At 72.8% G+C, this 109,621-nt stretch carries 116 protein-coding genes, 2 tRNA genes, 1 other RNA gene and 1 pseudogene (2 of these 120 only partly in view); 68 read left to right on the top strand and 52 right to left on the bottom strand.

What is annotated here, in order from left to right; all coding sequences use genetic code 11:
• A protein-coding gene (locus tag D5H75_RS16960; protein WP_119927425.1) for a hypothetical protein crosses the window boundary here: on the top strand, positions 1-603 show its 3' portion. The gene continues 189 nt to the left of window position 1, outside the view; only the last 603 of its 792 coding nucleotides appear in the window; its start codon lies off the left edge, out of view; the stop codon is at positions 601-603.
• Between the two features lie 113 nt (positions 604-716).
• Positions 717-1,841, top strand: a complete 1,125-nt coding sequence (gene dnaN / locus D5H75_RS16955; RefSeq protein WP_119927424.1) for a DNA polymerase III subunit beta — start codon at positions 717-719, stop codon at positions 1,839-1,841.
• Positions 1,842-1,925: 84 nt separating this feature from the next.
• Here dnaN and tsaA read toward each other — a convergent pair whose 3' ends face one another.
• The 5 genes from tsaA to upp form a co-directional block, all read right to left on the bottom strand.
• Complete coding sequence (tsaA, locus tag D5H75_RS16950) at positions 1,926-2,327, bottom strand: tRNA (N6-threonylcarbamoyladenosine(37)-N6)-methyltransferase TrmO (RefSeq protein WP_119927423.1); 402 nt, start codon at positions 2,325-2,327, stop codon at positions 1,926-1,928.
• A 15-nt stretch (positions 2,328-2,342) separates the two neighbouring features.
• Positions 2,343-3,653: a helix-turn-helix domain-containing protein gene (locus D5H75_RS16945; RefSeq protein WP_242454285.1), complete on the bottom strand. Its 1,311-nt coding sequence runs from the start codon at positions 3,651-3,653 to the stop codon at positions 2,343-2,345.
• A 144-nt stretch (positions 3,654-3,797) separates the two neighbouring features.
• A complete protein-coding gene (locus D5H75_RS16940) occupies positions 3,798-4,325 on the bottom strand; it encodes a PH domain-containing protein (protein ID WP_119927421.1) in 528 nt (175 codons plus the stop codon).
• A gap of 240 nt (positions 4,326-4,565) precedes the next feature.
• Positions 4,566-4,802, bottom strand: a complete 237-nt coding sequence (locus tag D5H75_RS16935; protein WP_119927420.1) for a hypothetical protein — start codon at positions 4,800-4,802, stop codon at positions 4,566-4,568.
• Positions 4,803-5,158: 356 nt separating this feature from the next.
• Positions 5,159-5,797 (bottom strand): uracil phosphoribosyltransferase, encoded by a 639-nt coding sequence (gene upp, locus D5H75_RS16930; protein ID WP_119927419.1) that lies wholly within the window; start codon positions 5,795-5,797, stop codon positions 5,159-5,161.
• Positions 5,798-5,858: 61 nt separating this feature from the next.
• On the opposite strand from upp, the gene D5H75_RS16925 reads away from it, so the two are divergent.
• The 6 genes from D5H75_RS16925 (at position 5,859) to D5H75_RS16900 (ending at position 8,506) form a co-directional block, all read left to right on the top strand.
• On the top strand, positions 5,859-6,128 hold the full coding sequence (locus D5H75_RS16925; RefSeq protein ID WP_147425188.1) for a hypothetical protein: 270 nt from the start codon (positions 5,859-5,861) through the stop codon (positions 6,126-6,128).
• An 82-nt stretch (positions 6,129-6,210) separates the two neighbouring features.
• Positions 6,211-6,705, top strand: coding sequence for a tRNA adenosine deaminase-associated protein (locus tag D5H75_RS16920; RefSeq protein WP_119927586.1), 495 nt, complete (start codon positions 6,211-6,213; stop codon positions 6,703-6,705).
• A gap of 15 nt (positions 6,706-6,720) precedes the next feature.
• Positions 6,721-7,212 (top strand): tRNA adenosine deaminase-associated protein, encoded by a 492-nt coding sequence (locus tag D5H75_RS16915; RefSeq protein ID WP_119927417.1) that lies wholly within the window; start codon positions 6,721-6,723, stop codon positions 7,210-7,212.
• A complete protein-coding gene (gene tadA, locus D5H75_RS16910) occupies positions 7,212-7,700 on the top strand; it encodes a tRNA adenosine(34) deaminase TadA (RefSeq protein ID WP_242454284.1) in 489 nt (162 codons plus the stop codon). The genes D5H75_RS16915 and tadA overlap by 1 nt, the downstream gene beginning before the upstream one ends.
• Positions 7,701-7,746: 46 nt before the next feature.
• Positions 7,747-7,834, top strand: a tRNA-Ser gene (locus D5H75_RS16905).
• A 270-nt stretch (positions 7,835-8,104) separates the two neighbouring features.
• Positions 8,105-8,506, top strand: coding sequence for a hypothetical protein (locus D5H75_RS16900; RefSeq protein WP_119927416.1), 402 nt, complete (start codon positions 8,105-8,107; stop codon positions 8,504-8,506).
• Positions 8,507-8,631: 125 nt separating this feature from the next.
• Here the strand turns inward: D5H75_RS16900 and D5H75_RS16895 are convergent, their stop codons facing one another.
• Positions 8,632-9,225 carry a TetR/AcrR family transcriptional regulator gene (locus tag D5H75_RS16895; protein WP_202638231.1) on the bottom strand — a complete coding sequence of 198 codons (594 nt, stop codon included), beginning with the start codon at positions 9,223-9,225 and terminating at the stop codon, positions 8,632-8,634.
• Positions 9,226-9,289: 64 nt separating this feature from the next.
• On the opposite strand from D5H75_RS16895, the gene D5H75_RS16890 reads away from it, so the two are divergent.
• Positions 9,290-9,688, top strand: coding sequence for a hypothetical protein (locus D5H75_RS16890; protein ID WP_119927415.1), 399 nt, complete (start codon positions 9,290-9,292; stop codon positions 9,686-9,688).
• Between the two features lie 46 nt (positions 9,689-9,734).
• On the opposite strand, the gene D5H75_RS16885 is transcribed toward D5H75_RS16890, so the two are convergent.
• Together D5H75_RS16885 and D5H75_RS16880 are read right to left on the bottom strand one after the other, a co-directional pair.
• Positions 9,735-11,132 carry a J domain-containing protein gene (locus tag D5H75_RS16885; protein ID WP_119927414.1) on the bottom strand — a complete coding sequence of 466 codons (1,398 nt, stop codon included), beginning with the start codon at positions 11,130-11,132 and terminating at the stop codon, positions 9,735-9,737.
• A 3-nt stretch (positions 11,133-11,135) separates the two neighbouring features.
• On the bottom strand, positions 11,136-11,858 hold the full coding sequence (locus tag D5H75_RS16880; protein WP_147425187.1) for a hypothetical protein: 723 nt from the start codon (positions 11,856-11,858) through the stop codon (positions 11,136-11,138).
• 162 nt (positions 11,859-12,020) lie between these two features.
• Here D5H75_RS16880 and D5H75_RS41615 point away from each other — a divergent pair, with 162 nt between their 5' ends.
• The gene (locus D5H75_RS41615) at positions 12,021-14,135 is read left to right on the top strand and encodes a serine/threonine-protein kinase (protein WP_202638230.1); all 2,115 of its coding nucleotides are present in this window, start codon (positions 12,021-12,023) and stop codon (positions 14,133-14,135) included.
• 114 nt (positions 14,136-14,249) lie between these two features.
• Positions 14,250-14,855, top strand: a complete 606-nt coding sequence (locus D5H75_RS16870; RefSeq protein ID WP_147425186.1) for a hypothetical protein — start codon at positions 14,250-14,252, stop codon at positions 14,853-14,855.
• 113 nt (positions 14,856-14,968) lie between these two features.
• Here the strand turns inward: D5H75_RS16870 and D5H75_RS16865 are convergent, their stop codons facing one another.
• The 6 genes from D5H75_RS16865 to D5H75_RS16835 form a co-directional block, all read right to left on the bottom strand.
• The gene (locus tag D5H75_RS16865) at positions 14,969-15,265 is read right to left on the bottom strand and encodes a type II toxin-antitoxin system VapB family antitoxin (RefSeq protein WP_119927411.1); all 297 of its coding nucleotides are present in this window, start codon (positions 15,263-15,265) and stop codon (positions 14,969-14,971) included.
• A gap of 70 nt (positions 15,266-15,335) precedes the next feature.
• Entirely contained in the window at positions 15,336-16,211 is an 876-nt protein-coding gene (gene ypfJ, locus D5H75_RS16860) for a KPN_02809 family neutral zinc metallopeptidase (RefSeq protein ID WP_119927410.1), read from the bottom strand.
• Positions 16,212-16,435: 224 nt separating this feature from the next.
• Positions 16,436-17,389, bottom strand: a complete 954-nt coding sequence (locus D5H75_RS16855; protein ID WP_119927409.1) for a hypothetical protein — start codon at positions 17,387-17,389, stop codon at positions 16,436-16,438.
• 3 nt (positions 17,390-17,392) lie between these two features.
• Complete coding sequence (locus D5H75_RS16845) at positions 17,393-18,166, bottom strand: TetR family transcriptional regulator (RefSeq protein ID WP_202638229.1); 774 nt, start codon at positions 18,164-18,166, stop codon at positions 17,393-17,395.
• Positions 18,167-18,331: 165 nt separating this feature from the next.
• Positions 18,332-19,495: an alkene reductase gene (locus tag D5H75_RS16840; protein ID WP_119927408.1), complete on the bottom strand. Its 1,164-nt coding sequence runs from the start codon at positions 19,493-19,495 to the stop codon at positions 18,332-18,334.
• Between the two features lie 295 nt (positions 19,496-19,790).
• The gene (locus D5H75_RS16835; RefSeq protein WP_119927407.1) at positions 19,791-23,162 is read right to left on the bottom strand and encodes an AfsR/SARP family transcriptional regulator; all 3,372 of its coding nucleotides are present in this window, start codon (positions 23,160-23,162) and stop codon (positions 19,791-19,793) included.
• Between the two features lie 98 nt (positions 23,163-23,260).
• On the opposite strand from D5H75_RS16835, the gene D5H75_RS16830 reads away from it, so the two are divergent.
• Together D5H75_RS16830 and D5H75_RS16825 are read left to right on the top strand one after the other, a co-directional pair.
• A complete protein-coding gene (locus tag D5H75_RS16830; protein WP_119927406.1) occupies positions 23,261-23,968 on the top strand; it encodes an SDR family oxidoreductase in 708 nt (235 codons plus the stop codon).
• A 142-nt stretch (positions 23,969-24,110) separates the two neighbouring features.
• The gene (locus D5H75_RS16825) at positions 24,111-25,319 is read left to right on the top strand and encodes an MFS transporter (protein WP_202638228.1); all 1,209 of its coding nucleotides are present in this window, start codon (positions 24,111-24,113) and stop codon (positions 25,317-25,319) included.
• A gap of 80 nt (positions 25,320-25,399) precedes the next feature.
• Here the strand turns inward: D5H75_RS16825 and D5H75_RS16820 are convergent, their stop codons facing one another.
• Positions 25,400-26,272, bottom strand: coding sequence for a helix-turn-helix domain-containing protein (locus D5H75_RS16820; RefSeq protein WP_119927404.1), 873 nt, complete (start codon positions 26,270-26,272; stop codon positions 25,400-25,402).
• Positions 26,273-26,438: 166 nt separating this feature from the next.
• On the opposite strand from D5H75_RS16820, the gene D5H75_RS16815 reads away from it, so the two are divergent.
• Entirely contained in the window at positions 26,439-26,738 is a 300-nt protein-coding gene (locus tag D5H75_RS16815; protein WP_119927403.1) for a putative quinol monooxygenase, read from the top strand.
• Positions 26,739-26,985: 247 nt separating this feature from the next.
• Here the strand turns inward: D5H75_RS16815 and D5H75_RS16810 are convergent, their stop codons facing one another.
• From D5H75_RS16810 to D5H75_RS16775, 10 genes and pseudogenes are all read right to left on the bottom strand, one after another.
• Positions 26,986-27,462, bottom strand: a complete 477-nt coding sequence (locus tag D5H75_RS16810; protein ID WP_119927402.1) for a hypothetical protein — start codon at positions 27,460-27,462, stop codon at positions 26,986-26,988.
• Positions 27,463-27,554: 92 nt separating this feature from the next.
• Positions 27,555-27,917 (bottom strand): hypothetical protein, encoded by a 363-nt coding sequence (locus D5H75_RS16805; RefSeq protein WP_119927401.1) that lies wholly within the window; start codon positions 27,915-27,917, stop codon positions 27,555-27,557.
• Positions 27,910-28,128, bottom strand: a complete 219-nt coding sequence (locus D5H75_RS16800) for a hypothetical protein (protein WP_119927400.1) — start codon at positions 28,126-28,128, stop codon at positions 27,910-27,912. Before D5H75_RS16800 ends, D5H75_RS16805 begins: the two co-directional genes overlap by 8 nt.
• A 249-nt stretch (positions 28,129-28,377) precedes the next feature.
• A complete protein-coding gene (locus tag D5H75_RS16795; RefSeq protein ID WP_119927399.1) occupies positions 28,378-28,704 on the bottom strand; it encodes a hypothetical protein in 327 nt (108 codons plus the stop codon).
• Positions 28,701-29,081 (bottom strand): hypothetical protein, encoded by a 381-nt coding sequence (locus tag D5H75_RS16790; RefSeq protein ID WP_147425185.1) that lies wholly within the window; start codon positions 29,079-29,081, stop codon positions 28,701-28,703. Before D5H75_RS16790 ends, D5H75_RS16795 begins: the two co-directional genes overlap by 4 nt.
• Positions 29,082-29,153: 72 nt before the next feature.
• Complete coding sequence (locus D5H75_RS43135; RefSeq protein ID WP_242454283.1) at positions 29,154-29,399, bottom strand: Scr1 family TA system antitoxin-like transcriptional regulator; 246 nt, start codon at positions 29,397-29,399, stop codon at positions 29,154-29,156.
• On the bottom strand, positions 29,396-29,569 hold the full coding sequence (locus D5H75_RS43130; protein WP_242454323.1) for a hypothetical protein: 174 nt from the start codon (positions 29,567-29,569) through the stop codon (positions 29,396-29,398). The genes D5H75_RS43135 and D5H75_RS43130 overlap by 4 nt, the downstream gene beginning before the upstream one ends.
• Before the next feature lie 92 nt (positions 29,570-29,661).
• Positions 29,662-29,796, bottom strand: a pseudogene (locus tag D5H75_RS43125) (helix-turn-helix domain-containing protein); the annotation flags it as partial.
• Positions 29,797-29,810: 14 nt separating this feature from the next.
• Positions 29,811-30,332: a DUF6879 family protein gene (locus tag D5H75_RS16780; RefSeq protein WP_119927397.1), complete on the bottom strand. Its 522-nt coding sequence runs from the start codon at positions 30,330-30,332 to the stop codon at positions 29,811-29,813.
• Entirely contained in the window at positions 30,301-30,549 is a 249-nt protein-coding gene (locus tag D5H75_RS16775; RefSeq protein ID WP_119927396.1) for a hypothetical protein, read from the bottom strand. Before D5H75_RS16775 ends, D5H75_RS16780 begins: the two co-directional genes overlap by 32 nt.
• Positions 30,550-31,163: 614 nt before the next feature.
• Here D5H75_RS16775 and D5H75_RS16770 point away from each other — a divergent pair.
• The 5 genes from D5H75_RS16770 to D5H75_RS16755 all read left to right on the top strand — a co-directional run bounded on the left by D5H75_RS16770 (position 31,164) and on the right by D5H75_RS16755 (position 34,176).
• A complete protein-coding gene (locus tag D5H75_RS16770; protein WP_119927395.1) occupies positions 31,164-31,718 on the top strand; it encodes a DUF6461 domain-containing protein in 555 nt (184 codons plus the stop codon).
• 130 nt (positions 31,719-31,848) lie between these two features.
• Entirely contained in the window at positions 31,849-32,106 is a 258-nt protein-coding gene (locus tag D5H75_RS16765; protein WP_119927394.1) for a hypothetical protein, read from the top strand.
• A gap of 229 nt (positions 32,107-32,335) precedes the next feature.
• Complete coding sequence (locus tag D5H75_RS40895) at positions 32,336-32,533, top strand: hypothetical protein (protein ID WP_147425184.1); 198 nt, start codon at positions 32,336-32,338, stop codon at positions 32,531-32,533.
• A gap of 143 nt (positions 32,534-32,676) precedes the next feature.
• Positions 32,677-33,267: a DUF6461 domain-containing protein gene (locus D5H75_RS16760; protein ID WP_119927393.1), complete on the top strand. Its 591-nt coding sequence runs from the start codon at positions 32,677-32,679 to the stop codon at positions 33,265-33,267.
• Positions 33,268-33,585: 318 nt separating this feature from the next.
• Positions 33,586-34,176 carry a tyrosine-type recombinase/integrase gene (locus tag D5H75_RS16755; protein ID WP_242454282.1) on the top strand — a complete coding sequence of 197 codons (591 nt, stop codon included), beginning with the start codon at positions 33,586-33,588 and terminating at the stop codon, positions 34,174-34,176.
• Positions 34,177-34,377: 201 nt separating this feature from the next.
• Here D5H75_RS16755 and D5H75_RS16750 read toward each other — a convergent pair.
• Positions 34,378-34,463, bottom strand: a tRNA-Ser gene (locus D5H75_RS16750).
• A 97-nt stretch (positions 34,464-34,560) separates the two neighbouring features.
• Here D5H75_RS16750 and ffs point away from each other — a divergent pair.
• From ffs to D5H75_RS16705, 9 genes are all read left to right on the top strand, one after another.
• An RNA gene (gene ffs, locus D5H75_RS16745) (signal recognition particle sRNA small type) lies at positions 34,561-34,657 on the top strand.
• A 28-nt stretch (positions 34,658-34,685) separates the two neighbouring features.
• Entirely contained in the window at positions 34,686-37,307 is a 2,622-nt protein-coding gene (locus D5H75_RS16740) for a DNA polymerase III subunit gamma and tau (protein ID WP_119927392.1), read from the top strand.
• 308 nt (positions 37,308-37,615) lie between these two features.
• Positions 37,616-37,984 carry a YbaB/EbfC family nucleoid-associated protein gene (locus D5H75_RS16735; RefSeq protein WP_119927391.1) on the top strand — a complete coding sequence of 123 codons (369 nt, stop codon included), beginning with the start codon at positions 37,616-37,618 and terminating at the stop codon, positions 37,982-37,984.
• A gap of 80 nt (positions 37,985-38,064) precedes the next feature.
• A complete protein-coding gene (gene recR, locus D5H75_RS16730; RefSeq protein WP_119927390.1) occupies positions 38,065-38,664 on the top strand; it encodes a recombination mediator RecR in 600 nt (199 codons plus the stop codon).
• A complete protein-coding gene (locus D5H75_RS16725) occupies positions 38,657-39,244 on the top strand; it encodes a DUF5063 domain-containing protein (protein WP_119927389.1) in 588 nt (195 codons plus the stop codon). The genes recR and D5H75_RS16725 overlap by 8 nt, the downstream gene beginning before the upstream one ends.
• A gap of 61 nt (positions 39,245-39,305) precedes the next feature.
• Positions 39,306-40,604 (top strand): aspartate kinase, encoded by a 1,299-nt coding sequence (locus tag D5H75_RS16720; RefSeq protein ID WP_119927388.1) that lies wholly within the window; start codon positions 39,306-39,308, stop codon positions 40,602-40,604.
• Positions 40,601-41,668 (top strand): aspartate-semialdehyde dehydrogenase, encoded by a 1,068-nt coding sequence (locus D5H75_RS16715; protein WP_119927387.1) that lies wholly within the window; start codon positions 40,601-40,603, stop codon positions 41,666-41,668. Before D5H75_RS16720 ends, D5H75_RS16715 begins: the two co-directional genes overlap by 4 nt.
• A 413-nt stretch (positions 41,669-42,081) precedes the next feature.
• Positions 42,082-43,242: a methyltransferase domain-containing protein gene (locus D5H75_RS16710; RefSeq protein ID WP_119927386.1), complete on the top strand. Its 1,161-nt coding sequence runs from the start codon at positions 42,082-42,084 to the stop codon at positions 43,240-43,242.
• Positions 43,243-43,444: 202 nt separating this feature from the next.
• Complete coding sequence (locus D5H75_RS16705; RefSeq protein WP_119927583.1) at positions 43,445-44,116, top strand: TetR family transcriptional regulator; 672 nt, start codon at positions 43,445-43,447, stop codon at positions 44,114-44,116.
• 131 nt (positions 44,117-44,247) lie between these two features.
• Here the strand turns inward: D5H75_RS16705 and D5H75_RS16700 are convergent, their stop codons facing one another.
• Positions 44,248-44,883 carry a TetR/AcrR family transcriptional regulator gene (locus D5H75_RS16700; RefSeq protein ID WP_202638226.1) on the bottom strand — a complete coding sequence of 212 codons (636 nt, stop codon included), beginning with the start codon at positions 44,881-44,883 and terminating at the stop codon, positions 44,248-44,250.
• Between the two features lie 55 nt (positions 44,884-44,938).
• On the opposite strand from D5H75_RS16700, the gene D5H75_RS16695 reads away from it, so the two are divergent.
• Genes D5H75_RS16695 through D5H75_RS16685 form a run of 3 tightly spaced genes read left to right on the top strand, consistent with a single transcriptional unit; the run spans position 44,939 to position 48,437 of the window.
• On the top strand, positions 44,939-46,387 hold the full coding sequence (locus D5H75_RS16695; RefSeq protein ID WP_202638225.1) for an MFS transporter: 1,449 nt from the start codon (positions 44,939-44,941) through the stop codon (positions 46,385-46,387).
• Between the two features lie 58 nt (positions 46,388-46,445).
• Complete coding sequence (locus tag D5H75_RS16690; RefSeq protein ID WP_119927383.1) at positions 46,446-47,405, top strand: LLM class F420-dependent oxidoreductase; 960 nt, start codon at positions 46,446-46,448, stop codon at positions 47,403-47,405.
• 27 nt (positions 47,406-47,432) lie between these two features.
• Positions 47,433-48,437, top strand: a complete 1,005-nt coding sequence (locus tag D5H75_RS16685) for a CE1 family esterase (RefSeq protein ID WP_119927382.1) — start codon at positions 47,433-47,435, stop codon at positions 48,435-48,437.
• A 36-nt stretch (positions 48,438-48,473) separates the two neighbouring features.
• On the opposite strand, the gene D5H75_RS16680 is transcribed toward D5H75_RS16685, so the two are convergent.
• The gene (locus tag D5H75_RS16680; protein WP_119927381.1) at positions 48,474-49,583 is read right to left on the bottom strand and encodes a ferritin-like domain-containing protein; all 1,110 of its coding nucleotides are present in this window, start codon (positions 49,581-49,583) and stop codon (positions 48,474-48,476) included.
• A gap of 148 nt (positions 49,584-49,731) precedes the next feature.
• On the opposite strand from D5H75_RS16680, the gene D5H75_RS16675 reads away from it, so the two are divergent.
• From D5H75_RS16675 to D5H75_RS16650, 6 genes are all read left to right on the top strand, one after another.
• Complete coding sequence (locus D5H75_RS16675) at positions 49,732-50,064, top strand: ArsR/SmtB family transcription factor (RefSeq protein ID WP_119927380.1); 333 nt, start codon at positions 49,732-49,734, stop codon at positions 50,062-50,064.
• On the top strand, positions 50,061-50,309 hold the full coding sequence (locus D5H75_RS16670; RefSeq protein ID WP_119927379.1) for a hypothetical protein: 249 nt from the start codon (positions 50,061-50,063) through the stop codon (positions 50,307-50,309). Before D5H75_RS16675 ends, D5H75_RS16670 begins: the two co-directional genes overlap by 4 nt.
• Before the next feature lie 129 nt (positions 50,310-50,438).
• Positions 50,439-52,595 (top strand): serine hydrolase domain-containing protein, encoded by a 2,157-nt coding sequence (locus D5H75_RS16665; protein ID WP_119927378.1) that lies wholly within the window; start codon positions 50,439-50,441, stop codon positions 52,593-52,595.
• 53 nt (positions 52,596-52,648) lie between these two features.
• A complete protein-coding gene (locus tag D5H75_RS16660) occupies positions 52,649-54,058 on the top strand; it encodes an amidase (protein ID WP_202638224.1) in 1,410 nt (469 codons plus the stop codon).
• Positions 54,059-54,065: 7 nt separating this feature from the next.
• On the top strand, positions 54,066-55,289 hold the full coding sequence (locus tag D5H75_RS16655; RefSeq protein ID WP_147425183.1) for a hypothetical protein: 1,224 nt from the start codon (positions 54,066-54,068) through the stop codon (positions 55,287-55,289).
• Positions 55,290-55,350: 61 nt separating this feature from the next.
• Entirely contained in the window at positions 55,351-55,716 is a 366-nt protein-coding gene (locus tag D5H75_RS16650) for a YkvA family protein (RefSeq protein WP_119927375.1), read from the top strand.
• 177 nt (positions 55,717-55,893) lie between these two features.
• Here the strand turns inward: D5H75_RS16650 and D5H75_RS16645 are convergent, their stop codons facing one another.
• A complete protein-coding gene (locus D5H75_RS16645) occupies positions 55,894-56,544 on the bottom strand; it encodes an SRPBCC family protein (protein WP_119927374.1) in 651 nt (216 codons plus the stop codon).
• A gap of 147 nt (positions 56,545-56,691) precedes the next feature.
• Between D5H75_RS16645 and D5H75_RS16640 the strand changes: the two genes are divergently transcribed.
• The 3 genes from D5H75_RS16640 to D5H75_RS16630 all read left to right on the top strand — a co-directional run bounded on the left by D5H75_RS16640 (position 56,692) and on the right by D5H75_RS16630 (position 59,271).
• A complete protein-coding gene (locus D5H75_RS16640; protein WP_119927373.1) occupies positions 56,692-57,501 on the top strand; it encodes an SURF1 family cytochrome oxidase biogenesis protein in 810 nt (269 codons plus the stop codon).
• 125 nt (positions 57,502-57,626) lie between these two features.
• Positions 57,627-58,205, top strand: a complete 579-nt coding sequence (locus D5H75_RS16635; protein ID WP_119927582.1) for a putative glycolipid-binding domain-containing protein — start codon at positions 57,627-57,629, stop codon at positions 58,203-58,205.
• A 97-nt stretch (positions 58,206-58,302) separates the two neighbouring features.
• Entirely contained in the window at positions 58,303-59,271 is a 969-nt protein-coding gene (locus tag D5H75_RS16630) for a class A beta-lactamase-related serine hydrolase (RefSeq protein ID WP_242454318.1), read from the top strand.
• A gap of 32 nt (positions 59,272-59,303) precedes the next feature.
• Here the strand turns inward: D5H75_RS16630 and D5H75_RS16625 are convergent, their stop codons facing one another.
• Positions 59,304-59,720: a hypothetical protein gene (locus D5H75_RS16625; protein WP_119927372.1), complete on the bottom strand. Its 417-nt coding sequence runs from the start codon at positions 59,718-59,720 to the stop codon at positions 59,304-59,306.
• A 199-nt stretch (positions 59,721-59,919) separates the two neighbouring features.
• Between D5H75_RS16625 and D5H75_RS16620 the strand changes: the two genes are divergently transcribed.
• From D5H75_RS16620 to D5H75_RS16610, 3 genes are all read left to right on the top strand, one after another.
• Positions 59,920-61,038 carry an LLM class flavin-dependent oxidoreductase gene (locus D5H75_RS16620; protein WP_119927371.1) on the top strand — a complete coding sequence of 373 codons (1,119 nt, stop codon included), beginning with the start codon at positions 59,920-59,922 and terminating at the stop codon, positions 61,036-61,038.
• A gap of 5 nt (positions 61,039-61,043) precedes the next feature.
• Positions 61,044-62,093 (top strand): alpha/beta hydrolase, encoded by a 1,050-nt coding sequence (locus tag D5H75_RS16615; protein ID WP_242454281.1) that lies wholly within the window; start codon positions 61,044-61,046, stop codon positions 62,091-62,093.
• Between the two features lie 99 nt (positions 62,094-62,192).
• The gene (locus D5H75_RS16610) at positions 62,193-63,440 is read left to right on the top strand and encodes an LLM class flavin-dependent oxidoreductase (RefSeq protein WP_119927370.1); all 1,248 of its coding nucleotides are present in this window, start codon (positions 62,193-62,195) and stop codon (positions 63,438-63,440) included.
• A 57-nt stretch (positions 63,441-63,497) separates the two neighbouring features.
• On the opposite strand, the gene D5H75_RS16605 is transcribed toward D5H75_RS16610, so the two are convergent.
• Positions 63,498-63,935 (bottom strand): SCP2 sterol-binding domain-containing protein, encoded by a 438-nt coding sequence (locus D5H75_RS16605; protein WP_119927369.1) that lies wholly within the window; start codon positions 63,933-63,935, stop codon positions 63,498-63,500.
• A 128-nt stretch (positions 63,936-64,063) separates the two neighbouring features.
• On the opposite strand from D5H75_RS16605, the gene D5H75_RS16600 reads away from it, so the two are divergent.
• The 4 genes from D5H75_RS16600 to D5H75_RS16585 all read left to right on the top strand — a co-directional run bounded on the left by D5H75_RS16600 (position 64,064) and on the right by D5H75_RS16585 (position 67,146).
• Positions 64,064-64,696, top strand: coding sequence for a VC0807 family protein (locus tag D5H75_RS16600; protein WP_119927368.1), 633 nt, complete (start codon positions 64,064-64,066; stop codon positions 64,694-64,696).
• A 245-nt stretch (positions 64,697-64,941) separates the two neighbouring features.
• Positions 64,942-65,718, top strand: coding sequence for a Clp protease N-terminal domain-containing protein (locus tag D5H75_RS16595; protein WP_119927367.1), 777 nt, complete (start codon positions 64,942-64,944; stop codon positions 65,716-65,718).
• 209 nt (positions 65,719-65,927) lie between these two features.
• Complete coding sequence (locus D5H75_RS16590) at positions 65,928-66,539, top strand: superoxide dismutase (protein WP_119927366.1); 612 nt, start codon at positions 65,928-65,930, stop codon at positions 66,537-66,539.
• Between the two features lie 10 nt (positions 66,540-66,549).
• Positions 66,550-67,146 (top strand): GNAT family N-acetyltransferase, encoded by a 597-nt coding sequence (locus D5H75_RS16585; RefSeq protein WP_147425182.1) that lies wholly within the window; start codon positions 66,550-66,552, stop codon positions 67,144-67,146.
• Positions 67,147-67,177: 31 nt separating this feature from the next.
• Here the strand turns inward: D5H75_RS16585 and D5H75_RS16580 are convergent, their stop codons facing one another.
• The gene (locus tag D5H75_RS16580; protein ID WP_119927364.1) at positions 67,178-67,663 is read right to left on the bottom strand and encodes a winged helix-turn-helix transcriptional regulator; all 486 of its coding nucleotides are present in this window, start codon (positions 67,661-67,663) and stop codon (positions 67,178-67,180) included.
• Positions 67,664-67,732: 69 nt separating this feature from the next.
• Here D5H75_RS16580 and D5H75_RS16575 point away from each other — a divergent pair, with 69 nt between their 5' ends.
• Positions 67,733-68,269: a GNAT family N-acetyltransferase gene (locus D5H75_RS16575; protein WP_119927363.1), complete on the top strand. Its 537-nt coding sequence runs from the start codon at positions 67,733-67,735 to the stop codon at positions 68,267-68,269.
• The gene (locus D5H75_RS16570; RefSeq protein WP_119927362.1) at positions 68,266-68,856 is read left to right on the top strand and encodes a TetR/AcrR family transcriptional regulator; all 591 of its coding nucleotides are present in this window, start codon (positions 68,266-68,268) and stop codon (positions 68,854-68,856) included. The genes D5H75_RS16575 and D5H75_RS16570 overlap by 4 nt, the downstream gene beginning before the upstream one ends.
• 87 nt (positions 68,857-68,943) lie before the next feature.
• Here the strand turns inward: D5H75_RS16570 and D5H75_RS16565 are convergent, their stop codons facing one another.
• Complete coding sequence (locus tag D5H75_RS16565; protein WP_202638223.1) at positions 68,944-69,888, bottom strand: DMT family transporter; 945 nt, start codon at positions 69,886-69,888, stop codon at positions 68,944-68,946.
• 141 nt (positions 69,889-70,029) lie between these two features.
• Between D5H75_RS16565 and D5H75_RS16560 the strand changes: the two genes are divergently transcribed.
• Positions 70,030-70,866, top strand: a complete 837-nt coding sequence (locus tag D5H75_RS16560; RefSeq protein ID WP_202638222.1) for a LysR family transcriptional regulator — start codon at positions 70,030-70,032, stop codon at positions 70,864-70,866.
• Between the two features lie 102 nt (positions 70,867-70,968).
• Complete coding sequence (locus D5H75_RS16555; protein ID WP_119927359.1) at positions 70,969-71,319, top strand: hypothetical protein; 351 nt, start codon at positions 70,969-70,971, stop codon at positions 71,317-71,319.
• Positions 71,320-71,527: 208 nt separating this feature from the next.
• Here the strand turns inward: D5H75_RS16555 and D5H75_RS16550 are convergent, their stop codons facing one another.
• Together D5H75_RS16550 and D5H75_RS16545 are read right to left on the bottom strand one after the other, a co-directional pair.
• Complete coding sequence (locus D5H75_RS16550; RefSeq protein ID WP_119927358.1) at positions 71,528-71,857, bottom strand: hypothetical protein; 330 nt, start codon at positions 71,855-71,857, stop codon at positions 71,528-71,530.
• 35 nt (positions 71,858-71,892) lie between these two features.
• Complete coding sequence (locus D5H75_RS16545) at positions 71,893-73,386, bottom strand: glutamate-cysteine ligase family protein (protein ID WP_119927357.1); 1,494 nt, start codon at positions 73,384-73,386, stop codon at positions 71,893-71,895.
• Positions 73,387-73,758: 372 nt separating this feature from the next.
• Between D5H75_RS16545 and D5H75_RS40890 the strand changes: the two genes are divergently transcribed.
• The gene (locus tag D5H75_RS40890) at positions 73,759-74,217 is read left to right on the top strand and encodes a hypothetical protein (RefSeq protein ID WP_202638221.1); all 459 of its coding nucleotides are present in this window, start codon (positions 73,759-73,761) and stop codon (positions 74,215-74,217) included.
• A 224-nt stretch (positions 74,218-74,441) separates the two neighbouring features.
• On the opposite strand, the gene D5H75_RS16535 is transcribed toward D5H75_RS40890, so the two are convergent.
• Entirely contained in the window at positions 74,442-75,086 is a 645-nt protein-coding gene (locus D5H75_RS16535; RefSeq protein ID WP_119927355.1) for a GNAT family N-acetyltransferase, read from the bottom strand.
• A gap of 190 nt (positions 75,087-75,276) precedes the next feature.
• The gene (locus tag D5H75_RS16530) at positions 75,277-76,542 is read right to left on the bottom strand and encodes a pyridoxal phosphate-dependent aminotransferase (RefSeq protein ID WP_119927354.1); all 1,266 of its coding nucleotides are present in this window, start codon (positions 76,540-76,542) and stop codon (positions 75,277-75,279) included.
• A gap of 130 nt (positions 76,543-76,672) precedes the next feature.
• Here D5H75_RS16530 and D5H75_RS16525 point away from each other — a divergent pair, with 130 nt between their 5' ends.
• On the top strand, positions 76,673-77,623 hold the full coding sequence (locus D5H75_RS16525; RefSeq protein ID WP_119927353.1) for a LysR family transcriptional regulator: 951 nt from the start codon (positions 76,673-76,675) through the stop codon (positions 77,621-77,623).
• Between the two features lie 74 nt (positions 77,624-77,697).
• On the opposite strand, the gene D5H75_RS16520 is transcribed toward D5H75_RS16525, so the two are convergent.
• Positions 77,698-78,090 carry a hypothetical protein gene (locus D5H75_RS16520; protein WP_119927352.1) on the bottom strand — a complete coding sequence of 131 codons (393 nt, stop codon included), beginning with the start codon at positions 78,088-78,090 and terminating at the stop codon, positions 77,698-77,700.
• 145 nt (positions 78,091-78,235) lie between these two features.
• Here D5H75_RS16520 and D5H75_RS16515 point away from each other — a divergent pair, with 145 nt between their 5' ends.
• A complete protein-coding gene (locus D5H75_RS16515) occupies positions 78,236-79,360 on the top strand; it encodes an epoxide hydrolase family protein (protein ID WP_119927351.1) in 1,125 nt (374 codons plus the stop codon).
• Between the two features lie 140 nt (positions 79,361-79,500).
• Here D5H75_RS16515 and D5H75_RS16510 read toward each other — a convergent pair whose 3' ends face one another.
• Entirely contained in the window at positions 79,501-80,319 is an 819-nt protein-coding gene (locus D5H75_RS16510) for an NmrA family NAD(P)-binding protein (RefSeq protein ID WP_119927350.1), read from the bottom strand.
• Positions 80,320-80,801: 482 nt separating this feature from the next.
• Between D5H75_RS16510 and D5H75_RS16505 the strand changes: the two genes are divergently transcribed.
• A complete protein-coding gene (locus D5H75_RS16505) occupies positions 80,802-81,218 on the top strand; it encodes a nuclear transport factor 2 family protein (protein ID WP_202638220.1) in 417 nt (138 codons plus the stop codon).
• Positions 81,219-81,324: 106 nt separating this feature from the next.
• On the opposite strand, the gene D5H75_RS16500 is transcribed toward D5H75_RS16505, so the two are convergent.
• From D5H75_RS16500 to D5H75_RS16485, 4 genes are read right to left on the bottom strand one after another with little or no spacing between them, the layout of a single operon-like run.
• Complete coding sequence (locus tag D5H75_RS16500) at positions 81,325-81,777, bottom strand: carboxymuconolactone decarboxylase family protein (protein ID WP_119927349.1); 453 nt, start codon at positions 81,775-81,777, stop codon at positions 81,325-81,327.
• On the bottom strand, positions 81,774-82,658 hold the full coding sequence (sigJ, locus tag D5H75_RS16495; protein ID WP_242454280.1) for an RNA polymerase sigma factor SigJ: 885 nt from the start codon (positions 82,656-82,658) through the stop codon (positions 81,774-81,776). Before sigJ ends, D5H75_RS16500 begins: the two co-directional genes overlap by 4 nt.
• 4 nt (positions 82,659-82,662) lie before the next feature.
• Positions 82,663-84,108 carry a sensor histidine kinase gene (locus tag D5H75_RS16490; protein WP_202638219.1) on the bottom strand — a complete coding sequence of 482 codons (1,446 nt, stop codon included), beginning with the start codon at positions 84,106-84,108 and terminating at the stop codon, positions 82,663-82,665.
• Positions 84,101-84,778 (bottom strand): response regulator transcription factor, encoded by a 678-nt coding sequence (locus D5H75_RS16485; protein WP_119927347.1) that lies wholly within the window; start codon positions 84,776-84,778, stop codon positions 84,101-84,103. The genes D5H75_RS16490 and D5H75_RS16485 overlap by 8 nt, the downstream gene beginning before the upstream one ends.
• Positions 84,779-84,911: 133 nt before the next feature.
• On the opposite strand from D5H75_RS16485, the gene D5H75_RS16480 reads away from it, so the two are divergent.
• From D5H75_RS16480 to D5H75_RS16465, 4 genes are all read left to right on the top strand, one after another.
• A complete protein-coding gene (locus tag D5H75_RS16480) occupies positions 84,912-86,162 on the top strand; it encodes a LolA family protein (RefSeq protein WP_147425180.1) in 1,251 nt (416 codons plus the stop codon).
• Positions 86,159-87,178 (top strand): ABC transporter ATP-binding protein, encoded by a 1,020-nt coding sequence (locus D5H75_RS16475; protein ID WP_119927345.1) that lies wholly within the window; start codon positions 86,159-86,161, stop codon positions 87,176-87,178. The genes D5H75_RS16480 and D5H75_RS16475 overlap by 4 nt, the downstream gene beginning before the upstream one ends.
• On the top strand, positions 87,165-88,043 hold the full coding sequence (locus D5H75_RS16470; protein WP_119927344.1) for an ABC transporter permease: 879 nt from the start codon (positions 87,165-87,167) through the stop codon (positions 88,041-88,043). The genes D5H75_RS16475 and D5H75_RS16470 overlap by 14 nt, the downstream gene beginning before the upstream one ends.
• A gap of 110 nt (positions 88,044-88,153) precedes the next feature.
• A complete protein-coding gene (locus D5H75_RS16465) occupies positions 88,154-88,810 on the top strand; it encodes a ribonuclease HII (RefSeq protein ID WP_242454317.1) in 657 nt (218 codons plus the stop codon).
• A 23-nt stretch (positions 88,811-88,833) separates the two neighbouring features.
• Here the strand turns inward: D5H75_RS16465 and D5H75_RS16460 are convergent, their stop codons facing one another.
• Positions 88,834-89,160, bottom strand: coding sequence for a deoxyxylulose-5-phosphate synthase (locus D5H75_RS16460; protein ID WP_119927342.1), 327 nt, complete (start codon positions 89,158-89,160; stop codon positions 88,834-88,836).
• A gap of 82 nt (positions 89,161-89,242) precedes the next feature.
• Positions 89,243-90,127, bottom strand: coding sequence for a DMT family transporter (locus tag D5H75_RS16455; protein WP_119927341.1), 885 nt, complete (start codon positions 90,125-90,127; stop codon positions 89,243-89,245).
• Between the two features lie 95 nt (positions 90,128-90,222).
• Between D5H75_RS16455 and D5H75_RS16450 the strand changes: the two genes are divergently transcribed.
• Entirely contained in the window at positions 90,223-92,292 is a 2,070-nt protein-coding gene (locus D5H75_RS16450; protein ID WP_422673925.1) for a S9 family peptidase, read from the top strand.
• 96 nt (positions 92,293-92,388) lie between these two features.
• On the opposite strand, the gene D5H75_RS16445 is transcribed toward D5H75_RS16450, so the two are convergent.
• Positions 92,389-93,012: a hypothetical protein gene (locus D5H75_RS16445; protein WP_147425179.1), complete on the bottom strand. Its 624-nt coding sequence runs from the start codon at positions 93,010-93,012 to the stop codon at positions 92,389-92,391.
• Between the two features lie 104 nt (positions 93,013-93,116).
• Here D5H75_RS16445 and D5H75_RS16440 point away from each other — a divergent pair, with 104 nt between their 5' ends.
• A complete protein-coding gene (locus D5H75_RS16440) occupies positions 93,117-93,515 on the top strand; it encodes a RidA family protein (protein ID WP_119927338.1) in 399 nt (132 codons plus the stop codon).
• Positions 93,516-93,637: 122 nt separating this feature from the next.
• Here D5H75_RS16440 and D5H75_RS16435 read toward each other — a convergent pair whose 3' ends face one another.
• The 4 genes from D5H75_RS16435 to D5H75_RS16420 all read right to left on the bottom strand — a co-directional run bounded on the left by D5H75_RS16435 (position 93,638) and on the right by D5H75_RS16420 (position 97,866).
• Positions 93,638-94,069, bottom strand: coding sequence for a CBS domain-containing protein (locus tag D5H75_RS16435; protein WP_119927337.1), 432 nt, complete (start codon positions 94,067-94,069; stop codon positions 93,638-93,640).
• 182 nt (positions 94,070-94,251) lie between these two features.
• The gene (locus tag D5H75_RS41610) at positions 94,252-96,318 is read right to left on the bottom strand and encodes an ATP-binding protein (RefSeq protein WP_202638216.1); all 2,067 of its coding nucleotides are present in this window, start codon (positions 96,316-96,318) and stop codon (positions 94,252-94,254) included.
• 307 nt (positions 96,319-96,625) lie between these two features.
• The gene (locus D5H75_RS16425) at positions 96,626-97,426 is read right to left on the bottom strand and encodes a hypothetical protein (protein WP_119927336.1); all 801 of its coding nucleotides are present in this window, start codon (positions 97,424-97,426) and stop codon (positions 96,626-96,628) included.
• Entirely contained in the window at positions 97,423-97,866 is a 444-nt protein-coding gene (locus D5H75_RS16420) for a GNAT family N-acetyltransferase (protein ID WP_119927335.1), read from the bottom strand. Before D5H75_RS16420 ends, D5H75_RS16425 begins: the two co-directional genes overlap by 4 nt.
• A 118-nt stretch (positions 97,867-97,984) precedes the next feature.
• On the opposite strand from D5H75_RS16420, the gene D5H75_RS16415 reads away from it, so the two are divergent.
• From D5H75_RS16415 to meaB, 3 genes are read left to right on the top strand one after another with little or no spacing between them, the layout of a single operon-like run.
• Positions 97,985-99,715: a methylmalonyl-CoA mutase family protein gene (locus D5H75_RS16415; protein ID WP_119927334.1), complete on the top strand. Its 1,731-nt coding sequence runs from the start codon at positions 97,985-97,987 to the stop codon at positions 99,713-99,715.
• Positions 99,712-101,877, top strand: coding sequence for a methylmalonyl-CoA mutase (gene scpA / locus D5H75_RS16410; protein ID WP_119927333.1), 2,166 nt, complete (start codon positions 99,712-99,714; stop codon positions 101,875-101,877). The genes D5H75_RS16415 and scpA overlap by 4 nt, the downstream gene beginning before the upstream one ends.
• Positions 101,874-102,881, top strand: coding sequence for a methylmalonyl Co-A mutase-associated GTPase MeaB (gene meaB, locus D5H75_RS16405; RefSeq protein ID WP_119927332.1), 1,008 nt, complete (start codon positions 101,874-101,876; stop codon positions 102,879-102,881). Before scpA ends, meaB begins: the two co-directional genes overlap by 4 nt.
• 68 nt (positions 102,882-102,949) lie before the next feature.
• Here meaB and D5H75_RS16400 read toward each other — a convergent pair whose 3' ends face one another.
• Positions 102,950-103,519, bottom strand: coding sequence for a GNAT family N-acetyltransferase (locus D5H75_RS16400; RefSeq protein ID WP_119927331.1), 570 nt, complete (start codon positions 103,517-103,519; stop codon positions 102,950-102,952).
• A gap of 158 nt (positions 103,520-103,677) precedes the next feature.
• Here D5H75_RS16400 and D5H75_RS16390 point away from each other — a divergent pair, with 158 nt between their 5' ends.
• The 4 genes from D5H75_RS16390 to D5H75_RS16375 all read left to right on the top strand — a co-directional run bounded on the left by D5H75_RS16390 (position 103,678) and on the right by D5H75_RS16375 (position 107,454).
• A complete protein-coding gene (locus D5H75_RS16390) occupies positions 103,678-104,748 on the top strand; it encodes a hypothetical protein (protein WP_202638215.1) in 1,071 nt (356 codons plus the stop codon).
• Between the two features lie 129 nt (positions 104,749-104,877).
• Positions 104,878-105,579, top strand: a complete 702-nt coding sequence (locus tag D5H75_RS16385; protein ID WP_147425178.1) for a hypothetical protein — start codon at positions 104,878-104,880, stop codon at positions 105,577-105,579.
• 77 nt (positions 105,580-105,656) lie between these two features.
• Positions 105,657-105,857, top strand: coding sequence for a hypothetical protein (locus tag D5H75_RS16380; protein ID WP_119927328.1), 201 nt, complete (start codon positions 105,657-105,659; stop codon positions 105,855-105,857).
• A gap of 67 nt (positions 105,858-105,924) precedes the next feature.
• Entirely contained in the window at positions 105,925-107,454 is a 1,530-nt protein-coding gene (locus D5H75_RS16375) for an SPFH domain-containing protein (protein ID WP_119927327.1), read from the top strand.
• Between the two features lie 299 nt (positions 107,455-107,753).
• Here D5H75_RS16375 and D5H75_RS16370 read toward each other — a convergent pair whose 3' ends face one another.
• Positions 107,754-109,621: the 3' portion of a glycosyltransferase family protein gene (locus tag D5H75_RS16370; RefSeq protein WP_242454279.1), read on the bottom strand. The gene runs 241 nt beyond the window's last position; 1,868 of the gene's 2,109 nt are visible here — the last part of the coding sequence; its start codon lies off the right edge, out of view; its stop codon occupies positions 107,754-107,756.

Raw genomic sequence — 109,621 nt, 5'->3', positions numbered from 1 at the left:
AGCCTGTTCGACCTGCTCACGGGCGCGCTCGCGGGGACCTCGGCGGAGGGGCTCGCCCGGCACCTGACGATCTCGCTGGAGGGGGAGCCGACCCCGGAGGAGGTACGGCGGCTGCGGGGGTACCTCGGGGCGGTCGGGCTCACGCCGTACCGGATCAGGGGGCTCGGGCGGCCCGTGGTGTTCGCGGATCTCGTGGACAAGGGGGAGACGTTCGCGATCTTGCGCCGCGTGCTGTGCGACTGGGCGGGAGCGGAGCTTGACCTGCGGTTCCTCGGGATCGCGATGCGGGCGCGGCCGGACGCGGGGTGGACGGCGAAGCTGCCCCCGGGGACGGCGGCGGAGATCGTGATGGACGACCGCCTGTGGGAGTACCTCGCCTACGAGCAGGAGAAGCTGACCCCCTCCTTCCACCGCAGGCGCTGGGCCGAGACCTGGCTCGCCGAGCCCCGCCGCGACCGGTACACCCGCCAGGCCCTCGCGGAGGCGTCCGCCCTGGTCAGAGCGGGCCGGACGGCCGAGGTCAGAACGGCTCTCGCGAACGCCCTCACCCGCGGGGACCGGCGGAGCGAACTCGCGTCGGAGCTGACCCGAATCCCGCGCTGACCAGGACGAATACCACGAATTCCGGCGTCTTCGGCGGGCCCGGAATTGTCGGTGGCGACCGATAGCGTGAGATCAGTCAGGACCCCCCAAAAGGCTCTGAAAGGGCGACGAGAGTGAGAATTCTGGCCCAACGGGACGAGTTCGCCGACGCGGTCGCGTGGACCGCGCGCGGCCTGCCCACCCGTCCCTCGATCCCCGTGCTCGCCGCCATGATGCTCGACGTCGCCGACGGGCGGCTCACCCTGTCGAGCTTCGACTACGAGGTGTCCGCCCAGGCCGGTCTGGACGTCGGCGCCGAGGAGCCGGGCCGCGTGCTGGTCCCCGGCCGGCTGCTGGCCGAGATCGTGCGCAGCCTGCCCCAGAGCGACGTGCGCCTGGCGACCGAGGGCGCCGAGCTGGTCGTGACCTGCGGGGGAGCGGAGTTCGGGCTGCCCACGATGCCGGTCGAGGACTATCCCACGCTCCCCACGATGCCCGAGCGCGCGGGCGTGCTGGAGGGCGACGTGTTCGCCCGGGCCGTGAGCCAGGTGGTGGCCGCCGCGAGCCGCGACGACACCCTGCCCATGCTCACCGGCGTGCGCCTCGACATCGACGGCGGGCTACTCACGCTGGCCTGCACCGACCGCTACCGCCTGGCCGTCCGCCGCCTGACCTGGAAGCCCGAGGACCCCGGCCTCAAGGCCGGCGCGATGGTCCCCGCGCGGGTCATGGCCGAGACCGCCCGCTCGCTGCGCTCAGGCGTCGAGGTCTCGCTGGCCCTGTCCGCGAGCGGCGCCGAGGGGGTGATCGGCATCGAGGGCGGCACCCGGCGCACGACCAGCCGGCTGCTCGACGACCACTTCATCGACTACGAGAACCACCTGCCCAGGGAGTGGACCGGAAAGGCCGAGGTCGCCACCGCCCCCTTCATCGAGGCGATCAAACGGGCCGCCCTGGTGGCCGAGCGCACCACCCCGATCCGCCTCGACTTCACCGAGGGCGAGGTCCGCGTCCAGGCCGGCGGCGGCACCAGCGCGCGCGCCCACGAGACCCTGGAGGCCCGCCTGCACGGCGGCCCGGTCCGCCTCGGCTTCAACCCGCAGTTCCTCCTCGACGGCCTGGCCGGCATCGACACCGAGACCACCGAGCTCAACTACACCTCCCCCACCCGGGGGGTCCTCTTCACCACGCCCCCGGCCGCCGACGATCCCGTCCCCGCCTTCCGCTACCTCGTCCAGCCCGTCCGCCTGTCCCCCTGACCGAGGCCCGCCCCGCCCGCCTCAAGGCCGTACGGCGGGTGCCCATGCCGTACGGCGGAGCGAAAGGGCGCTCTGGGGCGGCCGTCAGCGCGTGGCGTCGAGGACCGGTTTCACGTCGATGACCGGGGTGCCGTCGATCGCCTCCAGGCCGGCCACCCGCACCCGCGGGCCGTCCACGGCGAGCACCCGCACCCGGTGCAGGCCGACGGGGTTGGGCCGGTCGGCGGAGCGGGTGCTGAAGACGCCGGTCAGCGGGTTGCGCGGGTCGTCGCGGGGGTGCACGGCGAGCACGGACCGGTCGGCCAGGTGCAGCCACGTGAGGACGAACACCTCATCGCCGGCCCGCAGGTCACGGACGCCTTCGGCCACCGCGGGATCGAACGCCAGCCAGGACTCCGGAGCCCCCTCCACCCCCTGCTTCGGCGCGCTCGCGCGATCCTTCAGCGGCGACTCGACGACCCCGATGGGCCGGATCTCGTACGCCACGGAGGCGGCGGGCCCTCAGGAGGCCGCGTGCGCGGCGGCCAGGGAGGTATCGGGGAACGGCATGGCCGGGCGCAGGCCCACCGCGTGGAGGGCGTTGCGGTAGGCCGAGGCCGACGCCTCGCCGTACCCGATGCGGCTGAACAGGTCGCCGAGCTCCTTCCACGCCTTGGCCACCTCGCGGGAGCGGGGCAGCTCCTCCAGGTGACCCGCGGCCGTCTGGAGCGAGTCGGCGGCGGCGCGCTCGTCGGAGTCGGCCATCAGCGCCATGCCCAGGACCGTGTGGGCCGAGGCGGTCTCCACCCGCGGCGTGCCCCCGGCGAGCTGGAGCGCCCGGCGGGCCAGCGGCACGGCCTCGGACGGATTGGCCATCAGCACCTTGACCCGGGCCAGGATGGTCAGGCACATCGCCTGGTGGGCGGGCTCGGCGAGGGAACGCTGCGCCAGGTCCGCGAACTCCTCGGCCCGCTGGATGCGCGGCGGCTCCCCGCGCAGCGCGATGCGGGCGCAGCCCAGGGCGAGCCGCGCCAGGTCCACGGACGTGCCGGCGTGCGTGCTCGCGGCCACGGCCTCGTCGGCCAGCTTGATCGCCAGCGCGGGCTCGGACGCGGAGGCCGCGCGCAGGCTCGTGTCCCACAGCACGTTGATCTCGTCGCTGCGGTCCACCGCCTGCACCGGCTGGGCGGCCAGCAGCACCCGCTCGGCGTACGGCACGGCGTTGGCGACGCCGGAGTCGTGCTCGGTGGCGACGAGGGCGGAGGCGAGCTGGATGGCGTCCTGCCCGCGCACCAGGTCGAGGCGCTCGGCGACCTCGAGCGCGGCCGACCCCAGCTCCCGCGCGCGCAGCACGTCGCCCGCGACCCGGTAGCACCGGCACAGCGCGACGATCAGCGACAGGTCGGAGAAGCGCTCCGGGTGGTGCGCCGCCTCCTGCCGCAGTTCCTCGTAGGCGCGTACGGCCTCGGGCAGCCGCCCGGCGGACTCCAGCGCGCGGGCGTGCCCGAGGCGGGCCATCGCCGCGACGGCGGGGTTGTCCTCGCTCTCGCTGGCTGCGATCGCGGCGAAGCGCTCGGCGGCGGCCAGCGCGTCGCCGTGGCGGAGTTCGAGCTCGGCGTGGCGCAGGCCGTACTCGGCGTCGATGCGCTGCCGGGGCTCGACCCCGTGCAGCAGGAAGTCCGCCGTGCACCCCAGGCGCTCGGCGAGCAGCCGGACCACGGCGGGCGTCGGCATTCGCTTGCCGGACTCGATGAGGGATACGTAGCTGTCCGACAGATCCGGGCCGGCCAGCTGAGCCTGCGACAGACGCCGGTTCAGCCGCAACGCTCGCACACGGTCACCGATGGAACCCTGACTCGGCATGTCATCTCACTAGACGGACAGGAGGCGGGCAATGGTGTCGCCATGATGGCACGTGGCGCACCGATCGGGTAACCCGAGGTGAAGAATCCGGGTCCGTTGCCCGCCCCAATCGGGTTAGTCGTCCGCTTCGTCCCTGTTTGGGAAAATCATCCCGCAGACCTCTAGATAGAGCTGTTCCGGGTACGGGATGAAGTCCACAGTTCGAAGTGCCTGGTCCTGACCTGCCGACTCCAGGATGAATTCGCCGTAACCGAGCATTCGCCCCATGATGGACCGCTGGAAGCTCATGTCGGTCACCTTGGCCAGCGGCATCATCGCCACCTTCCGGGTGATGAGCCCGGTGGTGTAGAGCATGCGCTGGTTGGTGACGACGAAGTAGTCAACCGACCATTCGGCGACCTGCCAGACGAACCGCACCAGCAACAGCAGCCAGGCCCACCAGATGATCATCAGGACGGGCCCGCCGTCGTTGCCGATGCGGTTGCTGAGCACTCCCGCCACGATCAGCCCGCCGAAGACCTCGGCGACGGGCCGCATCAGCACCGCAGGATGCTTGCGCACGGTGATGACCTGGTGCTCGTGGGGAAGGAGATACCGGTTGACCGACGCCGGCGCGGAATCGCCCGGCGTCACGAGCCTCATGTGAGGTCGCTCACGAACTTGGAGAGTTGATTGGCCGCGTTGACGACCCCGCCCATCGCGCTCTTCACGGCCTGAGCAGCCTGTGATGGCTGGGACAGAAGGTAAAACGCCACGAAGGCTATCGCGACATACGTAAGTACCTTTTTGACTTGCACAGCCGCCTCCCGCAGCACTCACCCACTGCACCCAACGTATACATTACCCACGCCCCTCGTCGGGTAAAGCAGATTCAGGGCGTGCTCATCCGCGTTCCGTGGCGACGAGCGCCAGGACCTGGAGGTGCTTGCGCGCGATCCGTTCCACCAGATCGGGCGTCGCACCGCCCGTGACCTCGATGGCTCCGTGCCTGGCGGCGTTGACGCAGCGCACCACGGTCGGGCGCGGGTGGACTTCCGAGAACTCCGCGCACAGCGCGCCGACGACCCGGACGTAGTCGGCGCCGCCCTGGTCGGCCTCGGACTCGGCCTCGTGGTTCATGTCGCTCCTCACCGCATCCAGCCACGGGTGATCACAGCGCACAACACGCTGACAGCACACAAAGTACCCGAGAAAATACGGACTGTAACAGCGCCGACGGCAAACGCGGGCCTATGCCGGTAAAGCCTTGGTTATGGGCTTCCGCCCGTTATGGGATGCCTACTGCAAGAACCTCGCAGGTAAGAACACCTACTCCTTGCGGCTACCGCGAAACCCCCCGCCGGCCACCCCCGCCCGGCCCTCCGCGCCCCTCGAACCTCCACGGACGACGCGCATCCCATCACCCTGAGTGACCGGAACGGCGGAGCGCGGCGTCCCCGGACGGGGGCGCCGCGCTCCGGCGGAAGCGCGGAGGGTCAGACGACGCCGTAGAGGCGGTCGCCGGCGTCGCCCAGGCCGGGGACGATGTAGCCGTGCTCGTTGAGCCGCTCGTCGAGGGCGGCGGTGACGACGCGGATCGGGACGTCGACGTCCTTGAGCTCCTCGTCCATGTACGCCAGGCCCTCGGGCGCGACGAGCAGGCACAGCGCGGTCACGTCGTCGGCGCCGCGGTCGAGCAGGAGGCGGATCGCCGCGGCGAGCGTGCCGCCGGTGGCCAGCATCGGGTCGAGCACGTAGCACTGGCGGCCCGACAGGTCCTCCGGCAGCCGGGTCGCGTAGGTCTCGGCCTTCAGCGTGCCCTCGTCGCGGATCATGCCGAGGAAGCCGACCTCGGCGGTGGGCAGCAGCCGGGTCATCCCGTCGAGCATGCCGAGGCCCGCGCGCAGGATCGGCACGACCAGCGGGGCCGGGCGCGTCAGCCGTACGCCGTGGGCCTCGGTCACCGGGGTGGTGACGGTCACCGGCGCCGTGCGCACGTCCCGGGTGGCCTCGTAGGCGAGCAGGGTCACGAGCTCGTCGGCGAGACGGCGGAACGTGGGTGAATCGGTGCGCACGTCCCGCAGCGTGGTCAGCTTGTGGGCCACGAGCGGGTGGTCGACGACGAGGGTCTGCATGGGAGACAAGGGTACGCCTTTCCCGGGGTTCGCCCGGCTTCACCTGGGGAACCATCGGTTCATGGATCGACAGAGATCGGACCGGGAGGCGGCGGGGGAAGACGAGGGTCACACGACGGCCGAAGCGGCCGACGCGGCGGCGGACGTCCCGGATGAGGCCGGGGCGGCCGACGCGCCGTCGGCGGAGGCGGTGCGGGAGCGCCTGCGCCGCCGCAGCCTGTTCCTGCGCGAACTGGCGGAGGCCCGGGAACTCCGCCGCCGGGTCGCGCCCTGGCGGTCGCGACGCGCCCGCATCCACGAAGCGCTCCGCAAGCGCACCTTCCGATTTTGATCACAATTTGGCGGGTGCTCGATACGGAGGGAGGTGGTTTCTGGGACGATGAAGCACGGAGGACCACGTCGGTGGGGTGACGATGACGGATCTAGGCGCGACCGACTTCGCTGTCGTGGTCTATCGCGAGGACGAGAAGTGGGAGGCCGACCTGCTGCCGCAGGCGCTGACGGCCGACCTCGAAGGTCTCATCCACGCGCTCAGGCAGTTGCCGGGCATCGGCGGCACCATCGGCATGGTGGCCGTCGGGGACGACTTCTTCGTCGCCCTCCGGGTCTTCGGCGGCGAGGTGAGCGTCTTCCTCTCCGACATCACCGCCGCGCTCGACGACTACCCCCTCGCCCAGCAGGTCCTCGAATACCTCGACCTGCCCATCCCTGACGAAGACGACGACATCGACATGGTGCTCCCCGCCGGAGACCTGTCGATCTTCGCTGACCTCGGTCTCGACGAGATGGAGCTCGGCGCCCTCTCCGGCGACCTGGAGCTCTATCCCGACGAGGTGCTGGCCAGCATCGCGTCACGGCTGGGGTTCGCCCAGCCGTTCGAGCGCGCCTTGGACGCCGCCATCGGGTGATCGTGGGAGCCGGCAATGACGACGAGTTACAGCCGACCCGGTCAGAGCCACTACTTCGCCGCCGTGTTCTCGCGCGCAGACAAGGACTGGCGAGGCGCGGAGGTCGATCTGACCGGCGCCGGGAACATAGACGACCTGATCGACGCGGCGCATGACGCCGCCGAGGGCGACGAGCTCGCCCTGCTGTGCGTCGAGGCCGAGGACGAGTGGTTCGGCATCGTGCGCATGGAGGGCGTCGGCGATCCACGGGTCTTCCTCTCCGACGCCCGCGCGGGCTCCCTGGACCCGGTCGGCGAGCTGTTCCGCGAGCTCGCGGGCCTGCCCCCGGAGGCCGAGACCGACCTCGGCGTGCACCCGGCGGGGGACCTGGAACTCCTCGAGGACCTCGGGATCGGCTCCGACGAGCTCCTGGAGCTGAGCATGGAGGAGGGCGTCCTGCCCGCCGAGACCCTCATGGTCATCGCCGAGCGCCTGAACTTCGCCGACGAACTGGACCGCCTGCGCTGATGGCCGTCCCCGACCCGCCGTACGGCGAGAGCCCGCGCGAGCCGTACGGCATGGCCATGCGTCTCGCGCTCAGCCACGCGGCGGCGGCGGGCGACGCGGGGGACGTCCCCGTGGGCGCGGTCGTCATCGGCCCCACGGGCACGGTGATCGCGGCGGCCGGGAACGAACGCGAGGTCACCGGCGACCCCACCGCCCACGCCGAACTCCTGGCCATCCGCGCGGCGGCCCGCGAACTCGGCGAGTGGCGGCTGACCGGCTGCACCCTGGTGGTCACCCTGGAGCCCTGCACGATGTGCGCGGGCGCGGTGGTGCAGTCCCGCGTGGACCGCGTCGTGTACGGCGCGATCGACGACAAGGCGGGCGCGGTGGGCTCCCTCTGGGACGTCGTGCGCGACCGCCGCCTCAACCATCGCCCCGAAGTCCTCTCCGGCGTCCTCGCCGACGAGTGCGCCGCCCTCCTCCGCGCCTTCTTCACCGCCCGCCGCTGAGATCGAGGGGCGCGAGCACCCCTCAAGGTCGGGTAGGCTGCTCGACGGTGGAGTCGCCTAGTGGCCGAGGGCGCACGCCTCGAAAGCGTGTGAAGGGCAACCTTCCGTGGGTTCAAATCCCACCTCCACCGCCACAGCCGCAAGGCATGACGCAGGGCCGTTCCCTCCTGGGAGCGGCCCTTCGCGCTGTTCGGCCCCGGTCCGCCTCGTCCGGGCCCTCGGCGACGCGGGTGGGTCTCCTCGTGGGCGGGCCTCGGAGGGCGGGCCCGGAGCGCGGGAGGGGCCGGGCGCTTGTCAGGGGTCACGTCAGGGCGGCGACGGCCCGGTGTCAGCGGGGTTCGCGATGGTTGGTCCATGAGCGGTTCGCGAGTGCGGACCGGGACCACGCGAAGGAGCACACCGACATGTCCGTCACCCTCAACGACCAGGACCAGCAGACCCTCCGCATCGCCGCCTGGGGCGCCGTCTCGCTGATGACCGCCGCCGGGGTGGCCGGGTCTCCGCACAAGGCCGCCACCGAGGGCTCCATCGCCCTGACCTCGGCGACCGGGGTGGTCGGGCATGTGCTGGCCAAGGCCCCCAAGGGCCTGAACGCCAAGACCACCGCCGCCCTCGCCGACCTGGTGCTGCCGGCCCTGACGGAGTCCACGCGCCTGCTGAACGCCCAGGACCCGGCCGAGGCCGACAACTTCCGCCGCACCGTCCTGATCGCCGTCGAGGCCGCGACCCGCCCCCACAAGGGCGCGCCCAGCCCCACCATGGCCGAGATGGCCCGCAAGATCACCGAGTCCCTCGACGCCGCCTGAGCCGTCCGGCGCCGACCGGTCACGTGATCTCACGGCGGCCCGAACCTCGATTCCGCGTCCACCGGCGAACTCGCGGGGCCGGCCCCCACCAGGGGCCGGCCCCGCGTGCTGTCGGTGAGCCGGGGTCAGGGGCTGGTGAGGGCCTTGGTGAGGAGGTCGGCGAGGGTGGTGACGAAGGTGTCCAGGTCGCCGGTGTCGGTGTGGCGGAGGGCCAGGAGCCAGGTGAGGATCGGGCCGGTCAGCAGGGCGTGGACCGGGGTCAGGCCGGGGTGGGACGTGAGCTCGCCGCGGCGGGCGGCGCGGTCCAGGACCTCGGCGACGCAGGCGCGCTCCCGCTCCAGGAACGTGTCGCGGATGCGGGTGAGGGCGGCCTCGTCGGAACTGACGTCGGCGAACAGGCCCAGCAGGGTGGGGGCTCCGGGCGCGGACAGGCTCTCGGCGATGTCGCGGGCCAGCGCGGCGAGGTCGGCGCGGAGGGAGCCCTGGTCCGGGGGCGGCGCGATGGACATGTCGTGGACGGCGGCGGCGAAGACCATCTCCTGCTTGCCGGCGTACCGCCGGTAGATGGCCGCCTTGCCGATGCCCGCGCGCTCGGCGACCGCGTCCACGGTGATCCCGGCGTACCCCGCCTCGGCCAGCAGTTCGCGCGTGGCGCGGGTGATCGCGTGATCCACCCGGGAGTCGCGGGGGCGGCCGCCGGCTTGCTTCGGGCTGCTCATGGCGTCAGTATATGGAACCAGTAGTTCCGAAACTCGTAGTTCCATATCTGGCGAAGGAGCCGACATGGTCAAGTGGGCGGGCCGAATCATCGTCTTCCTGGGGCTGCTGCACCTCGTCACGACGGCCCTGCCGAACCTGGGCCATGTGCCGTCCTGGCTGGCGGGGGAGCTGTGGTTCCCCCGGCACGGGATCGCCGAGCTGACCCCGGCGACGGGCGCGTTCTGGCTCACGCTGGGCAGCTTCGCCGTGCCGCTGAGCCTGGTGGGCGCCCTGGTCCTGGCGATGGACCGCCGGGGCGTCGTCCCGCCCGCGTTCACCGGCTGGACGGTGGGCCTGTGGGGTACGGCGGGCGCCCTGCTCCTGGAGCCGAGCCCGTTCATCGTGGTGTGGGTCCCGGCGGCGATGCTGATCACGGCGGCCCGCCGTACGGCGCGGACGCCGGAGACCGCTCCCGCCGCCTAGCGGCCGCCGGGTGGTCCCGCCGGGCGGGGCCGTACGGCCGGCCAGGTCAATCGGCGGGTTTGAAGCGCTTGCCGCGGAAGCCGTCCTCGGGATCGAGGTGCGCCGTGAAGGTGGCGGTCAGGGAACCGGGGCGGGAGAGGGTCACCCGCCAGTCTCCGGGGAGACCGCAGCCACCGCCGCTCAGCAGCGTGGCGGTCCGGTCCTTGACCGATATGGCCACCACCGTGCAGCGCACGCCGGGGCGGTGCCGGGCGACGCCCACCCGGTCCCCGGCCGGGTCGGCGTTCCGGTCGCCGCGCTCGTCGTCGAGGAGGAGTTCCACGTCGCCCCACCGCCACCGGCCCTCCATCTGCCGGGGGATCCGCAGGCGCTCGCCCGGGTCCACCCGGCGCATCGGGACGGGGCCGGACGCGGTGCGGAGCTCGGCCGAGCCGGTCCCGGGCCGGTCGAGCCTGAAGGTGAGCGACCCGTCGGGGCACTCACCGAGGGGCTCCAAGGTCACCGTCCGGCCCTGCTGCTCCCGCACCTCGGCCGTGCTCCTGCAGGCGAGCGGAAGAACCACCACGGCCTCGTCCGCGCCCGCGCGGAGCGACAACCGGATCAGGTGCTTCTTCCGGCCGCAGCCGGATCGGGCGGGGGCGTCGAAGAAGCCGCAATCCCGGGCCGTCATCAAGCCGACTCCCCGCCACTCGCCGGCCATCTCGGCGGGGATCTTCGGGACTCTCTCCATGAGGACGACGACGCCCGCGACGATCAGGGCGGCGATGAGCAGTACGGCGAACGCGCAGCCGCACCCGGCGGAGCTCGCGGGAAGGGGCCGCGGCGTCGGAGCGACTCGCGGCGGCGGCTGGGGCGGCCCCGGGGGAGGGGCGGTCGGCGCCCAGGCGGGCAGCCCCGGGTCGGCGTCCGCCCACGGGTCGCCGGCGGGTTCGTTCCACGGGTCGCTCGCGGGTTCGTTCCACGGGTCGCGGAGCGTCCCGCCGGCGTCCTCGGGCGCGTCGCCGTAAGGGCCGCCGGTGAACGTGCGGTTCCGCCTCCAGAGATCCTCCGGCGGCTCGTGCGCCGGCCACGAGTGCGGGTCGGGGTGGTACAGGCCGGGACCGGCCTGGAACCGGGGCTCCTCGCGCCACCTGCCGAGGTCGGCCTCGCTCCACGGATCATCGACGATCTCCTCCGGCTCGGCGGCGCCGGGCCCGGCGGCGGCCTCCCGCAGGTAGGCGTCGTACTCGGCGCGGTGCCGGCGCAGCACCTCACGCGCCACGGTGAGCAGCCGGGTCCGCTCGTCGGCCGCCCTGCGCGCGATCTCGCTGGACTGCTTGTCCGGATGCCACACCTGCAATTGGGCGCGGAACGCCCGGTCGATCACGTCCGCGGTGCTGTCGGCCGGCACGCCGAGCAGGTCGTAGGCGTTCTGGCCGCGCAGGTCGCGGAAGGGGTCCCGCACGGACTACGTCCCGATCCGCTGCGCCACCTTGGCCCGGTGGCAGACGGCCCGCCAGTGCGCGTCGGCCTCGGAGTGCCCGGGAGGGATCTTCCGGCTGCCGCACAGCACGGTCACGTCCTGGCGGCCGGCCAGGTAGATCATGAACATCTCGAGGTAGTCCCGGTACCCCTCGTAGTACCAGTCGCAGTCGTGGACGGACTGGCCGGCCAGGAACGGCGCCTGCAACAGCTCCTGAGCCCGGGGCGGCAGGGTTCCGAGGACCTCGTAGGCGTCGGTGCGCAGCCCCAGGATCCGGTGGCCTCCCCCCGGCACCCAGGCCCCCGCCGGCGCGGCGGCGGCCCCCGGCGCGTGGACGATCTCGACCCGCTTGTGCGAATCGGGGTCCAGGACGTAGGCGGACACCGCGTAGACACGCCGCCCCTCGCGCACCCGGGGGCGGGCGAAGCACAGCGCGCGCTCCCCGAAGACCACCGCGTACGCGCGCCCGTAGGGATCGTCGGGCGCCTTGGCGGCGTACCAGTCCACGATCCGTCCCGCGTGCGCCTCCAGCCGCGTCTTCGCCCGCTCGCCGATGGTCTTGAGGTGGTCGTGGCGGAGCGGGCCCGGGGCCAGTTCCAGGCGACCGGCCTCGTGGATCGGCGCGGGCCCGCCGCCGCGGCGGGCGACGGCGCTCCTCCGCCTGTCCGGGACGGGCGCGGGGTCGGGGACCACGGGGAGATCGGACACGACGCGTACCTCCGGCCGGCGAGGGTTTCGCGCGTTTCCATTGTGGTCCGGATCACGTTCACTGACCAGGCGGCGCGGTCCCGCGCGCCCGTGGTCCGGGACCCACGGGTGCTGCCCGGCGCCGGTCTCGGCCGGGTTGTGAAGATCAGTACGGTAGACGGCATGGCTGACCCTCTGGAGCCCGGCGATCCCGGGCGGTTCGGCGACTACATCGTGGCGGGGCGGCTGGGCTCGGGCGGGCAGGGGATCGTCTACCTCGCGCACGCGCCCGGCGGCGAGCCCGTGGCCGTGAAGGTCCTGCTGCACGGGGACCGGGAGTCGCGGACCCGGCTGGCGCGGGAGCTCGCGGCGGTCCAGAGCGTCGCCTCGTTCTGCACCGCCCGGGTCCTCGCGTCCTCGCTCGACGGGCCCCGGCCGTACGTCGTGAGCGAGTTCGTGGACGGGCCGTCGCTGGCCGAGCGCGTGCGCGAGCGGGGGCCGGTGGCCGGCGGCGAGCTGGAGCGGCTGTTCGTGGGGACGGTGACCGCGCTGGTGGCCATCCACTCGGCGGGCGTGGTGCACCGCGACTTCAAGCCGGGGAACGTGCTGCTGGGGCCGGACGGGCCGCGCGTGGTGGACTTCGGGATCGCGCAGCGGCCCGACGTGAGCACGCTGACCTCCGGGGTGATCGGCACCCCGGCGTACCTGGCCCCGGAGCAGATCGCCGGGCATCCGGCCTCGCCCGCCTCCGACGTGTTCGCGTGGGCGGCCACGATGGTGTTCGCGGCGTCGGGGCGGTCGCCGTTCTCCGCCGAGACCATCCCGGCGGTGATCTCGCGGATCGTGGGGCACGAGCCGGACCTGGCGGCGGTGCCGCCGCAGGTGCGCGACGTGGTCGCCGGGGCCCTGGCCAAGGACCCCGCCGCCCGGCCGACCGCGCACCAGATCCTCGTCCGCCTGATCGACCCGTCCGGCCTGGCCACCGCCGGAACGGTCCCGGGCGCGGCGGGGCTCCCGGGCGCGCCCGGCGGCCCACCCGGGCTCGCGGCCGGTACGGCGGGCCCGCCGGGAAGCTCGCACGAGTTCACGGCCGGTACGGCGGGCCCGCCGGGAAGCTCGCACGAGTTCACGGCCGATACGGCGGGCGCGCAGGGCGGCTCGCACGGGTTCGCGGCCGGTACTGCCGGCGCGGCGGGCGGCTCGCGTGGGATCGCGGCCGGTACGGCGGGTGTGTCCGGGAGCGTCCCGGGTGCGCCGGTGCGACCCGGCCCGGGCGTCCCCGGGCTCCCCGGCGGCGGGCCGGGCGCGCCGACCCCGTCGTACGGCGGGCGCGGCACGGGCGACGGGCACACGGGCGACGGGCACACGGGTGGGGGGCACCCGGGCGACGGGCGCGCCGGCGTCACGAGGGAGGTCCGGCGGCGGGCGCGCGGCCGGCGGCGCGCGCTGGTGGCGTCGGCGGCGGCCGGGGCGCTGCTGGTCGCGGGCGGCGTGGTCGTGTGGGCGAACAGCGGCGGCGACGCGAACGGCCCGTCGCCGCTGGCCGGACGGTCCCCGGCGAACCAGGCGAACCAGGCGAACGAAGCGAACCAGACGAACCAGACGGACGCGGCGAAGCCGACGCCCACCCGTCCGGAGGGAGCGAACCGGACTCCCCCGGGGGTCCTGGCGGCCGACACCTTCGACCGGCAGGTCACCGGCGGCTTCGGCCGGGCCGAGACGGGTGGCGCCTGGGTGAACGGGGAGCCGGTGAGCGCCTACTCGGTGAGCGGCGGCGCCGCGCACGTCCTCATGCGAGGGGGCCCGAGCGACGGCCGGGCCTACCTCGGCGAAGTGATCGCGAAGGACACCGACATCGCGTTCGCCGTGCGGGCCGGCAAGGCGCCGCCGGCCGAGCTGTACGTCGTCGCGGTCCCGCGCCGGGTGGACGCCGGCGGCCTCTACAAGGCCGTGGTGACGCTCGCGCCCGGCGGCGCCGTCACGCTCCAACTGGAGCACGTGGACACCGCCGGCGAGCGGACGGTCATCGCCGCGTGGCGCACGGTGCCCGGAGTGGCCTCGACGGGGAGGCTCCGCGTCCGCGCGCAGGCGGTCGGGTCGGGGCCGACCACGCTGCGCGCCAAGGTCTGGGCCGACGGGACGCCCGAACCGGCCTGGCAGGCGACCGGGAAGGACGGCGCCCGCGGCATGCAGGCCGCCGGTTATCCGGGCATCGGCCTGCACCTCGACCGGAAGGCCGGGGACTCCGCGCTCAAGGTGAGCCTGGACGAGGTGAAGGTGAGCAAGCCGCGCGGATAGGGTCTTACCGCCGGGCTTGAATTCTTCTTGACAGCCGTCGGGGTGAATGTTTCGGTATTCAGACCGTGTGATTTCCTGCCGTCTGATTCCCGCCGAGCGGGAGGTGTGGTCTTCATGGCCGACGTGAGACGCCGGAGAAAGCGGCTCCTCGCCGCGGCGGCCGCGGTGCTTCCGCTGTTCGCGCTCGCCCCCACGACCGCCGCGCACTCGGCCGCGTCGCAGGACCGGCACTGCGTGGCGCACCTGTCGCAGGGCGCTGCGAGATCGGCCGTGACCTGCTACGACACGTTCCCCAAGGCGATCGCCGACGCGACGGCCGGCCGGGTGGCCAACGCCCCGGCGGACGCGGCGGCGGCGGCGCGCGACTCCGGTTTCGCCAGGCGGCTCAACGCGGCGGCCGACAAGAAGGGAAACGCCCAGGCGCTGGCCGCCGCCGAGACGGTGATCGGCATCGAATTCGAGCACCGCGATTTCCGCGGGACGTCGCTGGCCGTGGTGGCTCCGCACGGTTGCGAGTCCGGCACGGTCTGGGACTTCGGAAATCTCGGCGGCACCGAATGGAACGACCGCTTCTCCTCGTTCGCGACGTTCTCCGGCTGCCGCGCCCGCCACTGGGAGGACGCCGGACTTGAGGGAGCGCTCCGCGACTACCTGCCGAGCACCGCTTACATCGGCCGCGCCATGAACGACGAGACCTCCTCCATCCAGTGGAGGCGCTGACCGCCCCCGCGAAGCCGTGGAGTGCTGACCGCCCGCGCGAAGCCCGTACGGCGAGGCGGTGCGGACGGGCCCGCAGGCTCAGGCCGTACGGCGGGCGAAGGGAAAGGGGCGGGTCAGGCGTCGAGTTCCAGGACGCGGGCGTGCAGGACGGAGCGCTGGTGCAGGGCCGAGCGCAGCGCCCGGTGCAGGCCGTCCTCCAGGTAGAGCTCGCCGTGCCACTGCACGACGTGCGGGAACAGGTCGCCGTAGAACGTGGAGTCGCGGGCGAGCAGGGAGTGCAGGTCGAGAACGGCCTTCGTCGTGATCAGCTCGTCCAGCCGGACCTGCCGGGGCGGGATGCGCGCCCAGTCCCGGGAGGACAGGCCGTGCTCCGGATAGGGCCGCTCGTCGCCGACAGACTTGAAGATCACGCGCCCATTTTAGAAGAGAAATCGGACACGCGCCCGCCTCATGGACATCTCCCCTGGTCGGGCGGGTATGTCAGATGGCGCCCGAGAAGGTGTCGCAGCGGGCCGGGTCGCCGCTCTCGTAGCCCGTCGTGAACCATTTCGTCCGCTGTTCGGACGTGCCGTGCGTGAACGCCTCGGGGTCCACGCGCCCGCGCGCCCGCTCCTGGATCCGGTCGTCGCCCACGGCCGCCGCCGCGTCCAGCGCCTCCTGGATGTCCTGCCTCGTGAACGGCTGGGCGTAGAACCCGGTGTTCACGGCGTTCTTCGTCCACACCCCGGCGTAGCAGTCGGCCTGGAGCTCCAGCCGCACGGACCCGCTGGTGGGGCCCTCCCGGTCGTTGCCGACCTGGTTCATCGTGCCGAGGAGGTTCTGCACGTGGTGGCCGTACTCGTGCGCGATCACGTACGCCTGCGCGAACGGCCCGCCCTTGGCGCCGAACTGGCTCTGGAGCTCGTCGAAGAACCCCAGGTCCAGATAGACGCGCTGGTCGCCGGGGCAGTAGAACGGCCCGACCGCAGAGGTGGCCGTCCCGCAGGCGGTCTGCACCTGCTGCTGGAAGAGCCGCGTCCTGGCCTGGGTGTACGCCTCGCGGCCGCGCCGCTCGAACGCGCCCTCCCAGTACTCCTGGATGCTGTTCACCACGCCCACGACCCGGCACTCCTCGACCTGGTCGGCGTCGGCCCCGGTGCGGCACCGCTGCGACAGGTTCGAGGTCGGCTGGACCCCGCTCGGGGTGTCCCGCCCGAGCATGTCGCCCGGGTTCACGCCGAAGATCAGCGCCGCGATGAGCGCGATGATCCCCGCCGCGCCGCCCCCGATGGCCAGCCCGCCACCGGGGATCCGGCTGCCACCACCACCGGTCTCCACCTGCGAGGCGTCGAGGTTCGCCTCGTCCCTGAAGTCCATTCACGGCCTCCCCGCCGGACCCCTGCCGACGTTCGCGACCGTTCCCCGTCAGCCGCCCGCTAACCGCCGCCCCGCCCGGCCCGCCCCTCTTTCACCCGGAATATCCTGCGGGAACGCCCAAGCCGGCACCCTCTCCCGGTAACGCCGGGACCGCCCGCGGACCACGCCCCGGGCCGTACGGCGAGGGCCCGCCGCCCCTGACGGAGACCGGGCGGCGGGTCGAATCAAGGGGTGCGGTGGGCGGCGGCGTAGCGGGCGGCCATGGCGTGGAAGACCTCGCGCGGTTCCCAGCGGGTCTCGTCGCGCATGGTGACGACGCCGTAGGAGCCGAGATCGGCGGGACCGAACCGGGTGAAACCGGCGAAGGTGAACCACAGCGCCGTGTCCACGCCCTCCTCCTCGAAGACGTCGAGGAGTGCGCCCAGGTAGCGGACCTGCTCGTCCTCGTCGGGGACGGCGCCTTCCGGGACGTTCCAGGCCATGCCGCCCAGGTCCGACGCGCCCGCGTAGGGGCAGGTGCCGAACTCGGTCACCGCGACCGGCTTCCCGTGCCGGAAGTGGCCGCGCATCTCGTCGCGGAAGCCCGCCGCGTTGTAGGCGGCCCGGTAGGCGTCCACGCCGACGATGTCGAACGGCGTCCAGTCGATCCACTCCCACGGCCCCGAGGCGTACGTGACGCGGCCGCCGAACTCGCCCCTGACTAGGCTCACGGCCTCCGCGAGGAACCCGTTCAGCCGCTCGATCACCGGGCCCAGGGAGCTCCACCACTCCAGGTCAGCGGTGGCCATCGCGGTCATCCGGTCGGCATACGTCTCACCGGGGATGAACCCGGTCCCGAACGCGCTGATCTCGCAGCCGGTCACGAAGACCACCTCGGCCCCGCTTCGCCGTACGGCCTCGGCCCGCCGCGCGCAGTCGGCGAACACCTCGGCCATCGCCTCCGCGTCCAGGTCCACGGGGAACGGCGCGAACCACACCTCCAGGCCGGCCTCCGCCGCGATCCCGGCCGCGAGCGACAGCCGCTCCGGCTCACGCCCCGACACGCGCACCACGTCGCAGTGCAGGGTGTTCGCGATGACGTCCATGTCCCGCCGCACGTCGGCCGGGTCGAACACCCTCCGCGAGATCCCGTCTCCCGGCAGGAACCCGGTGTCGTAGTTGATCCCCAGCGCCCGCATCGCTCACCGCTCCGATCCGTCTTCCGAAAGCTCCGGCAGGTCCGAAGGCTCCGGAAGCTCCGGCAGGTCCGAAGGCTCCGGAAGCTCCGGCAGCTCCGGCGTTTCCCCCCGATCCGGCCGCTCCCGCCGCTGCGGCGGCTCCGGGAGTCCGCGTTCCTCCGGTGACTCCCGCTCCCGCGGCCGTTGTGCCGGCAGGCCGTGCTCCAGCAGGTCGAACGCCACTTCCACATCCCGGGCCAGGCCGCGGCCCGCCTCCTCGACCGGCGCGCCGTCCGCGAGCCGGCGGAAGAAGCCCTCCTGAAGCGTCAGCACGACGGCCGCGATCTGCGCCGCCGCGAACTCGGCGACCCGCGCGTCCCACTCCTCGGCCAGCGCCCGGGCCAGCTCCCGCCGCTGCCGGTAGAGCAGCGCGTTGGCCGCCTCGGAGAGCGCCGGGCTCGCGAAGATCACCTTCATCCGCGCGACCAGGGCCGCCGGGTCCTCGACGACGGGTGCGGCGGCGAAGGCGCGATAGTGCTCCCGCAGCGCCCCGGCGGGGGAGGTCCCGGCCCGCCGGCCCGTCACGACGCCGGCCAGATCCTCGCCGCCCACCCCGTCGAGGACCAGCGCCTCCTTCGACGGGAAGTACTTGAACAGGGTCACCTTCGCCACCCCGGCGGCCTCCGCCACCTCGTTCACGGTCACCGCGTCGAACCCTCGCTCGGTGAACAACCGCAGCGCCACCTCGGCGATCCGCCGCCGAGCCAACTCCTTCTTCCGCTCCCGCAACCCCGTCATGCCGCCACGCTAAACCTGAACCCGGTACGAAAGCAAACCCGGTTCAGTTTTAGCGAGGCGGCAGGTCAGGTCGTCGGTACGGCTCTCGCGAGCTCGCGCGGTCCCGGACTCGCGGATTCCCGGACTCGTGGAGTCCCCGGGCTCGTGGAGTCCCCGGGCTCGCGGTCAGGCGAGGGCGGGTTCGAGCCGGGCGGGCGCGGAGTCGCCGGTGAGGACGGGGTAGTCGGTGTAGCCGATCTCCGTGCCGCCGTACCAGTGCTCTTCCCTGATGGCGTTGAGGGGCGCGCCGGCGAGGAGGCGGGCGGGGAGGTCGGGGTTGGCCAGGAAGGCGCGGCCCAGGGCGACGAGGTCGGCGCCCGCGGCCAGCAGGGCCTCGATCTCGGGGCGGCCGCCGTCGGACGGAAGCCGGCCGGGCCAGGGGAGGCGCGGGTTGGTGATGAGGGCGGCCGGCCACAGGGCGCGGATCCGGTGGAAGAGGTCGCTGCCGGGGTCGGCGAAGACCACGTGGAGGTACGCCAGGCCCTCATCGGCCAGCTCGCCGACCAGGGCCGGGTAGACGGCCTCGACGTCGTCCTCCTGCATCGCGTTGGCGGTGACGCCGGGGGCGATGCGCAGGCCCACCCGCTCTGGGCCGATCTCGGCGGCCACCGCGCGGACCACCTCCAGGGCGAAGCGGATCCGGTTGACCACCGCGCCGCCGTACTCGTCGGTGCGCCGGTTGGTGTGGTTCGACAGGAACTGGTGGATCAGGTAGCCGTTCGCGCCGTGGACCTCCACGCCGTCGAAGCCGGCCTCGATCGCGTTGCGGGCGGCGGCCGCGAAGTCCTCGACCGTCCGCCGGATCTCGTCGGTGGTCATCTCGCGCGGGACCACCGTGTCCCGCGAACCCGCCGGAGTGTGGATCGTGCCCGGCAACGCGATCGGCGAGGGCGCGACCGGGTGAAGGCCGGTCGTCTCGGGGTGGCCGATGCGCCCGCCGTGCTGAAGCTGGAGGTAGAGGCGGCCCCCCGCCTCGTGCACCGCGTCCGTCACCTGCCGCCAGCCCGCCACCTGCTCCTTCGTGTAGATGCCGGGGATGTTGGGATACGTCTGGCCCACGAGGTTCGGCGTCGTCGCCTCCGCGATGATCAGTCCCGCCGAGGCCCGCTGCGCGTAGTACTCGGCCATCAGGGCGCCGGGCACCCCGTCCGCCGAGGCCCGGTTCCGCGTCATCGGCGCCATCACCAGCCGGTTCTCCAGCCGCAGCGCCCCGACCCTGACCGGCTCGAACACCCGTCCCGCGATCCCCCCGCCGAAGCCCCCGACCTCGACGTCCGCGTACTCGCTCATCTCGCACTCCTGTCGTGTGATCTCAGTCCCGGGTGACTCCCGCCGACACGGATCACACTCCCTCCCCCCGCTTCGGCCCCCCTGACGCCCCGCTGACGCCCCCGCCCGTACGGCTGTCGCCCCCGCCCGTACGGCTGACGCCCCTGGTGCCGTACGGCTGTCGCCCGGCGCGTGCCGCCGGGCTGCTGCCCGTGTGAAACCGGTCCCCTCCTCGCCCGTGATCTTGCGATTCCGCGCCTACGCCGACTCCACGGCACGCGTCAGGTGGTGTCGGGCCGGGTGCGGAATCGCAAGATCACGGGAGGTCTTCGGGAAGGCGTTCGCCGGGGGAGAGGTACGCCTCGGCGAGGTCCGCCGCTTCGGCGGCGGGGAGCGCGGCGCCCTCGCGGAAGGACGCGGCGAAGGAGTCAGACCCCAGCACGGCGGTCGCGGCGGCGGTGACGCGGTCCACGTCGCGGCGTTCGCCCGGGGGGAGCGGGGCGCCCACGCCGCGCCGGGCGGCGTCGGCGGCCCCGAGGAGGAGCGCCGCGAGCTCGGCGCCGGACCGTGACCCGGCGAGGGTCTCGGGCCCGGCGAGGGCGGCGGCGCCGGCCAGGCCCTCCAGGGAGAGGGCGAGGGCGCGGGGCTCGGCGATGGCGCGGGCGACCCGCAGGCTCAGGAGGTGGTGGGCCGCGGCCCCGTCCCGGTCGCCGCGCAGCTCGTGGATGAAGCCGAGCTCGGCGTGACGGAGATGGTCGCCCGCGGGCGAGGAGATGGCGGCGTAATGATCGCGGATGTGCGCCAGGTGCCGTTCGGCCGCGTCGAGGTCGCCGGAACGTCGGGCGCCCAGCGCCAGGCCCATCACCGCGTGGACCTCGCCGTAGACGTAGCCCTGCTCGACCGCCAGCCGCCGGGCGCGCTCGTGCAGGTCGCTGGCGCGGTCCCAGTCGCGGGCGAGGAGGGCCAGGCGGCCGAGGCCGGACAGGCGGGCCGAGACCTCCGTCTCCAGGCCGAGTTCGCGAGCGATGCGCAGCCCGTCGTGGTGGCGGCGCTCGGCCTCCTCGTAGTCGCCGAGGATCTCGGCGCGGGCGGCCAGCGGCTGCACGGTCTGGAGCTCGCCCCAGCGGTCTCCCAGCTCGCGGAAGAGCTCGGCGGCGCGCGGCCCGTCCCGCTCGACGGTCCGCAGGTCGCCCCGGACCAGCGCCTGGGTCGCCCGCAGCGCCAGCGCCGCCGCCGTCCCCCAGGCGTCCCCGGCGAACAGGTCGAGCGCGCGTGCGTTGATCTCCTCGCTGCCCGCGGGGTCCCCGGCGGAGAACAGCCCGTAGGCGTACAGCCACACCGCCCGCCCCCGCCGCAGCGGGTCGGCGATCCCGTCCTGCGGGCAGTCACCGGTCGTGGTCCGGTCGCCGGTGATCAGCGCGAACGCGTTGTGCAGCACCCGGAGCTCGGCCGCGTCGGGCACGATGCCGAGCACCGCCGCGAGCGCCCGGCGGGCCTCGGTGAGCCGCCCGCGCAGCAGCCACCACCAGGAGAGCGCGCTCGCCAGCCGTACGGCGTGGCCGGGGTCCGCCCGCCGCAGCGCCTCGTCGAGGGCCGAGCGCAGGTTGGCGGAGTCGGCGTCGAGCCGGGCGAGCCAGGCGCGCTGGCCGCCGTCCCGCAGGTGCGGCTCGGCGCGTTCGGCCAGGTCGAGGTAGTAGCGCAGGTGCCGGTCGCGGACCCCGGCCAGGTCCTCCATCTCGTGCAGGCGCTCCATCGCGTACGCCGCGACGGACTCCAGCAGCCGGTACCTCGGCCCCGCGGGCCCGTCCACCATGACCACGAGCGAGCGGTCCACGAGCCGGGTGACCAGGTCGAGCACCTCCTCGCGGGCCACCCCGTCGCCCGCGCACACGGCCTCGGCCGCGTCCAGCGAGCATCCGTCGTCGTGCACGGCGAGCCGCCGCAGCACGATCCGCTCCGGCGCGCTGAGCAGCTCCCAGCTCCAGTCGATCATCGCCCGCAGCGTCTGCTGCCGCGCGGGCGCGCCCCGCCGCCCGGCCGTGAGCACCCGGAACCGGTCGCCGAGCCGCGCCGCCAGCTCCCGCGCGCCCAGCGTCCGCATCCGCGTGGCCGCCAGCTCCAGCGCCAGCGGGATCCCGTCCAGCCGCCGGCAGATCTCCTCGACGGCCTCCCGGTCGTCGTCCAGCGAGAACCCGGGCGCCGCGGCGGCCGCCCGCTCGGCGAACAGCCGTACGGCGTCGGCGGGCGGCAGCGGCTCCACGGGGAAGACGGTCTCGCCCTCCAGGCACAGCGGCTCCTGGCTGGTGGCCAGCACCCGGACCTCCGGCGCGGCCCGCAGCACCCGCTCGGCCAGCTCCGCCGCCGCCTCGATCACGTGTTCGCAGTTGTCCAGCACGAGCAGCGCCCGCCGGTCGCGCAGCGCCGCCGAGAGCCGTTCCGCGGGCGGCACGGGCGCGGCGAGGCCGCTCACCCCCGAGGGCGCGTCCTCGCGGATCCCGAGCACGGCGGCGACCACCTGGGCCAGCTCGTCGATCCCGCCGCGCTGTCCCGCGAGCTCGACCAGCCAGACTCCGTCGGGGAACCCCTCCCCGGCCATCCGCGAGGCCGCCTCCATCGCGAGCCGCGTCTTGCCCACGCCGCCGGGCCCCGCGAGCGTGACGATCCGCGCCCGCCGCAGCGACTCCCGCACCTCGCCGACCGCCCGCTCCCGCCCCACCAGCCCGCTCAGCGCGACGGGCAGGTTCGACCGGCCCCTGCCCCCTCCGGAGCCCCCCGCCGCCGCCTCCTTCCCAGGCTCGCCCGCCTGGGGCCGTACGGCGTCCGCCCGGGGCGATGTCACCTCGGGCCGTACGGCGTCCGCCGCGTCCGCCTGGGGCCGTACGGGATCGGGTGCGGGAAGCGCCGAGGGCGCGGCGCCGGCCGCGACGTGCCCTGCCGCGGGGGCGCGGTGGGGCGGGGTGAGGGATTCGTCCTGGCGGAGGATGGCCTCGTGGAGGGCCGTCAGGGCCGGACCGGGGTCGAGGCCCAGCTCGTCGGCGAGGCGGTCGCGGAGGTCGGCGAAGGAGGCCAGCGCCTCGGACTGGCGGCCGGCCAGGTAGAGGGCGCGCATGTGGACGGCGCGCAGGCGCTCGCGCAGCGGGTACCGGGTCACCAGGTCCGCGAGCTCGCCGGTCAGCAGGGTCAGCTCGCCGGCCTCCAGCCGGGCCTCGGCCTGCTCCTCCAGCACGGCGAGGCGCTGCTCGGTCAGGCGGTGCACGGCGGCGCGGGCGAACTCCTCGTCCGCGAAGTCGGCGTACGCGGGGCCGCGCCAGAGCGCCAGGGCCCGGGTGAGGTGTTCGGCGCGGGCGGCCGGGTCTTCCAGCAGGCGGGCCTCGCTCACCAGGGAGTGGAAAAGCCGCGCGTCCACCTCGGCGTCGTCCAGGCGGAGCAGGTAACCCCCGGGCCGGAAGAGCACGCGATCGCGGCCGAGGGCGCGGCGGAGCTGGGAGACCTTGGCCTGCAGGGCGTTGGCGGGGTTCCCCGGCGGCTCGTCGCCCCACAGGTCGTCCACGAGGCGGTCGGCGGAGACGGGGCGGCCCTCGTGGACCAGCAGGTCGGCGAGGAGCGCCCGGACCTTGGCCTCGCGCACGCGGATCGGCTCTCCGTCGGCGTCCCACGCCGCCAGTGGACCCAGCACCCCGAACCGCATGGACAAACCGTACACATGCCTCATCAGTGAACCGTCAGCCCCTCCGAAGCCCCTCGGGTCACCGTGATCCCGGAACCGGACATCGGAGGGAGCGGACAGTGGCCAGGTACTCGGGGAAGCGAGCCGTGATCCTCGGCGGTACGGCGGGCATCGGCCTGGCGATCGCCAAGCGGCTCGTGGAAGGCGGCGCGGAGGTGTCGCTGACCGGCGACGACCCCGCGCGCGCCGCCGCCGAGCTCGGCTCCTCCTGCGCCCACGTCGCCGGTCCCGACCCCGTGGGCCCGGCGGAGGGCCGCGCGCTGGCCGCCGCCGTCGGGGAGCGGTTCGGCCGGGTGGACTACCTGTTCGTCAACACCTCCGTCGGGCTGCCCGCGCCCACCGAGGAGGTCACCGAGGCGGAGTACGACGAGCAGTTCGCGCTCAACACCAAGGGCGCGTACTTCGCCGTGCAGGCCCTCCTCCCGCTGATCGGGCACGGCGGCGCGATCGTCTTCACCACCTGCGCCGAGCACCTGCCCGGGCTGGGCGTCTACGCCATGACCAAGTCCGCGTTGTGGTCGTTCGCGCAGTCGCTGTCGGCCGAGCTCCTCGACCGGGGGATCCGGGTCAACGCCGTCGCCCCCGGCTCCATCGCCGGCGTCCCCCTGCCGCCGGAGGACCGCGCGGGCGACAGCCGTACGCCCATGGGGCGCAGCGGCTCGGCGGAGGAGGTGGCGCGGGCGGCCCTGTTCCTCGCCGCCGACGCCACGTTCACGACCGGCGCGCGGCTGCCCGTGGACGGCGGTCTCGCCCGGTTCGGTCCCTGACCGGCAGTTCCCGGGTCACCCGCCCCGGTTCACCCGCCCTGGCCGGCACGCCCTGGTTCACCCGTCGCCCTGATCCGCACGTCTCCCTGATCCACACGTCTCCCTGATTCGCATGTCTCGCCGAGATTCTGGAGATTTCGCCATGAGTAGCACCTTGCAGGCTGAAGCGCCCCCGCGCCCGGACCGGAAGCTGCCGATGTCCGCGCTGCTGGCCCTGAGCACGGCCGTCTTCATCACCAGCCTGACCGAGACCCTGCCCGCCGGCGTGCTGCCCGGCATGAGCGCCGACCTGGGCGTCAGCGAGTCCGCGACCGGCCAGACCGTGACGATCTACGCGATCGGGACGGCCCTCACCGCGATCCCGCTGACCGCCGCCACGTCCGGCTGGCGGCGCAAGCGCCTCCTGCTGACCGCGATGGCGGGCTTCGCCGTGGCCAACACGGTCACCGCGGTCTCCTCGAACTACCTGCTGACGATGGGAGCGCGGTTCGTCGCCGGGGTGGCCGCGGGCCTGGCCTGGGCGCTGCTGGCCGGGTACGCCCGCCGCATGGCCCCCGTCCACCTCCAGGGCAGGGCCATCGCGATCGCCATGGCCGGGATCCCGATCGCGCTGTCCCTCGGCGTGCCCGCGGGCACCTTCGTCGGCCAGGTCCTCGGCTGGCAGGCCGCCTTCTGGATCATGACCGGGCTCACCGTCGTCCTGCTCGCGTGGATAACCGCGGCCGTGCCCGACTACCCGGGGCAGACCGCCCAGGGCAGGCCGCCCATGCTGCGCGCGCTCGCCGTGCCCGGAGTGACCCCGGTCCTGTTCGTCACCCTGGTCTTCGTCCTGGCCCACACCATCCTGTACGCCTACGTCGCCGCCTTCCTGGACCGGATCGGCATGGGCGGCTCCACCGACCTGGTCCTCCTGGTCTTCGGCATCGCGTCCCTGGCGAGCATCTGGATCGTCGGCGCCCAGATCAACCGGCACCTGCGCGCCCTCACCATCGCCGCGACCGTCCTGGTCGGCGCGGCGGCGGCCGGCCTCGCGCTGCTGTCCGGCAGCCCCGCGGCCGTCTACCTGACCGCGGCCCTGTGGGGCCTGGGCTGGGGCGGCGTCCCCACCCTCCTCCAGACGGCGGCCGGAGACGCGGGCGGCGAGTCCGCCGACGCCGCGCAGGCCATGCTCGTCACCCTCTGGAACGTCGCGATGGCCGGCGGTGGAGTCGTCGGCGGCGTCCTCCTCGACGCCCTCGGCCCGATGGCCCTCCCCTGGAGCGTCCCGGTCCTGGCGATCCCGGTCCTCCTGGTCGTCCTGGCCGCCCGCGCCCACGCCTTCCCGTCCCACCGCCCCTCCCTGACCCCCTAGGCGTACGGCACGGCGGCCCACTCCGGGAGGCGTACGGGCGAACCGGCGCCTCCCGGAGCCGCATGCCCGGCGGCCCGGGCTCAGGCGCGGGCGGGGGTCTGGGGGGCGGCCGCGTCAGGCGTGGGGGCGGCGAGGCTGGCCAGCAGGTGGAGGCTGGTCGCGGCGTCGGAGCCGACGGGGGCGCTGTAGATCATCATCGTCATGTCGGGGTCGTCGGGGGCGCGCATGGCGACGTAGTCCAGGGCGAGTTCGCCGAGCCGGGGGTGGGCGAAGCGCTTGCGGCCGCGCGTCTTGCCGCGGACGTTGTGGTCGGCCCACAGCCGGCGGAAGTCGGCGCTGTGCAGGGACAGCTCGCCCACCAGCGTGGCGAGCGCCGGGTCGTCGGGGTGACGCCCGGCGTCGAAGCGCAGGTTGGAGACCGTGTCACGGGCCTTGGTCTCCCAGTCGGGGTAGAGGTCCCTGGCCGCCTCGTCGAGGAAGACCAGGCGCGCCATGTTGCGCTCGGCGGCGGGGAGGGCGGGGAAGTCGGCGATCAGCCGCCGCGCGAGCTCGTTCCAGGCCAGGATGTCCAGGCGGCGCCCGACGATGTAGGCGGGGACACCGGTGAGGGCGTCCAGGGCCTGGCGGAGTTCGGCGCCGACCCGTTGCGGGCGGGCGGGGCGTCTGCGGGCGGCCGGGGGCTTGGCGAGGTTGTGCAGGTGCTCGCGCTCGTCGGGGTCGAGGCGGAGCGCGGTGGCGACCGCGTCCAGCACGTCGGGAGACACGTTGCGGGCCCGGCCCTGTTCCAGCCGGGTGTAGTAGTCGACGCTCACCCCGGCCAGCAGCGCCAGCTCCTCCCGGCGCAGGCCCGGCACCCGCCGCTGCCCACCGAAGTTGCCCGCCGCGCCCTCCTCGGGGCTCAGCCGGGCACGCCGGCTCTTGAGGAACTCACTGAGCTGCTGTTCGCGGTCCATGACCTCCAGTATCGGCGGCCGGCGTCATGCCCTGCCTGGTCCTGTCAGACCCAGGCAGGCCGGGCCCCGGCCGAACAGAGCTCTGGGTGTCGCCGAGCCGGCCTCGCAAGATGGACCTCGTTCGAGAGCACGAACACCGACATCGAGCACAGTCAGGAGCCCCACCATGTCGAGCACCCTCACCATCGTCGCCGGTTTCGTCGCCAAGCCCGGCCAGGAGCAGCGGCTGCGCGACGAGCTGAACGCCATGATCGCCCCCTCCCTCGCCGAGGAGGGCTGCGTCGCCTACCAGCCCTACACCGACCCGAACCGCCCCGACCGCATGATCATCGTCGAGGAGTGGGCCGACGCCGCGGCCCTGGAGTACCACTTCTCCCTGCCCCACTTCGAGCGGATCGCCAAGGTCCTGGACGAGATCCTCGCCGAGCCCTTCACCCTCCGCCGCCTGACCGACGCCCCCGCCTGACCGACGCCCCCAGACCTCGCCGGAGGCCGGGAACGGCGAGAGCCCGCGGAAGAGAAGTCCGAGAACGACAGGCACCGAGCCGGAAAAGACCGAGGGCCCGGATCGTGGGTAAGCGATCCGGGCCCTCGGATGTCGTCTCCTCGCGGATCCCCCAGCGCGGCGCATCCCACCGCCGCGCCGTCGCCCACCCGCACCCGCGCGAAGGGCGTCAGCCCCCGGCGGCGTGGGGCCTCCGCGAAGCCGGGGCCTACAGCCCCGTCATCTTGATCGCGATCTCGTACTCGTAGTACGTCTCGTCGTAGCCGGAGAGGATCTCCCGGTAGATGTGGTCCTGCCCCCTGGAGAGGGTGGCGCACGTGCCGCCGTACGCGGAGATCGCGCCGTAGCTCGTGCCGCTCCCGAGGATGGGCGGGGTGACCTCGCGCAGGGCGAAGGACTCGATCCCGGTGGTGCCGATCGTGGTGCTCACGTTGTCGAAGTGGACCGGGTCCGCGTCGTCGCGGGCCCGCATCCCGACCCAGCCGTTGGGATAGAAGTAGCTGTCGACCAGAAGCTGGAACTCGTCCCTGCCGTCGGATTCGCCCACGTTGACCGCGTCGAGGTCGTAGAGCGTCACCCGGCACGTCGTGGACCTGGCCGCCGCGCCGGCCGCAGGCGCTGACGCCACTGTGCCGACGAGCGCCGCCACCAGGGCGAGCACGGAGACCACCTTCGAAGAGCGCATGCCGTACCTCCTTCGCTGGACCACACTCCGCGAACCCCGCGAAGCGCCCCCAGAGTGCGAGGCCCATCGTTAACGCTCCATGAGTCCCCAGGTCAGCCCCCCGTCTGTTCACTGGGGATGTAGCGGAGCTCGGCCGGCCGGCCATCTCGGCTGAGGGTGACGACTTCGTAGGTTGCGGTCGGTGCCGCGGGACCGGGCCGCAGGACTTGCGTGACTTGGTGACCGAGTTCGTTGATGCCGTAGCCGGTCCGCCCGGAGAGTGGGCCGTCGAGGTTGATCGTGGCGCAGAAACCGGTCGGTGGCAGGCGCACCACCCGGTCGAGCCGGTACCGCGCCAGAAGCTCGGCGTCGGTCGTGCCGGGGGCGACAAGGACGGACTCGTCGTTGGGAAGGATCAGCAATAGGCGGTCACCGGTCAGTGGCCGGGAGCCCAGGACGGCGAAACGCTCAGCCACGAGCCTTCCTCCACTCGTCCAGATCAAGATATGTCTGGGATGAGGTACCTGGGATGAGAGATCGGCTGACGCTGACATAGACCTCGCCGTAGGTGGTGCCCAATCGCCACAGCGCGAACTGATCAAGGTCATGCTCGCCGTACCTGCGGAGCAGATCCACAAGGGTGTGGAACTCGTGGTCCGACAGGGGGCCGACATCATCCTCGCTCATGCGATCAATCCTTGCCCAGCAACGGATGATCTTGGGTGTCTCGCCTCCCCAGGTCGGCGTAGATACGCAACTCGAACCCCTCCTCCGGAGGAACCACCCGACCAGGGAAGCCCTTCAGTCGCTCTTTACGAGCTCTGGGAGTCTGCGGCTAGACAGACACCAGGACATGCGGGTCAAGCCCTCCATGCCCCCTCTGAGCGGCGCGCGGTTCTGTGAACGATGAGGGTAAGGGGGCTGCATGCCTCGCGCCTACGACGCGCGCCGTCGGGGCAATTCCACGACGTTGGGCGCGGGTCTCTGGGCGCTGGCGGTCGTCCCCGGTGCGGTGGCGGGGCGGGTCGAGACGAAGAAGTACGGCGGGAGCTCGCCCAGGGGGTGACCGATCAGGGCCTCCTGTTTGCGGAGCTTGATGGCCAGTTCCTCCACCGATTCGGCCAGGAGCACCTTCTCCTGGCCCCGGGCCTCCGCCTCTCGCGAAGGGCCGTGCTTGCGGACCGCGCTGAAGCCGTACAGGCGGTCGAACTCCCATCGGCACTCGTACTGCGCGACGAGCTGTTCCCACGTGAGCTTCTTCATCCCGCGACCGTCCGCAGCTCGTTCCCCGGCCCGGCCTGCTTCGCCGACAGGTCCGTGTAACGCAGGCTCACGCGCCGCGCGATCGTGGCGGGGTTGTCGCAGGTGCCGCTGGCGTAGACCTTGCCGCCCGTCCTCGTCAGCCGCCCGGTCCACCAGCGGAACCACTGCCCATCGGTCCAGACGACGACCTCGGCGGTGGGGCCGGCCCAGAGCATGGCGATGCCGTACCCCTCATGCACCCTCGCCGTGATGCCGTGCCCCTCGGTCAGTTCGACGCGCAACCGCTCGGCGGCACGGGCGGCGCGTAGCTGGCGCTCCGGAAGCGTCCCCGCGCGCTCGCACGCCCGGCTTGACCTGGTCATCCGGCCTCTCGTCATGGCAGAGACGCTAGGAAGGCCGGAAATCCCAGCTCAACGAGTGTGGCGAGATGCGGCGCACGACTTTCAGCTCTAGTGCCTGACCTGGGCTTTTCTGATCAGTGCCCGGGCCTTCGCGCGATGTACGGCCATGCCGGCGAGGCGGTCGAACTCCCGCTCATAGCGCGCGATCTCGCTCGGGGCGGTCACCGTGACGGCGGCGCTCACCAGCTCCACGCTGACCTGCTCACGGTCGAAGATCGTGAAGTTGTGGACGACATGCAGGCTCCGGGTGATGTCGAGAGGGATCACGCCGAGGCTCACCGACCGCAGGTTCATGACCGTGAGCAGGTCTGGAACAGGCCGGGGATCACCTGGGAGCAGTAGGCGCGCATGTGCGCCGTCCGCTCGTACAGCGGAAGCCGGTTCTCCTGGAGCTTCCGCAGGCCGGTGCGCTGCTGACGCTTCCATTCGACGTAGGCGCTCGCGACGGCGCGCGACGTGGCCACGAGGTCGTCAGCCTGCTCCCCAGCGCCGCACACCGGCACCGGACGCGGATGTCGGAGACGGAGGGCGGCCGGGCCGCGTGCTCGATCTTGGAGATCTTCGTCCGTTCCCACCCCGCCGCCCGGGCAAGGGCGATCGCCGTCAGTCCCGCGTCCTCGCGGATCGCCCGAAGCCGATCAGCGAGCGCCCGGCGGGACTCCTGGATAGACGACGTGGGCGGGGTGGGCATAGGACGGGCCTGCTTCAGCTCTCGGACAGCTCGTACTCCGCGTGATCGATCGCCCGCTCCCAGACGGCCTCGAAGGCGGTCAGGCAGAGCCGGATGACCTCGGGTTCGTCGCGCAGCTCGTCCTCCACGATGGAGCCGTCACCGGCGAAGTGGTGGAACCGTACGAGCCGGTCGTCGAACACCCAGAAGTCGTTACCGGGAAGGGTCAGATCGGACGCCAGGCGCCGGGGCAGCCACCGGACCTGCTCGCCTGCCGCGATGTTGTTCCGCGCGGTGAGCACGTGTTCGTACCTGATGTAGTCGGTTACCGGCTCGGACACGATACGAGCCCTGCGGAACCGGACGCCGCGACCTACGGCGTCCCCGATGGTCCGCCGCCACTTGGTGAAGTCGTAGTGATCGAGGTTGCCGGTCTCCAGCCAGCGGCGGAAGCCCGGGTCCTGGGGAACGTAGGTGTCGCGCATCTCCAGGTGCACGGCACTGCGAGCCGTACCCGCGATCAGCTCAGGGAACGGTGGGATCGTCTTCGAGTTCACGCAGCGCCTCCAGGATGAGCTTCCTCATGCGGGCCGGGACACGAACTCCCGACTCGTTCGGGCTGATCCCGCTGCTCTCCTGAAGTTGAGCCAGGTCGTTGGGGTCGGTGACCGTCTCACCCACGAGCACCAGGTCACCGGTCTTCTCGTCTACCTGCATGGCCGGGCAGTGGTCGTTGTCCGTTCCCGGGGCGATCACGAGGAAGCGTAGCTGCATCCTTGGCTTCTAGGGTGGAGTGTGTTCGAGTGCGACCAGTGCGAATGAAGACCGCCGGGCAGAGGGACGTTCCCTGCTGAGCCTCGCCCGGCTCCTGCTACCCCCTGTCCCTTGTCTCGCTGATGAGACGAGCGCTGGTCGGACGTGGATCTCCATAGGCGCACACTGAGGGTACGGCGCGGACGCCAGCGGCCGAAGTACGCCCACGGATGCGGCGACACTTGTGGGCGGGTCGCGAGAAGCCCAGGCTGAGCCGGAAAAGACCGAGGGCCCGGATCGTGGGTAAGCGATCCGGGCCCTCGGGTACTGCCTCAACCTTGCGCGGAGGATGCGAGATTCGAACTCGCGAGGGGTTGCCCCCAACACGCTTTCCAAGACTGTGGATCATCGTTTGCCCTTGATCGTGACGGTCCCCACCCACAGGAACGCGCTCCGTATACCCGTTTCCGAACGCCTGTGAACGGCCGTGAATGAGACCAAAACTGAGACCACGTATCCAAGATCCGCCGCGCTTCTGGGGGGCTTGGGAGGTGCACGTTCGTACCCGGTCATCGGTTGTGCAGAGGCGCCTGAGATCATCACCGAAGTCTGAGCGCGGAAGAGAGTGATCGTCGATGGAGAATCCAGGCGACGGTTACGGCTGGTTGCTGGAGGAGTTCACGGACGACAGCGACTTCACCGTACTCATCGTCAGGTTCGTTCGGGGGCTCGCGCCCGAGGAGGCGCTGCGGCGACTGGGCGCGGCGGATCCGCGGTACGGCGGTGTGGCTCAGCAGGATGAAGGTTTCATCGTCGCCTTCGCGGCCGACGGAGGGTGCGTGTTGTTCGAGAACGCGTTCTTCGCTCTGGATGACGTTGAGATGACGCGGCGGCTTTCGCCGGGCACGACGACCGCGCGGGTGTCCGCCGTCAGCGCTGACTGGGATTTCTCCTACGCCGCCGACGGCGAGGTCATCGTCTTCTTCGACCCGGCGTATCCCGGCGACCGCGAGGGCGCTGATCCCGACGCGATCGCCGATGCCATGAGCGCCGTGGGCATGGTGCCGACCTCGGAGGATGAGCCGGACGAGGACGCGATCCCGAAGGCGCTCATCCTCGCCGAGCACGTCACCGGTGTACACCTGACCCCTGCCCACCTCGACAAGCCCGCCTGGCTCGCAGAATTCTGAGCACATGGCACGGCATCGCGCATGCGGAATTCGTCTCGGGGCCCATGGCTGCCGGGTGGGTTCCGCCGGGTCTCACAAAACGGGGAGCCCCAGGACCGTCAACCCGGCGGACCTCTGGCTGACTCTCGATGTGGGCGGGCTCGCGACGGTCCTCGGCTGGCTGCACGATGGTCTCCTGGCCGCAGCCCTGGCGGCGCTCGTGCTGCCCCTGCTGTACGGCCTGGCCGTACTGCTCACCGGCGTCCGGTTCGGAGAGAGCCGCGCGGACAGGGTCTTGCGGGAAGCACACGGCCGGTACATCGGCCCCGACGACCTGGGGGACGCGCGGAGCGAGCCCTGGTCACCCGCGCACAGCAAGCCATCGACGTCGTGCTCGACTCGGACGTGAACACGGCAGGCATGCTCGACACGGTCCAAAACCAGGTAGAGCTCCCACGTCAGGAATGGGACATATCCCGACGACTCCGAAACCTCTCGCTATCCCGGGCCCATCGACCGAGCCGAGCGGCCAGTGGGAACGAGAACGAGGAGGGGCACGCCGGAGTGGCCGCACGGGTCAGGGCACTTGAGACCTACGCCGCCCGGGTACGCGCGGCGGACATGCCTACCGCCGCTCGATGGGCATGGATGACAGGCAGGCCGTTGCTCAGATCGAAGAACTTTCGGCCCAAGCGGACGCGACCGGGCTGGCGTTGCAAGAGGGCCTGAACGACGTCGGTGACGCCGCTGCCCTTCTCTACGGCCTCCCTCCATCCGATACGAAACCTGATCAACACTCCGACCAAGGAACCCGCGGCCTGAAGCCGAAACCCTGAGGATCAGCGTAGATGTCGGCTTTGCCCCCGCGGCGCCATCAGCGCGAGCTCAGTGGGCGATAGCGAAGCGTCCGCCATGACAACGTCTGCGCGCGGGTGGGTCTTCGGAGTGATGTGTCGGTGGGCTCTGTCACGATCGGTGAATGATTGCGACCCCTGGCGAGTACGCCTGGTTCACCGAGAGGCACTCCCTTGGCTTGGCGGAGGCTTACAGCTTCATCTTCGTTCGCGGGTTCACACCCGAGCAGCTCGTAGCCCGGATGGGCGGCCGGGCGGAGGACTTCTCCTGGATGACGTTGGATGAGTCGATCGCCGCCGGTGACCGCTACGGCTACAACACGGAGACTGTCGCGGTCACGAGCGTCGGTGATTGGGCGTTCGTGGCGCAGTACAACAGTTGGCTAGGTGCCGACGACGAGTTCATCGTGCCGCTGTCGGAGAGCACCCGTCTGGTCTCCCTCTACCACCTCGACCTCAAGGGCCTGGAGGAGTTCCGCTGGGTGGAGGACGGGGAGATCCGGTTCGCCTTCTGGGCCCAAGACGGCTTCTCGGAGGTTCCCGCTGAGCTTGTGGAGACCATGGAGCGAATCGACCGCGACTATGAGTGTGAGCTCTACAAGGGGGCGGGATTCGCCTTGATCGAGCACCTCACGGGCATCAAGCTCACTCCCCAAATCTTGGAGGAGTCCGCCTATCTATGCGGAGTAATCCCCACGCCGCCGGCTAGCGGCTGAGCGTTCCAATGCCGTGGTGACCAGGCTTTTCCGGGATCCGGGAAAAAGCCTGGTCCCATCATTTCGGGCGGTCGCTACGCGATTGGCCGGTGGTAGAGGAGTTCGTACAGGTGGCCGCCCTTGACGAGGATGGAGGCCTCGACGGGGCGGTCGTGGGAGTGGATGACGCGGAACTGGCGGATTACCGGGATCTCTTCGGGGAGTTCGAGGATCTCGACCTCTTCGGTGGTGGGCGGGCGGACGGACAGCGCACGGTGAGCCCTATCGCTAGCTCTCGGTTTGCGTCAGGGCGAGGTCTTGGGCCTGACTTGGGGTGATGTGGACCTGGAGCGCGGCATCCTCTGGGTCCGTCAGAGCCGGCGCCGGCCGAAGTACGCGCACGGGTGCGAGGACACCTGGGGAAAGAAGGCCGGTTACTGCCCGGAGAAGGTACGTACCAACCCGGACGTCGACAAGACGAAGTCGCGAGCCGGGCGACGCACGATCGGGCTCCCCGACCAGCTCGTCACACTCCTGCGCGCGCATAAGGAGGAGCAGGACGCCGAGCGCGAGAAGGCGCGCCAGCTCTGGAGTGACGAGGGATGGGTCTTCACCAAGCCGGACGGCACGGCGCTGAACCCCAACACCGACTACCACCAATGGAAGGCTCTGTTGGAGGCCGCCGGGATCCGAGACGGGCGGCTGCATGACGCCCGGCACACCGCCGCCACGGTCCTGCTGATCCTCGAAGTGCCCGAGCGGACCGTGATGTCCATCATGGGCTGGTCCAGTACGGCGATGGCGCGGCGCTACCAACACGTCACCGACACCCTGCGGTCGGGGGTGGCCAAGCGGGTGGACGCGCTGCTCTGGAATGCGGGCGGCGGCGCCGACGCGGAGGCCGGAATGCCCTCCGCGAAGGGCAACTGAGACCAAAACTGAGACCAGGAGCGATCACGAGGTTGCGAGGACGCTCCGGAGCCGGGGGAGGGAGGCGCGTCCACCAGGGCTCGGGGGTGACGGTGACGAGCCGGAGAAGGTCGTGAGAGACCACGGCTGAGCTGGGAAAAGACCGAGGGCCCGGATCGTGGGTAAGCGATCCGGGCCCTCGGGTACTGCCTCAACCTTGCGCGGAGGATGCGAGATTCGAACTCGCGAGGGGTTGCCCCCAACACGCTTTCCAAGCGTGCGCCCTAGGCCAACTAGGCGAATCCTCCGTGGGACAGCTTATCGGAGGTTCGGGGGTGCGTTGAACATGATTCGCGGGACGGGGATTCGTGGGACAGAGCTGCCCTGAGAGTGAGTAGACTTCATGTGGGCCCCTCGCGCGGCGTCCATCCTGTGAACCTCCCCAGGGCCGGAAGGCAGCAAGGATAAGCAGGCTCTGACGGGTGTGCGGGGGGTTCCTTGTCTCACGCCACATCCGGACGGGGTCCCCGATGAGCCTTGCGCTGTACCGCAAGTACCGGCCCGGGACATTCGCCGAAGTCAAGGGTCAGGAGCACGTCACCGAGCCGCTTCGGCAGGCTCTGCGGGCGGGACGGATCCACCACGCCTACCTGTTCAGCGGCCCGCGCGGCTGCGGCAAGACCTCCAGCGCGCGCATCCTGGCCCGCTCCCTCAACTGCGAGCAGGGCCCGACCCCCGACCCCTGCGGCGAGTGCGACTCCTGCGTGGCGCTGGCGCCGACCGGTCCCGGCCACATCGACGTGATCGAGATCGACGCCGCCTCCCACGGTGGTGTGGACGACGCGCGTGACCTGCGCGAACGCGCCTTCTTCGCGCCCGTGTCGGCGCGCTACAAGGTGTACATCATCGACGAGGCGCACATGGTGACCCGCGAGGGGTTCAACGCGCTGCTCAAGCTCGTCGAGGAGCCCCCGCCGCACCTGAAGTTCGTCTTCGCGACCACCGAGCCCGAGAAGGTCATCGGGACGATCAAGTCGCGCACCCACCACTACCCGTTCCGGCTCATGCCGCCCGGCACGCTCCGCCAGCTCATGGAGGAGATCCTCGCGTCGGAGTCGGTGCCGTTCGAGCCCGCCGCGCTCCCGCTGGTCGTGCGCGCGGGCGCGGGGTCCGCCCGCGACTCCCTGTCGATCCTGGACCAGCTCCTCGCGGGCGCCACCGACGAGGGCATCACCTACGCGGGGGCCGTCTCGCTGCTCGGCTACACCGACGCCGGGCTGCTCGACGAGATGATCGACGCGTTCGCGGCCCGCGACGGCGCGGCGCTCTTCCAGGGCATCGACCGCGTGATGGAGGGCGGCCACGACCCGCGCCGCTTCGCCGCCGACCTGCTGGAGCGCTTCCGCGACCTGGTCATCCTCGCCAACGTGCCCGACGCGCCCGAGAAGGGTCTGCTGGACCGCCCCGCCGACGAGATCGAGCGCATGCGCGGCCAGGTCGGGAAGCTGGGCCCCGCCGAGCTGACCCGCGCCGCCGAGGTCTTCAACGCCGGCCTCACCGAGATGCGCGGCGCCACCTCGCCGCGCCTCCTCCTCGAACTGATCTGCGCCCGCGTCCTCCTCCCCGGCGCCACCGCCGACGAGGCCTCCCTGCTCACCCGCCTGGAGCGGCTGGAGCGCGGAGTCCCGGCCGCCGACGCCGTACGGCCGGCGCCCGCCTCCCCGGAGCCGGCGCGCCAGGCCGTCCCGCACGTCCCGCCCCCCGGCATGTCCGACGACCAGCCCGGGGGTTCCGGCCTGGCCGCCGCGCGGGCCGCCGCCCGCGCCGCCGCCTCCCGTCCCGCGCCGAGCCCCGCCCCCGCGAGCCCCGCCCCGGCGAGCCCCGCCCCGGCGGGCCGCGCTCCCGCGGCGACCGCCCCGCGCCCCGAAGGCCCGGCGTCCGCCGCCGGTACGGCGACCGCCCCCGGCACTGGTACGGCGACCGCGCCCGGGGCCTCGGGCGACGACGACTGGGGGCCCGTGACGCGCCCCGGCGCGGGCGGCCCCGCGGGAACGGGGAGCCCCGCCCCCGCGAGCGCCACGAGCGGCGAGGACGACTGGGGACCGGTGACCCGGCCGGGCACCGCCGGATCGACGCCCGCCGACGCCCCACCCGCCGGCGCCCCGTCCGCCGACGCCCCGTCCGCGGCGTCCCCGTCTGCGCCCGCTCCGGCCGCCCCCGGCGTGCCGGACGTGGAGATCGCGGAGCCCGGCGTGCCCGCCGTCCAGGGCGGGGGCACGGGTCCCGCGCGCGAGCCCGTCCCGGCCAAGGCCGGAGTCGCGGCGGCCGGCGCCGCCGAGGCCGACGACGACTGGGGGCCCGTGGTCCGCCCGGGCACGGCCCAGGCCGCTTCCGCCGCGCCCGCGGGCCCGGCGGCCGATCCGACGATGACCTCCGGCGCGCCCCCCGCGGGCGGCGACGGGGGATCCGGTCCCGCCGCGTCGCGGCCCGCTCCCGCGCCCGCCGCGGGCCCCGCGCAGCCGGACCCAGGCGCGTCCGGCGCGGGCCAGGCGGGGCGGCCCGACCTCGCCACGATCCGGCAGAGCTGGCCCTCGATCGTCGAGGCGATCAAGGGCCGGAGCCGGGTCGCGTGGGCGTCCCTGAGCAACGGCGTGCAGGTCGCCGGGGTGGACGGGAACGCCGTGACGCTGGCGTTCGCGCAGCAGGGAGACATGCGCGGGTTCACCCTCGGCCACCGGGACCTGGTGGTCGCCGAGGTGCTGAAGGAGCGCTTCGGCGGCGAGTGGCGCGTCGAGGCGGTGCTCGGCGGCCCCGGCGGGGGCACCTCCGCGCCGCCGCCCTCCGGCGGGCCGAGGCCGGGCGCCCCGCAGGGCCCCGAGCAGCCGCGACCGCGGCCCGACACACCCGCCCCCGGCGCTCCCGCGGGCTCCGAGCCGCAGCGCCAGGCCGACAGCGGGCGCACCCGGGCCATGGCGATGGCGGCGGCCGCGGCCGCCGCCGCCGAGCGGGAGCCCGAGCCCGAGCACAACGTGGACGACGTGGACCCGCTGAACGACCTGGACGCCGACGGCGAAGGGTCCGAGCTGACCGGTGTGGCCCTCATCCAGCGGGAACTCGGCGCGCAGATCATCGGCGTGATCGATCACGCCTGAGTCCGGCGCGTGCGAAACCACGGCGCCCGGCAGTGCCGTACACGCGTCAAACCCCGTAGTCTCGGGACCACGGAGCGAACGCCGGCGAGTGAGCGGGGCGGGTGGCCAGGGGCCGCCCTCCGCGTGAACGAGGAGGCGGGAGCGACCGTGCAGCGCGGGCGAACGCCGACGGGCGGGAGTCAGCGCGCACGCGGCGACGGAGCCGAGCGAGCCGATCCGGCGGGTGAATTCGCCGCGGTGGGAGCGCGGCGGCGTCCCGAGTCGTTGACGCGGAAACAGCACGCGAGCCCACGAGGAGCGCAAGTACCGTGAACCCAGGGGATGTCAACCTCCAGCAGATGCTGGAGCAGGCGCAGATGATGCAGCAGCAGCTCCTCAGCGCGCAGCAGGAGCTCAGCGAGGCCGAGGTGGAGGGCACGGCGGGCGGCGGGCTGGTGACCGCCACCGTGAGCGGCTCGGGGGAACTGCTGAGCCTGCGGATCGACCCGAAGGTCATCGACCCCGGCGACGCGGCCGACACCGCGGAGACGATCGCCGACCTGGTGATGGCCGCGGTCCGCGACGCCGTACGCGCCGCCAGTGATCTCCAGCAGGAGAAGCTCGGCCCGTTCACGCAGGCGCTGGGCGGTTTCGGCGGTGGAGCGCCGGGGGGCATGCCGGGCCTGCCCGGTTTCTAGGCCCGGTCTCCGGGCACGGCGGTCCCGACCCGGGCCGCCGGCCGGTTGCCAGGGCGTGTTTCTGAAGGCATAAGGAAGAGATGTACGAAGGCGTCGTCCAGAGGTTGATCGACGAGCTGGGGCTGCTCCCGGGCGTCGGTCCCAAGAGCGCGCAGCGGATCGCGTTCCACGTGCTCGCGGCGGACCCGGTGGACGTGAAGCGGTTGGCTCACGTGCTGCTGGAGGTCAAGGAGAAGGTGCGCTTCTGCCGGATCTGCGGCAACGTCGCGGCCGAGGAGGAGTGCCGGATCTGCCGCGACCCGCGCCGCGACCCGCACGTGATCTGCGTGGTCGAGGAGTCGAAGGACGTCGTCGCGATCGAGAAGACGCGCGAGTTCCGGGGGCGCTACCACGTCCTCGGCGGCGCGATCAGCCCCATCGAAGGGGTGGGGCCCGACGACCTGCGGATCCGCGAGCTGATGACCCGGCTCGCGGACGGCGAGGTGACCGAGCTGATCCTGGCGACCGACCCCAACCTGGAGGGGGAGGCGACAGCGACCTATCTCGCCCGGCTCCTGAAGCCCATGGGGCTGAAGGTGACCCGGCTGGCGAGCGGGCTCCCCGTGGGCGGGGACCTCGAATACGCCGACGAGGTCACGCTGGGCCGCGCGTTCGAAGGAAGGAGGCTGCTCGATGTCTAGCAACGGATGGCACGGGCTGGCGGACAACGTGGCCGCCCACGCCCAGAACTACCTCGACGGCCTGGCCGCGGTCGCCCAGGGGGAGGGCGAGGACCGCACCGTGTCGATGCTGCTGCTCGAGGTCGCGCAGGTCAGCGCGGCCGGGGCGCAGCTCGGCGCGAGCCAGGACGTCATCCTGCCCACCAACTGGGAGCCGCCCATCAGCGCGGATCCCGACCTGGACGAGCTGCGTACGGCTCTCGCCGCCCGCCTCGGCCCGGTGGACGGGTACGTCGAGGTGTTCGACCCCTACAAGGACACCTCGCTCACGCCGTACCGGCTGTCGGACGACCTGACGGCGGTGGCGGCGGACCTGGTGCACGGACTGCGCCACTACCAGGCGGGACGCCCGCTGGAAGCGCTGTGGTGGTGGCAGTACTCCTACTTCAACACCTGGGGCAACCACGCGGGCGCGGCGCTGCGGGCGCTGCAGGCGCTCGTCGCGCACAGCCGGCTCGATGTGGAGGCCGCGGAGGCGTCCATCGAGGCCGCGATGAGCGCCGTGGTGGAGGAGGGCTCACAGGTCCAAACCGGTCGCTGAGCTCTCCAGGCCGGTCAGTAGACTTGGCGTCCCGTCCCGTTTCCAGTGGGAGGACGCTCTCGTGGCCCTCGTTGTCCAGAAATATGGTGGTTCGTCGGTAGCCGACGCGGCCTGCATCAAGCGGGTGGCGCAGCGGATCGTCGCGACCAAAAAAGCGGGCAACGACGTCGTCGTGATCGTGTCCGCCATGGGTGACACGACGGACGAGCTCATCGACCTCGCCGAGCAGGTCTCCCCGCTGCCCCCGGGCCGCGAGCTGGACATGCTGCTGACCGCCGGCGAGCGCATCTCGATGGCGCTGCTCGCGATGGCGATCGCCAACCTCGGCCACGAGGCGCGGTCGTTCACCGGCTCGCAGGCCGGCGTGATCACCGACTCGGCGCACGGCCGGGCGCGCATCATCGACGTGACCCCGGGCCGGCTGCGCGGGGCGCTCGACGCGGGCTCCATCGCGATCGTGGCCGGGTTCCAGGGCGTCTCGCAGGACACCAAGGACATCACCACGCTCGGCCGCGGCGGCTCCGACACCACGGCGGTCGCGCTCGCGGCGGCGCTGAACGCCGACGTCTGCGAGATCTACACCGACGTGGACGGCATCTTCACCGCCGACCCGCGCATCGTCCCGACCGCGCGCAAGATCCCGGAGATCTCCTACGAGGAGATGCTGGAGATGGCCGCGTGCGGGGCCAAGGTCCTGCACCTGCGCTGCGTCGAGTACGCCCGCCGCTACGACATGCCCATCCACGTGCGCAGCTCCTTCAGCCAGAAGACCGGCACGTGGGTCGGCAACCGCCCCAACCCGAACACCGCCCCCGAGACCGCAGCGAAGGACAGTGAAGTGGAGCAGCCGATCATCTCCGGTGTCGCGCACGACCGCAGCGAAGCCAAGATCACGGTTGTCGGCGTGCCCGACAAGGTCGGCGAGGCGGCGAACATCTTCAAGACGCTGGCCGACGCCGCCGTCAACATCGACATGATCGTGCAGAACGTCTCCGCCGCGACGACGGGCCGCACGGACATCTCCTTCACGCTCCCCACGACCGACGCGCAGAACGCCCTCTCGTCCCTGAAGAAGATCCAGGACCGCGTGGGCTTCGAGTCGCTGCTGTTCGACGACCAGATCGGCAAGGTCTCGCTGATCGGCGCGGGCATGCGGTCCCACCCCGGGGTTTCGGCGACCTTCTTCGGCGCGCTGGCCGAAGCGGGTGTCAACATCGAGATGATCTCCACCTCGGAGATCCGCATCTCGGTGATCGTTGGTCAGAACGAGGTGGACGCGGCCGTCACCGCCGCCCACCGCGCCTTCAACCTGGACGCGGACCAGGTCGAGGCCGTGGTCTACGGAGGTACCGGACGATGAGCGCCCGCAAGCCGACCCTCGCGGTCGTAGGAGCCACCGGGGCCGTCGGCTCCGTCATGCTCGACATCCTGTCGAACCGCCCCGACGTGTACGGCGAGATCCGCCTGGTCGCCTCGGCCCGGTCCGCCGGCAAGGTGCTGCGCGTGCGCGGCGAGGACGTCGTCGTTCAGGCGCTGACCCCCGAGGTCTTCGACGGGGTGGACGTCGCCATGTTCGACGTGCCCGACGAGGTGTCCGCCGAGTGGGCCCCCATCGCCGCCGCCCGCGGCGCGGTGGCCGTGGACAACTCCGGCGCGTTCCGCATGGACCCCGACGTGCCGCTCGTGGTGCCCGAGTGCAACCCCGAGCAGGTCCGCAACCGGCCCAAGGGCATCATCGCCAACCCCAACTGCACCACGCTCACGATGATGGCGGCCATGGGCTCGCTGCACCGTGAGTACGGCCTGCGCGCGCTGGTCGTGGCGTCGTACCAGGCGGTCTCCGGCGCGGGCGCCGCGGGGATCGACCGGCTGTACGACGAGGTCGCGGCCGTCGCGGGCGACCGCACCATCGGCCAGACCGCGGGCGACGTGCGCAAGGCGGTCGGCTTCGACGGGGCGGACTCCCCGTTCCCGGCGCCGATGGCGTTCAACGTCGTGCCGTGGGCGGGCTCGCTCAAGGAGGACGGCTGGGCGTCCGAGGAGCTCAAGGTCCGCAACGAGTCCCGCAAGATCCTCGGCATCCCGGACCTCAAGGTCTCCGCGACCTGCGTGCGCGTGCCGGTGATCACCACGCACTCGCTCGCGGTCCACGCCACCTTCGACAGGCCGGTGACGGTCGAGGGCGCCCGCGCCCTCCTGGAGGCCGCCCCGACGGTCGTGGTCATGGACGACCCGGCCAACGGCGTCTTCCCCACCCCGGCCGACGTCGTGGGCACCGACCCGACCTATGTGGGCCGCATCCGTCAGGCCCTGGACTTCCCCAACACCCTGGAGCTGTTCGCGGTAGGCGACAACCTCCGCAAGGGCGCCGCCCTCAACACCGCCGAGATCGCGGAACTGGTCGCGGCGGAACTCACCGCCTGACCTGGAAGACCACGGAAACGGCGCGGGGCCACCCCCCGCGCCGTTTCCCTTTCCCGGGTTTCTTCTCCCGGCCCTTTCCGCGCGGTGGGCCGTACGGCCGGCGCGGAACCGTCCGCCGGCGCGGAACTGTCGGCCGGCGCGGAACTGTCGGCCGGCGCGGGCCGTACGGCCGTGCGGGCCGTACCCGGCGGGCGTCCTGGGCGGGGCGGGAAAAGGGTTCGCGGGGGTGGGAGGGGCGTGAGTATCGTCGCGGTATGACCTTCTTCTTCCTGCGTTAGCGGCCGCCGGCGAGACGAGGAGATCCCGTCGCCGGCGAGGCGGGGCGGTGTCGGGCCGCCCCGGATCGCGACGTGGGAGAAGTTCGGCATGCGCTCTTGCGCTGACTTTCCGCGTCCCGGCGTCGTCTCCGTCCCGTGACGGGGGCGCGCCTCGTGGCGCGATGTGCACGTGGTCTTGAGACCGTTCTCGCCGAGGAGATCCTGCGGGCGGGGCACGGGCCGGTCGCCGGTATCGGGCATCGGGAGGTGCACTTCGACGGCGTCCCAGGGGCGGCGGAGCCCCGGACGGCGGACGATGTGTTCCTGCTGGTCGCGCGGGGTCCGGACGTCGGGCCCGGCCGGTCGGGTCTCGCGGCGCTCGCCCGCCTGGCCGGCGCGGTCGATCCCGCGCGGCTCGCGGGCACGACGCCGGCGGAGACCCTCGCGGCGGGCGGTCGCGGCGACCGGTCCGCGCACGGCCCGTCCTCGGGCGGCTCGTTCCCGGCCGGTTCGCCCGCGGGTGGCTCGCCGGCGCTGCCGTACGGCGGGAGCGGGGTCGAGGTGTCGGCGTCGTTCCTCGGGCGGCGCAACTTCAACCGGTACGACGCGGAGGACGCCGTGGGGGAGGCGCTGGCGCGGCGGCTGCGCCTGCCGTACCACTCCCGGCGAAACGGGTCCGCGCCTCCCGCGGGCTACGGGGGGTGGCGGCTCACGCTCGACGGCGAGCACGCGACGCTCATGCTCCGCCTCGGCGACCGCCCCCTGCACCGGCGCGGCTACAAGACCGAGACCGTCCCCGGCACCCTCCACCCGCCGGTCGCCGCCGCGATGGCGATCCTGGCGGACATACGCCCCGGCCAGCGCGTCCTGGACCCCTGCTGCGGCGCCGCCACCCTCCTGATCGAGGCCCACGCCCTCCAGCCCCAGGCCATGTACCAGGGCGTGGACGCCGCCCCCGCGGCCCTGGCCGCCGCCCGGGCCAACATCGCCCGCGCCGGGATCGGAAGCGCCGGGATCCACGTGCGCCGTGGCGACGCCGCCGCCCTCCCCCTGGGCGACGCCACCGTGGACCGGGTGATCGCCAATCCTCCCTGGGGGGCCCAGGTGACCCCTCTGGGCCGCCTGGCCGCCCGCCCCGGCGCCTGGTGGCGAGAACTGACCCGAGTCCTCGGATCCGACGGCACGGCCACGGTGATCATCCCTGACCCCTCCGTCCTGGCCACGGCCATCCACCACGACCTGATCCCCACCCAGATCCGGCAGATCCACGTCTCGGGAGCCCGCCCCTACCTGGTCCGCCTGACCCCATCCCCCTGAACCCGGCCCGCCCGGCGGAGGACTCTCGCCCCCTCCGGCCCCCGCCCGCGTCGGCCCTGACGCGCACGGTCTCACACGAGGGATCCGGAGGGGTGGTTCTGGGGGCCTCCGCGTGGGTGGGGAGGGGTTTCGGGTGGGTCGGGGGGCGGGGGTTCAGGGCTGGCGTGACCCCGGGGCGCGGGGAAGTCGTACAGTGACGTGCGTGGAGCCGACGACGCGGACCGCCAAGTCCGAGCACACCCGGGAGCTGATCGTCGAGACGGCGCTGCGGTTGTTCCGGGAGCGGGGATTCGAGGCGACCACGATGCGGGCGATCGCGGCCGAGGCCGGGGTTTCCGTGGGGAACGCCTACTACTACTTCGCCTCGAAAGAGCAGTTGATCCAGGCTTACTACGAACGGTCGCAGGCGGAGCACGAGGCGGCCTGCGAGCGGATCCTGGCGGAGGAGCGGGACTTCGGGGCGCGGCTGCGCGGCGTGCTGCGGGCCTGGGTCGAGGTGTCCGAGCCGTACCACGCGTTCGCCGTGAAGTTCTTCAAGCACGCGGCCGAACCCGACAACCCGCTCAGCCCGTTCAGCGCGGAGTCGTCGCCGGCGCGCGACCGGGCGATCGGCATCTACCGCGAGGTCGTCGAGGGCGCGGACATCCGCGTCGACCCCGAGCTCCGCGCCGAGCTCCCCGAACTCCTCTGGCTCGCCTCCATGGGCGTCGTCCTCTACTGGGTGCACGACTCCTCGCCGGGCTGCGAGCGCACGTACCGCCTGATCGACCTCTCCGTCCCCCTCATCGAGCGCCTCGTCGCGGTCTCCTGGCTGCCCGGCATGCGCGGCATCGCCCGCGACTTCATCGCCGCCGTCCACGAGCTCCGCGCCTGACCCGCCCTCACCCCGTACGGCCCCCGGCAGGCCGTACGGCTCGCGCCAGGCCGTACGGCTCCCGGCAGGTCGTACGGCTTCCGGCAGGCCGTGCGGCTCGCGCCAGGCCGTACGGCGATCGCGCGGGCGTGTCAGCCGGGGGTGGCGTGCGCGGACCGCCAGGAGTCCGTGGCCACCCCGGCCATGATCACCGAGACGACGTCCTCGGCGAGGCCGGGGGTGATCGGCAGGTGCCCGAACAGGACGCGGAAGTACGTCGTGGATCCGAGCATGTCGAGCAGCAGGTCGATGTCGGCGTCCGGGCGGATGTCCCCGCGCTCGATCCCCCGGCGCAGCGCCTTCGCCGTGGTGGCGCGGCGCGGGTGGAAGTAGGCGTCGAGGAACTCCCTCTCCAGTTCGGGGTCGTCCGCCAGGTCGGCGACGAGGGCGGGGAGGGCGCGGCGGCCGATGGTCGTGGTGAAGGCGTGGCTGAGGGTCCCGATGCCGGCGATGAGGTCGCAGTGGGTGCAGCCGGTGTCGGGGGTGGGCGCGGTGCCGATCGCGCGGCCCAGGGCCTCGACCACGAGGTGCTGGCGGGAGCGCCAGCGGCGGCGGATCGCGGGCTTGCTGGTCCCGGCGCGGGCGGCGGCCGCCTCCATCGTGAGCCCGCCATAGCCCGACTCGTTGAGGATCTCGATCACGGCGTCGAGCACGGCGGCGTCGATCCGGGCGTCGCGGGGCCTGCCGGAGGCGGGCCGGGCGCCGCCTCCGCTTGTGGGACTGGCCATGGGACCAGTGTATCTATTATGTTCCGTTCCGGATCGGAACATAATAGGAGTGATCATGATGTCGCACGGTTCCACCGGCCCGGCCCCCGCTCCCGGCGCCTCGCCCGCCTCAGGCGGGGTGTTCGGGCCCGCTCACCGGACGCTCAGCCTGGGCATCCTGCTCTCGGTCGGCATGGTCGCGTTCGAATCGCTCGGGGTCGCCACCGTCCTGCCCGGGGTCGCCGGCGACCTGCACGGGCTCGACGCGTACGGCTGGGGCCTGTCCGCCCTGATGCTCGCCAACATCGTCGGCACGGTGCTCGCCGGGCGCGCCGCCGACCGGGGCGGCCCCCGGCGTCCCATGGCGCTCGGCGTGCTCGCCTTCACCGCCGGGTGCGCGATCGCGGGCGCGGCGCCCACGTGGCCGCTGTTCCTCGCCGGGCGCTTCGCGCAGGGCCTCGGCGTCGGAGCGGTGATGGCCATGGCGTACACGGTGATCGGGCTGGCCTATCCGGAGCGGCTGCGGGCACGCATGTACGCGCTGCTGTCCTCGGCGTGGACCGTTCCCTCGCTCGTCGGCCCGGCCGTCGCGGGAGTCCTCGCCGCCGCCGTCTCCTGGCGCGCGGTGTTCCTGCTCATGCCGCCGATCGCCGCGGTGGCCGCCGTTCTCGCCCTGCCTCCGCTGGGCGGGCTCCGCGGGGCCCCGGCCGAGGACGGGGCGCCCGGCGTCCCCTGGTGGCGGCGCCCGCTGCCCGCCGCCGTCCTGCTCACCGCGGGCACCGCCGTACTGCTCCAGGCGCTGCTGCTGCCGGACCCGCTCGCGCTCCTCGCGCTGGCCGCCGCCGGGCTCGTGCTCACCGTGCCGGCGCTGCGCTGGGTCACCCCGCGGGGCACGCTCACCGCCCGCCGCGGGCTCGGCGCCGGCGTCGTCGTGCGGGCCCTGCTCTGCGGGGTCTACTTCGGCAGCGAGGCGTTCCTCCCGCTCGGGCTCCAGGAGGTGCGCGGGGTCGGCGCCGGGCTCGCCGGGCTCGGCCTCTCGGCGGGCGCGCTCACGTGGGTCGCCGGGTCCGCCCTCCAGGCACGGCGGGACGCGCGCGGCGCCGGCCGGGTCGCGGCGACCGCGGCGGGCTTCGCCGTACTGCTCGCCGGGGTCGTGCTGATCGCCCTGGCCGTCCTGGTCACGGCGGTGCCGGCGTGGGTCGCCGTCCTCGGCTGGGCGGTCGGCGGCCTCGGCATGGGCGTGGCCTTCAACGCCTCCACCACCGAGTCGCTCCGCCACGCCGTACGCCAGGGGGAGGCGAGCGCGGCGCTCCAGCTCGCCCAGACCTTCGCCACCGCCGTGGTAGCCGGGATCGGAGGTGCCGCCATCGCCGTCGCCCGCGGCCACGGCGGCTCGCTGTCCGCCGCGCTCCTCGGCGTGTTCGCGCTGACCGCCGTCCTCGCCGTGGCGGGGGCGCTCCTCGCCCCGCGTCTCGCGCCGCTTGCCGGGGGCGAGTCGCCGTACTCGGCGGTAACGAAGGGTTGACGGGGACCCACGGGGATGCGCGAAGCTTGCGCGGTAGCCGAGAACGCGGAGGATCCACGTGGGCGTGCGCTGGGGTTTGACGATTCCGCTCAACGACCTGTCGCTGCCGGAGCACCGGGAGCTGGTGCGGGAGCTGCCGGAGCTGGGGTACTCCGACGTGTGGTCGGCGGAGGTGAACGGGGCCGACGGGTTCGTGCCGCTGGCGCTGGCCGCCGAGTGGGCGCCGGGCATGCGGCTGGGCAGCGCCGTCGTGCCCGTGTACACCCGGGGCCCGGCGCTGCTGGCGCAGTCGGCGGCGACGCTGGCCGAGCTCGCGCCCGGCCGGTTCGTGCTGGGGATCGGGTCGTCGTCGCCGGCGATCGTCGAACGCTGGAACGGCGGGGAGTTCGCCAAGCCGTACCAGCGGACGCGGGACACGCTGCGCTTCCTGCGGCGGGCGCTGAGCGGGGAGAAGGTCAGCGAGGAGTACGAGACCTTCACCGTCAAGGGCTTCCGGCTGGAGCGGCCGCCCGCCGAGCCGCCGCGCATCGTGCTGGCGGCGCTGCGGCCGGGCATGCTGCGGCTGGCGGCGGCCGAGGCGGACGGCGCGATCACGAACTGGGTCGCCCCCGAGGACGTGCCGAAGGTGCGCGCCGAGGTGGGGCCGGACACCGAGCTGATCGCGCGGGTGTTCGTGTGCGTGAACCCGGACGCGGGCGAGGCGCGGCGGCTCGGGCGGTGGCTGATCGCCAGCTACCTGACGGTCCCGGCCTACCGGGCGTTCCACGACTGGCTGGGGCGCGGGGACGCCCTCGCGCCGATGCACGAGGCGTGGGCCGCCGGGGACCGGGCGGGCGCGATGGCCGCGATCCCCGACGAGGTGGTGGACGCGCTGATCGTGCACGGCGACGCCGACGCCTGCCGCGCCCGCCTCCAGGCGTACGCCGACAACGGGCTGGACACTCCCGTGGTGGCCGTTCTCCCCGGATCCGCACCCGGTTCCGAGGTCGTCCGGCGTCTTGTTCCCAAGAGCGGATAACCTCGGCTGAGTGAGGAATGCCCGGCTATGAGAGCACGCTGCCTGACCGCGGTCCTGGCGGGTGTCGTGCTCATGCTGGGCGCCTGCTCCTCCCCGGGGCCGTCACGGACCAAGTCCCAGGACGTCGCGCCCGGCCCGGCGCCGGCCGCCGCGCCCCGCGGGGGCAGCCCCGGCTGCGGCAAGCCCCTTCCGCCGACCACCGAGGTCAGCGCCGACCGGGACGGCGTACGCCTGCGGTACCGGCTGAACGTCCCGCGCGGGTTCACCAACGCGACCCCCGCGCCGGTCGTGCTCAACTTCCACGGGCTCGGCTCGAACGCGTTCATGCAGGACGTGTACTCCCGGCTGCCGCTGGTCGGCGGGGAGCGCGGCTTCATCGTGGTCACCCCGTCCAGCAGCACCGGGCTGCCCGGCTGGGTCCTGCCCGGCCTCAAGGGCGAGGACGTCGCGGACGACGGGGCCGAGGTCAAGGCCGCCGGGCTGCTGCTCGACCACCTGGAGGCGACGCTGTGCGTGGACTCCGGGCGGGAGTTCGCCACCGGCATGTCCAACGGCGCGGGGATGGCCTCGGCCCTGGTCTGCGGCCTGCGCGGCCGGCTGGCGGCGGTCGCGCCGGTCAGCGGCGTCAACATCGCCGAGCCCTGCCCGAACCCGCGGCCCACCTCGATCGTGGCCTTCCACGGCACGGGCGACCAGGTGATCCCGTACGACGGCGGTCCCGTCTCCGTGCGCGCCAACTACAGCGGCGTGGCCACCCCGGACTGGCTCCGCGACCTGCGCCTGCCGTCCGTCGTGGACACCATGGACCGCTGGGCCCGCTCGCTGGGCTGCGGCCGCCCCGTCCAGGTCCGCGTGGCCAAGGACATCCGCCTGCGCCGCTACCCCGGCTGCCGCGACGGCGCCACGGTCTCCCTCTACACGGTCCGCGGCGGCGGCCACACCTGGCCCGGCTCCCTGCCGTTCAGCCGCGCCACGACGACGTCCATCGACGCCACCGACGTCATGCTCACCGCCTTCGAGAAGGCCTCCTGACGGTGCCCGAGGAGGCCCTCCCGGCGGTCGGCGACGTCAGGACGAGGCGGCGGCCTCGGCGATGACCCCGTCCACCTCGGCGCGGCGGGTGGCGAGTTCCGCCTCGTACCTCTGGCGGTCGTAGTCCTCGGCTATCTCCTCGTCCTGGCGCATGAGGGCGACGAGGTCGCCGCGGGCCGCGTCGAGGACGCCCATGTCGTCGTACGCCGCCTGGACCTTCTCGCTCCAGAGGCCCACATCACGGACGCAGGGGACGATGCGGCTGAACAGCAGCGACTGGTACGTCTTGAACATCACCGAGTTGTCGACGTACTCCAGGCACTCGTCCATGGGCAGGCCGAGGCGCTCGAAGACCTCGATGCCGCGGAAGCGGTCGCGCATCAGGTGGCAGCCCTCGATGACGAACTCCTCGCGCTCCTTCCGTTCGGCGTCGGTGAGCTGCGCGTAGTAGTCCTTCAGCGCCAGCCGGCCGAACGCGACGTGCCGTGCCTCGTCCTGCATGACGTACGCCAGGAGCTGCTTGACCAGCGGGTTCGTCGCCATGTCGCGGTACAGCCCGAACGCGGCGAGCGCCAGCCCCTCGATGAGGACCTGCATGCCGAGGTACGGGAGGTCCCAGCGGCCGTCGGTCAGCGACTCCTGGAGCAGCTTGGCCAGGTCCTTGTTGATCGGGTAGTACGTCCCGATCTTCTCCTTCACGAACCGGTCGTACAGCTCGACGTGCCGCGCCTCGTCCATGACCTGGGTGGCCGCGTAGAACTTGGAGTCCAGGTCCGGCACGGTCTCGACGATGCGCGCGGCGACGGTCAGCGCCCCCTGCTCGCCGTGCAGGAACTGGCTGAACAGCCACGATCCCTGGTGCAACCCGAACTCGTCCCGCTCCTTCTGCGTCATCCGGTCCCAGACGCGCGAGCCGTGCAGCGGGTTGAACTCCTCGGGCAGCCCGACCACGTTGGTCGGCACCACCTCAAGGTCCCAGTCGATGCGCTTCTGCGCGTCCCACTGCTTGTCCTTGCCCTTCTGGTACAGGTCGAGCAGCCGCTGCCGCCCGTCGTCGTACTCCCAGGTGAATCGGGCCGACCCCGCCATCGGCACGTCCCACGTGCCGGGTTCGACAGGCGACACATAGCGGTCATACGTGGACACCGGGCCTCCTCCGACCGAGCGCTTGCCCAACGCTTTACATTCAGGTCTAACACGTAAACCCGCTCCGGTCGAGGTTCCGGGGTTGCGTGATCATCTATCACCTGTCAGAGTGATCTAACAGGTGAAACCAGCCCCTATCGAGGACGGCATGTCAGCCAGTGAAGACCTGCTCCAACTGCTCACCGCGCTCGGGCATCCGGTGCGGCTGCGCGTCCTCGCCGAGCTCGCCGAGGGGCGGGTGCACGTCAGCGAGCTCGCCCGCCGCGCCGGCGTGTCCCGCCCGCTGCTCTACATGCACCTCGAACGGCTGGAGGCGGCGAGGCTGGTCGAGGGGCGGCTGGAGCTGTCCGACGACGGCAAGGCGATGAAGTACATCGAGCTCCTGCCCTTCGACCTCAGGCTGACGATCGACACCGTCCTCGCGGCGCTGCGCGCGGACGATCAGGAAGGACCCACGGACGTGCAGGAGACCCCCCGATGACCGACCTCAACTCCATCGTGATCCCCATCGCGGTCATGCTGATCCTGTTCGGGGCCATCTCGGCGTGCGTGGCCTTCTACTTCCGCTTCGAGCGCCGCCGCGCCGAACTCCTCACGGCCGAGATGGCCGGGTACCGCGAGCTGGCCGAGCGGGCGCTGGCGCAGCAGGAGGAGTCGCGGGCGCGCATCGCCGAGCTGACCGGCAAGGTCGCGGAGGTGGAGCGGATCCTGCGCAGCGTCGGCTGAGCCGGCCGACCCCATGAGACGTGGTCCGGGAGCGAGCGGCAACTCGCCCCCGGACAGCGGAAACAGCACGACCACGCCAGAGCGGCGTGCCTTCACGCGTACGTGCTTCCACAGAAAGGAGAGCAGCTCATGCTGCTCCGACGCAAACCGTTCCGGTGGGGCGCCCTGACCTGCGCACTCACCGCCGCCCTCCTCCCGTCCGCGGCCCTGGCCGCCCCCATATCCGCATCCACCCCCGCCTCCATCTCCGCATCCGCCTCCGCCTCCGCCTCCGCCCCCGCCTCCGCTGACGCCGTACGGCTCGCGCCCGCCGCCGCCGATGCCGTACGGCCCGCGCGGGAGCCGGCGGACGCCGTACGGACCACGCGGGAGGGCCTGCGGGATCCGGCCGCGACGGCGCGGGCGTTCGCCGACGATCTCGTGCCCGGGCTGCTCAGGGAGCACCAGGTCCCGGGCGCGGCGGTCACCGTGGTGGCGGGCGGGCGGCGGGTGCTCGCCCAGGGGTACGGCGTGGCCGAGGTCGAGACGGGCCGCCGCGTGGACCCGGCGGGGACGGTGTTCGCCCCGGCGTCCATCGCGAAGCTGATCACCGCCACCGCCGTGATGCAGCTCGTCGAGCGGGGCCGCATCGACCTCGACGAGGACGTCAACGAGTACCTCACCAAGTTCAAGATCGACGATGCCTTTCCGGGCCGGCCGGTCACCGCGCACCACCTGCTCACCCACTCGGCGGGCTTTCGCGGCGGCGACTTCGGGACCGGCGCCGCGACCCCGGAGCAGGTTCACGACCTGGGCGAACACCTCGCGGACCACCAGCCGGACCGGGTCCGCCCGCCCGGCACCCGGGCCGTGTACTCCAACTACGGCATGGGCCTGGCCGGATACCTGGTCGAGGTGCGCTCGGGCATGCCCTTCCACAGGTACGTCGAGGAGAACATCTTCCGCCCGCTCGGCATGACGCGCTCCACGATGGCCCAGCCGGAGCCCGCGGCGATCGCGGCCGCCCTGGCCCCGGGCTACCGCCTCGCGGACGGCCGCCAGGTCCGGGCCGAGGGCGCGAAGTACGGCCACATGCCGCCGCACGGCGCCGGATTCCGCTCCACCGCGACCGACATGGCCGCGTTCATGCTGGCCCACCTCGACGGCGGCGGGAAGATCCTCAGGCCGGAGAGCGTGCGGCTGATGCAGAGCCGGCGTTTCGGCAACGCCGAGGGCACGTCCGGCATGGGCTACGGCTTCCAGGAGTACACGCGCGGCGGCACCCGTCTCCTGGTCCACCGCGCCAACATCCCCGGCTACTTCGCGATCATGGCGCTGATCCCCGAGCTGCGCGTCGGCGTCTACGCCTCCTTCAACGGCAGCGGCAAGGGCGGCCCCGACTCCGCCTGGAAGCTGGTCGCCGCCTTCGCCGACGCCTTCACCGCGCGGCCCACCGCCACCCCGGCGACCACGACCCCGGCGGCCACGACCCCGGCGGCCACGACCCCGGCGGCCACGACCCCGGCGGCCGCGCACGCGACGACCGCCGGGATGCCCGACATCTCCACCTACGCCGGGACCTACCGCCCGGTCCTCGCCTCCGACATGACCGACGTCGGCAAGGTCAGCGCCCTCATGAACGTCGCGACCGTCACCGCCGGCCCCGACGGCATCCTCACCACCACCGGCGCCGTCGCCCTCGGCCCCGCCGAGACCCGCCAGTGGGTCCAGACCGCCCCCGGCCTCTTCCGCGAGAAGAACGGCCACCGCGTGATCCGCTTCGGCCCCGGCGGCCTCCTCGCCACCGAGAACCCCGCCGGCCCGCTGGAGCGCCTGTCCTGGTACCAGTCCCCGTCCCTCCACCTCGGCACCCTCGGCGTCACCGTCACGTTCCTGCTGCTGTCCGCGCTGGCCTGGCCCGTCGTCGCCGCCGTACGGCGGGCGCGCCGCCGTACCGGGCGGACGGCGGGGGCGGCGGGAGCGCCGCGGAAGGCACCCGGATTCGCCGGCCTCGCCGGTTGGCTCACGGCGGCGCTGGTCACGGCGTCGGCCGGATCACTGGTGATGATGTTCGCGAACTTCGAGGGCAACCAGGCGAAGTTCTTCACCGGCGGCTCCCCGCTGTTCACGGCCATCACCACGCTCCCCGTGATCGCGCTGGTCGCGACCGCCCTCACGCTGGTCACGACCGTTCTCGCCGGGGCCAGGCGCTGGTGGAGCCCGCTCGGCCGGGCGCATCACAGCCTCGTCGCGCTCGCCGCCGTCGCCTACCTGCTCGTGGCGCTGGAGTACAACGTGCTCGCCTGACCCGCCCCGCGGGCCCTTTACAGCCGTTCTCCGAACGAGGTTCGATGCCCGGTATGGACGACGCGATCGCACTCGCCGACCTTGTCCGTACCGGGCAGGCCACTCCCCGGGAACTGGTGGAGGCGGCCATCGGGCGGATCGAGGCGCTGGACGGGGGGATCAACGCCGTCGTCCACCGCCGGTTCGAGCGGGCGCTCGACGAGGCCGACGCGCTCCCTGACGACCCCGCGATGCCGTTCCGCGGCGTTCCGATCCTGCTCAAGGACCTCGGGTGGAACAGCGAGGGCGATCCGTGCGCGTCGGGGACCCGCGTCCTGGCCAAGTACCGGGCCCAGGGCGACGACCACGGAGTACGGCGGCTGCGGCGGGCGGGCTTCGTCGTCCTCGGGCGCACGAACACCCCCGAGCTGGGGACCACGATCACCACCGAGCCGGTGTCCACCGGGCCCACCCGGCACCCGCGCGACCCCGCCTACTCGGCCGGCGGATCCAGCGGCGGATCGGCGGCGGCCGTGGCGGCGGGCATGGTCCCGCTGGCGACCGCGAGCGACGGCGGCGGCTCGATCCGCATCCCCGCGAGCGTCTGCGGCCTGGTCGGGCTCAAGCCGTCCCGGGGACGCGTCAGCCCGGGCCCGCGCGTCTCGGAGGGCTGGGGCGGCTTCTCCGTCCCCGGCGTGCTCACCAGGAGCGTGCGCGACACGGCCGCCCTGCTGGAGCTGCTCTCCGGCCGTGAGCCCGGCGACCCGTACGACGCGCCGCCGCTGCGGCCCGTGCCCCCGGAGCCGGGCGTGCTCCGCGTCGGGTACCTCGCGCGGGACCCGCGGGACGGCGTGCCCGGGGACCCCGACTGCGCCGCCGCGGTCGAGAACGCCGCACGGCTCCTGGCCGGGCTCGGGCACGAGGTCGCCCCCGGCTACCCCTACCAGCTCGGCGACCACGGCTTCGCCGGGCACTACGGCGTGATCGTCAGCTCCCACGTCGCCGCCGAGGTCGAGCACATGGGGCGGATGCGCGGCCGTCCCGTCGAGCCCGGCGAGCTGGAGCCCCGCAACCAGATCATGGCGGCGGCCGGGAAGAAGTCGGGCGCGACCCGCTACATCGCCAGTCTGCAGTGGCTGAACGACTTCCGGGTGTACCTGGCCGAGTGGTGGAAGCGGCACGACCTCCTCCTCACCCCGGCGATGGGCGTCGCGCCGTTCCCCCTCGGCTGGATCCCCGCCGACGACTTCACCACGGCGATGGACCGCACCGGCCGCGCCATCGCCTTCACCTCGCCGTTCAACGCCACCGGCCAGCCGGCGATCTCCCTCCCGCTCCACCGGACCGCCGCCGGGCTGCCGGTGGGCGTGCAGCTCGTCGCCGCGTACGGCAGGGAGGACCTCCTCCTGTCGGTCGCGGCCCAGCTCGAACCCCACTTCACGCCGCTGCCCGAACCGGGAACCCCGCCGGGCCGATCACGGTAGGAAGGGCATGAGACGATCGGCGCCGGCCGCGTGCCTGCTCCTGTCCTTGCTGGCCGCCTGCACCTCCCCGGGCGCGTCCCCGCCGGACCCGCCGGGCTCCCCCTCCGGTACGGCGGCGCGGGCCGCGGCCGGGACTCCCTCGCCGGGCCCCACGGCGGGCGGCGCGGGAAGGAGCGGCGGCACGTGGGGAGACACGTGGGGTGGCACGTGGGGGGACACGCAGGGAGACACGTGGGGCGGCACGTGGAGCGGGGCGTGGGGAGACACCGGCCCGGAGCCGCCTCCGCTGGGCGGCGACGAGCGGGACCTCGGCCTCACGCTCCTCCTCGGCTCGGACCCGCCGCGCTTCGTGGACGTGGACACCGGGCGCGGCCGGGCGGTGACCGGGCTTCCGCGCGGCGTGCGGGACTGGTACGTGTGGCGGGCCGGGGACCGGTTCGCGGTGACCCGGCTCACGAGCGAGACCGGCCCGCGGACCTACCTGCTCGACCGGCGCGGGCGCGCGAGCCGGTCGCCCTGGCGGGACTTCGGCGCCCCGTCGCTGGACGGGCGCGGGGTCTGGCAGCTCGAACGGCCGGGCGACGGCTCCCAGGAGGGCGTGGCCAGGGCCGGGGACCGGTGCGTCCTGCGCGAGGTGGACGCGCGGGGTCGCGACCGCCGCCCGCCCCGGCCCGCGCGCTGCGACCTGCGCGTCGGACCGGACACCGAGGCCGGGCTGATCACCACCGGGCCCGACGAGGCCACCCTGACCGACCGCTCGGGCCGGGTGCTCGTGCGGCAGCCCCGCATCGTGGCCGCCACCCGCGACCACGCGCTCACGTCGGACGTGGCGGGCGACGCGCCGTACGTCCTGTGGGACCTGCGCACCGGCGCGCGGGAGACCGTGCCGAGGCCGGCCACGCCGTACGAGCCGGGGGAGGGGGTGGTCTCGCCGGACGGGCGGTGGGTGCTGCTGGAGCACGGGCACCCGTCCTGGCGGGGCGGCCCGGCGCAGCTCCTGGACCTGTGGGCGCTGGACCTGCGCGAGCGGCGGTGGACGCGGCTGCCGTCGATGCCGGTCGTGGCCTCGCTGAAGCACACGGACCACAGGTGGCTGCCGGACGGGCGGCTGGTGATCGCCGGGGACTTCGAGCGCGTCGACCGGGCGGTGGCGGTGTGGCGGCCGGGCGAGCCGCGCCTCGCCGTACGGCGACTGCCAGGTCAAGAACGATTTACGAGTTTTGTCGTGTAGATCGGGAACCACCGAGGCCCCCTTGGCGTTCAACCAGATGTAAGCCGGGTATCCGGAGCACATGAAGGGACGCAAAGTGGGCAAGATCGGGCACGCGACCGCCGCAGGGACGGCGTACCGTGTCTACCGCAGCTCGAAGCGGCCGGGTGCGCCCGGGATCGGCGCCCGTTTCAAAGCGCTGCCCCGCATGCTCCGCGCCCGGAAGGCCGGGGTCTACCGCGGGCTGACCACGACGAAGCTGGGGCTGATGATCCTCGCCCTGGTCTACATCGTGTCTCCCGTGGACGCTCTGCCCGAGTTCCTGCCGCTGCTGGGCGTCACCGACGACGTCGGAGTGTTCGCCTTCCTGGTGGCCGGGGTGCTCGGGGAGACCGAGAAGTACCTCGACTGGGAACGCAAGTCGATCCCCGGCGAAGTGATTCGCTGAGGACGCCACAGGCTCCGTGCGGGGAGGGAACACCGTGAGGGGTTGGGGGACTCTCCACGGTTGGGGGCCCCGCGCGGGACACGAAGAACCCCGGCTCACGCCGGGGTTCTTCGCATTTCCGGCCCTTTCCCGGGGCGCCCCCTCGGGGGCCGCCGCCGGGTGGCCGCTCAGGCGTCCTCAGACCCTCGGGGGCTCCGGGTCGCCGGGGCGGGGCATCTGGCCGGGCGGCGGCACCGGGCCCGGGCCGGGCGGCGGCACCGGCGGAGTGCCGGAGATGCCGGGCTCGGGGTAGACCGTCCCGGCCGTCGTGCCGGTGCCGGCCTCGTACGCGGTGCCCGTGCCGGCCGTGCCGGTCTCGTAGGAGCCGCGCTGGTGCCCGCCGGGGACGTCACCGCGCCACGCGCCGGTCTCGCCGCCGCGCCGCTCGATGAACTCCTTGAACCGTTCCAGGTCGCCCTTGACGCGGCGCCGCACGATCTGCAGCGCGTCGGCGGCCTTCTCCATGAAGCCCTCCGGGTCGTACTCCATCTGGAGCATGACGCGGGTGGTGTCCTCGTCGAGCCGGTGGAACGTCACGACGCCGGCGTGGTGCGGGGCCTCGACGGTGCGCCAGGCCACCCGCTCGTCGGGATGCTGCTCGGTGATCTCGGCCTCGAATTCGCGGCGCACGCCCGCGATCTCCGCGATCCAGGCGGTGCGGGTGTTGGTGATCTGCTTGACAGACTCCACACCCTCCATGAACTCAGGGAAGCTCTCGAACTGCGTCCACTGGTTGTAGGCCGTCCGAATGGGAACTCGCACGTCGACCGAGTGCTCGATCGTGCTCATGAGATTTTTCCCTCCTTTGACCTTTCCGTTGCGCGTCATCCCCTGCCCGATAAGGGCGACATCTCACGCCCGTTTCCCAAATCGGCGTCCTGCCTGCGGGGATGCCGGAGGCGGGAGCACGGGAACCGCCGCCTAGGCTTGGAAGCCGTGTACCGGTTCCTGCTGTCCCCCCGCTGGCTGGGGCTGCACGTCGTCGTGTTGCTGGTGATCCCGGCGTTCATCCTGCTCGGCAAGTGGCAGTACGGCCGTTTCGAGGAGCGCTCGGTCATCGCCGCGCGCGCCGAACGCAACCTGGCCGCCGCCGCCGTGCCGCTGGAGACCCTGAACGCGCCCGGCAGACCGGTGCCCGCCGAGCTGCGCCGCCGCGCGGTGACCGTCAGCGGGCGTTACGACACGGCACGTGAACTGGTCGTACGCCGCCGGACGCAGAACAGCCGCCTCGGCTTCTACGTGATCACGCCGCTGGTGTCGGGGGACCGCACGGTCATCGTGAACCGCGGATGGGTGCCCGCGGGCGCGACCGCGCTGGAGGCGCCGAAGGTGCCGCCGGCCCCGGCCGGGCAGGTCACCGTCACCGGCCGGCTCCAGCCGTCGGAGACGACCGCGAGCACCGGCATCAAGGACCGGGGCGGCACGCCCGCCGGCCAGGTGCTGCTCATCGACGTCCCGGCGCTGGCCAAGAGCCTGCCCGGGCAGGTCTACGGCGGATACGTCGAGCTGACGAAGCAGGAACCCGCGGGCGCCCCGGCGCCGGAGCCCGTGCCCCCGCCCGACGTGGGCGGTGGCGGCGGCCTCAACCTGGCGTACGCCGTGCAGTGGTGGGTCTTCGCGGTGATCGCCGTCGGCGGCTGGTTCTTCCTCGTCCGCCGCGAGGCCCGCGACCGCGCGTCCGGTCCCGATTCCTCGGCCACCGCCGGTCCCGCCGAGCCGGGCGAGGCGCCCCCGCACCCCGCCTGACCGGCCCGCCGCTGTCCGGCGGCCCGCCTGGCCGGGACTCACCGCCCGTTTCCCCGCGATCGCGACGCCCGGGGCCGCGGGGGCGTATCTTGACAAGTGAGGACAGAGGGCGGTGAGGGATCGTGGTGAAGAGGACACACACCGTGACCTGGCTCAAGGACGCCGGGGCCGAATACGCGGAGGTCCGCCTTGACGCCCGCCGCCTCACCGCGAGCGGCCTCGCGGTCGGCGCGGACCCCGAGCCCTACCGTCTCGACTACGAGCTGACCACGATCGACGGGTACGTCACGGACCGGCTCCTCGTCCGGGCGTCCGGCTCCGGCTGGCTGCGCACCCTCGACCTGTGCCGCGATCCCGACGGTTCCTGGTCCTGCACGGCGCACGCGTCCGGCACCCTGGACGGCCCGCCGCCCGGCGGCGACGTCACCACGCTGACCGGCGCGCTCGACTGCGACCTCGGGCTGTCCCCGCTCACGAACACGATGCCGGTCCTCCGCCACGAGCTCCTGACCTCCAAGCGCTCGATCGGCTTCACCATGGCCTGGGTCGCCGTGCCCCACCTGGCGGTCGTCCCGGCCACCCAGCGCTACGCCCACCTCGACACCAACCTGATCCGCTTCACCCAGGACGACTTCACCGCCGACATCGTCTTCGGCCCCGACGCCCTGGTCGCGGACTACCCCGGCATCGCCCGCCGCGCCTGAGCCCCCGGCCCGGCCCGGGCGTGGCCGCGGCCGAGACCTTGACCCGGCCTTGATCGCCCTCCCGGCCGGGGTTTGGTAGGCATGACGAGTGCGAGCAATGAGGAGCGCGATCGCGCTGGCCGCGGCCGTGCCGCTGGTGACGGCCTGTTCGGGGGGCGCGGCGAGCGGCGACCCGGTGCGCGGCGAGGGGTCCGTGTCCGCGCGCCCTTCCGGTACGGCGGCGCGCCCGCCTGCGGCCGGTACGGCGAGCGCGAGGCCGCGGGCGACGCCGAAGCCGCGGCGGGAGCGGCCCCGCGTGCCGCAGGGCATGACGGCGGGCTACGTCGTCTACGACCGCCCGAGCGGCCGGGTGGTGCTCCAGGGGAACGCCCGGCGGGCCTTCCGCTCCGCCTCCGTGGTCAAGATCCTCATCGCGCTCGACCACCTGGAGTCCAGGAAGCCCGGCGCGCCGATCCCGAAGGAGACGCGCGCCCTGCTGGAACCCATGCTCCGGGTCAGCGACGACCGGTCCGCGACGGCGCTGTGGCGGCGCGGCGGCCAGCGGCAGATCATCACGCGCACGGCCCGCCGCCTGGGCCTGCCCGGGACGCTCCCGCCGCCGGCGAGCAAGCCCGGGTTCTGGGGCTACACCACGATCACCGCCGCCGACATCGTCAAGACGTACCGCCACATCCTCGACAGGGCCCGCCCCGAGGTCCGCGACTTCATCCTCGGCAACCTCCGCAAGGCCGGGCAGTGCGGCACCGACGGCTTCGACCAGTACTTCGGCATCCCCCGCGCCGTCCCCCGGCCCTGGGCGATCAAGCAGGGCTGGTCCGGCCACGCCGCGAACCCGCCCCGCCCCTGCAAGGCCACCCGCGCGTCGGCGGTCCTCCCGGCCCGCGCGCGCACGTCGGCCGTCCCCGACCTCGGCCACCCCGTCCTCCACACCACCGGCGTCCTCGGCCCCGGAGACCGCCGCATCATGGTGATCCTCAGCACCTACCCCTCAGGCACCACCTGGGACGCCTCGGTGGCCCGCCTCACCCGTTTCACCCGAGCCCTCACCAAAGCGGCCGCCCCCTGACAATCCAGGGCGGCCGCTGAAGTCGGGTGTGGTCAGCCCCGCTTGTCGAGGTTGTCCCGCATCTCGATGACGATGGCGAGCGCCTGCGCCAGCATGTCTTTGAAGATCTCCATGTCCGCCTTGATGGCGTCCATGTGATCGCCGATCGTGTCCATGTGATCGTCAATGGCGTCCATGTGATCGCCGATCGTGTCCATGTGGCCGTGGATGGTCCGCACGTCGCCGTGGATGGTCCCTGTGTCCGCCTTCAAGGTCCGTGTGCTCTCGCCCGGACTGCCGAGCACCTCCCTGAAAGCCGCGAGATCACCACGTAGCCCCGTGATCTCGTCGTTCAGGTTGTCCGCGGCGTCGAGGGCCCTCTTGGTCGCTTCGAGTTGGTCGGCGCGGATCTGGATCAACTCGTTCTCCACCACAGTGGCATAACGCAGAGCGGCGTCGAAGCTGCTCACCTGGTCTCCTCCTCGCCTTCCGCAGCAAGGGCCGGGGACGGTCCCGGCCGGGACTCCCTTTGAGTAAAATCGGCCGCCGCCGTTGATCGAGCCTGTTTCCGCTATGTCCGAAATGAGGAGTTACCAAGCAAGGGCTTGATTGGATCGGGTGGGCGTGACACGCTCCTCGTATTCCTAATAGGAATACGAGGAGCCGCGTGTGAAGTTCTCGATGATCTTTGAGGCGCAGCTCGCCGACCCGAGCCCGCGGCATGAGCGGGCGGTGCTGCGGGACTGCGTGGAGCAGGCGGTCCACGCCGAGGAGATGGGGTTCGACCGTGTGTGGGCGGTGGAGCACCACGCGCTGAAGTGGTACGCCCACATGAGCGCGCCCGAGGTCTTCCTGTCGTACGTCGCGGCCAAGACCTCGCGGATCCGGCTGGGGCACGGGGTGGTGTGCCTGCCGTTCGGGTTCAACCACCCGGTGCGGGTGGCGGAGCGGGCGGCGATGCTGGACGTGCTCAGCGGCGGGCGGCTGGACCTGGGCGCGGGGCGCGGCGGGACGCGGCAGGAGACCGGCCTGTGCGGCGTGGATCCGGCGAACACCTACGCGGAACTGGACGAGTCGCTGCGGATCATCGCGAAGGCGTGGGAGCACGACGAGCTGGAGTGGCACGGGCCGCTGCTGGACATCGAGCCGCATCCGATCCTGCCCCGGCCGGTGCAGGCCCCGCACCCGCCGCTCTTCCTGGCCTGCTCGAAGCGGGACACGCTGACGCTGGCGGCGGAGTACGGCGTGGGCGCGCTCGTGCTGGGGTTCGCCGGACCCGACGAGGTCAGGGAGATGAGGGCCTTCTACGACGCGGCGATCCGGAACCGCTCCGGGACGAAGCTGGTCTCCTCGGTGACCAACGACCACTTCTCGGCGCTCTGCCCGACGATCGTGCTGGACGACCGCGACAAGGCCGTGCAGGTCGGAGCGCGGGGACAGCGGTTCTTCGCCCAGTCCATCGCGCACTGGTACGGCTCGGCCCCGCCGCCCGACGAGGCCGTGGACACCGGGCGGGACGAGGTGGAGGCCATCCGGGAGGCCGGCGAGCAGCAGGTGGCCTACCTGCACGAGGCGAAGATCCCGGTCAGCCCGAACGCGACGGCGACGTTTCACGTGAAACATGCGTACGGCGACGCGGCCGACGCGATCGCGTATGTGGAGCGGCTGATCGACGCCGGCGCCGACGAGATCATGTGCCTGATCCAGATGGGCACCGTGCCCCAGGAGGTCTGCATGGAGACCATCCGGCAGTGGGGCGAGAACGTCATCCCCCACTTCAGAGGGTGATCCGCATGGACCCGCAGACCCGGGCGATCATCGATGTGATCAGCGACTTCTTCCCCAAGGTGGGCACCGAGGTGCTCGACGCCGCCGAGGCGCGGCGGATGCTCGCCGAGACCCCCGCCCTGGGCGAGCCGCCTCCGGTGGGCTCCGTGGAGGACCGGGTGATCGACGCGGCGGGCGCGGACCTGCCCGTGCGGATCTACCGGCCGAGGGGCGGGCGGGAGCCGTACCCCGTGGTGGTGTACTTCCACGGCGGCGGCATGGTGCTGGGCGGGCTCGACTCGCACGCCGGGGTGTGCCGCCAGCTCGCCGAGGGGTCCGGGGCCATCGTGATCGCGGTGGACTACCGGCTCGCGCCCGAGCATCCGTACCCGATCCCGCAGGAGGACGCCTACGCCGCGACCGCCTGGGCGCACCGGCACGCGGCCGGGCTGGGCGGGGACCCGGAGAGGCTCGCGGTGGCCGGGGACAGCGCGGGCGCCAACCTCGCCGCGTGCGTCTGCCTCGCCGCGCGCGACCGGGGCGGGCCGCCGCTGCGGTTCCAGCTCCTCGTCTACCCCATGCTCGACCCGGCGCAGGACACCCCGTCGTACGGCGAGAACGCGGAGGGGTACTTCCTCACGGCGGCCCACATGCGGTGGTACTGGGACAACTACCTGGGCGGCAAGCCGTACGACTCGCCCCTGGACGCGAACCTGGCCGGGCTGCCGCCCGCGCTGGTGATGACGGCCGAGCACGACCCGCTGCGCGACGAGGGCGAGACCTACGCCGTACGGCTGCGCGAGGCGGGCGTGAGCGTGACCGCGACCCGGTACGACGGGCTGTTCCACGGCTTCTTCGGGATGGGGGCGATCCTGCCCGCCGCCCGGCGCGCGACCGACGAGGCCTGCGCCGCGCTGCGCGCCGCCCTGTCCGCCAGTGCCGACACCGCCGACACCGCCGCCGCCGCCTCCGGGCCCGCCGGGGCAGGCGCCATCGACGCCGCCGACGCCGGCACTGCCGGGGCCGCCGCCGGGGCCGGGGCTGCCGATGCCGCCGGGGCCGACGCCGCCGGCTGACGTTCTCCGGCCGGGGGCGGCCCGCGCCCGCCATCGCGGCGCCGCCGCCGGCCGGTCACCGGATCCGCCGTCTCGGGGGCCGACACCGGAGGTGCCCGCATGAAGTTCGCGATCTTCCTCAACCCCCAGATCCCCGGCTCGGGCTTCAGCGCGTACGACAACGCGCGGTCCCGCCGCCCGATCGGCCGGGACACCGAGTCGTACCAGCGCCTCCTCACCGAGGTGCGCGAGATCGCGGTGCTCGCCGACCAGGCGGGCATCGACGCGATCATGGTGACCGAGCACCACTTCCACTCCGAGGGCCTGGAGTTCTCGGTCAACCCGCTCATGCTCCTGGCCGACCTGGCCGCGCGGACCGAGCGGATCCTGCTGGCGCCGCTGGGCATGGTGCTCCCGGCCTGGGACCCGATCCGGGCGGCGGAGGACGTGGCGCTGCTGGACCAGTTCTGCGAGGGGCGGCTGCGGCTGGGCGTGGCGCGCGGTTACCAGAACCGCTGGGCCAACGTGCTGGGGCAGCGCTGGCACACCGCCGCCGCGCGCTCGGACGGATCGGCGTCCGACGACCGCAACTTCGAGGTCTTCGGGGAGCTCCTGAAGATCATGAAGATGGCGTGGACGCAGGAGACGGTCCGCTACAGGTCGGACATCCTCGGCTACGAGGTGCCGTACCCGTACGAGGGCATCGAGGGCTGGCCCGCGCAGGAGTGGACCCGCGCGTTCGGGTCGCCGGAGGAGCTGGACGACGAGGGGCGGGTGCGGGCGGTCTCCGTCTGCCCCCGGCCGTACCAGGATCCGCACCCGGAGCTGTGGCAGCCGTTCTCGATCAGCGACCGGTCGATCATCCGCTGCGCCGAGCACGACATCGTGCCGTGGATGTTCGTGCCCGATCCGGACGCGCACCGGGCCAAGTGCGAGCTCTACCGGACGGAGAGCGCCAAGCGGGGCCGGGAGTACCGGCTCGGCGAGCACACCGGCATCCTCAAGATCGTGGGCCTGGGGGAGAGCCGGGAGGACGCCATGAACACCTGGGGGCCGTACCTGACCCGGGACTTCGCGAGCTTCTTCGGGCCGTTCGGCTACCTGGAGGCGCTGCGCAGGCCGTCCGACGACCCGGCGAAGCCCGTGGGCGAGGCGTCGGCCGAGCGCATGGCGGACGCGGACCTGGCGCTCCTGGGCACACCCGGCGACGTCAAGGCCGGGCTGGAGCGGATGCGGAGCCGGATCCCGGACCTGGAGTGGTTCGGCCTGTTCATGACCGGTCAGCAGGGCGTGGCGCCGCTGGATCGGGTCAAGCGCAACCTTGAGGTGTTCGCCGAGAAGGTGATGCCGGACTTCCAGACGAGGTAGGACCCGGACGCCGGGGCCTGACGGCGGGGCCTGTCGGCGGGGGTCCGCCGGGGGCGCCTACCAGTCGAACCAGCTCTGCATCGCCTGGGCCCACATGATCTCGCCGGAGAACTTGAGCCGGCCGGAGATCACGGCCTGGACGCCGCCGAGCTCCTGGGCCACCAGGCGCAGGAAGTCCGGCATGCCGAGGCGGAGGACGACCCGCGGCTTCTCCGCGCGCCCGGCCTCCGCCTTCGCCGTGCCGTCCGCGAACGTGACCGTCCAGGGGTGCACGCCGTCGGTCGCGGTGATCTCCCACTGCGCGACGCCCGTGGCCTTCTTGCCGGCCTTCTCCGGGCGGAACCGCTGCTCCATGATCGCGAAGACGCGGCGGAGCACGGCCTCGGTGCCGAGCTCCGCGACGAAGGTGTTTATCACCTCGTCGTCCACGCCCTCGGCCCTGAGGAGGGCGCGGAGCTCCTCAGGTGTGCTGATCTGCGAAAGAGGGTCGCTCATAGCTCTATTGAATACTCCGTCTAATAGCTGTCAAGGGATGGAACGTTCTCAGAATCGGTCCGAGCGGTGGCGTTCTTCGCGTAACGTCTCTGAGACCGCGCCGTCTACCCCCCCTCAAAGCGACGCACATGCGACCCACGCACTTCGAGCTGCCCCGTCTTGGTCCCCTGTTACGCCACGCCGCTCCCCGCGTGGCGGAGAGCATGATCGCCCCGGTCGTGATCTCGTACACCGCCCTCGTCCTGGCCGGCGCCGCCTGGTCCGTCCTCGCCGCGATGGCCTGGGTGTACGGCGGCATCGCCTGGCGGCTGGCCCGCCGCCACCCGGTTCCCGGCACCGTCGTCCTCGCCGCGATCGCCATCACCGCGCGCGGCGTCGCCGCCATCGCGACAGGGAACCTGGTCTTCTTCTTCCTCCCGCCCTGCCTGGGCGTCCTCGGCGTCAGCATGGCGTTCTTCGCCTCCGTCCCCCTCGGCCGCCCGCTGGCCGAGCGCGTCACCACCGACCTCGTCCCGCTTCCCGACTGGGTCCGCGCCGACGCCCCGATGCGCACGTTCTTCCGCCGCATCTCCCTGATGTGGGGCCTGGTCCAGTTCCTCAACGCCGCCGTGAGCATCTGGCTCCTCCTCACCCTCACCCCCGGCGGTTACCTGGTCGTCCGCAGCGTCGCGATCGTCACCCTCATGGGCGCGGCCGCCCTGGTCTCCGTGCTCGCGTTCCGCCGCTCCCTCTCCCGCGTCACCCCGCCCGTCCCCGCCTGACCGCGCGCCCTCCCCGCCCTCCTCCGGCCGCGGCGGGCCTTCGCCATGCCGTACGGCCCACGCCGGCGCGTCGCCATGCCGTACGGCCCACGCGGCGTCCTGCCGTGCCGTACGGCTCCCGCGGGCCCTTCGAGGAGGCCGGACGGCGGGTCAGATTATGGGGTTATAGAGGGTGGACACATGCCTGGAATCGGGGTTATAAGGATGGTGTACCCCCGAGATAACCCCATCGAAGGGAAGGGCCCATGCCGAAGATCAACGTGTACCTGCCGGACGAACTGGCGGAGGCGGTGAAGGACGCCGGGGTGCCGGTGTCGGCGATCTGCCAGCGGGCGCTGGAACAGGCCGTGCGGCGGATCACGGCGATCCGCGAGACCGCGCTGGGTGAGGTGCGGCCGGACGTGCTGGCCGAACGCTTCCCCGCCACCACCGCGCGCCTACAGCAGGTCCTGCGGCTGGCCATCGACCGGGCCGAGGCGGCCGATGCGCCCAACGTCACGTCCGGGGACCTGCTGGCGGGCATGATCGACGAGGGCCGGAACCTCGCGCTGCACGTGCTCCACGCCATGGAGATCGACCCGGCCCGGGTGCGGCAGGAGCTCGACCGCCGGACCGACGCGGCGGAGGACGGCGGCGCCGAGGACGGGCTGCGGTTCAGCCTCCCGGCCGCCGGGGCCCTGGAGCTGACGGTGACCGAGGCGACCGCGCTCGGCCACAACTACGTGGGCTGCGAGCACCTGCTCCTCGGCCTGGTGACCGAGCCCGACGGCGTGGCCGGCCGCGTCCTGCGCGAACTGGGCGCCGAGCCCCGCCTCACCCGCCGCGCGGTGACCGCCGCCCTGGCCGGCTACGTCCACCTGCGCGCCCAGACCGCCGCCCAGCCCTCCGGCGCGGCCCCCGACCCCATGAAGGCCCTGGGGGACGCCGTACGGGAGCATCTGCGCCCGCTGACGGAACGCCTCGACCGCATGGAGGCCCACGTCGCGACCCTGGAGCGGCGCATCGGGCCCTCGGGCGAATGAGCCCGGCGCTCCGCGCCGTCTGCCGCTGCCTGGTCGTGTGCGTGATCTGGCTGGCCCTCCTCTCCCCGCTCCTGCTCCACCCCTGAGGAGGGCCGCGCGTGGCGGAGGAGCGGCGATCCCTTTCGCGCGGGGGCGGTGGGTGGGTGAGGCCCGTGTCTGATCTAATTGCGAATAGTTTGCAATAGCGACTCCTACGCGAAGGAGCGGACATGGGGACCTACGCACTTCCGGATCTGCCCTACGACTACGCGGCGCTGGAGCCGGCGATCACCGGGGAGATCCTCGAACTGCACCACGCCAAGCACCACGCGGCGTACGTCAAGGGCGCCAACGACACGCTGGAGAAGCTGGCCGAGGCCCGGGACAAGGAGGAGTTCGGCGGGATCGTCGGGCTGGAGAAGACCCTCGCCTTCAACGTCTCCGGGCACGTGCTGCACTCGATCTTCTGGAAGAACCTCAGCCCCGACGGCGGCGACCGGCCCGAGGGGGAGCTCGCCGCGGCGATCGACGAGCACTTCGGGAGCTTCGAGGCGTTCCAGAAGCAGCTCACCTCGGCGACGACCCTGGTCCAGGGCTCGGGCTGGGGTGTGCTGGGCTACGAGCCGGTGGGCGGCCGCCTGATCGTCGAGCAGGTGTACGACCACCACGGCAACGTGGGCATCGGCAGCACCCCGCTGCTGGTCTTCGACGCCTGGGAGCACGCGTACTACCTGCAGTACCGCAACGTGCGCCCGGACTACGTCCAGAAGCTGTGGTCGCTGGTCAACTGGACGGACGTGAACGCCCGCTTCGAGGCCGCCCGTGGTCTCGCGGCCGGCTGACGACGCGACGGTGACCGACGCGGCCGGCCCCTCCCGGGGGCCGGTCGTGCGCGTCGCCTCGCCCGCCGACCTCGTCCGTCACCGCGCCGCCATCGAGCGCGTGTGCGACCTGGTGTTCCGCGAGGCTCCCTGGTGGAGCGGCCAGGCGGAGCACGACCGCTTCCTGGCCAGGCTCCGCCAGGACCTCACCGACCCCTCGATCCTGGCGGTGCTCGCCCTCGACGTCCGGGACGCCGGCGACGCCCTCGCCGACCGCGACGCCCGCGATGGCGAGGTCGTGGGCATGGCGTACGGCCGCGTGGACGACTACGTGACCGGCGCCCTGCGGGAACAGGCCGGCTTCCAGGGGCCCGAGGGCGAGCCCAGCGCCTTCGAGTTCATGGAACTGGCCCTCGATCCCGCGTACCGGGGCGCCGGTCTGGGCGGCCGCCTCCACGACGCGCTGATGGGCGCGGCGGGCGAGGGCCGTCCCGGTTACCTGCTCACGAGGCCGTCGGCCGCCCCGGCCGTCGGGCTCTACCGCGGCCGCGGGTGGTACCCCGTCGCGCCCCTCGTCCTCGGCCCCAACCGCGTGGAGGTGACCGCCTTCCGCCTCGACCCGCGCTGAGGGCACGGGCTCACGCCGTACCGGAGCCGGGTCAGGAGGCGGGGGCGGCGGCCGTGGTCCTCGTGGTGGCCCCCGGGCCGGGCAGGGGGGTCACCTCGCGGGGACCCGCGACCGGGTGGCCATCGGCGCAGTGGAGCTCCAGGGCCACCGGGGCGCCGCAGTCGCGATGGGTGATCAGCACCGGGGCGCCGTCCTCGGCGAGGTATTTGTCGCCCCAGGCCATGAGGCTGATCATGATCGGGTAGAGGTCGAGGCCCTTCTCCGTCAGGCGGTACTCGTCGCGCTGGCGCTGGCCCGGCTCCTGGTACGGCACCTTGCGCAGCATGCCCTCCTCGACCAGCTTGGCCAGCCGGGCGCTGAGCACCTGACGCGGGGCGCCGGTGCGGGCCTGCATGTCGGCGAACCGCCGTACGCCGGAGAACGCCTCGCGCAGGACCAGGAAGGTCCACTTCTCGCCGAGCACGCGCAGGGTGCGCTCGATGGAGCAGTTCTCCGGCCAGGCGGCGAGTCCGGTCATGTCTTGAATCGTAATACCGCCCGCTGAGTTCGATTGACAGACCCAGGAGTGCCGCGAGAGTCTAGGTCCATGAATCGAACTCAGGGGGTCGAGGTCCGCCCGATCCGCGAGGAGGACCGCGCGGGGGTCCTCGCGTTCCTCGGGGCGCTCTCCCCGGACACCCACCAGCTCAGGTTCTTCACCCGAGCCTCACCCGCCCGCCTGCTGGACCCGCTGGTCGTCCCCACCGAGGAGCGCGACCTCCTCCTCGCGGCGTACGGCGGCGCGGTCGTCGGCCACGGCATGGCCGTACGGCAGGGCGACGGCGTGGAGATCGCGCTCGTGGTGGCCGACGACTGGCAGGGCCGCGGCGTGGGCGGGGACCTGCTGCGGCTGCTGCTGCGCCGGGCCTACGCGAGGGGGTGCACACGGGTCACCATGGACGTATTGGGTGACAACCGGCGAGTCCTGCGTATGATCAAGTCGTACTGGCCGGACGCCCGCGCCACCGTCTCCTCCGGCACGGTCGAGGTCCGCGCGGAGTTGTCCCCGCATCTGTTCAGTCCTGGCCTTCCTGCTGGTCCCAGGAGTGAAATAGACGAACATTCTGGTATTAAGACTGTGTGAAGAACGCACGTGACGGCCGCGCCAGGATCCTCGAAGGCGCCCTGCGCCGGTTCAGCCAGGACGGGGTGTCCGCCACCACGCTCGCCCGCCTGCGCCAGGACAGCGGCGTCAGCGTCGGCAGCTTCTATCACCACTTCGCCAGCAAGGAACACGTCTTCGGGGTCCTGTACGCCGAGACCCTGCGGATGTACCAGGACGAGTTCCTCAAGGTCCTGGCCCAGGCCGAAACGGCTCGCGCGGGCATCTCGGGCATCGTCGCCTTCCACATCGCCTGGTGCGGAGACCACCCCGACCGGGCCCGCCTCCTGTTCGGCGAGCGCCCGCCCCGCCGCCACGAGCCCGGCGGCCCCGAGACGGCGGAGCTGCGCAAGGGCTTCTTCGGGCAGGTCATCGACTGGTGGAAGCCGCACGCCCGCAACGGCGACCTCAAGCACGTGGACGTGACCACCTGCTACGTCCTGTGGCTCGGCCCCGCCCAGGAGCTCTGCCGCCTCTGGTTCGCCGGCGCCCGCACCCCCGGGCAGGCCGAGATCGAGACCCTCAGCGAGGCCGCCTGGCTGTGCCTCCGCCAGACGCCGGAGTCCTGACCGGCCCTCTCGCCGCGACCTCGCCCCCCTCGGCCGGAGGGAAGGCGATCACGGGATGAGGTCCGTAACGGTCCCGTGGCGCCGGGGTCAGACCTTCGCCGGGACGCGGGATGGAGGCGCTTCGGGGGAACGGGGGCCCGGCGAGGGCGCCGTGCGGGCCAGGGCCACGCCCGCGATCACCAGGACGCCGCCCGCGACGGTGTTCCAGCCGACCGGTTCGCTGAGGAAGACGACGCCGATGAGGGTGGACCACAGCGGGGTCACGTAGGTGACCGTGGCGGCGATCGTGGGACCGGCCTCGCGGATCAGGCGGAAGTTCATGATGTACGCCACACCGGTGCTGACCGCGCCCAGGACGAGGATCGCGGCGGCGGGGCCGAGCCCGGGCCAGGCCGGGGCGCCCGCGGTCACCGGGGCGATCAGGGCGAGCTGCACGGCCGCCCAGCCGATCTGCATGGCCGACATGACCGTGCCGGACTCGGTGCGGCCCGACAGGTACCGCCGGGTGTAGGCGAAGCCGATGCCGTAGCAGGCGGTCCCGGCGAGGGTGGCCAGGCTCCCCATCAGCGCGTCGCCGCGCACGCCCTCCCAGATGCCGAGCACGACGAGCACCCCCGCGAAGCCCATGCCCAGGCCCAGCAGCCGTCGCCGGGACGCGCGCTCGTCGGGCAGCAGCGCCACCGCGAAGATCAGCGTGAACATCGGGGTCGTGGCGTTCCAGACACCGGTCAGGACCGAGCTGATGTGCTGCTCCGCCCACGCGATCAGCATGAACGGCACCGTGTTCAGCATGATCGCGACCACGGCGGTGTGTGCCCACAGGCGCGGGTCGCGGGGGACGGGCTCACGCCGTACGGCCATGATCAGGATCAGCGACGCGGCGCCCAGCGCGCAGCGCCAGAACGCCAGCCAGGCGGGGGCCATGCCGGCGTCCATGGCGAGTTTGATGAACGCGAAACTGGCCCCCCAGATCGCGGACAGCAGGATGAAGGACGGCAGCCAGCCGCCCGGGCGCAGCCTGGATCCGGGCATGACAGACATGGTCGAGACCTCGCAGGAAAGGGGAGACGCCGGGGAAGGCGGGCGGCCGGCGGGAAGTACTCCCAGAATCCGGGAGTGAGCCGGGATATGTCCAACGAGATGCGTTTATGCCCCATGAGCGATACTCATGGGATGAACGTCTCGCAGTTGCGGGCCTTCGTCGCGGTGGTGCACGAGGGCGGGTTCGGCCGGGCCGCCGAGACGCTCGGCATCAGCCAGTCGGCCGTCTCCCACGCGATCGCCGCCCTGGAGCGCGCCGTCGGCGGGCCGGTGCTGCACCGCGCCGGCACGCCGTCGCCGACCGCGCTCGGGGCCCGCATCCTCCCGCACGCCCGCGCCGTGGCCTCGTCGGTCGCCGCCATCGCCGAGATCGCCGAGCGCGGCCGCACCACCCGGGGCACCGTACGGCTGGCCGCCCCGCCGACCGTGTGCCACGCGCTGATGCCCGCTCTCGTACGGCGGTGGGCGGCGGAGTTCCCCGAGGTCGAGGTGCGGCTGTTCGAGGGGGAGGACGACGAGGTCGCCGACTGGCTGGAGGCCGGGATGGTGGACGCGGCGGTGCTCGTCGACCCCGAACCCGGGCGGGGCGTGGAGATCGGCACAGACGAGTTCTTCGCCCTGGTCAGGAACGACCACCCGTTTGCCGGGGAGAGCACCATCGACGTGCGCGACCTGCTCGACGACCCGCTGCTGCTGTCCGACGCGGGCTGCGAGCGGCACGTGCTGCGGCTCATCGGGGACGAGACGCGGCCGGCGCACCGCATCCGCGACATCGACACGCTGCTCCAGATGGTGCGGACCGGGCTGGGCGTCTCGATCCTGCCGGGGTACTCCGCGTCGATGCTGGACTCGGCGCTTGTGCTCGTGCCGCTGCGCCAGCGGGTGAGCCGGCGGCTGGTGCTGGACGGTCCGGCGAACCGGCCGTGGCATCCGGTCGTATCCGAACTTCTCCAGACAACTGGCACCTGACATGCGCATCAAGTGCCTTGCAAGCGGGCTGTAAGCACCCGTTAGGGGGTTCGGCTTACCAAATGGGTGGAAGTTCCACCGATGCCGAGAAGGAGGGCCGTCATGAACCTACGGGTCAGGCGGGACACCCGGCGTGCGACCACCGCGGGGGCGGTCGCACGCGCGGAGTACCGCTCGCTGATGACGGCCCAGGGGGAGATCGGCGACAGGAGGCTTCTGGATGGGGGTATCTCCGCCTCCGCCGTCGTGATGTTCGTGCGGGACACGCCGCTGGTCGTGGGGGACCGGTCGCTGGTGCTGCTCGAACTGGAGATCACGACGGCGGGCGCGGAGCCGTACCGGGTCCGGCACCGGACGCTGGGGGACGGCCTGCGGCCGGGCGTCACGGTGCCGGTCCGGGTGGACCCGGTGGACCGCGATCTCGTCACGATCGACGGTTCGGCGAGGGGATGAACCGGGCGATCCGGGGTATGTGATCTCGGCCTCCGCGCCGGCCGCGCGGTTCCCGGCGGCCGCACCCGGCGGGGACCGCGTGGCCGGCGCGATGGCGTCCCAACGGTCAGGCCGGGTGAACGGTCAGGCCGGGTGAACGGTCAGGCCGGGTGAACGGTCAGGCCGGGTGAACGGTCAGGCCGGGGGAACGTTCAGGCCGGGGGAATCGTCAGGCCGGGGGGACGGTCAGCAGGTCGCGCGGGGCCCGGGTCGCGGGGACCTCCCACAGCCGGCGGTCGAGGACGATCTCCAGGCGCAGGTCGTGCCGGAGGCGGCGCAGCCCCGGCACCGGATAGGTGTCCTGTACGGCGAACGCCTGGCCCCTCGGGTGGCCGTAACCGATCCCGTCCGGCAGGATCCGCAGGTCGTCGCGGTTGCCGCAGCGGGGGCAGGTCCACGCCAGGCAGTCGCGGCCGCGGTCGTAGTCGTGGCACGAGCCGAAGTACTCCTCGGCGGCGAACCGCGCTCCACAGCCGAAGCAGGGAATCCTCGTACTCATGACCGCCGTCGTACCCGACCGGTGGACCCGAAAAGTTACAAGCCGCTTACCGGCTTCGGCGCCGGCCACGTGTGCACCGGCTCGTTCCCGTGCATCAGCTCGACGTACTGCAGCGTCATCCGCCGCAGCGCCTCGTGCCGGTCGTGCCCCGCCGCCTCCAGCGCGCGCACGGCCTCCACCTGCCAGCCCGCTCCGGTGCGCCCGGTCAGGCAGCGCCCCTCGATGATCCCCAGCAGCCGGTCGCGGGTCTCCCCGGCCACGCCCAGCAGGTCCAGCCCCTCGGCCGCCAGCGGCAGCAGCCGCCGCAGCACGAGTTCGGCGGCGGGCACGTCGCCCAGCCCCGGCCAGTACAACCGCGCGTCGATCCCGTCCCGCGCCGCGTTGTGCAGGTTCTCCTCGGCGGCGGCGAACGACATCCGCGTCCAGATGGGCCGGTCCTCGTACGGCAGCACGCGCAGCAGCCCGTAGTAGAAGGCCGCGTTGGCCGCCACGTCCGCCACCGTCGGCCCGGCGGGCAGCACCCGGTTCTCCACGCGCAGGTGCGGCCGCCCGTCCACCACGGCGTACACCGGCCGGTTCCAGCGGTAGATCGTGCCGTTGTGCAGCGTCAGCTCCGCCAGGTCCGGCACCCCGCCGGCCTCCAGCACCTCGATCGGGTCCTCGTCCTCGCACAGCGGCAGCAGCGCCGGGAAGTACCGGACGTTCTCCTCGAACAGGTCGAACACCGACGTGATCCAGCGCTCCCCGAACCAGACGCGGGGCCGTACGCCCTGCTCCTTCAGCTCCGCCGGCCGGGTGTCGGTGGCCTGCTCGAACAGCCGGATCCGCGTCTCGCGCCACAGCTCCCGGCCGAAGAGGTACGGCGAGTTCGCGGCCACGGCGACCTGCGCCCCGGCGACGGCCTGCGCGGCGTTCCAGTTCCGGGGGAACATCTCGGGGCTGACCTGGAGGTGGAGCTGCACGCTCGTGCACGCCGCCTCCGGGGTGATCGAGTCGGCGTACGTCGACAGGCGCTCGGGCCCGGACAGCTCGATGTGCAGGTCCTCGCCGCGCGCCGCGAAGATCTGCTCGTTCAGCAGCTTGTAGCGCGGGTTCGCCGACAGGGAGTCCGCCCCGGCGTACCCCTCGGTGAGCGTGGGCAGGATGCCGATCATGACGAGGTGGCCGCCCTCGGTCCTGGCGCGCTCCTCGGCGTGGTTCAGCCGCTCCCGGACGCAGCGCTCCAGCTCGGCCGCGCCGTCCCCGGACAGGGGCTGCGGCGCGATCCCGATCTCCAGGTTGAACTGGCCGAGCTCGGTGGACCAGTCGGGGTCGGCGATCGCGGCCAGCACGGCGGCGTTCTTGAGGGCGGGCTCGCCGCGGTCGTCCACGAGGTTGAGCTCGATCTCCAGCCCGGCGAGGGGGCTGTCCACGTCGAAGGGGAAGTCGCGGAGCATGCGGGCGAGGCAGTCCAGGCACCGCCGGACCTTGTCGCGGTAGCGGCGCCGGTCCTCGCGGCTGAACTGGATGGCCGGTACGTCGCGGCCCATCGGACCCTCCCTGGGGAATGTGCCGTCCTTTCACCTTCGCACGCCGTACGACTCCGTCAATGGCGGGCGATCGACGCTTTCCCGCACGACCCGGGCGGGCTCCGAAATGATCGCAAGGGTTTTCGCGGCGCTTTCCCATGATCCTTTCCGTGGGTTTCGCGGGATTTCCGGAGCTTTTCCGTGAGGGTTCCGGAGGTGGGCGAATTCGGATCAAGGGTGCGACCTGGGATGCAAGTGGCGGTGTAAGCGGGCGATAAGCGCTGAAGGCGGGAGGCAAGGCGCGCTCAACCGCGTTGCAGGCGAACCCCCGTATCTCTAGTGGTGCAAGCCCGGGGCGCACCGGGCACCGACGAAAACCTCAGGAGATCCGAAATGCGCCGCATCCTCATCGCCCTGGCCGGTCTCGCGACCGCCATCCTGGTCGGACTGGGTATGACCGCCCCCGCGAACGCCGCCACCGCCTCCCCCGACGCCGGCACCGAGACCACCACCACCTCCCAGGCCACCGCCGTCTACGCCTGGGGCCCGTACTGGTCGCCCGACCACAAGGCCAAGGTCAAGGGCACCTGGTACAAGAACGGGCACTGGACCAACGTCCAGGGCAAGCTGTACGACTACACGCACAAGCACAACAAGTGCGCGTACGCCAAGTTCAAGATCAAGCTCAAGAACGGCCACGAGTACCTGCGCGAATACCGCAACTGCGACAGCAACCACGTCTTCGCCTTCCACTTCAAGTACAAGCACGTCAAGTGGATCAAGGTGAAGGTCGGCAGCGGCACCAAGAACCACTACGGCCCCTGGTCCGGCTGGTACTACGTGAAGTACTGACCTCCCGAGCCGGCCTCCGTCTCCCGCGAAGGTCGCGTCAACGGAAGAGCCCCGCCGCTCATCGCGGCGGGGCTCTTTCCCGTTCGCCCGGACCCGGGCTCCGCGCGGTCCTCCCGCGCGCCGTCCTCTCGTGCTCTTGCCGGCGTTCCCGCCGCCTCGCGCCGGTCCGGTCTTCCGGGCCGTACGGCTCCCGCCGGGCGGGAGCCGTACGGCGAAGGGGGTCGTCAGGCGGCTTCGAGGGGGGCCACTCGATTGCTCAGCATGGCCCTGACCTCGGGCCATTCGCTTCGCAGGATCGAGTAGTAGGCCGTATCTCGGACCGTGTCGTCGGCGCCCCGGGTCTCCGCCCGCCGGATCCCCTCCAGGTGGGCGCCGAGCGACTCGATGGCCGCGCGAGAGCGGGTGTTGCGCACGTCCGCCTTGAACGTCACCCGGTGGACGCCCCAGGTCTCGAACGCGTGCGACAACATCAGGAACTTGCTCTCGGTGTTGACCCCGGTCCGCTGCGCGGAGGCGGCGAGCCAGGTGTAGCCGATGTCGGCCACGCTGGGGACGTCGCCGACGGGATTTCGCGAACCGGGCGGCCAGGGCATCGGACCCTGCCAGTAGTCCAGGTTCAGGAACCGGGTGGCGCCGACGATCCTGTCGGCGTCGAGCCACCGGATGGCGAAGGGCATGGTGCGTCCCTCCGCCTGCTCAGCGAGAGCGGCCGTGACGTACGCGAGCATCGCGTCGCGGTCCTGCGGGACCGGCGTGAAGCGGTACGTCGAGCGGTCCTCGCCCGCGGCGGCGACCAGGTCGTCCACCACCGCGAGGCTGAGCGGCTCCAGGCGCACACGGCACCCGGAGAGCGTGACAAAAGCGGGCATGCGCACATGATGGGGGCTAAGTGCCCGTTGCGCATCCAAACGACACGAGACGACTTGATGACGGCTGTGTATCGGCTGGGGCGCGTGTGCCTGCCGAGGTCCGCGCCCCGGCCCCGGCCGCCCGCCGTACGCGCCGGGGCGCGGTCTTACCCGATCTTGATCGGGGGCGATGTTTCACGTGAAACATCCGTCAGAGGGCGACGAGGGCGGGTCGGGTGACCTTGGCCAGGGCCTCCTCCAGGCGGGCCAGGGAGTCGGCGATCCAGGGGAGCGCGAGGGGCTCGTCGGCGGCCAGGGCGGCCTCGCGCCGCTCCACGCTGTCGCCGTACAGCAGGCTGGTCGCGACGCGCAGGCGCAGCGCGTGCTCGTCGTCGCCGAACTCGGCCCCGGGGAGCACGCCCACGCCGTGCTCGTCGAGGAGCCGCGCGGCCAGCTCACGGTTCCCGGACACGCCCAGGGCTCCGCGCAGGGGCTCGAAGTCGGGGTAGAGGTAGAACCCGCCCTGCGGCCGCACGACGCGGGCCCCGGCGGCGGCGAACCGGTCGGCCACCGCGTGCGCGACCCGCCCGTGCAGGCGGCGGCTGAGCGCGATGTGGGCGGTGAGCTCATCGGGCTCGGAGAAGGCGTACGCGGCCGCGTCCTGGATCGGGCCGGCCGGGCTCGACCAGATCTCGCTGGCCACGCCGAGGAGCTCGTCCCGGAGCCGCCGGCCGTACTCCCCGTCCGGCAGCCGCGCGACGCCGATGCGCCAGCCGCCCAGGGCCAGGCTCTTGCTGAGCGCGGTGGTGACGACCGTGCGCTCCGGCAGGAGCGCCGCCGGGCTCAGGAACTCCGCGTCCGGATCGTGCACCAGATCCCGGTAGATCTCGTCCGCGATGATCGTGAGGTCCAGTTCCCGCGCGACCGAGCACAGGTCCCGCACGTCTCGCGGGGTGGCGAGCGTCCCGGTCGGGTTGTCCGGCAGCGTCACCACGACGCTCCGCACCTCGCGCCCGCCGGCCCTGGCCAGCCGTACGGCTCGCGCCAGCGCGTCCGCGTCGGGCACGCCGCCGCGTCCCTCCCGCGTGGGGACGAAGATCGGGCGCGCCTTCGTGAGCCCGGCCTGCGCGGCGTAACTCACCCAGCTCGGCTTCGGCACGGCCACGTCACCGCCGATGGCCAGCAGCAACGCGAACAGCAGCGGCTTGCTGCCCGGCCCGGCCACCACCTGGTCCGGCGGGGTGGGCGACCCGCGCCTGACCCAGTACCCCGCGGCCGCCTCGCGCAACTCCGGCGTGCCCGCGACCGGTCCGTACGCGTTGCGTCCGGTCGCGGCGGCGGCCAGCCGCTCGCTCAGCGCAGGGTGCACCGGCAGCCCGGCCTCGCCGAACGCGAGCGGCAGCACGGGCAGGCCCGCACGGCGTCTGTTTTCCAGTGCCTCGTTGGCGGCAAGCGTGGCGGAAACGGAAACGGACATGACTGCTCCAATTTGCACTTATTCGGGGGATAGGACTCTTGTGCCCGGATTTCGAGCCCGCTCACAAGGGTGAACCCTGGAAAGCATCAGGACAAGCGACCCTTTCCGACGCTGGGCATAAGATGATCTGATGCTCGATCTACGGCGCCTCGCGCTGCTGGCGGAGTTCGCCAGGCGGGGCAGCATCGCCGCCACGGCCCAGGCCCTCGGCTACAGCCCTTCGGCGGTGTCCCAGCAGCTCGCGGCCCTCGAACGCGAGGCCGGCGCGGCGCTCCTGGACCGCACCGCCCGCAGCGCCGAGCTCACCGACGCGGGCCGCCGCCTCGCCCGCCACGCCGACCGCATCCTCGAACTGGTGGAGACCGCCGAATCCGACCTCTCGGCCCACGCGGGCACCCCCACCGGCCGGGTCGTCGTCACCGCGTTCCCCACGGGCGCGGTGGCGTTCGCCCCGGCGCTGGCCCGCTCCCTCCGCCGCCACCCGGCGATGACCCTCCAGCTCCGCCAGTCCCCGCCCGGCGCCGGCCTACGCCAGGTCCGCGCGGCCGAGGCCGACATCGCCCTCGTGGACGACTGGACCGGTCACCTCCCCGGCCGTGAGCCGGACGGCCTGCACTACACCCCGCTCCTCACGGACCCCCTGGTCCTCGCCGTCCCGCGCCGCCACCGCCTGGCCGACCCCGCCGTGCCCGTGGACCTGGCCGCCCTGCGCGACGAGCCCTGGATGGCGGCCCCCCGGGGCGAGCCCTCGCGCGCCGCCGTGGAACGCCTCCTGGCCGGGGTCGGGGCCACCCTTCCCGTCCCCTGGGAGTTCGAGGGCCTCGGCACGATCCTGTCCCTGGTCGCCAAGGGCATCGGCATCGCCGCGCTCCCCCTCCTCACCCTCGCCACCGGCGACCGCGGCGTCGTGATCCGCGACCTCCCCGCCCCCGCCCTGACCCGCCACATCTACGCCGTCGCCCGGCCCAGCGCCCGAGCCCGCCCCTCGACCGCCGTCACCCTCCAAGCCCTGCGCTCCGCCGCCCAGGACCTCACCAGCACCCTCGAACCCCGCAGACCACGCCCCCCAGCCCTCCCCTGACCGCGCCCCCGCCCGCACGGCCATCGCGAAGGTGTCCGGCGAGATCTCCGAGGTCGTGCGCCTTCGCGCGGGGCTCAGTCCGCGTCGCAGTACAGCAGCAGGTGCGGCTCCGCGCGCCAGCGCGCGAGCAGGTCCCGCAACGCCGTCGCCAACCGGCGCTGGCGGTCATCGGCCGCCGCCTTCACCAGCAGCCCGGCCTCCCCCTCCAGCCGGGGCAGCTCATCGTGGTGGAAGACGGCGTCCTTCCAGGGGTCGAGGCGGCCGAGAACCGGCAGCCTGTCACGTCCTGCCCGGTCCACGAGGGCTGACAGGTCCAGGACCTCCACATCCAGGAAGCGGCCCAGGCGCCGCGTCGTCTCCCACTCCGCGGCCTCGGCCGCGCGCCGGTCGCGGCGCTGGGCACGGGTCGCTCGCCGCAGGGTTTTCCGGGACGGCCGGGGAGTCCGCAGCACCAACGTGAGCCCCACGGAAGCGAAGGTAAGTCCGCGTGGGCGCCGGTCGCAACGATGGCGGAAATCTTCGGCAGCGTATGGGAATGGAGCATTCCGTTCTGCTATAGTTGGAACAGAACGAGCCGCTCCGAGCGGTTCGGGGAGAGAGAGGGTCAGCGCGATGAGCGGCATTGAGGTTCGTCCCTTCCGTATCGAGATTTCCCAGGGTGACGTGGACGACCTGCGGGAGCGGCTTCGCCGTACGCGGTGGAGCGGGGAGATCCCGGGGCAGGGGTGGAGCCGCGGGGTGCCGGTGGACTATCTGCGGGAGCTGGCCGCCTACTGGGCCGACGGGTTCGACTGGCGGGCGGCGGAGGCCCGGCTGAACGCGTTCCCGCAGTTCCTCACCGAGGTGGACGGGCAGGACATCCACTTCGCGCACGTCCGCTCCGAGAACCCCGACGCGACCCCGTTGCTGCTCCTGCACGACTGGCCGGCCTCGTTCGTGCAGTTCGTCGAGGTCATCGAGCCGCTCTCGCGCGACTTCCACGTGATCGCCGCGAACACCCCCGGCGTCGCCTTCTCCGGCCCGCTCACCGCCCCGGGCTGGAGCACCGGCAAGATCGCGGGCGCGTTCGTCGAGGTCATGGCGCGGCTCGGCTACGAGCGGTACGGCGTGCAGGGCGCGGGCGGCGGCGCCTGGATCGCCGTCGAGATGGGCCGCCAGGCGCCGGAGTCGGTGCTCGGCGCGCACGTCAACGGCCTGGTCACCTTCCCCTCCGACGACCCGGCCGACTTCGCCGGGCTGACCGAGGCCGAGCAGGGGCGGCTCGCCAGGCTCCAGCACTTCCGCGACGACATGATGGGCTTCAACGTCATCCAGTCCACCCGCCCGCAGACGCTCGCGTACGGCCTGCACGACTCGCCCGTCGGCCAGCTCGCCTGGATCGCCGAGAAGTTCAAGGAGTGGACCGACCCCGCCGCCGACCTGCCCGAGGACGCCGTCGGCCGCGACAACCTCCTCACCAACGTCAGCCTGTACTGGTTCACCGGCACCGCCGGCTCCTCCGCGAACCTCTACTACGAGATGGCGCACGATCCGTCCGCCTACGCGCCCAAGGAGCGCGGCACCGTCCCCACCGGCGTGGCCGTCGCCCTCCCCACGGACGTCGCCATCCGCCGCTTCGCCGAGCGCGACAGCAACGTGGTCCACTGGTCCGAGCTGGAGCGGGGCGGCAACTTCCTCCCCCTGGAGCAGCCGGCCGCCTTCGTCGAGGACGTCCGCGCCTTCTTCGGCGCCCTCTGACCGCGAGCGGACCTCCTCCGCGCCGCGCCCGCCGCGCTCTGTCCGCCCCGCGCCCGCCGCGCCCGCCTTGTCCGTGCGGGGCGGCGGGCGCGAGCCGTACCGGGACCCGGGGCGGGCGCGGTGGATCCCGGCGTCGCCGGCTAGCGGAAGATCCCGGCGTTGTCGGCGAGCCAGCGCTCGAACGTGCGCGGCTCCCGGCCGGTGATCTCGCGCACGGCGGGGGAGACGGCCACCGTCTCCGGCGGCGGCGCGCTCTGCCAGGCGGCGTACACCTCCAGGAAGTCGTCGTCGAAGCCCGCGCGACGCCACCGCTCCCTGGCCTCCTCCTCCGACAGCTCGACCAGGCGGAGGGGGCGCCCGATCGCCGAGGAGATCGCGGCCAGCCGTTCCCGCTTGCTGAGCGGCCGCGGCCCGGTGATCACGTAAGACCGGCCGGCGTGCCCGCCCCGGACCAGCACGGCGGCCGCGACGGCGCCCACGTCGTACTCGTCCACGAACCCCGAGGGCACGTCGGCGAACGGCTCGCGCACCGCGCCCTCGTCCCGGATCGCCGGGGCCCAGTGCCGCACGTTCCCCATGAAGTCCACCGGCCGCAGGCTCGTCCACTCCACGCCGCTCGCCGCGAACGCCTCCTCGACCGGCCCCACCCGCCCGTTCCAGAGCAGGGTCACCCGGCGCACCCCGGCCTTCTCCGCCAGCGCGGCCAGCTCGGGCCCGGTCCGCAGCCCCGCCCCGTCGGCGCCGCCCGTGGTCAGCAGGTGCGCGCCCACGACCCCGTCGAAGACCCCGTCGAGCGTCGCGGGATCGGTCAGGTCGCCCGCCACCACCTCGACCCGCTCGGGCAGCCGCGCGTTCGCGGGGTCCCTGGTGAGCGCGCGCACCGCCACCCCCTCCCGCAGCAGGTGCTCCACGACCCACCGTCCGGCCTTGCCCGTCGCCCCGGTCACCAGGTACGTCATCGCTCCGCCTCCACAGATGCAGATCCGCTCTCGCCGCCGACGTTAGGCCGCGGGCCCGCCCCGGCGACATCGGACCTTGTGCCTAGGACCTCGGCCACCCCCGCCCCCGCCTCGCGTCGCCCGCGCCCGCCTCGCGTCGCCCGCGCCCGCCTCGCGTCGCCCGTGCCCGCCGTGTCTTCCGTGCCGCCTCGTGCCCACCTGGCGGCAGGCTCCGGGCCCGGGGGTCCGTCCCCGTGTCCGCCCCGTCCGCCGGGTCCCGGCGCCGGGCTCCGCGCCCGCCGGTCGCCCTCCCTCGCCGTACGGCCGCCGCCCGCGCCCGGCGGTCGCTGTACCGCCCCAGGCCACCGGATACCGCCAGGTCCGGACGGGCTGGGCCGGTGGCGGGTGGCTCGTGCCCGCTCGTGGTGGGGAGGCGGTTGCGGAGTTTCTCTATACGCTGTACTGTCTACGGCGTAGAGAGATTGGAGTTGGATATGGCCGACATGACGATTCCCCCGACGGTGGACGGGTTCGAGCCGACCGCCGAGGACGTCGCGAGCGTGCACGAGTGGTTCGCGCGATACGACGCGCTCGCCGCGAAGGGCGACGTCGAGGGCATGGCGGACATGGCGATGTTCCCCCTCAACTCGGTGACCGACAACGCGGCGGGGAACGGCTCGGCACGGCAGTCCAGCCGTGAGGAGTTCGTCCGGGAGATGGCCGGGGTGGTGGGCGACGGCGCGGAGATGCGGTCGGTCCGCACGCCCCACTTCCTCAGCAAGGGCCTGGTGTTCGTGATCACGGAGGCCACCGTGGAGGTGGACGGGGTGACCCACCGCCTCCGCTACGGCGACCTCCTGGTCCGCCGCGACGGCGCCTGGCACTTCCAGACGATGGTCCAGGGCGGCTGGGGCGAGTGACGCCGCCCTCGGCCGCCCGTACGGCGGCGCCGGGCGCGGGACCGCCGGGCCGGGCCGGGGACATCCTCGGGAGCCCGGTCCGGCGGCCCGGCGGACCCGCTTCCCCTCACGCCTCCTGGTAGGACCGGGGGACCATGCGGGTGGGGACGGCGATCCGGTTCCAGGCGTTGATCGCCACCACCCCGGCCACCAGGGCGGCCGTCTGCGCCTCGGTGTAGTGCTCCCGGACCTCCTCCCAGACGTCGTCCGGGACGCCGCCCTCGGTCAGCCGGGTGGCGGCCTCGGTGTACGCCAGGGCGGCGCGCTCCTCGGGCGTGTAGTGCGGCGACTCGCGCCAGGCGGCGAGGCCGAAGATGCGGGCGTCGGTCTCGCCGGCGGCCTTCATGTCGAAGCTGTGCATGTCCACGCAGAACGCGCAGCCGTTGAGCTGGCTGGCCCGGAGCTTGACCAGGTGGTAGGTGGTGTGCGGGAGCTCGCTGCCCAGGATGTACTTCTCCAGGGCGAACATCGCCTGGTAGACCTCGGGCGCGGTCTTGGCCAGGTCCATGCGCTGGGTCATCGGATTCTCCTCAGTTTCTCGGGATGGAGGACCATGTCGACCGCGGTGATCCGGCCCCCGGCGACGGTGAGGGCGAGCACGCAGTCCGGCGAGCCGTCCGCGCGGCGCCGGACGAGTCCCGCCCAGCCGTTCACCACGGCGGGCCGCAGCGTGCCCCGGTGCTTGCGGGCCACGCCGGCGAGGAAGCGGGCCACCCGGTCCGCGCCGCGCACCCGGTTGCGCGCCGCCTTGACCAGGCCCCCGCCGTCGTTGGTGAGGACCACGTCCGGGTCGAGGAGCCGGAGCAGCGCGTCCAGGTCCGCGCCCTCGGCCGCCGCCGCGAACGCCTCCACGACCTCACGGTGCCGCGTCGCGTCCACCTCGAAGCGGGGCGCGCGGGCGGTGACGTGCGCGCGGGCGCGCGCGGCGAGCCGCCGGCACGCCGCCGCGCTCCGCCCGACGATCCCGGAGATCTCCCCGAAGGGGAGGCCGAAGACGTCGTGCAGCACGAACACCGTCCGCTCCGCCGGGGACAGCGACTCCAGCACGGCGAGCAACGCCACGCTCATCGACTCGGCGAGCGTCACCCGGTCCGCCGGATCGGCGCCGTCCACGGCGACCAGCGGCTCGGGCAGCCAGGGCCCGACATACTCCTCGCGGCGACGGCGGGCCGAGCGGAGCACGTCGAGCGCGATCCGGGCGGTCGCGACGACGAGCCACCCCTCCACGTCGGCGATCTCCTCGCCCCGCTCCGCCGCGCGCTGGAGGCGCAGCCACGCCTCCTGCGCGGCGTCCTCCGCCTCGGCCACGGTGCCGACCACGCCGTACGCGACCCCGACCAGCCGCTCCCGCGCCGCCGTGAACTCGGCCGCCAGCCGGTTCACCTTCTCGACGACCTTCACATCGCTAGGACGGGATGGCCGCGCCGAATGTGACATCGCCCGCCCGCGGCAGCCGCACGACGGCCCGCAGCCCCGGCCCGGCGTCCTCCAGGTGCACGTCGCCGCCGTGCGCCCGGACCGTCTCGCGGACGATCGCCAGGCCGAGGCCGGCCCCGCCCGCGTCGCGGCTGCGCGCGGTGTCGAGCCTGGTGAAGCGGGCGAAGACACGCTCCCGGTCGGCCTCGGGGATGCCGGGGCCGTCGTCGGTCACCGTGAGCACGGCCCAGCCCCCGCGCTCGTCCCCGACCGAGACGGACACTGCGCTCTCGGCGTGCCGCACGGCGTTGTCGATCAGGTTCACCAGGACGCGCGTGAGGTCGCCCGGCTCGCCCATCACCGGGACGCCCCCGCCCTCGCCCGCCGAGGCCGTCACCGCGACGGGCGCCTCGCCGTACCGCTCGGCGACGCCGAGGGCGAGCGCGGCCAGGTCCAGGCGCTCCTGGCGCACCGCGCCGCGGCGTTCGTCGAGCCGGGCGAGGGCGAGGAGGTCCTCCGCCAGGCGGGACAGCCGCAGCGTGTCCTCCAGCACCCCGCGCGCGGTGTCGGGCCAGTCGGTGCGGTCGGGGTAGTCGAGCGCGACCTCCAGTTGCGTGCGGATGCTGGCCAGCGGGCTGCGCAGCTCGTGCGCGGCGTCCGACACCAGGGCGCGCTGGCGGGCGTCGGCGTCCTCCAGCCGGGCGAGCATGTCGTTGAGCGTGACCGCCAGGCTGTGCACCTCGTCGCGGGACTCGGGGACGGGCAGCCGCCGATACCGCTGCCGTGCCGTGATCGCGGTCGCGCCGCGCCGCAGGGCGGAGATCGGCCGCAGCGCCGAGCCGACGATCAGCCAGGTCATCGCGGCGAGCAGGAGCAGCAGCAGCGGCAGGCCGAAGAACGCCGCCTTGACCGTGGTGTCGATGCTGAACCTCGTCTCGGCGAACGGCGTCGCGGCGATGACGTACCTCCCCTCGCCCGCGCTCACCACGACGACCCGCATCGGCCCCGGCAGGCCGTACGGACGCCCGTCGAGGAACCTGGGCTCGGTCGCGGACGGGATCCGCGCGTACGGCACCAGCGGCACCAGCCGGTCCCCGAGCGGCGAGGCCGACACGATCCGCCCGTTCCCGCCGGTGGGGGCCAGCTCCACGAGCTGGAGCGTCGATCCGCCCGTCACCGGGAGCGGGTCGGGGAGCTGGCCGCTCTCCAGGAGCGTCACGACGTACTCCGCCCGCTGCCGCGTCGCGTCGTCGATCGAGTTCAGCAGCAGCCGGCTCAGCGTCGCGATGAAGATGACCCCTCCGACGCCCAGCGTCACCGCCAGCATCGCCGTCGCCGCGACCGTCAGCCGCCAGCGCAGGCTCCACTTCTTGATCGACAGGATCCGCCTGAGACGGTGACGCCGCCGCCTCTCGTCCGCCGGGCGCTCATCCACCGTCGCCCGCCAGCCGGTACCCCGCGCCGCGCACCGTCTGGAGCGCCGTGCGGCCGTACGGAGTGTCGATCTTGCGGCGGAGGTAGCCGACGTACACCTCGACCACGTTGGGGTCGGTGTTGTCGTAGGAGTCCCAGACGTGCTCCAGGATCTCCAGCTTGGAGGTGACCTCGTCCGCTCGGCGCATCAGGAACTCCAGCAGCGCGAACTCCCGGGGGGTCAGGTCGATCTCCACGTCGCCGCGGGCCACCCGGCGCTTGGACGGGTCGAGCGTGAGGTCCCCGGCCCGGAGCACGGCGGGCCGCCGCGACGCCCCGCGCCGGAGCAGGGCCCGCAGCCTGGCCACCAGGACCACGTAGGAGAAGGGCTTGGTGAGGTAGTCGTCCGCGCCCAGGTCGAGCCCGTCCGCCTGGTCGTACTCCCCGTCCTTGGCCGACAGCATCAGGATCGGGACCCAGTTCTCCTCGGCGCGGAGCTGCTGGCACACCCGGTACCCGGACAGGCCGGGCAGCATGATGTCGAGCACGACCACGTCGTACTCGCCCTCCCTGGCCAGGTGCAGGCCGTCCACCCCGTCGTACGCGAGATCGACCGCGAACCCCTCCGCCTGCAGACCGCGCTGCAGCGCCCCGGCCAGCCGGCGTTCGTCCTCGACCACAAGCACTCGCATGAACCCATCCTGGCCTGCGGTCCTGAGACCCCGCTGAGAAGGCTGAGGGGGTTCTCAGCGTCTCTCAGGTTCGCCACAGCCCGCGCATCGCACGCTTCAGGGAAATCATCGGCCATTACCGTGAAGGAGTGAGATGTCGCCAGAGAACCGCAAGCGGCGGAGCCGGGCGGTGAGGTGGGGGGTGCCGATCGGCGCGGTGGCCCTGGTGGCGGCGGCCGCCGGGGTCGGGCCGGTCGTGGCGGCCGTCCGCGGCGAGCCGTCCCTGCCGCCCCGTACGGCGGAGCAACTGCTGGCCGAGACGGCGAAGACGCTGAGGTCCGGCGTGCCGCCCATGTCGGGAACGGTGGTCGAGAGCGCGTCGCTCGGGCTGCCCCGGCTCCCGGCCGGCGACGCCGGGCGCAACCCGGCCGCGCTGCTGTCCGGGTCCAACGAGGTGAAGGTCTGGTACGGCGACCACGACCACGTCCGCGTCGCGCTCCCGGGGAACATGAGCGAGACCAACCTCATCCTCAACGGGAACGAGGGCTGGATGTGGTCCAGCGGGTCGAACACCGCCACGAGGATGAAGCTGCCTTCGGGGGCGGCCGCTTCCGGCCTGCGTCACACCCCGGTCCCGATCACGCCGGAGCAGGCGGCGCGGGACCTGCTGAAGGCCGCGGAGAAGGACACCACGATCAGCGTGGGCACGAACGCGCAGGTCGCCGGGCGGGCCGCGTATGAGCTGGTGCTCGCGCCCAAGGACGCGAGGTCGCTGATCGGGCAGGTCAAGCTGGCGATCGACGGTGAGAAGCGGGTGCCGCTGCGGGTGCAGATCTACCCGCGCGGGGAGGACAAGCCCGCGTTCGAGGTCGGCTTCCAGTCGGTCACGTTCACCCGGCCCGCGCCGGAGAACTTCGCGTTCAAGCCGCCCGCGGGGGTGAAGGTCGAGGAGACCACGATCCCGGCGGAGGGCCACGGCAAGCCCGGCGACCACCGCGGCGACCACGCGTCCGCCGTGACCATGATCGGCTCGGGCTGGACCAGCGTGGCCAGGATCCCGCTCAAGGAGGGCCTCGCCGAGGCCTCGGGCGTCCGCCGCCCGGACGGCCAGAGCGGCCAGAGCGGCCAGAACGGCCAGAGCAGCCAGAACGGCCAGAACGGCCAGAACGGCCAGAACGGCCAGAACGGCCGGGGTGGCGGCGAGTCCCGGGGGCCCGGCGGCGGCGCGGACGGGCAGGCGGTCGCCGAGGCGCTGGCGAAGGCGGCCAAGCCGGTCAGCGGCCCGTGGGGCAGCGGCCGGGTGCTGACGACCAAGCTGGTGTCGGCGCTGCTGACCGATGACGGCCGGCTGTACGTCGGCGCGGTCGGGCCTGACGCGCTGGTCCAGGCGGCGGGCGCGCGGTGACCACGGACACGAAGGCGGGGGCGCCGTTCGCGGCGTCCCCGCCCCTCCCCGAGAGCGGGACCGGCACGCCCGTCCCGGCGCCGCCCGGCGGCGCCCGCGACGCGGCGATCGTGACCCGCGGGCTCACCAAGCGCTTCCGGGGCGGGCAGGTCGCCGTGGACTCCCTGGACCTCGTGGTGCCCCGGGGCTCGGTCTTCGGCTTCCTCGGGCCGAACGGCTCCGGCAAGACCACCACGATCCGGATGCTGCTCGGCCTGGTCACGCCGACGTCCGGGACCCGCGAGCTGCTCGGCGTCCCGCTCGCCGAGGCGCTGCCCAGCGTGGGCGCGCTGGTCGAGGGACCGGCCTTCTACCCCTACCTGTCCGGGCGGGACAACCTGCTGCGCTACGACGCCGCCGACCGGACCGCCGACCCCCGGACCGCGCGCGAGCGGGTGGCCGCCGCGCTGGACCGGGTGGGCCTCGCCGCCGCGGCGGGCAAGCGGTACCGCGCCTACTCCCTCGGCATGCGGCAGCGCCTCGCGATCGCCGCCGCCCTGCTCGGGCCGCGTGAGCTGCTGATCCTCGACGAGCCCACGAACGGCCTGGACCCGCAGGGCACCCGGGAGGTCCGCGCGCTGATCAAGGAGATCGCGGCGGAGGGGGTCACGGTGTTCGTGTCGTCGCACCTGCTGGCCGAGGTCGAGCAGATGTGCACGCACGCCGCGATCATGCGGGCGGGGCGGCTGGTCGCGCAGGGGTCGCTGGCCGGGCTGCGGGCGGGCGAGGTGCCGCGGGTCCGGGTCGAGACGCCCGACGTGGCGCGCGCCGCCCGGGTGCTGCGCGAGCTGGGCCTGATGGACGTGCACGCGGGGGAGGGCGAGGTCACGGCCTCGCTGGAGGACGTCGCGGCCGAGCACGCCAACGCCGAGCTGGTCCGCGCCGGCGTCGCCGTACGCGGGCTGGCCGTCGTGCGGCCGAGCCTGGAGGACGTGTTCGTGGAGCTCACCGGGGAGGGGTTCGATGTCGACGGCTGAGGCGCGGGTGGCGCCCCCGGGGGCCGGGGCCGTGGTGCCGGTGGCGCGGCCGTTCGCGGCGCTGCGGTGGTTCCGGTCCGAGCTGGGGCTGGTGTTCCGGCGGCCCAGGAACCTGGTCATGCTGGGCGTGCTCGCGCTGGTCCCGGTGGTCGTCGGGGTCGCGCTGCGGATCGCCCAGGGGGAGGTGTCGGCGGAAGGTGGCGCGTTCGCGCAGGTCACCGGGAACGGGCTGATGCTCGCGTTCGGGGCGTTCGCGGTCATGCTGCCGCTGTTCCTGCCGCTCGCGGCGGCGGTGGTGGCGGGCGACTCGATCGCGGGGGAGGCGAGCCGGGGCACCCTGCGGTACCTCCTGGTCACGCCGGTCTCGCGGACCCGGCTGCTGGTCACCAAGTTCGCGGTCATCGCGGTGTACTGCCTGGCGGCGACGGCGACGGTGGCCGCCTCCGCCTCGATCGCCGCCACCGTGCTGTTCTCGCCCGACGGGATGACCACGCTGTCCGGCACCGTGATCTCCGGCTGGGAGATGATCGGCCGCCTCGCCCTCGCCGCGCTCTACCTGGGGCTGGGCCTGTCGGCGCTGGGCGCGGTCGGGCTCGCGCTCTCCACGATGACCGAGGCCCCGATCGCCGCCATCGCCGCGACCGTCGTCCTGTCCGTCGCCGCGCAGATCCTCGGCGCGATCCCGCAGCTCGACGTGATCTCGCCGTACCTGCTGACGTCCGCCTGGTCCGGCTTCGACGCGGTCCTGCGCGACCCGATGGCGGTCTCCGACCTGCGCGACGGCCTGCTCGTCTTCGCGGCGTACATCGTGATCGCCGGGGCGGTGGCCTGGGCCCGTTTCGCCGATCGGGACATCACGTCCTGAGTCCCCGGATAGGGTTTCCCGCCGTGACCACCACCCCACCCCTCTCCGGCACGGCCCCGGGCCCCGGCGGCCCCGGTACGGCGGAGCGCCCGGCCACCCCGTCGTACGACCTGGAGAGGCTGCTGCGGGCGGCCGGCCACCGGGTGATCGCCGGCGTGGACGAGGTGGGCCGGGGCGCGTGGGCGGGACCGGTGGTCGTGGGCGCCGCGATCGTCCCGCCCGATTTTCCGCCGCCCCCGCGCGGCCTCACGGACTCCAAGCTCCTGACCGAGGCCCGCCGTACGGCCATCGCCGCCGAGCTGGCGGACTGGGCGGCGGCCCACGCCCTGGGCGAGGCGACCCCCGGCGAGATCGACGAGCTGGGCATGACCGAGGCCCTGCGGCGCGCGGCGACGCGGGCGCTGGAGGCCCTGCCCATCCGCCCTGACTGCGTGATCCTCGACGGCAAGCACGACTACCTCGGCTCGCCCTGGGCGGTCCGGACCGAGATCAAGGCCGACGTCTCCTGCGTCTCGGTGGCCGCCGCCAGCGTCCTGGCCAAGGTCCACCGCGACGCCCGGATGGCCGCCCTGGGCCACGAGGAGTACGGCTTCGCGGAGAACGCCGGCTACCCGAGCCCCGCCCACCAGCGGGCCCTGGCCGAGCTGGGCCCCACCCCCCACCACCGGCTCTCCTGGTCCTACCTCGACGACCTCCCGCGGTGGCGCCACCTGAAGCGCCACCGCGACCCCCTGGCCACCGAAGGCCAGCTCACCCTGGGCTTCTGACCCGCTCAGCCGTCGCCGAACGGCTACCTCACCAGCGCCCGCCCGATCGGCTCGCCGGTACGGCGGGCCCGCCGGAGCCGGGCCCGCACCTCGGCGGGAGTCCGCGGCCGATATCCGGGACCGCCGCAACAGCTCTTGTGGAAGCGGACGCCGGCGTGCAGCAGCACCGAGAGCACCCGCCACGCCCCGGCGTCCCGCCGCTTCGGCGCGGCGAAGGCCGACCCCACGTGGATCAGGGCCTCCCCGCAGCGGGGGCACGCGCGCTCCCGGTGGCCGTCCACCCCGGGGTGGGCCTGCTTGTAGGAGGCCCGGCAGGGCAGGCAGACGAACGAGGTCTTCCCGTGTGACATGCCCCCCACGGTAGATCCGCCCGGGCCGGGATTCACCGGGTTTTCCGCCGGGCCCGGTGCGGATGCCCGGGCGCGGTGACCGTCAGGGGCTGGCGGGTTCCGGGGCCGGGTCGGGGAGGGGGGCGGGGGCCGGCTTCTTGTGGGAGTGGTCGGGGGTGAGGCGCCCGAGGATCACGGTGCCGGTGATCAGGACGGCGGCGGCGAGGACGGCGGGGACGGCCTGCCAGGGGTCGGTGGGGAGGGGCTCGCCCAGGAGGACCACGCCGGCCGTCACCGAGGTGATGGGGTCCACGACCTGGACGCCGGCGTAGGCGATGCCGAAGTAGCCCACGGCGTACGACTGCTGGAGCAGGACCACCGCGCCCACCAGGATGAGCGGGATCGCCAGCGTGAACCAGTGGAGGACGCGCGAGAAGTCCTCCGTCATGCCCGCGCCGACCACGCGGACGAAGGTGCTGACCGTCGCGGTGACCGCGCCGGCGCCGACGGCGAAGACGAGGGCGCGGGCGGAGCCGTGGACCGCGCGGCCCCAGACCTGGGTGACGATCACGACCAGGGCGATGACGCCGAGGAACCCGAGGGCGCTGCCGCTGCTCAGGTGGGGGGTGCCGGCGTGGCCGGGCATCAGGAGCATCAGGCCGAGCAGCCCGGCGGCGACCAGGGCCGAGCCGAGCATCTCGGCGCGGCGGGGCCTGCGGCCGTGCAGCACGGCGGCCAGGGGGACGGCGAAGAGCAGGGTCGCGACGCTGATCGGCTGGATCAGCGTCAGCGGGGCCATGCTGAGGGACAGCGCGTGCAGGCTGGCCCCGGTGAAGCCGATCACGCCGCCGATCCACCACCGGGGGCGTCGCACCAGGCTCAGCGAGGCGCCCTCGTTCACCGCCTCGTACTGCTGGAGGGCCGCTCCCAGGGCGTATCCGAAGGCCCCCGCGAGCGCGATCGCGAGACCGAGCCAGGCCCCCGTCACCGTGTTGGTCTCTTCCGCATCACCAACCCAGGTTATTGCCACATGTGGGGACAGAAGGCCGATCACCTCGGGGCGGGGGCTCATAGACTCAGATGGTGAGCAGTGAGAAGCCGCCCGTTGCCAAGCGGGTCCCCATGGAGCGCACTCACCACGGCGACACCGTCATCGACGAGTACGCCTGGCTGGCCGCCAAGGAGGACCCCGACACCATCGCCTACCTGGAGGCCGAGAACGCCTACGTCGAGAAGGCCACCGCGCACCTCGATGGGCTGAAGGAGACGATCTTCCAGGAGATCAGGTCGCGCACCCAGGAGACCGACCTGAGCGTGCCGAGCCGCAAGGGCGACTGGTGGTACTACTCGCGCACGGAAGAGGGCAAGCAGTACGGCATCCACTGCCGCCTGGCCGTCACCCCCGGCGACAACACCCCGCCCCAGCCGGGCGACGGCGGGCCGCTGCCCGGTGAGCAGGTGCTGCTGGACGGCAACGAGCTGGCCGGGGACTCCCCGTTCCTGTCGCTGGGCACGTTCGACGTCAGCCCGGACGGCCGGCTGCTGGCCTACTCCACCGACTTCGAGGGCAGCGAGCGGTTCACGATCCGGTTCAAGGACCTGGAGACCGGGGAGCTCCTCCCCGACGAGATCCCGGGCGTCTTCTACGGCGGCACCTGGTCGGCGGACTGCTCCACGTTCTTCTACACCAAGATCGACGAGGCCTGGCGGCCGTACCAGATCCACCGGCACGTGCTCGGCACGCCCACGGCGGACGACGTGCTCGTCTACGAGGAGACCGACGAGCGGTTCTGGATCGGCGTCGGGCTCACCCGCAGCGAGCGCTACCTGGTCATCCACTCCTCCAGCAAGATCACCAGTGAGGTCCGGGTGCTCGACGCGCTCGACCCCGCCGGGGAGTTCCAGGTGGTCGCGCCGCGCCGGCCGGGCGTCGAGTACAGCGTGGAGCACCAGGGCGACCGCTTCCTGATCCTGCACAACGACGGCGCCGAGAACTTCGAGCTCGCCGAGGCCCCGGTCACCGACCCGGGCGCGTGGACGCCGCTCATCCCGCACCGCGCCGACACCCGCCTCGAGGACGTGGACGCGTTCGAGGGCTTCCTGGTCGTGGGCTTCCGCCGCGACGGCCTGACCGGCGTGCGCGTGCTGCGCGAGGGGCGCGAGCCGTACGAGGTCTCCTTCCCCGAGCCGGTCTACGCCGTGGGGGTCGCGGGCAACCCCGAGTACGTCACGGACCGCGTGCGGATGGGGTACACCTCCATGGTCACGCCGTCGTCGGTGTACGACTACGTGCTGGACACCGGGGAGCTCGTGCTGCTCAAGCGGCAGCCGGTGCTCGGCGGCTACGACCCCGAGCGGTACGAACAGCACCGCGAGTGGGCCACCGCGCCCGACGGCACCCGCGTGCCGATCTCGCTGGTCAAGAAGAAGGGCGTGGAGGGGCCGGCCCCCTGCCTGCTGTACGGCTACGGCAGCTACGAGTCCTCCACCGACCCCTACTTCTCCATCGCGCGGCTGTCCCTGCTGGACCGGGGCTTCGTGTTCGCGATCGCGCACATCCGCGGCGGCGGCGAGATGGGCCGCCAGTGGTACGAACAGGGCAAGCTGCTCCAGAAGAAGAACACCTTCACCGACTTCGTCGCCTGCGCCCGCCACCTCGCCGACGCCGGCTGGACCTCCCCGGACCGGCTGATCGCGCGCGGCGGGTCGGCCGGCGGGCTGCTGATGGGCGCGGTCGCCAACCTCGCGCCCGAAGCGTTCGGCGGTGTCGTCGCGCAGGTGCCCTTCGTGGACGCGCTGACCACGATCCTCGACCCCTCGATGCCGCTGACCGTGACGGAGTGGGACGAGTGGGGCAACCCGCTGGAGGACCCCGAGGTCTACGCGTACATGAAGTCGTACACCCCGTACGAGAACGTCACGCGCCAGACCTATCCCCCGATCTTCGCGATCACCAGCCTCAACGACACCCGCGTGCTCTACCACGAGCCCGCGAAGTGGATCGCCAGGCTGCGCGCGACGGCCGAGGGCGGTCCGTTCCTCCTGAAGACCGAGATGGGCGCGGGCCACGGCGGCCGCAGCGGCCGTTACGACGCCTGGCGCGAGGAGGCCCTGGTCCTGTCCTGGATCATCGACACCGCCAAGGCCGCCTGACCGCCGTACGGCGGCGCGCCCGCTGACCCTCATCGCGCCGATCACGCGGTGCCGCACCCGGCGTGCGGCCCGAACCGCGTGATCGGCGCGAGTGCGTCATGGGGGATTCAGGAGGCGGTTGATCAGGGCGGCCACGTGGTCCGGGTCGCTCGTGGCGATCAGCGCCGTGCGGTCGCCGGTCAGGCGCAGCCGTACGGCGGGGCCGGGCGCGGGGGCGATCACCGGGTCGGCGGCGCGGGAGGCGACGAGCATCCAGGCTCGGGGCGAGATGTGCGCGGGCTCGGCCGCGACGATCTCCGCCAGCGGGAACTCCCGCGTCGTGAACGTGAGCGTCGTGACGACCGAGCGGACCGTGACGAAGATCCGCGACCGGCCCGTGAGGTACAGCAGGAAGCCGGTGAACAGCAGCAGGTTCACGCCGTGGAGCGGCCAGGGGGAGAGCGCGGCGGCGAGGATGGCCGCGAATCCGGCCAGGATCAGCGCGGCCCCGGCCCGGTTCGCCGTCCGGGAGACGAGCCGCTCGCCCCAGAGCACGTGCCCCGAGGCCATGCGCCACGGCTCCATGGGGATGGACCGGATCGCGGGCCGCAGCGTCGCCAGGGCGTAGGCGGCCACGGAGAGCGCCACGCAGACCACCAGGTTGATCGCGAACGGCGTCCCGAAGTAGGGGTCCTCGGGGGCGAGGAGAGTCACGGGCGGCCCCTTCCTGGTTTCGAGCATGTCATCGCTCCCCGGGGCGTACCAGCGGGGTTGACAAGAGAGCGGGCGTACGACATATTTGCACGTACATACAGTTCATGTACGTACATACAAGGAGTTTGAACATGAGCGAGTCCCTCACCGTCGAGCGCGTCGTCGTCGAGCCCGACTGGTACGAGCCGTACCGCATCTCCCAGGCCATGAAGGCCGGCGGCCTGGTCTTCGTCTCCGGCCAGGCGGGCATCGACCACCAGGGCCGCACCGTGCCGGGGGGCTTCCTCGAACAGGGCCGCCAGGCGATCAGGAACCTGGAGTTCGTGCTGAACGCGGCCGGGTCGAGCCTGAAGGACCTGGTCAAGGTGAACATCATGGTCAGGAACATGGCCGAGAACCTGGAGAACGTGCTGACCCTGCGCGGGGAGTTCTTCTCCGAGCCCTATCCGGCCGACAACCTCCTCGAAGTGGCCTCCCTCGCCCAGCCCGACTGGCTCATCGAGATCGACGCCGTCGCGGTCGCCCGCTGACCGCCCGGGCTCTACCCGCCCCCGGCCGGGCAGGGGAGGACGCCGTCGCGGCGGGCGGCGCGGCCCGCGATGGGCGTGTGGCCCGCGGCGGGTGCGGCCCGCGGCGGGCGCCGAGCGCGGGGTCAGCTCCGGCGGATGTATCCGACCAGGTGCTCGCGCTCCGTCTCCAGCTCCGAGATCGCGCTCTTGACCACATCGCCGATGCTGACGATGCCGACCAGGCGGCCGTCCCGGGTGACCGGGAGATGGCGGATGCGGTGCTCGGTCATCACCTGGCGGAGCTGGTCCACGTTGGCGCCCGGCTCGCAGGTGCGGACCTCCGACGTCATGATCTGCTCGACCGGCTCGTCCAGCAGCGCGGCGCCGCGTTCGTGCAGCCGGCGCACGACGTCGCGCTCCGACACGATGCCGGTGATCGACTCCCCGTCCGGGGACACGACCAGGGCGCCGATGTTGTGCTCGGCCAGCCTCGCCAGCAGCTCGCTCACGGTGGCGTCGGGGGGGATCGTGGCGACGAAGTCGCCCTTGCCTCGCAGGATCTCGCTGATCAGCATGAGTGCGGCTCCGGCGGTCACGGGGGCGTCCCCCGCCCGGAGGGGATGCCCCCTGATCGTCTCCTGACTCGACACGGTAGATGGCGGGCGGTCCTGCGGAAAGACCTACCCGCCCCAGGCGGGTGGCAAAGCCGCGCGGATCGCCGGGGGACCCCGCTTCCCGGGTCCCCCGGCGGGGCCGTTCAGCGGTTGCGCGCGAGAGGCCGGTCGCGCAGGTCGCCGAGGGCGTACGCGATCGCCTCGGCGGGCTCGAACGCCTCCCCTTCGGCGAAGGCCGCGTCGTACTCCCGCTCGCCCAGCCGCGCCCGCGCGGAGTCCACGCACTCCTGGTGCTCGGCGGAGAAGAACGGCGACCCGAAAAGCGGCAGCCCGAACTCCCGCCACATGCCCCGCGTCGCGCCCAGCAGCCGCGCCGCGCGCCCGGCGTCGCCCTGCGCGGCGCCCACCCAGGCCAGCAGTTCCATGCACATCACGCAGCCGGGCACGTCGTTGAACTGGCGCTTGATCCGCAGCGCCACCCGCGCCTGCGCCCAGGCGGCGTCGAGCGAACCCCGCTCGCGTTCGGCCACCGCGAGCACGTAGCAGGCGTACGACCGCCCCCACTGCTCGCCGTACTCGTCGCAGATCGACAGGCACTCCCGGAGCACGGCGACGGCCTCGGGCACCCGGCCGCGCAGCGACAGCGTCATCGCGAGCTGGGTCATGCCGCCGAGCAGGCCGGGGTTGAGGTCGCCGCAGGCGCGGTGCCGTTCGACGGCCTCGGCGAACTCGGCCGTGGCGCGCTCCAGGTCGCCGCGCATGAAGTCGGCGACGCCCGCCACCTGCACGGCGTAGGCCGCGGCGGCCGTGTCGTCCTGCGCCGCCGCCGCGGCGCGGCACTGCTCGGCGCGCTCGGCGGCGGCGTCGACGTCCCCCTGCAGCCCGGCCACCCAGCCCGCGACCCACAGCGCCTTGTTGCGCGTGACCGAGCCGGGCAGGTCGAGGCCGAGCACCCGGTCGAGGTAGTGGCGGCCCTCGCGCAGGTGGCCGCAGGCGCCCCAGAAGAACCACAGGCTCGCCACCATCGTCAGGGCCGGCCGCCACCCGGACTCGTCGCGCAGGGAGAACTCCAGCGCGTCGCGCAGGTTGCCGTGGTCCTGGCTGATCGTGTCGTACCAGCCGGCCTGGTCCGGGCCCGACCAGGCCGCCTCGGCCCGCCGTACGCGCCGCAGGTAGAACTCCCGGTGGCGGCGGCGCAGCGCGTCCTCCTCGCCGAGGCGGGCCAGCCACTCGCGGCCGTACTCGGCGACCGTGTCGAGCATGCGGTAGCGCCCGCCGTCGCGCTGCAGGATCGACAGCTCCACCAGCCGGTCGAGCAGCCCGCGCACCCGCTCGGCGGGGATCTCCGCGTCGCCGCACACGAACCCGGCCGCGGCGGGGTCGAACGAGCCGGAGAAGACCGAGAGACGCGCCCAGAGCAGGCGCTCGCGCGGCTCGCACAGCTCGTGGCTCCAGCCGATGGCCGTGCGCAGCGCGCGGTGGCGGGCCGGGGCGTCGTCCCGCTCGTCCTCCAGCACCTGGAACCGGCGCTCCAGCCGGTCGAGCAGCTCGTCGGGGGAGGTGGTGCGCAACTGGACGGCGGCCAGCTCGATGGCCAGCGGGATGCCGTCCAGCCGGTCGCACAGCCGGGTGAGCACCCGCTGGCCGGCCGGGGTGAGGCGGAGCCTGGACGGGCCGGCGCGGTGGGTGAGCAGCAGGCGCCCGTCCTCCGCGCCGAGCGGAGGGACGCGCAGCACCCGCTCGCCGGGCACGTCCAGCGGGCGGCGGCCGGTGGCCAGTATGGTCAGCCCGGGCGCGGCGTCGAGGAACGCGTCCACGAGCGTCGCGACGGGCACGGTCAGGTGCTCGCAGGAGTCGGCGATCAGCAGCAGCCGGCGGTGGGCCAGGAACCCGGTCAGCGCCGGCACGATCGGCCGGGACGTGTGGTCGTGGAACCCCAGCGCGTCGGCGACGGCGTAGGGCACCATGTCGGGGTCGCGCAGTCCGTGCAGATCGACCAGCCAGGCCCCGTCGGGGAACGCGGCCCGCAGGTCGGCGCCGATGCGCAGGGCGAGCCGGGACTTGCCGACTCCGCCCACGCCGGTCAGCGTGACCAGGCGGGATTCTCCGAGCAGCCGGGCGGCGGCGGCCGATTCCGCGCGACGTCCGACGAAACTGGTGGTCTCGGCGGGCAGATTGCCGGTTCTGCGCCGTGTCGTGTCACCACTCACGGCAAACCTCGGGGTTCTCAGATAGGGAGGGGTATCCTCACCGATCGTAATCATCCGGCTGCGGAGAAGCGAGGGATTCTCGCGAGCCGATCTTCGCAGGTCTATGCAGCCGTACGGCGGGGCGGCGGCACGCCGCGTCTTGCAGGAAGCTGCAGGACCCCCCGCGCGGCCCGCCCGCAGGCCCGCCCTCGGGACGTGCCCGGGGCCAGGCGCGGCACCGGCTTCAGGCCCGCGCTCGGCACCGGCCTCAGGCCCGCGCTCGGCACCGGCCTCAGGCCCGCGCTCGGCGCCGTGCCGGAAGGCGCCCTCAGTCCAGCCCGGCGAGGTCCCGCATCGCGGCCAGGAAGTCCCCGGTGTCCTGGAACTTGTCCACCCGCTGCTCGTAGGCCTCGATGCGCCGGTCGAACTCGGCGCACAGCTCCTCCAGCCGGGGCCTGATGTCCCCGGGCGAGACGATCACGATCGAGTCCCAGCGGCCCGGCTCCCTGCCGACCGTGATGTCGATGAGCAGTTCCCCGCGCTCCAGCACGCTCCCGGGAGCGGGCACGGCCCGGCCGCGCAGCGACGCGAGCAGCCTGCGGTGCCGGGCGGCGCCGTGGGCGACGGCGAACAGGTTGATCGCGGAGGAGGCGTCCCACAGCGCCCGCTGCGCCGCGATCAGGTCCTCGAAGCCCCGCAGCGGGAACAGCCCGGCGTGCCCGGCGTGCTCGCTCTCCCACGGGGTCGCGTGCTCGGGCACCCCCGCCCGCGCCGGCACGAACCCCACCACGCGCTCGGCCGGGTCCAGCGCCTCGGCGTCCACGCAGAACTCCCAGTCCACGAACTCCCCGCCGCGCCCCAGCTCCCGCGCCGCGTCGTCGCGGTACCAGGTGGGGATGGCGTATCTGGCCAGCGGCTCGCCGAGCCGCCAGGCCAGCCCCGCGTAGACCGCGAACGACTCGGTGGAGCCCGCGTCGACCGCGAACTCGGTGTAGGGCGTGGGCCCGTCGTCCGCCCGCCGCCGCGCCAGCCCCGGCCAGGAGCGCGTCACCGGGCGTCCCGCGCCGGGGAGGTACTGGTAGACGTGGACGTCCCCGGCCCGCTCGCCGGTGAAGTGCAGCCGTCTCACTCCGCCATCGTGGCCGCCGCCAGCCGCTTGGTCCAGCGGGACCAGTGACTCTCCCTGGCGTATCCGGCCGCCCGCCAGGCGTGGTGGGCCAGCGCGTTGTCGTCGAGCACCATCGCGTCGCCGCGGCGCCCGCCGTACTCGACGAACCGGCGCTCGGCCTCCTCCAGCAGCATCCGCGCGATCCCCCGCCGCCGGTGCGCCGGGTGCACCGCCAGGCGGTACAGGTGGCAGCGCCACCCGTCCCAGCCGGCGATCACCGTGCCGACGATCTCGCCGTCGAGGTCGGCCACCAGCAGCGCGTCCGGGTCGCGGTCGATCAGCCTCCGCACCCCCGGCAGATCGTCGCTGATGCTCTTGCCCTCAGCCGCGAACGCCCAGAATTCCAGGACGTCCTCGATCTCCCCCGCCCGGGCGATACGAATCTTGATCCCCCTTGTCATGAGAGGTAGATATACCACCGCCTCCCGACACTCCGAAGATCGTCGGAAAACGTGTTTCGCGGCGTCTTGGGTGACCCAGGTCATGGCCGGAAATACCTGACCGCTTACTATCCGGTACATGACGGTGCCGCCCGATCGACTGGAATTGGCCGCCTCGTTTCCGGAGACCGACCGGGACCGATGGCGGGAGCTGGCGCTCGGCGTCCTGCGGAAGGCGGGGGCCGAGGTGGAGGGGCGTGCGGTCGAGGAGGTGCTGGGGTCGGAGACGCCCGACGGCGTCCCGATCTCGCCCCTGTACGACGCGGACGACGCCGGTGACCTCGCCGCGCGCGCCGGGGTGCCGGGGCTCCCGCCGTACACCCGGGGCGGGCGCGCCGGGGGCGGGGTGCTCGGCGGGTGGGACGTGCGGCAGCGGCACGACGTGCCCTCGAACGCCGCGCTGCTCACGGACCTGGAGAACGGGGTCACGTCCCTCTGGCTGGTGCTGGGGGACGGCGCGATCCCGCTCGGCTCGCTCGACGACGTGCTCAGGGGCGTGCGCCTCGACCTCGCGCCGGTCGCCCTCGACCCCGGGCCGTACGGCGGGGCGGCCGCGGAGGCGTTCCTGCGCCTCCGGCCGTCGGCGGGGAATCTCGGGCTGTCCTGCGCGGACGACCGGCTCGGCGAGCTGGCGCGGCGGTGCGCGGCGGACTTCCCCGGCGTGCGGGCGGCGGTGATCGACGGCCTGGCCTACCACGGGATGGGCGGCGGCGACGCGCAGGAGCTGGGGTGCGCGCTGGCCGAGGGCGTCGCGGCGCTGCGGACGCTGACGGACGCGGGCCTGGACGTCGCGGACGCGTTCCGGGCGGTCGAGTTCCGGTACGCGGCGACGGCCGACCAGTTCGTCACGATCGCCAAGTTCCGGGCCGCGCGGCGGCTGTGGGCGCGCGTCGGCGAGGTCTGCGGCGTGCCGGAGGCCGCGCAGGTCCAGCACGCGGTGACCTCCCCGGCGATGATGACGCGGCGCGACCCGTGGGTGAACATGCTGCGGACCACCCTCGCCTGCTTCGGCGCGGGCGTCGGCGGGGCGGACGCGGTGACCGTGCTGCCGTTCGACCTGCGGCTCGGCCTGCCGGACGACTTCGCGCGGCGGATCGCCCGCAACACCCAGTCGCTGCTGATGGAGGAGTCGAACGTGGCGCGGGTGATCGACCCGGCGGGCGGCTCCTGGTACGTCGAGAGGCTCACCGACGACCTCGCGCACGCCGCCTGGGAGTGGTTCACCGAGATCGAGCGCGCGGGCGGCCTCCCGAAGGCGTCCGGACTGGTGCGCGAACGGCTCGCCGCGACCTGGGAGAGGCGCCGCGAGGACATCGCCCACCGCCGCGCCCCGATCACCGGCGTGAGCGAGTTCCCCAACCTGGAGGAGCGTCTCCCGCAGCGGCGGCCCGCGGCCCGCGAGCCGGAGGGCGTCCACTACGCGCAGGAGTTCGAGGAACTGCGCGACCTGGCCGACGCGCAGGCCGTGCGGCCCCGGGTCTACCTGGCCACGCTCGGGCCGCTCGCGGCGCACACCGCGCGCGCCGGGTTCGCCGGGAACCTGTTCCGCGCGGGCGGGATCGAGACCGTGGCCGGGCCGCCGGAGGAGTTCGCCTCCAGCGGGTGCGCGGTCGCCTGCCTGTGCTCCAGCGACAGGCTGTACGCCGAGGGCGCGGCCGGCGCCGCCCGCGCGCTGAAGGAGGCCGGGGCGGCGAAGGTGTGGCTCGCCGGGAGACCGGGGGACTACGAGGGCGTGGACGACTACGTGTACGCCGGCTGCGACGCCGTGTCCGTCATCCGCACGACGCTGTCCGACCTGGGGGCGAAATGATCCCGGACTTCTCCGACGTACCGCTCGGCACGCCGTCGCCCTCGGGCGACTGGGACGCGGCGCTGCGCGAGGCGACCGGCAAGGAACCCGGCGACCTGGTGTGGGAGACGCCGGAGGGCATCACCGTCAAACCCCTCTACACCGGGGCGGACCTGGACGGGCTCGACTTCCTCCGGACGTACCCGGGCGTCCCGCCGTACCTCCGCGGGCCGTACCCGACGATGTACGTCACCCAGCCGTGGACGATCCGGCAGTACGCCGGCTTCTCCACCGCCGAGGAGTCGAACGCGTTCTACCGGCGCAACCTCGCGGCCGGGCAGAAGGGCCTGTCGGTCGCGTTCGACCTGGCCACGCACCGCGGGTACGACAGCGACCACCCGCGCGTGGCCGGCGACGTGGGCATGGCCGGGGTGGCGATCGACTCGATCTACGACATGCGGCAGCTCTTCGACGGCATCCCGCTGGACCGGATGAGCGTGTCGATGACCATGAACGGCGCGGTGCTCCCGGTGCTCGCGCTCTACATCGTGGCGGCGGAGGAACAGGGCGTCGCGCCGGAGCGGCTCGCGGGGACCATCCAGAACGACATCCTCAAGGAGTTCATGGTCCGCAACACCTACATCTACCCGCCCAAGCCCTCCATGAAGATCATCTCCGACATCTTCGCGTACACCTCGCGGGAGATGCCGAAGTTCAACTCGATCTCCATCTCGGGCTACCACATCCAGGAGGCCGGGGCCACGGCCGACCTGGAGCTGGCGTACACGCTGGCCGACGGCATGGAGTACGTCCGCGCCGGGCGCGACGCCGGGCTCGACGTGGACGCGTTCGCGCCGCGCCTGTCGTTCTTCTGGGCTATCGGGATGAACTTCTTCATGGAGGTCGCCAAGCTCCGCGCCGCCCGCCTCCTGTGGGCCCGGATCATGCGCGACTTCGGCGCGGAGAACCCCAAGTCGCTGTCGCTGCGCACCCACTGCCAGACCTCCGGCTGGTCGCTGACCGCGCAGGACGTCTTCAACAACGTCGTACGGACGTGCGTCGAGGCGATGGCCGCCACGCAGGGCCACACGCAGTCGCTGCACACGAACGCCCTGGACGAGGCGCTGGCGCTGCCGAGCGACTTCTCCGCGCGCATCGCCCGCAACACCCAGATCCTGCTCCAGCAGGAGTCGGGCACCTGCCGCGTGATCGACCCGTGGGGCGGCAGCGCGTACGTCGAACGGCTCACCTACGACCTGGCGCGCAAGGCGTGGGCCAACATCGCCGAGGTCGAGGCGGCGGGCGGCATGGCGCAGGCGATCGACGAGGGCATCCCGAAGATGCGCGTCGAGGAGGCCGCGGCGCGCACCCAGGCCCGCATCGACGCGGGGCGGCAGCCGGTGATCGGCGTCAACAAGTACCGCCCGGACGCCGACGAGCCGATCGAGGTCCTCAAGGTCAACAACAGCCAGGTCCGCGCCCAGCAGATCGACAAGCTCCGCCGCCTGCGGGAGGAGCGGTCCCCGGAGGACGTGGCGCGGGCGCTGGACGCGCTGACCAGGGCCGCCGACACCGGCGAGGGGAACCTGCTGGCCCTGGCGATCGACGCGGCCCGCGCCAAGGCCACCGTCGGCGAGATCTCCGACGCGCTGGAGAAGGTGTACGGGCGCCACAGCGGCCAGATCCGTACGATTTCCGGCGTGTACCGAGACGAGGCCGGGGCCGCCGGCAACATCGAGCGGGCCCGTACGGCGACCGCCGAGTTCGAGGAGGCCGAAGGGCGGCGGCCGCGCATCCTCGTCGCCAAGATGGGCCAGGACGGGCACGACCGGGGCCAGAAGGTGATCGCCACGGCCTTCGCCGACCTCGGCTTCGACGTGGACGTGGGCCCGCTGTTCCAGACGCCGGGCGAGGTCGCGCGCCAGGCCGTGGAGGCCGACGTGCACATCGTCGGCGTGTCCTCGCTGGCGGCGGGGCACCTCACGCTGGTCCCGGCGCTGCGCGAGGAGCTGGCCGCGCTCGGCCGCGACGACATCATGATCGTGGTCGGCGGCGTGATCCCGCCGGACGACCACGCCGCGCTGCGGGAGGCGGGAGCGTCCGCGATCTTCCCGCCGGGCACGGTCATCGCCGACGCGGCCCTGGGCCTGCTCACCGAGCTCCGGGGGCGGCTCGGGCATTGAACCTGGACGACTACATCGAAGGCGTGCGCGCGGGCTCCCGCTCGTGGATCGCCCGCGCCATCACCCTGGTCGAGTCGCGCCGCCCCGACCACCGCGCCCTGGCCCAGGAACTCCTGGTCGCCCTGACCCCGCCGCCGGAGGAGGCCGCCTCCGGCGCGGCGGGCGGGGCCGCGCCCCGGACGCGGCGGGTGGGGATCACGGGCGTGCCCGGCGTGGGCAAGTCCACCTTCATCGACACCCTCGGCACGAACCTCACGGCGGCCGGCCACCGCGTCGCCGTACTGGCCGTGGACCCCTCGTCCACCCGGACCGGCGGCAGCATCCTCGGCGACAAGACCCGCATGGCGCGGCTGTCGGCCGATCCGGACGCCTTCATCCGCCCCTCGCCCACGGCCGGGACCCTCGGCGGCGTCGCCAAGGCCACCCGTGAGGCGATCGTGGTCGTCGAGGCCGCCGGGTACGACGTGGTCCTGGTCGAGACGGTCGGCGTGGGCCAGTCCGAGACGGCGGTCGCCGACATGGTGGACACGTTCCTGCTGCTCACCCTGGCCCGCACCGGCGACCAGCTCCAGGGGATCAAGAAGGGCGTGCTGGAGCTGGCCGACGTCGTCGCGGTCAACAAGGCCGACGGCCCCCACGAGCAGGACGCGCGGAAGGCCGCGAGGGAGCTCGCCGGGGCGCTGCGCATGCTCCGCTCCTCCGCCGCCCCGCCGGTCCTGATCTGCAGCGCCCGGGAGAACACGGGGCTCGCCGAGGTCTGGAAGCACGTCGTCGCCCACCAGGACCGGCTGGCCGAGTCCGGCGAGCTGGCCGCCCGCCGGCGCGCCCAGCAGGTCCGCTGGACCTGGCGGATGGTGACCGACGGCCTGCTGTCCGCGCTCCACGCGGACCCCGAGGTCGGCGCCCTGGCGGCCACCCTGGAGCACCAGGTCTCCACCGGAGAGATCACCCCCGCCCTGGCCGCCGACCGCATCCTGCGGACCTTCCTCCGCCGCGACGCCTGACGGCCCCGCGCCGCGCGGCGCGACGCCTGACGGCCCCGCGCCGCGCGGCGCCTCGCCCGGCCGGCGCGTCAGGAGGGCCGCCCGGCCTCCCATTCGCGGCGCAGGAGGGCGTAGACGAACTCGTCGGTCCACTCGCCCTTGACGAACTCGTTCTCGACCAGGTGGGCCTCGCGGCGCATGCCGAGGCGTTCCATCATCCGGGCCGAGGCGGTGTTGCGGGCGTCGCAGGACGCGTGGATCCGGTGCAGGCGCATCTCCGCGAAGCCCAGGCGGAGCAGCTCGCGGGCCGCCTCGGTGGCGTAGCCGTGGCCGTGGTGGGCGGGGTCGAAGACCCAGCCGATCTCCCCGCCGGAGTGGGCCTCGCTCGCCCAGCGCAGCATGCAGTCGCCGATCAGCTCGCCGGTGTCGCGGCGCTCGACGGCCAGGCAGAGGGCGTCGCCCTCCTCCCGCAGCTCCGTCCGGCCCGTCTTCTTCCGCTCCAGGGACTCGCGCGCGCCGTCCAGGTCCAGCGGCTCGGTGTAGAGGTAGCGCACCACGTCGGGACGGGAGTAGATGGCGTGGAACGCGGTGAGATCACCGAGAGTGAAGGGGCGTAGCCGGAGGCGAGGGGTTTCGAGGGGATATGTGGGTTTAAGCACGTTCGTCATGCTAGCCGACGATGAATGGAAAGTCGGGCGCCGATAACGAATCCAGGCGGCTCCGTCCTATTGCGTGTCCGTGAAATGTTCATTACTGGCGGACGCTTAGGGTGATCCCAATCGGGAGAAATAGCCACCCTATATAAGGGGGATATGTCGTGCGGAAAGGACATTCCGCTGCAACGGGCGCCGCGCTCGCGCTGAGCGTGATCGCGCTCTCGGGGTTCGAGGCGGCGGTCGCGGCCACCACTGATCGTCAGGCGGGGGGCGCGGATCCGATCCCGGCCTTCGCCCCCGCGCAGGCCGACTCCGGGGACTCCGGGCTGACCTTCACCGCGGCCCCCGCCCCGGCCGAGGCCGAGCAGTCCGCGCCGGCCGACGCGGCCGGGCCCGGGACGGACCAGGCCGGCGGCCCGCGCCCAGCGGCGCACCAGCCCGCGGGCTACTACCAGACGGTGCAGCACCCGGCCGGGCAGTACCCGGAGGGGCAGTACCCCGCCCTGTCGGGCCACCCGGCCCAGCTCGCCGAGCCCGCCGACCGGCCGGGCAAGGCGGGCAAGGCGGCCAAGGACCCGGCGCACACCGGATGGGGGGTCAGGCCCGCCCAGGCCCCGCCGCCCGCCGAGGCGCCGCAGCCGCGGACCCCGGAGGCGCCGAGGCCCCCGCAGGCCCACGTGCAGTGGCAGGAGCCGGAGCAGGCGCAGTGGCAGCCGCCGCAGCAGCCGTCGCAGCCCCAGCAGCCGCCGCATTCGGTCCAGTCGCCGCGGCCGCGGTCCCAGACGTACCAGGAGATCGACACCAAGGGCGGGATCGACACCCTCCAGGCGATGCTGGAGGAGGCGAAGAAGAACCCCGAGACCGTGATCATCTACGGTCCGCCGCAGGGCAAGGACAAGACCCGCGAGGTGTACGCCATCGACAACCGGGACCCGGAGAAGGAGGACTACATCTCTCCGAAGCTCCTGAAGGATCTGTTCACGACGGCGTTCGGGCAGATCGGGCAGATCTTCAACGGCAAGTCGGACAACCAGCGCGTCGACGACCGCCGGGCGGCCCGGATGGCCGGGGGCGGCGGGGGCGAGGAGAGCTCCAGCAAGAGCACGTTCTACTACTACGAGGCCCCCGGCTTCCCGGCGCAGGGGCCGACCCCGCGCGGAGCGGCCAAGCCGGACGAGGCGGACCGCTACCTGGATGCCGTGTTCAACGGCATAAGCTCAAAATTCCGGTAAATCCCGGACGACACGCGCATTAGCCAAATACCAGGACCTCAAACGGCGTTCACGTCAAGCGTCCGCGACTCACCGGTTAGGGTGGCGCGGTCAGTCGTTTCGTGGTCCTTGGAGGAATAAGAAGTGCGAGTGCGACGTGTTCCGAGAATTGTCGCCCCTATCGCGATATTCGCCCTCGGGGCCGCTGCCGCGGCGTGTGGCGGCGGCGGCTCCGGGGGCGCCTCGCCGAAGGCCAAGCCCCCGTCCCGCGTCTTCACCGAGAAGGAGCTGACGGCAGCCCTGCTCGACCACGTCACGGGCATGCGCAAGGCGTACGGCCCCGAGGCCGGCGCGTACGGCTCGCTCAAGGCGACCAAGGCCGGCGAGCAGGCGATGGCCGCCGCCAAGCTCGACAAGCCGCACTGCCGGGAGATCGGCCACCTGGACAAGGACTCGCCCGCGGTGAAGAAGGCGCCCTCCGCGGTCGTCGTCCACAGCTCCGGGCTGGTCTCGGTCACCGAGGCGCTGGTCTCGCTCCCCGCCGACCAGGCCGGCAAGCCGGCCGTCGCCGCGATGCCCGCCGACTGCGCCCGCTACTCGGCCAGGGTCGGCGACAAGACCTACCAGTACGCCACCCAGCCCGTCTCCGTCTCCGCCCACGGCGAGGCCGCGCAGGCGTTCCTCACCGACGCCGGCTTCGGCGGGAAGACCGCGATGCAGCTCGGCGCCGTCACCATGCGTTACGGCAACGTCGTCATGAACCTGTTCGTGGCCGGCCGGACGGTCGCCAAGCGTGACCTCGACGCGATCGTCGAGCAGGCCTACGCGAGGCTCACGAAGACTCTCAAATGAGACCGGGCGGCGTCGCGCTCGTCTCCTCTGTCCGGGTAATGTGCGGTTCACGGTGTGAATCGGGAGGAAGGACGAGGGTGGTCGGAAGACAGGGCAGGGTGACCGGGAAGATCGGGCCTGGCCTTGTCGGCGAGGTGATGATCCCCATCCGCGGCGGCGTGGAGGCGTTCTACGCGCATCCGAGCCTGCCCGACGAGGAGATCCCGGTCGGCGCGATCGTCGTCGTGGTCGACTACCACCCGCCCCGCACCGTCTACGTGGCCCCGGCCCTCGGCTGACCGGCCCGCCTCCTCCTGTTCGAGCACCGAGCAACGCACCGGACAGCTCCCCCCAGGAGGCGCCCCCATGCCGTCCTCGCTCCTCATAACGGTGATCGCCGCCGTTGTGGCGGTCATCATCCTGATCCTGTTGTTCAAGGCCGTGTGGCGGGTGGCCGAACCCAACGAGGCACTGATCATCTCCGGTCTGGGCGCGCGCGGCCGCACCGAGCTGGCCGACAGCCTCGGCTTCAAGATCGTGACGGGTAAGGGCACGGCGGTGCTGCCCGGCTTCCAGACCGCCCGCAGGCTCCGGCTCGACAGCCGCGCGGCCAACCTCACCGTCTCCTGCGTCACCCAGCAGGGCATCCCGGTCCAGGTCCGGGGCGTGGTCATCTACAAGGTGGGCGACGACTTCGTCTCGATCGCCAACTCCGCGCGGCGCTTCCTCGACCAGCAGGACTCCATGAACGGCGCCATCCACGAGCTGTTCACCGGCCACCTGCGGTCCATCATCGGCAATCTCACCGTCGAGGACCTGATCCTCAACCGCGAGCGCCTCACCAGCGAGGCGCGCAGCTCCGCCGCCGACGAGATGAGCAAGCTCGGCCTGGTCGTGGACTCCCTCCAGATACAGGAGATCGACGACGAGACCGGCTACATCACCAACCTGGGCAAGCCGCACGCCGCCAAGATCGCGGCAGCGGCGCGCATCGCCGAGGCGCAGCGCGACCAGGAGGCCACCGAGGCCGAGCAGGTCGCGGCGGCCAAGAAGGCGGCCGCGGTGCGCGAGTCGCAGATCCAGCAGGCCGGGTACCAGGCCGAGGTGGACCAGGCGGCGGCCAAGGCCCGGCAGGCCGGCCCGCTGTCGGAGGCGACCGCGCGCCAGGAGGTCGTGGTCCAGGAGACCCGGGCGGCCGAGCTGGAGGCGCAGCTCGCCGAGCAGCGGCTGCAGTCCCAGGTACGCAAGCCCGCCGACGCCAAGGCGTACGAGACGGTCACGCTCTCGCAGGCCGACCGCGACGCCCGCATCGCCCAGGCCGAGGCCGAGGCGCGCGAGACCGAGCTGCGCGCGGCGGCGCAGGCGTCCCAGGTCAAGCAGCAGGCGGCGGCCGACGCCGAGTCCACCCGCCTGCGCGGTGAGGCCGCCGCGGCGGCCACCCGGGCGACCGGTGAGGCCGAGGCGGCGGCGGCGCAGGCGCGCGGTCTCGCCGAGGCGGAGGCCGCCAGGGCCAAGGGCCTGGCGGAGGCGCAGGCGATCCAGGCGCGCGCCGAGGCCCTGGCGAAGAACCAGGAGGCGGTCGTCGCCCAGCAGCTCGCCGAGAAGTGGCCGGAGATCGTCGGCCAGGCGTCCAAGGCGTTCGGCAACGTGGACCACATGGTCGTGCTCAACGGCGCCCAGGGCATCGAGGAGATGCTGGCCAAGGCGCTCACCCTCGGCGGCACCGGCCTCGGCCTGGCCCGCTCCCTCCTGTCGTCCGGCAACGGCGCCCCGGCCGGCAACGGCGTCCCCGAGGCCGTCAAGCCCGTCGAGAAGGCCCCCGAGAAGGTCGCTGAGAAGGTCGCTGAGAAGGTCGCTGAGAAGACCCCGGAGAAGGCCGCGGACGAAGGTCGCTGAGAAGCCTCTCGGCCGGCCTGTGGACAAGTAGCCCCGCCCGCGCCGGTCACGCGGCCCGCAGGACCGGGAGCGCGTGATCGGCGGGACGGGTGAGGTGTCGCATGCGTACGGCGGGGCACCGGTTCGTCCGGTGCCCCGCCGTACGTGCGTTCATGGGTCGTTCACCCGTCCACAGGGGCCGTGTGGCCCTGTGGGTTGTTCGCGAGGTTATCCCCAGGCTTGTGGATAACGAGGGGTATATCCCCTGTGGGGATAGGGATCTGTTATCCACATGCCTGTGGATAACAGGTGTGTATCGGTCAGATCAGGACGTGGCCCTCAGGTCGCCCGATGAACGCGAACTGACCATTCCGGTTCAGCTTGATCTCGTTCGCCTGCCAGGTGTGGAACTTGGGGTCCCCGCTGCGCATGTAGACGAAGTTGAACCGGTCCGTCGAGTAGATCGGGATGCCCTCGGCCTTGCAGTGCCGTACCAGCCGGGTGTCCTCGCCGACGTTGACGTTCTCGAACGGCACCGACTTGAGCAGGTCCCGCTTGGCCAGCATCGAGCCGCCGTTGATCAGGTGCGTGAACCGGTGCTCGAACTCGGGGAAGCGCAGCACGGTCGCGTTGCGGCCCTCGAAGTACGTGTAGTGCGCGCCCTTGCCGACCATCTCCGCGTTCGTCCAGTCGAAGGCGCGGATCATGTCGGAGAAGTAGTGCTCGCCGTACAGGTTGTCGTCGTCCATCTTGGCGATGAAGTCCCCGTCGGCCGCCGCGACGCCCAGGTTCAGGCAGGCGCCCAGCGTGAGGGACTTGTCGGCCGCGAGCACCTTGACGTCCTCGATCCCGGCCGCGCGCGCCTTGTCGGCCACGACGCCGGTGTCCAGGTCCAGGCCGTGCAGGACCATGATGAGCTGGATCGGCTTGTGGATCTGCTTGGCCACCGAGTCGATGGCGTGCTCGATCTGGTTGGCGCGGTTGGTCGGCAGCACCACCGAGATGGACTGCTTCCGCTCGCGCACCGGCCGGCCCAGGTCGCGCAGGATCTGGTCCACGCGGTGCGTGAACAGGTGCTTGTCGAACACCTCGCGATGGGCCAGGTGCCCCTGCCGCGCCCGCAGCTCGGGGCTGTTGATCAGGTAGAGCGCCTGGTTGTAGGCCTCCTCCTGGTCCCGCGCGATCGAGATGAGCGAGCCGAAGGTCTCCTCGATCGCCCGGGAGTACCCCGAGAGCACGGGCGTCGCGCACGCCGACAGCTCGAACACCCGCCGCGCGCACATCGTCGGCGAGTCGATCACCGAGTTGACGTTCAGGAAGACCTTGTACATCCGGTACGCCGTGAGCATGTGGTCGTACGGCAGCTCGCCCACGATGTGCGGCCGGTACTCCTCGGGCCAGGCGTACTGCTCGCCGGCGGAGTCGTTGCGCGCGAAGATGTGCAGGCCCAGCTCACGCGTGGGCGCGATCACGGTCTCCATCTGCTCGCGCCGCTCGGGGTGCTTGTCGCGGAAGTACATCCCGGCGAACACGATGTCGTGCACCCGGCCCTCGCCCACGAGCTGCGGGTTGTGCACCCGGGGCTGCGCGGCGAACATCAGCACGTCCACGCGGTCGTGCCCGAGGATCTCCTTGTACCGCGGGATGCAGTCGCCGTCGCAGGTGTAGACGTGGTCGAACAGCTTGGCGGTGTCGATGAACTTGTCGAAGTTGGGCGGGTCCTCCTTGTTCCAGAAGACCGTGGGGATGCCCTGCTCCTTGCAGTAGGCGACCAGCTCGCGCAGCTCCTGCTTGGGCGCGTTCGTGCCGGTCATCTGGTACTGCCAGCGGCCGTCGTTCCCCCACCAGGCGGACTCGACGAACAGCAGCTCGGGCCGCTCGCGCTCGAAGGTCTCCCGCCAGTCCTTGGGCCCGAACTCGATCTGCTCCCATTCGTACCGGAACGCCATCTTGGAGAACGCGTCCAGGATGACCGCGACCTTCAGGCCGGGCCGGTTGACCAGGCCCTCGGGCCACTTCATGCGCGGGATCGCGACGTCCGGCTGGAGCACGTCCTTGAGCATGCTGCGGTCGGTGATCTGGCGCGGCCGCTCCGGGCGCTCGGTCGCCTTGGCGGCGCGCACGAGGTCGCGCGGCAGCCGTACGACGTTCTTGGGGTTGCGCTTGACGTTCATCACGGCCTGGCCGA

This window comes from Bailinhaonella thermotolerans (assembly GCF_003594875.1).
In the GTDB taxonomy this organism is placed as follows: Bacteria; Actinomycetota; Actinomycetes; order Streptosporangiales; family Streptosporangiaceae; genus Bailinhaonella; species Bailinhaonella thermotolerans.
This window is presented reverse-complemented; position numbering and strand designations above follow the sequence as displayed.

What these genes read in the sequence shown, in the direction of transcription:
- D5H75_RS16940 (WP_119927421.1), bottom strand. Translation starts at nt 4,325, where the DNA reads ATGAGGCTCGTGACGCCGGGCGATTCCGCGCCGGCGTCGGTCAACCGG.
- D5H75_RS16935 (WP_119927420.1), bottom strand. Translation starts at nt 4,802, where the DNA reads ATGAACCACGAGGCCGAGTCCGAGGCCGACCAGGGCGGCGCCGACTAC.
- upp (WP_119927419.1), bottom strand. Translation starts at nt 5,797, where the DNA reads ATGCAGACCCTCGTCGTCGACCACCCGCTCGTGGCCCACAAGCTGACC.
- D5H75_RS16925 (WP_147425188.1), top strand. Translation starts at nt 5,859, where the DNA reads ATGGATCGACAGAGATCGGACCGGGAGGCGGCGGGGGAAGACGAGGGT.
- D5H75_RS16920 (WP_119927586.1), top strand. Translation starts at nt 6,211, where the DNA reads ATGACGGATCTAGGCGCGACCGACTTCGCTGTCGTGGTCTATCGCGAG.
- D5H75_RS16915 (WP_119927417.1), top strand. Translation starts at nt 6,721, where the DNA reads ATGACGACGAGTTACAGCCGACCCGGTCAGAGCCACTACTTCGCCGCC.
- tadA (WP_242454284.1), top strand. Translation starts at nt 7,212, where the DNA reads ATGGCCGTCCCCGACCCGCCGTACGGCGAGAGCCCGCGCGAGCCGTAC.
- D5H75_RS16900 (WP_119927416.1), top strand. Translation starts at nt 8,105, where the DNA reads ATGTCCGTCACCCTCAACGACCAGGACCAGCAGACCCTCCGCATCGCC.
- D5H75_RS16895 (WP_202638231.1), bottom strand. Translation starts at nt 9,225, where the DNA reads ATGAGCAGCCCGAAGCAAGCCGGCGGCCGCCCCCGCGACTCCCGGGTG.
- D5H75_RS16890 (WP_119927415.1), top strand. Translation starts at nt 9,290, where the DNA reads ATGGTCAAGTGGGCGGGCCGAATCATCGTCTTCCTGGGGCTGCTGCAC.
- D5H75_RS41615 (WP_202638230.1), top strand. Translation starts at nt 12,021, where the DNA reads ATGGCTGACCCTCTGGAGCCCGGCGATCCCGGGCGGTTCGGCGACTAC.
- D5H75_RS16870 (WP_147425186.1), top strand. Translation starts at nt 14,250, where the DNA reads ATGGCCGACGTGAGACGCCGGAGAAAGCGGCTCCTCGCCGCGGCGGCC.
- ypfJ (WP_119927410.1), bottom strand. Translation starts at nt 16,211, where the DNA reads ATGGACTTCAGGGACGAGGCGAACCTCGACGCCTCGCAGGTGGAGACC.
- D5H75_RS16855 (WP_119927409.1), bottom strand. Translation starts at nt 17,389, where the DNA reads ATGCGGGCGCTGGGGATCAACTACGACACCGGGTTCCTGCCGGGAGAC.
- D5H75_RS16845 (WP_202638229.1), bottom strand. Translation starts at nt 18,166, where the DNA reads ATGACGGGGTTGCGGGAGCGGAAGAAGGAGTTGGCTCGGCGGCGGATC.
- D5H75_RS16840 (WP_119927408.1), bottom strand. Translation starts at nt 19,495, where the DNA reads ATGAGCGAGTACGCGGACGTCGAGGTCGGGGGCTTCGGCGGGGGGATC.
- D5H75_RS16835 (WP_119927407.1), bottom strand. Translation starts at nt 23,162, where the DNA reads ATGCGGTTCGGGGTGCTGGGTCCACTGGCGGCGTGGGACGCCGACGGA.
- D5H75_RS16825 (WP_202638228.1), top strand. Translation starts at nt 24,111, where the DNA reads ATGAGTAGCACCTTGCAGGCTGAAGCGCCCCCGCGCCCGGACCGGAAG.
- D5H75_RS16820 (WP_119927404.1), bottom strand. Translation starts at nt 26,272, where the DNA reads ATGGACCGCGAACAGCAGCTCAGTGAGTTCCTCAAGAGCCGGCGTGCC.
- D5H75_RS16815 (WP_119927403.1), top strand. Translation starts at nt 26,439, where the DNA reads ATGTCGAGCACCCTCACCATCGTCGCCGGTTTCGTCGCCAAGCCCGGC.
- D5H75_RS16810 (WP_119927402.1), bottom strand. Translation starts at nt 27,462, where the DNA reads ATGCGCTCTTCGAAGGTGGTCTCCGTGCTCGCCCTGGTGGCGGCGCTC.
- D5H75_RS16800 (WP_119927400.1), bottom strand. Translation starts at nt 28,128, where the DNA reads ATGAGCGAGGATGATGTCGGCCCCCTGTCGGACCACGAGTTCCACACC.
- D5H75_RS16795 (WP_119927399.1), bottom strand. Translation starts at nt 28,704, where the DNA reads ATGAAGAAGCTCACGTGGGAACAGCTCGTCGCGCAGTACGAGTGCCGA.
- D5H75_RS16790 (WP_147425185.1), bottom strand. Translation starts at nt 29,081, where the DNA reads ATGACGAGAGGCCGGATGACCAGGTCAAGCCGGGCGTGCGAGCGCGCG.
- D5H75_RS43135 (WP_242454283.1), bottom strand. Translation starts at nt 29,399, where the DNA reads ATGAACCTGCGGTCGGTGAGCCTCGGCGTGATCCCTCTCGACATCACC.
- D5H75_RS16775 (WP_119927396.1), bottom strand. Translation starts at nt 30,549, where the DNA reads ATGCAGCTACGCTTCCTCGTGATCGCCCCGGGAACGGACAACGACCAC.
- D5H75_RS16770 (WP_119927395.1), top strand. Translation starts at nt 31,164, where the DNA reads ATGGAGAATCCAGGCGACGGTTACGGCTGGTTGCTGGAGGAGTTCACG.
- D5H75_RS40895 (WP_147425184.1), top strand. Translation starts at nt 32,336, where the DNA reads ATGGGCATGGATGACAGGCAGGCCGTTGCTCAGATCGAAGAACTTTCG.
- D5H75_RS16760 (WP_119927393.1), top strand. Translation starts at nt 32,677, where the DNA reads ATGATTGCGACCCCTGGCGAGTACGCCTGGTTCACCGAGAGGCACTCC.
- D5H75_RS16740 (WP_119927392.1), top strand. Translation starts at nt 34,686, where the DNA reads ATGAGCCTTGCGCTGTACCGCAAGTACCGGCCCGGGACATTCGCCGAA.
- recR (WP_119927390.1), top strand. Translation starts at nt 38,065, where the DNA reads ATGTACGAAGGCGTCGTCCAGAGGTTGATCGACGAGCTGGGGCTGCTC.
- D5H75_RS16725 (WP_119927389.1), top strand. Translation starts at nt 38,657, where the DNA reads ATGTCTAGCAACGGATGGCACGGGCTGGCGGACAACGTGGCCGCCCAC.
- D5H75_RS16715 (WP_119927387.1), top strand. Translation starts at nt 40,601, where the DNA reads ATGAGCGCCCGCAAGCCGACCCTCGCGGTCGTAGGAGCCACCGGGGCC.
- D5H75_RS16700 (WP_202638226.1), bottom strand. Translation starts at nt 44,883, where the DNA reads ATGGCCAGTCCCACAAGCGGAGGCGGCGCCCGGCCCGCCTCCGGCAGG.
- D5H75_RS16695 (WP_202638225.1), top strand. Translation starts at nt 44,939, where the DNA reads ATGATGTCGCACGGTTCCACCGGCCCGGCCCCCGCTCCCGGCGCCTCG.
- D5H75_RS16685 (WP_119927382.1), top strand. Translation starts at nt 47,433, where the DNA reads ATGAGAGCACGCTGCCTGACCGCGGTCCTGGCGGGTGTCGTGCTCATG.
- D5H75_RS16675 (WP_119927380.1), top strand. Translation starts at nt 49,732, where the DNA reads ATGTCAGCCAGTGAAGACCTGCTCCAACTGCTCACCGCGCTCGGGCAT.
- D5H75_RS16670 (WP_119927379.1), top strand. Translation starts at nt 50,061, where the DNA reads ATGACCGACCTCAACTCCATCGTGATCCCCATCGCGGTCATGCTGATC.
- D5H75_RS16665 (WP_119927378.1), top strand. Translation starts at nt 50,439, where the DNA reads ATGCTGCTCCGACGCAAACCGTTCCGGTGGGGCGCCCTGACCTGCGCA.
- D5H75_RS16660 (WP_202638224.1), top strand. Translation starts at nt 52,649, where the DNA reads ATGGACGACGCGATCGCACTCGCCGACCTTGTCCGTACCGGGCAGGCC.
- D5H75_RS16655 (WP_147425183.1), top strand. Translation starts at nt 54,066, where the DNA reads ATGAGACGATCGGCGCCGGCCGCGTGCCTGCTCCTGTCCTTGCTGGCC.
- D5H75_RS16650 (WP_119927375.1), top strand. Translation starts at nt 55,351, where the DNA reads ATGAAGGGACGCAAAGTGGGCAAGATCGGGCACGCGACCGCCGCAGGG.
- D5H75_RS16645 (WP_119927374.1), bottom strand. Translation starts at nt 56,544, where the DNA reads ATGAGCACGATCGAGCACTCGGTCGACGTGCGAGTTCCCATTCGGACG.
- D5H75_RS16630 (WP_242454318.1), top strand. Translation starts at nt 58,303, where the DNA reads ATGAGGAGCGCGATCGCGCTGGCCGCGGCCGTGCCGCTGGTGACGGCC.
- D5H75_RS16615 (WP_242454281.1), top strand. Translation starts at nt 61,044, where the DNA reads ATGGACCCGCAGACCCGGGCGATCATCGATGTGATCAGCGACTTCTTC.
- D5H75_RS16610 (WP_119927370.1), top strand. Translation starts at nt 62,193, where the DNA reads ATGAAGTTCGCGATCTTCCTCAACCCCCAGATCCCCGGCTCGGGCTTC.
- D5H75_RS16605 (WP_119927369.1), bottom strand. Translation starts at nt 63,935, where the DNA reads ATGAGCGACCCTCTTTCGCAGATCAGCACACCTGAGGAGCTCCGCGCC.
- D5H75_RS16600 (WP_119927368.1), top strand. Translation starts at nt 64,064, where the DNA reads ATGCGACCCACGCACTTCGAGCTGCCCCGTCTTGGTCCCCTGTTACGC.
- D5H75_RS16595 (WP_119927367.1), top strand. Translation starts at nt 64,942, where the DNA reads ATGCCGAAGATCAACGTGTACCTGCCGGACGAACTGGCGGAGGCGGTG.
- D5H75_RS16590 (WP_119927366.1), top strand. Translation starts at nt 65,928, where the DNA reads ATGGGGACCTACGCACTTCCGGATCTGCCCTACGACTACGCGGCGCTG.
- D5H75_RS16580 (WP_119927364.1), bottom strand. Translation starts at nt 67,663, where the DNA reads ATGACCGGACTCGCCGCCTGGCCGGAGAACTGCTCCATCGAGCGCACC.
- D5H75_RS16575 (WP_119927363.1), top strand. Translation starts at nt 67,733, where the DNA reads ATGAATCGAACTCAGGGGGTCGAGGTCCGCCCGATCCGCGAGGAGGAC.
- D5H75_RS16565 (WP_202638223.1), bottom strand. Translation starts at nt 69,888, where the DNA reads ATGCCCGGATCCAGGCTGCGCCCGGGCGGCTGGCTGCCGTCCTTCATC.
- D5H75_RS16560 (WP_202638222.1), top strand. Translation starts at nt 70,030, where the DNA reads ATGAACGTCTCGCAGTTGCGGGCCTTCGTCGCGGTGGTGCACGAGGGC.
- D5H75_RS16555 (WP_119927359.1), top strand. Translation starts at nt 70,969, where the DNA reads ATGAACCTACGGGTCAGGCGGGACACCCGGCGTGCGACCACCGCGGGG.
- D5H75_RS16550 (WP_119927358.1), bottom strand. Translation starts at nt 71,857, where the DNA reads ATGAGTACGAGGATTCCCTGCTTCGGCTGTGGAGCGCGGTTCGCCGCC.
- D5H75_RS16545 (WP_119927357.1), bottom strand. Translation starts at nt 73,386, where the DNA reads ATGGGCCGCGACGTACCGGCCATCCAGTTCAGCCGCGAGGACCGGCGC.
- D5H75_RS40890 (WP_202638221.1), top strand. Translation starts at nt 73,759, where the DNA reads ATGCGCCGCATCCTCATCGCCCTGGCCGGTCTCGCGACCGCCATCCTG.
- D5H75_RS16535 (WP_119927355.1), bottom strand. Translation starts at nt 75,086, where the DNA reads ATGCCCGCTTTTGTCACGCTCTCCGGGTGCCGTGTGCGCCTGGAGCCG.
- D5H75_RS16530 (WP_119927354.1), bottom strand. Translation starts at nt 76,542, where the DNA reads ATGTCCGTTTCCGTTTCCGCCACGCTTGCCGCCAACGAGGCACTGGAA.
- D5H75_RS16525 (WP_119927353.1), top strand. Translation starts at nt 76,673, where the DNA reads ATGCTCGATCTACGGCGCCTCGCGCTGCTGGCGGAGTTCGCCAGGCGG.
- D5H75_RS16515 (WP_119927351.1), top strand. Translation starts at nt 78,236, where the DNA reads ATGAGCGGCATTGAGGTTCGTCCCTTCCGTATCGAGATTTCCCAGGGT.
- D5H75_RS16510 (WP_119927350.1), bottom strand. Translation starts at nt 80,319, where the DNA reads ATGACGTACCTGGTGACCGGGGCGACGGGCAAGGCCGGACGGTGGGTC.
- D5H75_RS16505 (WP_202638220.1), top strand. Translation starts at nt 80,802, where the DNA reads ATGACGATTCCCCCGACGGTGGACGGGTTCGAGCCGACCGCCGAGGAC.
- D5H75_RS16500 (WP_119927349.1), bottom strand. Translation starts at nt 81,777, where the DNA reads ATGACCCAGCGCATGGACCTGGCCAAGACCGCGCCCGAGGTCTACCAG.
- D5H75_RS16485 (WP_119927347.1), bottom strand. Translation starts at nt 84,778, where the DNA reads ATGCGAGTGCTTGTGGTCGAGGACGAACGCCGGCTGGCCGGGGCGCTG.
- D5H75_RS16480 (WP_147425180.1), top strand. Translation starts at nt 84,912, where the DNA reads ATGTCGCCAGAGAACCGCAAGCGGCGGAGCCGGGCGGTGAGGTGGGGG.
- D5H75_RS16470 (WP_119927344.1), top strand. Translation starts at nt 87,165, where the DNA reads ATGTCGACGGCTGAGGCGCGGGTGGCGCCCCCGGGGGCCGGGGCCGTG.
- D5H75_RS16460 (WP_119927342.1), bottom strand. Translation starts at nt 89,160, where the DNA reads ATGTCACACGGGAAGACCTCGTTCGTCTGCCTGCCCTGCCGGGCCTCC.
- D5H75_RS16445 (WP_147425179.1), bottom strand. Translation starts at nt 93,012, where the DNA reads ATGCTCGAAACCAGGAAGGGGCCGCCCGTGACTCTCCTCGCCCCCGAG.
- D5H75_RS16440 (WP_119927338.1), top strand. Translation starts at nt 93,117, where the DNA reads ATGAGCGAGTCCCTCACCGTCGAGCGCGTCGTCGTCGAGCCCGACTGG.
- D5H75_RS16435 (WP_119927337.1), bottom strand. Translation starts at nt 94,069, where the DNA reads ATGCTGATCAGCGAGATCCTGCGAGGCAAGGGCGACTTCGTCGCCACG.
- D5H75_RS16420 (WP_119927335.1), bottom strand. Translation starts at nt 97,866, where the DNA reads ATGACAAGGGGGATCAAGATTCGTATCGCCCGGGCGGGGGAGATCGAG.
- D5H75_RS16415 (WP_119927334.1), top strand. Translation starts at nt 97,985, where the DNA reads ATGACGGTGCCGCCCGATCGACTGGAATTGGCCGCCTCGTTTCCGGAG.
- scpA (WP_119927333.1), top strand. Translation starts at nt 99,712, where the DNA reads ATGATCCCGGACTTCTCCGACGTACCGCTCGGCACGCCGTCGCCCTCG.
- D5H75_RS16375 (WP_119927327.1), top strand. Translation starts at nt 105,925, where the DNA reads ATGCCGTCCTCGCTCCTCATAACGGTGATCGCCGCCGTTGTGGCGGTC.